The organism is Rickettsia endosymbiont of Proechinophthirus fluctus, assembly GCF_001602635.1.
GTDB classification, from domain to species: Bacteria; Pseudomonadota; Alphaproteobacteria; order Rickettsiales; family Rickettsiaceae; genus Rickettsia; species Rickettsia rickettsii.
Genome location: NZ_LECS01000004.1, coordinates 614,381 through 710,180, shown reverse-complemented (window position 1 = coordinate 710,180; position 95,800 = coordinate 614,381). Strand labels below are relative to the sequence as shown.

Sequence of the window (95,800 nt, the reverse complement as noted above, 5' to 3'; positions counted from 1 at the left end):
AAGCCGGTAATAACTCAGGTCTGGTAGTGGCTATAGTAAGTGGGTCTCCTTGCTCGGTTTTAAACGTAATATAATTCATGCAAGAGGTTTTTTCCTTATCCTCAATATCGGCTTGGGCAAGAGCTGTACCATCTACTGGATCCCATAAAATCGGTTGATTAGTACGATAAATTTCTTCTTTTTGTACTAAATCAAGAAAAGACATTTGTGATATTTTTCGTGATAACGGACTAATAGTTTGGTACTCTAAACTCCAATCAACCGATAAAGCTATTTGGTTAAATAGACTTCTAAACTTTTCTTCTTCACTTTCTACTACCTCTTCGCAAATTTTTATAAATTCAGATCGATCCATATTATAAGCTTTGATCTGTTTCTGCTTTTCAACAAGTCTCTCGGTCGGTAACCCGTTATCGTCAAAACCCATAGGATAAAAGATATTTTTACCCATCATACGCTGAAAACGTACAATAAAGTCGGTTTGCGTATAGCTATAAACATGACCGATATGTAACTGCCCTGAAACTGTCGGAGGCGGAGTATCGATTACATAGGTTTCTTCTTTTACAACGTTTGGATTATAAGCATAAATTTGTTTCTCTTCCCAAATTTGCTGCCACTTTTTTTCATTTTCGGTAAAATTATAATTTTTTGGAAATTCTTTCATAGATTTTGTAGTTGATTCAAGAATATTGTTATAGAGGTTATATGTGATTATGACAATAGATGTTTTTCTTGGGGAGGATATGGATATTTAGGATTTGTGCAAGTGGTGCTTGCATGATTAATTACTTATTTACAATTGAGCGAACGAAAGTTTCTTGAAGACCTGTAATTTTGGCAATAACAGGAATTTTACAGTCCTGACTGAACATTTCCTTCGCTATAATTACTGCCTTATTATGTTTGCCCTCAGCTTTGCCTCTATATGTACCAGCGATAGTTTTCATAATAGTATCCTTATCTTGCTGTAATAGATGTATATCTAATACTTCTACTAATTCCGGTTGTTTTTGTTTTGAGAATTTTGCGTTAGTATACCATAAGAACGATCTTAGGTAAATATAACCTTTTTCTTTATCCAATATTATAATATGCTTAAACTCTGTTAAAAACTTCTCCCATAGTTTTATCATATCCTGCATATTGGATATGCTGCATCATATATTCTAGCATACCTAAATGTTTTTTCTTGACGATTTCATCATCTGTCATAGCTTGCAAATCTACTAATTGATAATCTTCCCCCATTAATTTCTTTGCCATCACACTATCAGTAAATAAACTCCACAGATTTCTTGGAGCATTATAAATTTCTTTACCGTTGTAAATAACTAAATTATAGACTAGCGGTAATTGGTAATTTATCCTTGCCTTGCTTAATGTCTTTCACATAATAGATAGTGTATATTTCCATCACCGCAAAGCCGTCCAATAATCAATTGTTGATTGGGCCTCTATTAATACATAAACAAATGCTTCTTCTTTATTATTGGTGCTAATTTTATATGTTATATTACTATATTTTCTTATTTAAAGATTCCTCAATGTAGCTTTCTTGTTCTACCGTTATTTTTGATAAATCTACTATTAAAATCATCGGGTAAATAATATTCCAAAAATTCTTGTGCTGCTACTGGGTCGTTCATTATTATTTTTACTAATGAATCATGTTTTAATTTTTTAGCCATAAAAATCTAGTAGCTTTATTTCGTGGCGTATTTTATCTTAAATTATCTATAAATATTTATTTAAATTTAAAGTTAATATGCTAATTCTAGACAAACTTTTGCTTACCTTAAAATTAATGCGTGCAGATAAGCTGGTAGCTTATTTGCTGGTTTTTTTTCCTGCTTTATTTGGGTTACTGCTTGCAAACCCCTCAAGAACGGAGTTAATACATTTATTACCGTTATTTATTTTAGGTAGTATAACAGCTAGAAGTAGCGGGTGTATTATTAACGATATATTTGATAGAAAATTTGATAAGCATGTCGCAAGGACTAAAGAGCGACCTTTAGCTAGCAAGGCTTTATCTGTTTCTTATGCTATTTTGATACTCTTTATTCTTAGCGTTATCTCACTTTGTATTTTGCTACTTTTAAACAAAACAGCTATATATATAGGTTTTTTTGCGGTAATAATGATTAGCCTATACCCGTTAATGAAACGTATTACTTATTTCCCGCAAATCTTTTTGGGATTTACATTTAAGCTAGGGGCCTTAATAGCTTATGCGGCAGTTCAGGATACACTTGATATAGCAGCGATTATTATGTATTTAGCATGCTGTTTTTGGGCCATCGGTTATGATACGATTTACGGATATATGGATATAAAAGATGATAAGAAAATAGGAGTGAAATCGTTAAGTATATATTTAGAGAACAAGCATTCTAAGCTTTGGCTTTATATATGTTATATAGGTTTTATATTGTTATTTATTCTAGCAACAAAAATGGCTAACCATAATATCGACTATTTACCTATTTTAGCTGCTTTAATTTTACTGATATTACAAGTAGCAACTCTTGATATTGAAAATCCTGCCAATTGTATGACAAGATTCAGAGCTAATAATTATATCGGATTAGTTTTGAGTATGGTGTTTTATTAAATTCTTTTCCTGATAACAGTCTTGTTAGGGATTAGATAATGTTCTTGATGTCATTCCTGCGAAAGCAGGAATCCATAAAAATAACATTAATATTGCTGTAAGTATTACATTTTTAGTAAAAAACATATAAGAATTTAATTTTTATATGTTTTACTGGATTCCTGCTTTTGCAGGAATGACATTGACCCGTGTAACAACTCCTCTAACAGCCCATAAAGTGACAATCGATATTGCGGTTATATAAACCGCAATTGATAAAGAGTTGCCGGTTACATACCATAGCATTAGGCAGATTGACGGAGTAAGACGTCCGATTAATGAAGCACCTATACTACTGCCAATACCGACTAACATATATTTATCGGCAGTTTTAAATAAATTATTTAGCCAGCAGTTCAAAGGTGCCAAGAACCCGACACCGAGTATTATAATCCAAATACGTACAAAATTAACATACCATATAGATGCATTATTCAAGCAGAGCCATAAAGGAATTATGCTTAAACTCATTAAAATAAGAGTACCGTTTAGTATTTTAAGGTAATGTAGCTTTTTTGTTAGATGCCCTATTATCGGAATCATAATCATATCAAAAATCAGAAACTCAGTATTAAATTTCATCATTATTTCGAGTGATATATCAGTGATAAGCGGAATAAAACTATTCAAAAAGACGAAAGGTACTATATAAGTCATACATGAGAAACCTATGGCAAAACTAATGCGTAAGATACTTAGTTTACAGTTCCAAATTGTAGTTAAGTCTTGTAATAGTGATGATACTACGTCATTGCGAGGAGAGGACCCAGGTGTCATCCCGTGGCTTGACCACAGTATCCAAAAATTACGTAAAGTAATTTTATCTTTTTTATTGGATCCCGTGGTCAAGCCGCGGGATGAAAATGAGGGCTTGACTACAATATCCTCGTGCTTTCTTAAAAAATAACCTACCAGTGCTGTAAGTCCGCCAAATATGAAACATAAACGCCAATATGTATTATACTCTACATTTAAAACTATAGTACTGATAAATGAAGCAAGAATAATACCGACCATAGTAGATGTTTGATAAAGATAAGAAGCTTTAAACGCTTGTTTTTCTTCTTTATTCTCTAAAATAAATAATTTAGCAATGGCACATTCACCCTCGGAATATATTCCTTGTAACGTTCTGAGCAACACTAATAATAGCGGTGCAAGCCAGCCTATTTGAGCATGTGAAGGTATTAAACCGATTAGGCTAGTTGTTAAAGCAACGCCGATTAAAGAGTAAGATAAAGCAAAAACACCGCCGTATTTTTTAGCAATTACGCCAAAAAAATAGGAGCCTATGGGACGTGTAAATAAAGACGTAGCAAGAACACTATAGGTAAGTATTAAAGCAACGACTTTATCATGATTCGGAAAAAAAATACCAGCAAGTAGCGGAGCAAGAAACCCATAAAGTGCAGTATCGAAATGATCCATCGCATTACCGATTAGGATCGAAAAATCCCTTTTACTTAATGCATTATTCATATATTAATAATTTAAAATTTATAATGGATTATACTAGATGAATTTGGAACATTGGTGACAATGTCTTTGTAAGTCCTCGGATGCTGAACGTTTAATATACGCTCTGCTCCTCGGCTTACAGAACGATTACTCTTTCCCAAGTTGATCTTCGTATAACAGCGCTTCGTTTTGTAGGAGTATATAAGTATGTAATCTTCCTTGTAAATATTTTTTTAAGAGATATGATTATAAAGTTATAGCTTAAAGTAATTGTAATGAATGAATAATTTGAAACAAGGAAAGTTTATTACATTTGAGGGAGGGGAAGGGATAGGCAAATCTACTCAATCTCAAATGCTCTATGAATATTTACAATCTCAAAATACTCCCGTTATTTTAACTCGTGAAGTCGGTGGTACTATTGTAGCCGAAAAAATGCGTGAAATTCTAGTACATGAAGAATTACTACCCATGTCCGAGCTATTACAAGCTATGGCAGCACGTTATGATCATATGGCACGGGAAATTATACCAGCTCTACAAGAGGGACATATTGTAATATGTGATAGGTTTATTGACTCAACTGTATGTTATCAAGGATTAGAGCTAGAAAACGGCATAGATTTAGTTTATAATCTGCACAAAACTTTAATGCCTTCTCTTATGCCGGATATTACGTTTTTTATTGACGTAGAGCCGGATATTGCTATTAAGAGAGTCAATTCACGAAATATGAACAATAAATTTGACATAAGAGGTATAGATTTTTATAAAAAAATCTATTATTGTTTTAAAGAATTAAGTAATAGATTTCCTGAGAGAATAAAAACAATTAAAGCTTCAGATTTAAGTCCACTTGAAGTACATGAGTTAATAAAAAAGCATTTATGAACAATACTTACTACATTACTACCCCTATATATTACGTTAATGATATTCCCCATATCGGTCATGCTTATACTAGCGTTGCAAGTGATGTAATCGCTCGTTTCATGCGACTTCGAGGTTTCGATGTAATGTTTTTAACAGGTACTGACGAACATGGGCAGAAAGTAGAAAAAGCAGCGATTAATAAAAATATTGACCCACAAAAATTTACCGATCAAACATCTGAGAGTTTTCGTCATCTGATGACTGCTATGCATATTTCCAATGATGATTTTATCAGAACAACGGAACACAGACATAAAGAAGCTGTAGCTGTTTTTTGGCAGAAATTACTAGATAACGGCACTATTTATGAAGGTTTTTATGAAGGGTGGTATGCAGTGCGAGATGAGGCTTTTTTTGATGAGTCGGAACTTACGAGGGACGGTTTAGCACCGACGGGTGCTCCAGTTGAATGGGTTAAAGAGCCTAGCTATTTCTTTAATCTTTCAAAGTGGCAGGATAAATTGCTTGAGTTTTATGAAGCAAACCCTGATTTTATCAGACCTATATCAAGGCGTAACGAAGTAATTAGCTTTGTTAAGTCTGGTTTAAAAGATTTATCGGTATCGCGTACTACTTTTAGCTGGGGAATAAAAGTGCCAAATAATGAAAAACATGTAATTTATGTTTGGCTTGATGCACTGGCTAATTATATTTCAGCACTCGGTTATCTTGACGAACAAAGTAATTACGGTAAGTTTTGGCCGGCTGATTTACATGTAGTCGGTAAAGATATCTTGCGTTTTCATGCCGTCTATTGGCCTGCTTTCTTAATGGCTGCAGAAGTTCCGCTGCCGAAAACAATTATGGCTCATGGCTGGTGGACGAATGATGGGCAGAAAATCTCTAAATCTCTTGGTAATACCATTGATCCGATTAAGTTAATTGATGAATTCGGTGTTGATCAAGTTAGGTATTTTCTGATGCGTGAAGTAACTTTTGGTGCAGACGGCAATTTTGCTCGTAGTAATTTAATTACCCGTATTAATAGCGAGTTGTCAAACAAAATAGGTAATTTATTACAGCGTACTACATCTTTTGTTTATAAGTATAATGACGCCAAAGTGCCTTTGCTTACGCAAGGTGTTATAGATAAAATATATGAGCTACCGATTTTAAAAACCGCAAGTAAATTTATCGAGCAGAATATTTTATTGATGGACAAAACAGAGATTAATAAAATTCTTGAAAATATTATTAATTTGGCCGAAGAGGCAAATATCTATATTGATAGCGAAGCACCCTGGAATTTGAAAAAAACCGATCCAGATAAAACGTTAGAAGTGTTATACGCTTTACTAGAAGTTTTACGCTATATTGCGATAATGCTTCTGCCTTTTATACCGAGTTCAGCAAATAAAATGCTTGATCAGTTAGGGGTAAATAAAGAAGAACGTCTATTTAAGCATTTAATACGTGATTATACTTTAACAGCGGGTAGCAATATTTTAGAACCTACCATAATATTTCCAAAATTTGAATAGTGTGTCATACCGTGGTGAGACCGCAGTATGACACACCTACTATGAGTATAATATGTTAATAGATTCACATTGTCATCTTAATTTACGTAGTAACTTTTCATCCCGCGACGCGATCGCGGGATCTAGTGAGGGTATTAAAACAACTAATATTAGTTGTTTTCTAGATACCGTAGTCAAACCATGGTATGATGCAGTGCTTTTAGATTCTGTCATTCAAAGAGCATTAGAAAATAATGTGCAGTATATGCAAACTATCTGCACTAAAATTGAAGATTTACCTATTATTCTAGAGATAGCTGAAAAATATGCAAATGTTTTTGCGAGTGTTGGGGTGCATCCGTGTGAAGTGAATTCTTTTATTAGTCATTGTGAAGCACTGCAAGTGCTGTGGCAATCTCAGGAAGCTTGGACAAGATTGCTACGTCAAGACTACGTCTTCCCGAACTCAGATGCTGAGGTAATTATTATGCTAACCCAGCATCCGAAAATTATCGGAATCGGTGAAACGGGGCTTGATTATTATCATCAGCCTTATGATCAAAAATTACAAAAAGATTTGTTTGTAGCACATATACATGCGGCGTCTAGTACACGCCTGCCTGTTATTGTTCATACAAGAGAAGCAGACGAAGATACTATTGACATTTTAACCTCAGAAATGCGTAACAGCACATTTCCAGGTTTAATACATTGCTTTACCTCTTCAAAAAATCTAGCGGCAAAGATGCTAGATATCGGTTTATATATTTCAATGTCAGGGATTATAACTTTCAAGAATGCTACTGATTTACAAGAAATAGTCAAATATATACCACTTGATAGGTTATTAATAGAAACCGACACTCCTTACTTAGCTCCTACGCCTATGCGAGGCAAACAAAACGAACCGGCATTTGTTAGGTATGTCGCTGAAAAAGTTGCCGAACTCAAAAATATAACATCAAAAGAAGTAGCAAATGTTACTACTCATAACTTCAAAACATTATTTTCTAAATTTGAAAAATATATAAATAATACTTTATAAAAACAGCAAGTTTGATAATTTAAAGTTGCAATTTTTAAAATAATATGTATATTTTATAGTATTTCAATTATTAGTATATTGGATATGGAATTTAATCGTAAAAATATCATCATTGGTTTTTTAGAAGCACATGAAGATCAGAAATTTACCTCTTATGGTATAGCTGAATGGTTGGTAGAAAATCACATTGACGAAGCAAGACTCAAGAAGAAAAAGATAAGGAGATTATAGGAATTGGTGCAGGTGAAATTAGCAGTAGTAAGCTTTCTACTGAACGAAGACAAGAACCTAATATTAGAATAGAGCTAAAACCTAAGCTAAAGTTTTATTATTCGCAAAACCCTGATTACTATGTCAATAATGAACAAGCCACAGAACCTAAAATAAATGCAAATAAAGAAGATAAAATAACTGCAGTGCAAGTATGTGATGCACTGGCATTATATCTTCAAAACAAATTGAAGATTCATAATATGCCTATTAAGCATAAGTTTTCTTCAAATAAATAAGGCACTAAAGGTAATAATAAATGGTTACTCCAGATTGGGTAGGTATGGAAGTTCTTAATGAAAAGTGGAGTTTACTAATTAAAGATTGTGCTAAATATTATGCATGAAAACAAGCAAGGCTTTGGTCTTTTGAAGTAAAAAAAATTATCAATCGTAGTAATTTACGAGAATCGTTTTTTCAGGCTTTATCAAATTCCTCATGTGCACATTATGGTTATTTAGTTGCTGCTGATTTAATTGAAAGTAGATAAAATGATACTAGGCATGGTATAGGATTTATTTTAGTAGATATAGAAAATCCTGCAGATAGTAAAATATCAATTCCTGCTAGAGAAAGACCAGAAATAGATTGGAATATGGCTAATAGGTTAGCAGAAGAGAATAAAGATTTTGAAAATTATATAAATAATATTGACACAGTCTATAAAAAACAGAAAGTAAATGATAGTACTTGGTTTAATATTAATGACCACGTAAATAAAATTCCTAAGCAAAATAAGAAGAAAAAATAAACATATTTATATATAGACCATTATTATCATGCATTTATAAAAATTTAAGCAGTGAGTCCTAAAATTACTGTACTGAGAATTTTTAGTGTTAAACTAAATTTATATTCATTATTTTTAAATTTGTGAATTAATTATGATTAACTGTGATTTAAGTACTAATTATACATATTATATGTTAGAGGGGCTTAGAGCACAAATTGCTCCAATGCATTTAGGTATAAAAATTCTAAAAGAAGCATATTAACATGAGATAACGGTTTTGCAAGAATTATGCATGCTTATTTAACGCTTTGTGAACGCATGACTAGAAAATATGAAAAACCCAAATTTAATAATCCTTGAAACAATTATTGATGATTAAACCTATTAACATTAATGAAAAAGTGATACTAAAAAAGTCTTTTTGTGAACTAAGGCATTTTCAGAAAGTAGGTTTTAAAAAAGAATTACCTCAATTATTAATAGTAGCACCTATGGCCATGGCGGGACATCACGCTACTTTACTTAGAACAACAGTACAAGAATTATTACTGTATACCGGTATTTATATTATAGATTGGACAGAAGCCAGTTATGTGCCGCTTGAAGCAGGGCATTTTGATATGGATGATTATATTGATTACGTAATGGAGTTTATCAAGTTTATAGGACCGAATGTTCATACTATGGCAGTTTGCCAACCTACTGTTCCATTGCTTGCCGCCATTAGCTTAATGTCGGAGAGTAATAGTCCAAATGTGCCGAGTTCGATGATTTTGATGGCGGCCCTATAGATGCTAGAAAAAATCCCACGGCAGTTAATGAATTCGCTCAAAGTAAAAGTTTAGAATGGTTCTGCCAAATGGTTACAATGCAGGTGCCGCTAAACTATCGCGGACATGGTAGAAAAGTATATCCCGGTTTTCTCCAACTTGCCGTCTTTATGGGTTTAAACTTATTTCGTCATATAGATTCACATTTAGAATTATGGCAAAGTTTATTAAATTCTGACTATAAAAAAGCCGATCATACTATTAAATTTTATGATGAGTATTTAGCAGGTATGGATATGCCGGCAGAGTGTTACTTACAAACTATAGATGAAGTATTCTAACAATTTTCGTTAGCAACAGGTAAATTAGTTTCTGAGAAGCATGCGATCGATTTAAAACATATTGCTAAATGTGCTTTATTCGGTATTGAAGGGGAATTAGATGATATTGCAGCGGTAGGGCAAAACAAAAGCTGCTTTAAAACTTTGTTCAAATATACCTGAATCAATGCAAAGATACCATTGACAAAAAGGGGCAGGGCATTACGGGGTATTTAGCGGAAGTAAATTTAAACAGTTTATAGTGCCTATTATCAAAGATTTTATCTATGATTTTGATAAAACTAATTTCAAGCAATCTAAACTTAAAGCAGCATAAAAATAGTCATTACGAGCGGGCATTGCCTACGTGGATTGTTTTTTCCGTTATTGCGAGGAAATTACGTAAGTAATTGACATAGCAATTCAGTAAAAAATGCTGATTTACAGCATTTTTTGTTATTTTTTCTGGATTGTTACGCTTCTTTCAGTCGCTCGCAATGATGGGGTGGTATCCACGCAACAATACCTTGCTGGAATTATATCACAGCCATACAACAAGATCATAATTAAAGGAGAATGGTGGTAATCTAATATTCAACTCTTATTAGTCTTTTGAATTTCTTGTTGTTGCTGTTGTCTGTATTCTTCCGCTTTTTCTTCGATGTAATTAAAAAAGAAATAAGTAAAAGTTAAAAAACCGGTCAAAATAATACCAAATGTTATTAGTATTGCTTTAAGTTGCTTTCGTGAATCTTCTGCTTTTAACCTTTTCTCTTCTTCATCTATGTCTTTATCATTTTTGACTTCAGATATTATTGTTTGTTCTTCTGTAGTATTTGCCATGTTGTAACTCAACTAAAATGAACCGCTTTATTACTAAGTTGTTCCTATAACTTACAGATTTTTGAAGTTTATAAGATTAGCTATATTTGAATGATGAGGTTTAAACTCATAAAAATAGGATATATAAGCAATAACGCTATGTCAATAGTCTTGAATATTAGCGGTGTTCAACCAAGGTTATACATATTATTATAATTTGAGTCTCCTAACATTATAGTATTAAGATAATTTATATCATCTGCTATGGTTTGAAGGTAGTAACACTACAATATCAAATCCTAGTGCTGTAGCCGATAATGTCGTAATAATGGCACAAACGGCAGTATTTTTTTGTAAAGGCTCGGTAATTAATGTTATTTCTACATCTATTTCTGTTGCTTGTTCTTTGGTGATTGATTCATATTTTTTTAAAGTAATAATAGTAGGTTGTCCTAAAAATTTATTTCGGTTTAATGTTTGCTGAAGTAAAGTTAGACCACTCAATATTTTTTTAAACTGTTTCGGTTTATCCTTAGATGACAAAGGCCATAGTCTTTTACCGTTACCTCCTGCCATAATCACCGGTTTTATTAGACTCCTTGCATAACCTCCTTCTAAAGGTAATTTGTATACCTTTGATACTTCAAGATTTGGTACGTTAAATTGCAGGATTTGCCTGTGCTCAGGTATTTTTATACGCTGTACAGGCTCACCACTTATTTGACTCCCAACTTCTGAAGTATCTGCGATATACGTCGATCCAATACTCGCATCCTCACTTACCTTTTTGTACGCTGCGGTGCTGCGTTTCATGTCTCCTGCAAATGCCTCTTTATAAGAAGGTTATGTAAGGAGTCTACCCTCATATGTTTTACAACTATTAATTGAACTAAATAATAAAGCGCTTTATAAATAGTTTTAAAAAATATGTCAAGTGAATTAACTATATTGGCAAGTTTTACAATAAAAAGTACTTCTGCCTGAATGCTTTATCTTGATAATAGTGTTAGAGCAGATTAAACAACTTTGTCCCTCTCTGCCGTAAACCTTAAGTTGCTTAGTAAAATAACCAGGTTTGTTATCGCCGTTTACAAAATCTTTAAGAGTAGTACCGCCGGCAGTTATAGCGTTAGTTAACACATCTCTAATCGCTTTAATTAAATTTTCTATTTCATCATCCCTTAAATCGTTACCTGATTTATCCGGATGAATTCTAGCTAAATGCAGACTTTCGGAAGCATAGATATTACCGACTCCGACTATAACTCTATTATCCATAATCGAGTTTTTTATTGGTATTTTTTTAGTTTGTAGCTTATCTTTTAGATATTCTAACGTCAATAAATCAGAAAAAGGCTCTATGCCTAAATCATTAAAAAATTCTTTTTCTAAGAGATCAGTCTTAAAACTATAAATCATACCGAATCGTCTAGTATCGTTGAAAATTAACTTTTCGCCGTTACTTAAATCAAAAATCACATGATCGTGTTTTTGAGTTTTATAATTAGCAGATTGCAGAGTAAATCTGCCGCTCATGCCTAGATGAACTATTAAAGAATAATCATTATTAAAATCTATAATTAAGTATTTTGCACGACGCCTAACATCCAGTATATTAGTATTTAAGATTTCTGTAGCTAAAAGCGGGGATAGCTTATAACGTAAATTATCTCTTTTTAACTCTACATTTTCTATAATAAGCCTGATTAGCTTATCTTTTAGAGAGTTTTTAAGAGTTTCTACTTCAGGAAGTTCCGGCATTTGATACTAATATTTATAATAAAAAACTATGAACCAAACAAATTTTGGCTTTAAAAAAGTAGACTACACTAAAAAACAAGGTTTAGTAAATAACGTTTTTTCTAATGTCGCTGATAAGTATGATTTAATGAATGACTTAATGAGTTTGGGATTACATCGCTTATGGAAAGATGAATTTATTAGGCAAATTCCAAATCTTAACTCTCATATATTAGATGTTGCTAGCGGTAGCGGTGATATTGCTTTAAAACTTGCTAAAAAAGCAAGAGATAGAGTTAATAATATCTCTTTAACTTTAAGTGATATTAATGAAGAAATGTTAAAGCAAGCTAAGAAAAAAGCAATAGATCTGAATTTATTTCAAAATCTTAAATTTACTATAGCAAGTGCTGAAGAACTACCGTTTCCGGATAATAGTTTTGATTATTATACTATAGCATTCGGTATTAGAAACGTACCTGATATAAATAAGGCTTTAAAGGAAGCATGTAGGGTTTTAAAGCCAATGGGTAAGTTTATATGTCTTGAGTTTTCAAAAGTAAAGGAAGGGTACATAAAAGATTTCTATAAATTCTACTTATTTAATATTATACCGAGTATTGGTCAAATGATAGCGGGTAATAAAGAGGCATATGAATATTTGGTTGAAAGTATAGATTTATTCCCCTCACAAGACGAGTTTAGAATAATGATTAAAGACGCCGGTTTTGAGGAAGTCGGTTATAAAAATCTAAGTGGCGGAATAGTTGCTATCCACAGTGCGTATACTCGATGAACTTCAAAAATTGGCTACGTCGTTCTACAAGATCTGCGGTACTTACGTATTAAGTATACGCTCCGCTCCTCGACTTGTGCACTCCTTGCTCTTTTTGAAGTTGATCTGCGTATACTATTCTTTATTTTACTTCGGAGTATATAATAGATGATAAGTAATTTTTTTAATTTAATACGTATTTTTCGTATCATCAGTAAAAAGCAAATCTTAATTGATTCAAGAAGCCCTAAATATTGCAGGTTTATCGGTTATATATTAGCCTTATTTTTTGCTCCGGTCTCGTTAATAAAAAAATCACGGGAAGATTACGGCAAACGCTTAATAGATTGTTTAAGTGATCTTGGACCTATTTATATAAAATTTGGACAAACTCTTTCGACAAGAGCCGATTTAGTAGGAGCAGAGATAGCAGGTTATTTAAAGTTACTGCAAGATAAGCTACCTCCGTTTGATGGTGGGGTGGCGAGAAGGTTGATAACGTCATTGCGAGGAGACATGTATATCGATGAAGCAATCTCAGCAAGCAAACAAAAGATTGCCACGCAGTCTATGACTGTGAGTCATGACGCCCTCCCTTTCTTACACCTCGACGATACCCCCATCGCTGCCGCATCAATTTCGCAGGTACATAAAGCACAACTTATAACCGGTGAATATGTTGCGGTAAAAATTTTACGTCCGGGTATTCATAAAAAATATAACAGAGATATTAAGCTGCTATATTTTCTTGCAAAAATTATCTCAAAATTTTCTAAAGCAAAAAGGCTCAAACCGATTAAAGTAGTCGATAAATTTCATGAAACTATGAAATTTGAGCTTGATTTACGTTTAGAGGCGGCAGCAGCTTCTGAGCTTACGGATAATATGCGAAATGATATTAACGTGATAATTCCTAAAATATATTGGGATTTAACATCAGAACATATACTAACCACCGAGTGGTTAGACGGCACTTCTATATATGATACTTTGCTACTGAAGGAAATGGGGTTAGAGCCTGCAAAAATATCTCAGGATTTTGCCGTAATGTTTTTCAATCAAGCCTATAGAGACGGATTTTTTCATGCTGATTTACATGCAGGGAATATTTTAGTGAATAAGCAAGGTAAAATAATTTTACTTGATTTTGGTATTATGGGCAGACTTAAAGAAAAAGATCGTTTAGCCGTTGCCGAAAGTCTATTTGCCTTTTTAAGGCGTGATTATAAATTAGTTGCTAAAGTACATTTAAGAGCCGGCTATATCCCATCCAATACCGATTTAGCTTTATTCGCTCAAAGTTGTAGAGCAGTTACCGAGCCTATAGTAGGGACGCCCATAAAAAATATTTCCATAGGTAAGCTGCTTGCACATTTATTTAAAATCACGGAAGATTTCGGCATGGAAGTACAACCGGAGTTGTTGCTATTGCAAAAGACTTTAATAATGGTGGAAGGGATAGGCAGACAGTTAGACGGTAATGTTAATATGTGGCAGCTCGCCGAACCTTGGATTAAAAAATGGGCCGTGAAAAATCTAAGCCCTGAAGCGAAGTTGTTACGATTGGTAAAGCATGACCTAGATAGTCTAGAGGATATTATTTGACATATAAAAAATTAGCCTTATATATTAAGAAATTTTTTATTATGAAACTAAAAGATTTATTTATTAAATATCCTATTACTACTCCTTTTTTGGTTGATTGTAAAAATGATAAATTAGTATTTCCTTCAGATAAAGAACAAAAATATAAAAGAGACCTAAAAGAAAAAATAGGAGAGGAAGAGTTGGAAAAATTAACAGCTTTAGATAAAATTGTTTAATACCACGAAAACTTAGAAAATATAGCTTTAGTAAGTATAGAAAGACATCTCGATAAATCATTTATAGTAGCGAAATTGCTTAATGATGTACAACGTGAATATTATAAATCCATATAGATCCCGATAATAATATTAAATCAATTTTGCATTTCTCAGAAATATATTTTATCGGTGATGTAGGGTGAATGCCGGCTGCAGTTTTAAAACACGAGTATAATGTCAGTACTATACAGCAAAAATCTTTACCGAAAATCATGGAATTATGGCCTGACCCTTACTATTACAACTGGATTCAGAAAAATAAAGAGTATAACAACCCGGATATAGATCCTCAGGTAATGGAGGATATTGTTTTATTGTGTGGAGAGGTTAGTATGGATTTACCGGTAAATGAAAAATTATAGTAAAAAACCATTGTAAGATAACTATGACTTTTAAAATTAACAAAAATTAAATTTTATTAATCTTTAAATTATATAAAGGTATTTAAATGTCTAAAAGCCAAGAGCAAGAGCAGGAATCCATTGATAATATAAGGCAACAGTTTGATAAAGAATATAAAAATCTTTCGTGGGTTCAAGTTGGATATTTAGCTCTTGGAGCTGACACAGGTAACAAAAAATATGATTAGTTAAATAAACGATATCTAGATCTTAATAAGGATAATTTAAGTATAATACAAAGTGTTATCCAAGCAGTCGGGAATGTTCCTAGTGCATTGCAGTTTACCTGGGAGGCTTCTCAAGTTTTACCTGATCTTGCATTGGAGCTTAATAACCTCAGAAAAGCGAGAAGTGCTACCACTAGTGTAGGTTCTATTGATGCTGGTTGCAAGCTGATAGCAGATGCAGCATCGCTTATAAAAAAATGTGCTTCTGTTTTACATTCCGAAACTATGTCTAATAGTTCAAAAGCAACTCTTTTACAGTCTAAAGTTATCCCATATCTTCTCACGCCTATTTTAAATAAGAGGCTTAGCAAAATAACAAAAAACTTTCAAACTTCCGAAACAGAAAAAATAAATGTATTAGACAAAATAAGTCCTAAATTTATCAGAGAACTATCTACACTAGGAGTAGATTTAATATCTAAAACACTAGAAAGCGATTTAAACCCAAAAGTACAAGAAATATATAAGAATATTAAACAAAAAAACGCGTCATCTCAAGGTGCTATATTAAAAATATACATGACATTTAAAGCACAAAAAATCGCTAAACCTGAATTAATTGCAAATACAGTAGCACTACTTGTAAATTCTAGCGAAAAATTAATTGAAAGTACTCCTTCAACTATAAAAGCTTATAGTCAGCTTAAGCAAATCAGTGTTGGACTAGAATTAACCTAAATATGGAAGGGTTAGATACTGAAACTAAAAAAGAGTTATTAAAAGGCAAAAAACCTCAAATAGTAGAGTTAGTTGAAAATGCCAAAAAAATTATTGATAATTTATCTCCTGTTTTAGAAAAAAATTACCACGATATTTAGATAGTAATAAACAGGATATATTAGATGTTTTAAAATATCCTAAAGTAACGGAAAGAATAGAATCATAAGGGGAAGATCCGGAGTTTATACATAAGGCATTAGATGCATCTACGTCTTTTTTAAAAGATGCTCTGCCGTCAATTACTAAACTTGCAAGTCTCGCTCTTCCTGATAGCGATAAAGTTGCTGATATAATACAAAAATTTCAGTTAATTAATTAAGCCACTTCCAAAGGAAGAGAAATCATAAGAAGAAAAGGTAAAAGAGGTAAAGGAATTGATTAGTCCTTTGATACAAATTAAAAACCATAATCCGGAAATAAGAAAAATAATTGAAAAAGACCTTCCTGAACTATTAACAAAACATGCAAGTAGTTTAGGACCGGTTGTAGATGATTTTTGAAATAAAACACCTAAGGGTCTAAAATTAAAATTAGACGGTGAAAAATTAGTAAAGATAGCCGGTCAGTAAATATGCATATGAATTAATTCAAATTGCCGATAAATTTAGCAAACATGAATACGGTAAAATTATTATTGCTGGCGTTCAAATTATTATCAGATCCAAAAGTGCTAGGAGTAGTAGCAGAAACTATAGTTAATTTAGGAAAAAGTAAATTTAGTAAAGATAAAGAAGTGGTAGGACCGCATACAAGTAAGGTATTAGAAGAAAGACAAAGAGAGATAGGAAAATCCGGTAGAGGAGCCTAAGTCCTGTGCACTTTTAATAGAATAATCATGATTATGGCTCTTTTTAGTTGGAAATGATCAAATTTTTTTGAAATATGCATAACTATTCCTTCAAAAATCTTATTAATTTTTGCTTAAAAAGATCTAATAATTATAATCATTAATCAAAAGTGCACAGGACCTAGAAACATCTTGTTATTATTTGATTAGAATTATATTGTAAATTCAAAGTGTCATTATGAAATTACAAGGATGATAGACAGAAATTATTAGTTAACACATATCACAGGTGCCCTTGATATATTCCCTATTTGTGTCATGCTCGGTTCAAGGCAATGTGGTAAAACTACTTTAACTCACGCTTATATTAAACAGCTTAAAGAAGATGAAAAGAGCTACTTTTTTGACCTTGAGGATCCATCTCACTTAGATCAATTTAAGAATCTTAAAACAACTCTTGAGCCTTTAAACGGTTTAATAGTAATTGATGAAATTCAAAGACAACCTGAAATTTTTCCTTATTGAAGAGTTCTTGCTGACTATTCAAACAAAAAATTTTTAATATTAGGTAGTGCTTCTGGAGCATTATTGCGACAATCTTCAGAATCATTAGCCGGCCGTATTGAATATACGGAGTTTACTCCGTTCAATTTAATAGAGATAAATGGAGATAAATGATTTTAGGGAGTTTGGTTAAGAGGTGGTTTTCCTAAATCATATTTAGCAAAAAATTATGTCCAAAGTCTTAGATGGCGTAATAGCTACATCACTAGTTTTATCGAGCGTGATTTGTCTAGTTTAGGAATATCTCTTAATGCACATGTAATGAGGCAGTTATGGATGATGCTTGCTCATAATCATGGGCAATTATTAAATTATAGCGAGCTTGGAAGGTCACTCGGTTTAAGACTATAAAACGATACTAAAATATTAGAGCAAACTTTTATGATTCGGCTATTAAAACCTTGAGATGAAAATATCTAAAAACGTCAAGTGAAAGCACCAAAAGTCTATATACGAGATAGTGGAATACTACATGCATTATTAGGGATTCACGAACATGATTGGTATGTTCATCCAAAACGCGGTCTTTTATTTGAAGGGTTTGTAATAGAGGAGTTAATACGTAAATTTAAAACGGATGTAGAGTATTTTTTTTGGCGAACGCAAACAGGAATTAGATTTATTAATTATTAAGAATGGTAAGAAATACGGCTTTGAAGTAAAAAATGCTGATGCTCCTAGTATTACTAAATCAATGCATACCGTTCTTGCCGATTTGCAGTTAGAACATTTATATATTGTTACCGCCGGGAATAATATATATAATATATATAAAAAAACAGAAAAATAAGTGTAGTTGGAATAGCGAACTTATCTAATTTACAGTTTGGTTAAAGTATATAAGTTACCATACTTCATTACCTTTAGTCTTATCATTACTTAATAAATTCATGATGACAATTAGAATCAGTAATATTATCTAGTAATATATCTAATTCAGATTTGTCGGTGCTAATAACTAAACTGTTATTAATTAATTTTAAACTACACATACGGGTTTTTAGTTTTTACGTAAGTGAATCTAATAGGAACGCCCGGCATGTCAAAAGCCTCACGCATATTGTTTACTAAATACCTAGTATAGCTATCGGTAATTTTTGCCGGATTATTGGAGAATAGCTTGAAAGTAGGGGGGCGGGTTTTTGTTTGAGTCATATATTTTACACGCACTCTTCTGCCTCCTTTTTGTAAAGGCAGCAGATGTGCTTCCGTAGTAAAATTAAGCCATTCATTTAATTTGCTAGTAGTTATTTTCTTATTCCAAATTTTATAAATTTTAAGACAAGCATCTAGCACTTGTTCAATATTTTGTTTATTTATTGCTGAAATGAATAGAACGGGGATACCTTTAACTTGAGGCAGATGAGTATTTATTTGATAATAAAATTCTTCCTGAAATGCTTCTTTTTCGGATTCTTTAACCAAATCCCATTTATTCACTACTATCACTATACTTCTTCCTTCATTTACCACATGGCTTGCAATATTTAAATCTTGCTGTTTTAAAGGAGCTAAAGCATCAATCATTAAGATTACGGTATTAGCCAATTTAATACTGTTAATAGTATCCGATGCCGATAATTTTTCTAAAGACTCTGTAATAGTAGATTTCTTGCGGAGTCCTGCCGTATCAATCAATTTAATATGATTATTTTTATATTGCCAATCAATTTCAATTGATTCACGAGTAATGCCGGCTTCAGGACCGGTTAATAATCTTTCATCATTAATAAGAGCGTTTATAAAAGTAGATTTTCCTGCGTTAGGTCTGCCACTAACTACTATCTGCAAACAATCTCCTTTAATTGGATCGGCTATATTTGTCTCGATTGATTCTTCTTCAGGTAACTTGGCAATAATTTCGTCATATAAATCAATTAAGCCTGTGCCATGTTCGGCAGAGATAGCTATCATACTATCAAACCCTAATTTATAGTACTCTTTATCAAAATCAAAAGCTTTCTCGCATTTATTAACTACCAATATAGCAGGCTTATTATATTTTCTAACAAAACTACTAAGTAGCTTATCATCAGGTAATATTCCGCTTCTACCGTCAACCATAAAGCAAATTAAATCTGCCTCTAAAATTGCTTTAGTAGTCTGCTCAATTAACCTCTCTCCCATACTATTAGGATTCTCGTCAAGTCCTGGGGTATCAATTAACAAAAATTCAAAAGAGCCGATTTTGCCGTCTGTATATTTTCTATCTCTAGTGACGCCTGGCAAATCGTGAACGATAGCTTTTTTACGTATGCTTAATCTATTGAAAAGCGTTGATTTGCCTACATTCGGACGGCCAACTAAAGTAATGATTTGCTTAGTCATTATTTAATATATTATTATGGTTAAGAGAACTAATAATGCCCCGATAAAACCTACTATATTTGCTATTATAATAGGTGTATTTTTTATTAATATGCCGTATATAAGCCAACTACAAAGAGCAATAGCACTTATAGTAAAGGCGGGCATAGACACAGAAGCCGAAGATTGGCAGGTAAAAATCTTATGAGCCTGTACATAGAACATAAAATTGCCGATTGTACCGACAATTGTCATATATTTTGTGTAAAATGTCATGAATCTTGGAGACATATATTTATTTTTAAAAAGTGGTCTATGTCATTCCTGCGTAGGCCGGAATCCATTAAAATCATATAAAAACTTGTTTTTATATGGTTATTTTATCAAATTATGTAACTCTTATATCAATATTAAAGCTATTTTTTTGGACTCCCGCCTACGCGGGAATGACATACGGCATCCTAAGATAACAACATTCCACATTGACTATCCCTTAAAATTCGCAATTACCGGTATATGATCTGAAGGTTTTTCTTGAGCCCTTAAATTATAATCCATATAGCAATTTTCTAAATAGTCAATAGTATTATTACAACCAAGAATCATATCAATCCTCATACCTTTATTTTGTTCAAAACATCCGGCTCTATAATCCCACCATGAAAATTCTTGTTTACTCGGATGCATTAATCTGTATAAATCCTCAAATCCGGAATTTAGAATAGTGCGTAATTTTTTTTGTTCAACTTCAGTAAAACAAGTAGTTTCAGCCAATAGCTTAGGTGAATATACGTCTATATCGAACGGTGCAATATTGAAATCACCGCCTATGATAGTTTTTTCGTCAAAAGATTTTTTAGTTGATAGATAATTGATAAAATTATCATAAAATGCTAGTTTTGCTACAAATTTATCGCTACCGACAAATGAACCGTTAGGAACATAGAGCGAGATTATATTACAAAACCCTATAGGTAATGATAATTTTATTTCTAAGAATCTTGCTTGATCACTACAGTAATTATTCGGAAAATCCTTAATTATTTCATCGGCAGGAAATTTTGAAATTATAGCAACGCCGTTATATGATTTTTGTCCGTGAACATAAGAATTATAAGGTAGATCGGATAATGCATCAAAAGGAAATTTTGCGGTTTCGCATTTTATTTCTTGCAATAATAAAATATCCGGATTTTCTTTAGATAAAAAATTACGCAATAAATTAAGTCTTGTTTTTATGGAATTAATATTCCAAGTAGCTATTTTCATGTTTGTTTTGCTATATCTTCTAATTTTGTATTACGGAATCGCCACTCAAGAAAACCAAAATGATAAATTAAGAGACTAGTAATAAATGCTCTGGCAATTACTATACTCATTGAATATCATATTGTATGATAATTTGTATTACTACTGTACATATCTAATAATATGCTAAAAGCTATAGCCTATAAATACAGTGATTGGAATACTAACTCCTCTTGGTGTCCTCTTAATTGCATTTTCTTTCATAATAAAATCTCGTAATATTATATCACAATTAGCTGTAATGAAAGCAAAAAACGGTCTCCAAAAACTTAGAGGCTCAATTTTGTGAATAATAACAATTGCAACTCCTCTCAGTAATATAAGTAACTGCTGCTGTCATGTCGGTATTGCCGCTTTGAATATCTAACTTGATACCAGTTATCTTGATTGTACTCAATATTGATACCTATTTTTGCAGCAATAGCGTTCATTAATTCTATATCCATACCGGAAACGGTAGTATGACCGTTTGAAGCAGCAATTAAGTATTGATAAGGCTCATTTACATACCATGCATTTATCAAAGTTTTTTTATCAGCTGTCCCTTCGCATTCTAAAATTGCTTGTTGTTTGTTCGTGTCTATGCTTAAAGCATAAATTTTTAGAAATGAGAAGTATAAAACCAAAGCCTTTAAGCACGAACTACTTTAATTTCACCGTCAGAAAATTTAATATTAAAAATTTTTTCATTCGCAGCAATAATTTTAGAAGATAAAAAATTACCCGTTTCTCCTTTAACTATAGCAAAACCTCGTTTTAATACGTTGTGATAATCAAGGCTTGCAAGTAACGTACTATTTAATTCTAATTTATACTCAAAGTTTTTCAAAGTATTATTTGCCGATTTTGATAGATAAGCTGTTTGATGTGTTAATTCTAATGTTTTGTAATTGATTATTTTAGCAGGGTTAACTCTTTCTTTAGAAAAAGATTTTATCTTTGTTTCTTGTAGTTCAATAAAGCACGGTAAAGCATCTAGTAAATTAAAACCGGTTTCGTCCAGTAATTGTTGCCTATTATTTATATAGTGAGAGAGATATCTGTGTATTTTATTGTAATTTACTATATTTTGTTCGTGATATTTAATTAACCGGCTAGTATTATTCAATAATATTTTTTCATAAGATTGTAGCGTGTTATTTAAAATAGAGCGTACCGGTACAGCAAATTCTGCGGCAGCAGTCGGTGTTGGGGCTCTTTTATCGGCTGCTAAATCTATTAAAGTATAATCTACTTCATGACCTACTGCGGAAATAATAGGAATTTTTGAGTTATAAGCAGCACGTACTAATATCTCATCGTTAAATGACCAAAGATCTTCTATAGAACCGCCACCTCTAGCAACGATTATAACACGTGGTTTATTTACCTCTTCTAAATTGTTAAATCCTTCAATTGCTTCAGCAATTTCATTGCCAGAATTTTCGCCTTGTACGCTAACCGGCCATATTATTATCCGAGTCGGAAAACGTTCGCGAATACGATGAATAATATCTTTAATAACAGCACCGGTTATTGAAGTGATAACGCCTATTTTATCAGGTAAAAAGGGTATAGGAATACGTATTTTATTAAATAAGCCTTCTTGCTCGAGCCTTGCTTTACGCTCATTTAGAATTTGCAGCATAGCTCCAAGTCCTGTGGGTTGCAAATTATCTACCGATAATTGATAACGTGAATTACCTGCATAACTTGAGAGTTTACCGCTAATTACTACTTCCATGCCGTCATTTAAAGGAAATTTGATTGTAGCAAGAATAGGACGCCAGCAAGTACAGGCTAAAATGGCGGTATTTTCTTTTAAGTTAAAATAAGCATGACCTGAGTTTGCTATTTTTAAGCCTGAAATTTCGCCTTTTACCTTAATATAGCCAAAATTATTTTCTAATAGTTCTTTGATTTTATTAGAAATCTCACTAACTGAAAACTCTTTGGTTGCTTGATGCGCAATGAAATTGTCTAGCATTTTATTAGTATTTGGTGTTTTGCGCTGAGGGTAACACATTATTAGTCATTACGAGGAGAAACTATAAGTTTTGACGAAGCAATCTCAGGAGTTTATCCTACTTTATGAGATGGCCACGTCAATGCTATGCATCTCCTCGCAATGATGATTATCATCTCCATAGAATAACCTTGTACTACAAAAGAGCAAGCAAAATTTTTTATTATTTGATATATTGCTAATAGCTTGCTATTATTTTTTACTATTAAAATATATTTATTACATATAAATGCTACTGCGAATAATATGTTTGCTTATTATCATAATATTTTCTTTGGTAAGTTTTGCCGCTCTTTCTAAGAATGGTCAAAATATTAAAATAAGCAATATTATAGCTGACTTCGTAGAGTATAATGAAAATCAGGATTTGATATATGCTAAAGGTAATATAAGAATTATTACGGATGAATATTTATTAACGGCAGATAATTTACTTTATGATATAGAAAACGATATTTTATGGGCAGAAGGTAATATCCGAATTAAGGATAAACAAAATCGGATAATAGAGGGAGACAAAGCGGTTTTAAAAGATGAATTTAAGAAAGGTATCATATCGGAATTCATTTTGCTTTCCGGTGATAATAATCTTTTAATTGCTAAACTTGCCGAAAGAATAGATGAAAATAATCTTAAGCTGCACCATGCCGAGTTTACCCCTTGTGATGTTACTTGTAATAGAAACCCTATTTGGCAAATTGCTGCTAAGGATACTTATATTCATTCCGCAGAGCATAGAGTAGTTTATAAAAACGTGTTTTTTGAAGTATACGGTGTACCGATTTGTTACTTACCGTATTTTTTCCATCCGACTCATACGGCCCCTGCAACTTCTGGATTATTGGTACCTGACGTCAAAAATAAAGGGTTTGGCATCCCCCTATATCTACGTGCAAAACCTAATATCGATTTTACTCTCACTCCAAGAATTTTTAGTAAATATCAAACTTATGAGCTAGAAGCACGTTATCGCCTGAATGATACCGATAATATGAATTTTCAAGTTAGTTATGGTAAATTACCGTATTTTCTAGAAAAAGATGGAAGTGTAGTGAAAAATAAAAAAGTTTCTTCTTATCATTATATAGCAAGCGGTCATTTTATTAGTACCGATAAAGTTTATGATTACGGTTTCAGGGTGGAGCGTACATCGGATAAAGCTTATTTAAAAAATTATTATAATAACTACGCTTCATATTTAACTTCTAAAATATTCTTAAATAAAATTCATGAGGTTGATTATTTTTCGGCGGAAGGATTAAGTTTTCAAGGCTTAGGTAGTAATGATCGTAAATATACCGATCCTCTAGTATTACCAAAAATCAATACAAAAAACGTGATAAATTTGAATGATAATGACAACAGCCATATCATTGTTGAAAATAATACGTTAATGTACAAAGAAAGAATAGGAAAACAAGTTGCTAGAACCTCTTTGCAACTATCCTTTATGCATAATGTGCTGACTGCTTCAGGACAAATTTTTGATTTTGCTGCTAAAGATAGAGGCGATTTTTATCTTGCTAGGCGAGCTTATGTAGATAAGCTGAGAGAAAGTAAATCATTTCAAAGGAATATACCGGCATTGCAAACTTTATGGCGTTATCCGTTAGTAGGCAATATAACAAAAACGATAAATTTACTTATTGAGCCGGTAGTTTCTTTTACTATGGGACGTAAACTATCTAAGAAAGATAAAAATTTTGTTATAATTGATCCTGCTAAATATGAATTATCCGAAAAAAATATCTTTTTATCCAACCGTTATAGCGGTATTGATTGCCATGATTTCGGTAATAGATTAAGTTACGGCTTAAATACTAGTATTGCTAAAGAAGAAAATTATTTAAAATTATTTTTAGGACACTCCCGTAATACAAGATATAGTATAAATTTGCCAGCTGATGATAAGGAAAATGTAGGGCAGATACTAGGTAATCTTTCTAATAATTTAGAAGTGTTTTATAGTTTTCGGAAAGATAGATATTTCAGACCTATTAGGGATGAAGTGGGAGGAAATTTTAACTATGATAAGATTAACTGTCTAGGTAGTTTTATTCAGCTTACCAATCTTAACAAATATTATTCCGTAGAAAGTATAAAGGTTTCAAATAATAGAGTACGACAATTTTATGGAGACATAAATTATCAGCTAGCGGAAAATTGGACTATAGGCTTTGGTGCACGCATTGATCTCTCTAGACGATCTCCAAATTTACTTACACGAACTATTAGGATGACATATTCTAAAGATTGTGTTAGAATTACTGCAAAGATTTATTCCGATTATCTAGCCGATGGAAGTAGAGGAATCAAAAAGACTACCTCTTCGCCGACTATTTCTATCGGTTTAAAAGTTTTAAACATGTGAGTATACTCGTTTTATTTGAAAAATTGGCTATGTCGTCTTATAAGTTCTGCGGTGTTCACGTACTAAATGTACGATCCGCTTCTTGACTTATAGACTCCTTGCTCTTTTCCAAATAAAACTTCGTCTACTTACTGGTCACTTATTCAGAGTATCACATGAGAAAATTATTATTAATCATTACCGTTTTTTTTACTTTTAATGTAGCACAAGCATCATTACCGAATATAGTAGCATCCGTAAATGATGAACCTATTACTCTTAATGAGTTCCGTGCTAGAAAAAAAATGATTATGACACTAAATAATGTTGCAAGTCTAACGCCTGCTCAAGAGAAGCAGCTAAGTGACTTAGCACTTAAGAGCTTAATTGACGAATCTTTGCTTTTTCAATATGCAGGAGATAGAGAAATTGCGCAAGAAGAGATAGAGAACGCTATTAAGTCTATTGAAGATCGTAATAAAATGCCTCACGGTTCTCTTCTTCAGTATCTAAAAAGCAGATCGGTTAATCCTGATAGTTTTATTTCCCAAATTAAATCCGAGTTGATTAAAATGAATATTTTATCAAGTCTATCAAGATCGGTACAAGTAAGTAATAAAGAAATAGATGTTGCAATTTTATCTAGCGATCAAAAAGACGTAGAAATTTCAATGCAAGTATTTACATCTAAAGATGGTGGCAATAAAGCGTTTACGCAGATGAATAATTTGAAAAATCGACTCAAAAAATGTGCGGATGTTAAAAAATCGCTTTATGATAATTTTGCTACTATGCAAATTATTACCGATAAACTTAGCAAGATAGAAGGCGTAAAACAAACTATTGTAAAGGACTTAACTCCTGATAAAGCAAGTAATGTTTTTGCAGTAAATAACAAATTTGAAATAACATTAGTGTGCAGCAAAAAAATCTTAAATGTTAATGAAGATGAAAATAATTATGTAGTAAATTTCCTAACCAATAAAAAGATTTCGCAAAAAGCACAAAAAATGTTTGAAAATATGCGTAAGAAAGCAGCTATAAAAATAATGCTGCCGTCTTAGTATGTGTTATTCTATGTCATTCCCGCGTAGGCGGGAATCCAGAAAAATAACCTTGATTATTAATACAGAATTATATTTGATAAAAACAAACATATAAAAACTTGTTTTTATATGTTTTACTGGATTCCTGCTTGCACGGGAATGACATACCATATGCTCCCTTCAATTGCAAAACACGCAGCTTTACATCAAGTTAATCCTCTTAAGAAGCACGGACAAAATTTTATTTTTGACAGTAGTCTATGTGATAAAATCGTACGTGCAAGTAACCTGGCAGAAAATAGCCGAGTATTAGAAATAGGGCCCGGCACAGGAGGGTTAACTAGGTCAATATTGCAGAAAAATCCTGAATCCTTAACTGTTATAGAAACAGATGAGAGATGCCTCCCGCTCCTTAATGAGATTAAAGAATATTATCCTAATCTAAATATTATTAAACAAGATGCTCTTAAAATAAATTTAACTGATTTAAGCTGTGATATAGTCAATTCAGTTGGATTTGCATACAAGAAGCGAGAAGCGAAGCCTATAACTAATAGGAGAGCAAACGATATAGGCGAGTCTAAATTAATTGACTATAAAGTAACTATAATCTCTAATTTACCGTACCATATAGGTACTGAGTTAGTGATTAGATGGCTGAAAGAAGCACGGCTAATTACTAGTATGACGCTAATGTTACAAAAGGAAGTAGTAGAACGTATTTGTGCTATACCCTCAACTAAAGCATATGGTAGGTTATCGGTAATATGTCAGTTAATAGCTAAAGTGGAAAAGTGCTTTGACGTAGCGCCAACTGCTTTCTATCCAGCTCCTAAAGTATATTCTGCGATAGTTAAACTAATACCTTTAGAAAATCCGCTGTCTATTGCTCTGATAAATAAAGTTGAGCAAATAACAAAGCTTGCTTTTGCAGGACGACGGAAAATGATCAAATCATCACTGAAAAATCTTTTACCTAATATACATGAAGTATTAACTCAGTTGAAAATCAATGATAATTATCGCGCTGAAAATCTTACCCCTCAAGATTATTTGAGAATTGCTGAAATATTATAGCTTGCATCATTCAGCTTTATCTAACTTTTTTGCTTCTGCTTCTTGCTGTAGTTTCTATTCTGCTGCTTTTTCATCTATATAGTTAAAAAAGAAATAACAGAAAGTTAAAAAACTAGTTAAAACTATGCATTTTGAGCTTTTAATTTCTTTTCTTCTTCTTCTTCAATATAAGACTCAAAGGTTAAAATTTCTTCTTTATATTTTAACTCTCTAAAATTAGCTTATATATTTAATTATAGAGTTTAATTATCATGTGAGAGAAATAATTTATAGGGGGGGGGAATAAGTCAATAATTATATATTTAATAAATCTATCTTACTCAAAAATACGGCTTTTTCTATTTACTAGGTAAATACAATTTAGTTCTTGAGTCTTATAATAAAGCAATTGAACTTGATCCTACAAATTCTAAAGCACAATATAATAAACAACATTTATTAAAGCGTATGTATTATTAAGTAAAAAACGCTGCAAAGCTTTTACTTATTACCTTTTCAATCTATATTCTGTTTGCTAGATTTCTTTAGTCTAAAATAAGCGAAGCAGTGATGCTATTCGTCTATTATAATTTGCTTGATTTCGACAATTGTCTTATACTAATGTTTAGCCAAAGTAAACAATTAAATAGCATTGGTTTGGTGGTTAGTTTTTTGTGGCAATCTCTAAATCATTTTCACTCATTAATATCTAGTTGCGATGTGAATTAATACATTAGGGTCACAGCTACGCATTAATTTCGGTTATCGCTACAGGTTTCCTTGATATCAACAATCTCAAGTGCCTATAAGATATTTAAAAGTTTCAGCGTGAGCGAAAAAAGACGTTTAGTAAATTTAATATTTAGGAACTTAATATTGAAACCTGAAAAGCTTGATTTTATGCTGTGTTCGCTGTTTGATACATTGGTGAATTTGCCCCAAAATGGCGAATGGTACCCGCGGCCGGACTTGAACCGGCAAGAGCTTACGCTCCACGGATTTTAAGTCCGTTATGTCTACCATTCCATCACGCGGGCAGCTGTGGATATTAAGGTTGCATTTGCTAAGTGGACAGATTAATAAAAAAAATACGAAAAAGCAAGTACTTTTATCGTTAATATATTAGTCTGATATGAAAAAGTTATTAAACACATTTAAAATCGTTAGTTTACTTATTAATTTATTAGATAATTAACTTAAATAGTGACAAAATAGTAATAATATGATAGATTAGTTTTAGGAAGTAATACTTTCTCTTGCATGTTATTGACATGTTTATTGACAAATGCCGCAAGGTAAGGTAGTTTTGCATAATGAATTTTTATCGGCTCTTATATTTAAGTAAGGCTTAAAGTAAAATTTGAGTTTTAGTTATTATAAGCGTGTGTTAAGTTCAAATAAGTAATTTCTATCTAATAAAGGTTTTTATGGCTACAAATATAGTAGGTAAAGTTAAGTGGTATAATTCTACAAAGAATTTTGGATTTATTGAACAGGACAATGGCGGCAAAGATGTGTTTGTACACAAATCAGCCGTAGACGCAGCAGGTTTACATAGCCTTGAAGAAGGACAAGATGTAATTTTTGATCTTGAAGAAAAGCAAGGAAAAGCCTATGCTGTTAACCTCAGAATTAAATAAATTTATAATACCAAAAGCAGCTATCCACAATTGTTTATAATTTAGGGTCGCCTAGTCATCTTTATCAAAATAGTAAATATTTTGTTTTTGTCTTATAATAACCTATATAATTTTAAGTATAATAAATTATTTTTACTAAAGGGCATGAAAATGCCCTAAATCTAATAATATTATTCTGGCTTGAATAAGATTCTAAAATAGTTTCATTATTCATTATCGTTTTATATATTTAGTGGGTGTTTTGTAATCTAGCTTAAGCATATTTTTTGATTCAGGATAATTATATAAGTCGTTATTTTAATTTACTATAACTTATTTTTTATACAATAGACCTATTGCATAACTTATCTTATAAAGGGAATAAGAACTGCTACTCTACGTAGCGTACATAGTTAAGTATGTAAGGATGAGAGATCAGCGTCGATGTCTCATATATCTTTAAGAAATGAGTTATGTTAAGAGGTATAATCAATAATGTGCATATTTTGATTTAAAACTATATTGGATTATATAATGAAAAATTTTAATTTATCTGAAGAATTAATTATTGCTCTTGAGACAATGAATATAACTGAGCCGACTGAAATACAAAAGCAATCGATTCCGGTTGCAATGGCGGGATCGGATATACTCGCTTCTAGCCAAACAGGTTCAGGCAAAACTCTTGCTTATTTATTGCCGTTAATTGATTCATTTATTAAAAATAAAACTACTGCTTTAATTCTTGTTCCGACTAGAGAATTAGCAATGCAAATACACAGTACTTTAAATAAAGTAACTACATCCTATAAAATTAATAGTGCAGTTTTGATAGGCGGTGAACCGATGCCTAAACAATTTATGCAATTAAAAAAGAATCCAAAAGTGATTATCGGTACACCGGGGCGTATTATCGATCACTTAAATAGGGGAAGTCTAAAAATTGATCGTATAGGCATAACCGTACTTGACGAAATGGATAGAATGCTTGATATGGGGATGAAAGAACAATTAGAAGAAATCAATAAATTTTTACCGGAAAAAAGACAAGTTTTAATGTTTTCCGCTACTATGCCAAAACATATTATTGCTGTTTCTCAAAAATATCTAAACAATCCGGTACGTATTATGGTCGGTGCTACTAATAAAGCAGCTGCAGAAATAAAACAGGAATCAATGCATGTTGCTGATAAAGAAAAATTTAGTGCATTAACTAAACAACTTGGTAATAGGGAAGGATCGGTTATTATTTTTGTGAAGACTAAACGTTCTGCCGATCAATTAGCTAAAATGTTAAAATATGAAAATCATACAGCAGAAGCTATACACGGTGATTTAAGTCAGCGTCAACGTGAAAGAGTAATTTTATCATTTCGTAAGTCAAACCATAGAATAATGGTAGCAACGGATGTAGCGGCTCGTGGGCTTGATATTCCTCATACACAGCATGTTATTAATTATGATTTACCTATGTGTCCTGAAGATTATTTACATAGGATAGGTAGAACGGGTAGAGCAGGGGCTACTGGGCATGCGTTGTCTTTTATTTCTCCTGATGATGTTATTAGATGGCGTGCAATCGATCGTTTAGTAAATAAAGGAGAATCTACGCCACGTAGTGAGTTTAGAAGTGATAAAAATAATCGTAAAAGATCATTCGGTAAAAGAGCCGGCGGTGACGGTAAAAAGTTTAATGCTTTTGATAGTAGCCGTAAAAGAACCTTTGATGGTAACAGCTACGGTAATAAAAGAAAGAAAGTATCGTAAGTTTGGGTTTACGTCATTTATATCATTATTGCTGCTCACAATGACGATTAGATATCCATGCGGGCGATGCCTTTGCAGGAATGACAACCGTATATTTTAAAGGAGGATAAATTCATAAGTTTAAATTTTTCACGATTTCAATATATATCTAATATTTTCTTTATATTAATAATTTCTTTTCCTGGAGGTTTAATTTATTTACTTACCGGTTCAACTCTTTCTTTTTGGCTTCGAGAATCCGGTTTTGATCAAATCACTATCGGGCTTTTTAGTTTAGTGAATTTTATTCATATATTTAAATTTTTATGGGGTCCTTTGCTTGAAACAGTAAGTTTTGCTCCTTTAAGTAAGCGGGGATATAAATATTGTTTAATTATTGCTTTGGTTAGTTGTATTTTTTGTGTATATATTCTAACAAATTTTAACCCTAACACTCATTTTATACCATTTGCTTTATGCTTAGTAGCTGTGGCATTTTTTTCGTCCATTTATGATATGTTACTTCAATCATCACAGATGTTACTGATTACAAATAAAAATTGGGGCATAAGTGAGGCAGCTTGTACTACAGGCTTTAGAATAGGTATACTCATAGCAGGTTCAGGAGCGTTATATTTATCTACTATCATATCCTGGCAAGATGTTTATCGTGCTATGGCAATTTTATGTATGCCGTCATTACTATTAATTATAATCTATCCGCTTAAATTTAAAGATAAGATAATTATTAATGATTTTGATAGATTTTGGCATGCTTTTTATGATTTTGTCAAGAAACCTAAATGGCTAATAATTGTTAGTTTTATGCTTCTATATCGTCTTCAAGATAATTTGCTGTCAATTATGCCGAATATGTTTTATCTTGATATTGGGTATACGAAGAAAGATTTAGCTCTTGGATATAAAGCTTTCGGTATGTGTGCTACAATCCTTGGAGGTTTTATCGGTGGGTTTTTATGCCGAAAATATGAATATTCTTATTTGCTTAAAAGAGCATTAATATATCATGCTTTATCTAGCCTATCTTTTTTATTTCTCTATTTTTATAATCGAGATATTACAAGTTTGTATATAGCGGTCTTCTTTCAAGAATTTACCAAGGGTTTAACTATGTCGCCGTTTTTTTCTTACCAATTAAGATGCTGTAGTTCTAAATATTGTATCACCCAAATTGCTTTAATGACTTCTATTGCTTATATTAGTACCATATTGTTTGGTAGTATTTCAGGCTATGCAGCTACTTATTTAGGCTGGACTTATTTCTTTATTGTAGCAGGATTTTGTTTTATACCGGCTTATATATTAATTAGATATTTGCCGCCTTATGTTATTTCTAGCTAAAGCGGGAATCTAGCAAAATATTTATAATTGTCATTGCGAGGAGGTGTTGTTGTGTGGATCAATTTCACCTCTGTCATCACGTGGCTTGACACCGAGTGCTTTACCGGTCCCTACAACAATGCCTTGCGAGGAGCGTAGCGACGTGGCAATCTCTCTTAAATTGCATGAGATTGCTTAGTCGGCATCAATGCCTTCTCGCAATGATGTGGATAGGTAGTATTGGATTCCTGCTGCTGCAGGAATGACATACTTTTGAACACCATGTAAAAATGCCTAAATACAAATATATTGTAAAAGTAGTACTATCAATTTATAATAATCAACAAATTTGTTAGTGTGCTTTAATTATGTTTATTCAAACTGAAGATACTCCAAATCCGGATGCAATAACATTTTTCCCAGGGCAGGAAATAAGTAGTGATCAGCCGGTATTTTTTAGTGAGCTTGCTGAAGTAAAAGGAAGAAGCAAACTTGCAGAATCATTATTTTATATTAATAATGTAAAATCGGTGTTTTTCGGTAGTGATTTTATAACAGTAACTAAACAAGCTGAAGGTAATTGGCAAGTTATAAAGCCTGAGATTTTAATGGTTATTATGGATCATTTTGTTTCAGGCTTGTCTGTATTTGAAGAAAACACCAAAGCAGATAATGTAAATCATAACCTTGATGGGCTTTCGGAAATAGAGAAACAAATCATAGAGATTATTGAAACTAGGGTGCGTCCATCTGTTGCACAAGACGGCGGCGACATAATATATAAAGGCTTTGAAAACGGTGTAGTTAAATTAGCACTTCGTGGTGCATGCCTTGGATGTCCTAGTTCCACCATCACCTTAAAAAATGGCATTGAGTCCATGCTTAAACATTTTGTACCGGAAGTGCAAGAAGTTGAAGCTGTAGAGGAAGATTTTGAGTAATTTAGTATACTAACTGTGTTAGTCTTCGTCATTGCAAGAAGAAACTGCAAGTTTCGACGAAGCAATCTAGTAAAAATTTCTGATTTACAGAATTTTGATTATTTTTTCTGGATTGCCACGCAGTCTACGACTGCTCGCGATGACGTTAAATATCATATAGTATATTAAATTTTTTTGAAGAATAGTATGTCCTATTCTGCCTTTGCAGAATTGATTGTATCATTTTGATGCCAAATAACGTAGTGTAGTTCAACATCTTTTGGAGCACTATGATAGGTAGTTTGCTATTATAGCTTAAAAGCTTACCACCAAACCCAACACGATTACAATCTTGCATTGTATTTTTTGGCTTGCAATTCTACTTTTAGCTTTTCTTCATTGGACTCTGTAGGTAAATGAATTACATAACACTTTTGATTTTCAAGTGGTGTAGGATAGGGTGCAATATCTTTTAACCGCTTATCGGTAATAAATCAGTATTTAAAAAACATGATATAAGAAATAGTATAATTTTATTTGGCATATGATTATTTTTTTAATTAGAATCCATTATCTCGCCTAGAGGAATTATATAAGAAGCATTTATTTTACCATTGGCTATAATATCAGTACTAAAGCCTTCACTATAGTCAACATCACCATTTATTTTTGTACTTAAAAATAATATAGAATTTTCAAATTTATTTTCTTTTAAAATAGGCTGATTATTTAAACTAAAAACTTTTATGGCAAGCCTTTCATTATTAGGTAATCTAAAATATATTTCTGATCCATTATTGGATTCAAAAAAATTACATTTATTATAAGCACCTAATAATAATAAATTATTTAATATATCTATGGTAACTTGTTCTTCAATGTTTATAATCTTAGGAAATAATATGTAATTATTGTGATTATTTTGTATATTTGAAATAAGAATACTTTGAGAGTTATATTGTTGTTTTTCCAAATATATTTTTGCAAAATTATTTTGTTTTAATTCTGTAAAGGTTAGTTCAGCCTTATATTTTTGTTTGTCACTAGAAAAGTTAGGTAGCGTTTCTATTAGGTTGCGCTAAATCTTGTATTCAGCATATTATTTTGATTTAATGTGGTAAAATCTAATTCGGCATAGTATGTTGCTCAGTCAATGTCTAAACTATATACAGGCTTATCTTCCAATATCTCTTCAAATAAATCTTTCCATAGCTCGTGTAACTCTTGTAAAAAACTTTAAACATGTTCTTTAGTTTTACAAACATCAATTTGATTTGCAAAGCTTTTTGCTATAAAAAACTTTAAATCTTTTTGATCCGATAAAGATAAATTATGAATATAACATTTAAATGTCTTATCTACATAATTTATTAGTGATGCAGTATCTGCAGGAAAATTTTTAGTTATTTCTAATAATTCTTTTTTTATGCTGTTCTGAAATTATATTCATTTTCTAATCTAATCCCGTTTCTTTCTTAAAAAAGCCGGTATGTCATGAATATCAGACTCTTTATTATCTTGATCTAGAGTACTAACAACAACGTTTTTGCGTTCTAAAGTTTGGTTATTTGAAGCACGCAGAGAACCCCATATTTTTCCTAAAAATGATGGTTTGGGTGAGTCATCTTCAGATTTGTTGAAAGTATTGGTATGTAACCCTAGCTCTTTTTCATTTCCGATAAAATTTTGATTTATTGGAGAGTCGGGAATTTCAATATTTTTGGTACTGTAGCTGTTAAAATCAGGCATTTCTTCTATTTGTGTAGGTTGTGCTATAGCTTTATTATAAGTTTCCTCAGGAACTATATTGGTAGTTTCAGCTATTGCGGGTTTATATGTCGGTACTTTATCGGCATCAATACCGGTAGCAACAACTGATACTCTGATCATTCCTTTTAATTCCGGATTAAATGTTGAACCGAAAATAATATTAGCATCAAGGTTGTCTACTTCTTCTCTAATTCTATTAGCAGCGTTGTCAACTTCAAATAAGGTCATGTCGGAACCGCCGGTAATATTGATTAATACACCTCTTGCACCGCACATTGAGCTATGATCTAGCAGTGGATTTGAAATTGCAGATTCTGCCGCTTTAATAGCTCTATCTTCGCCACTAGCTTCACCTGTACCCATCATTGCTTTACCCATTTCACTCATTACTGCTTGAATATCGGCAAAATCAAGATTAATAAGTCCCGGCATAATCATTAAATCTGTTACTCCTCTAACGCCTGCATGTAATACGTCATCTGCCATTTTGAAAGCATCGGCGAACGTCGTTTGTTCATTAGCAATACGGAATAGATTTTGGTTCGGTATTACAATTAAAGTATCAACGAATTGTTGTAATTCAATAAGTCCTTTATCGGCAGTTTTCATACGATGACCGCCTTCAAAATGGAAAGGTTTAGTTACTACCCCAACCGTAAGGATGCCTAGTTCTTTAGCAATGCGTGCAATAACCGGTGCAGAACCGGTACCTGTACCACCGCCCATACCTGCCGTAATAAATACCATATTGCTATTTTCTAGGTAATTACGAATTTCGCTTTCTGATTCTTGAGCAGCAAGTGCTCCCACCTCAGGAGAAGCTCCTGCCCCAAGACCTCTAGTCGTAGAAACACCGAGTTGTATTTTGTTAGTGCATAAAGAATGTTCAAGCGATTGTGCATCAGTATTAGCTACTACAAAATTAGCACCTTGCAGATTAGCACTAATCATATTATTTACTGCATTACTACCTGCACCCCCAACGCCAAAAACTGTAATGGTCGGTTTTAATACTATATTTTCAGGAGCTTTGATATTTAAAACCATGGTACTCTTTTATTTTATATAATTAATGTTTAAGTATAATAAAAGATTTAGAAATTTCCATAAACTTTTTATGAAAAATATGGATTATTGTATTTTATAGTGGAATGCCGTTATTATGACATGCTTTGATTAATGCTTTATCGTTAGTGGCCATAGGAAGTACTTCATGCGTGGCAGTTAATAAATAAGTTGTATCATATGTAGTAAGATTGTTGGCTCTTGCAGTTTAATTTCATGTATGGAAAAATTTAAATTTGATATATTAAGGGGGAGAGAGTTTAAAAAATCTATAATTTTAATAACCTCTACTGATTTTATTCTAGCACGTTTTGCTGCTATTAATATTACATTAGTTACTTCAAGTCTCCAAAGAGGCGGTACTATCACTCTAAACTTATAACAATAATCTAATGTAAAATCTGAATATTTATCACGTTCATCATAAAAGAACCATGAGACAGTTATGGAGCAATCGGCTATAAACGGTTTAGAATTCACCATTTTCTACCTTCATCTCTAAGCTCTTTAATAGTATTAAGGAGTTCTAGTGTTTTGCCTTTGTGGAATTCTCTTATTTGCTTTACTATATTATCGATTTTAGGTTTTTGAGTTATAATTTTTGCAACCGGCATATTATGCTTACAAATGGTAATTTGCTCTCCGTCGTGTATATGCTGTATTAGATCAGAAAAATGAGTTTTTGCTTCGAGTCGGTTAATTTGATTAGATAAATTTTGTTTCACATAGGTAATATAATAATAGACTAATTTAATATTATCCTATTTATAAGATTTTATACAGTAATATTAATAGTTTAAATTAATATCTTTATATAAAACCTAAAATTGACTAACCATTTTTTCAGGTACTACTATTTTATCAAATTTTGCTTCCGATAGAAGATTGAGTTTTTTAGCTGCTTCTTTTAAAGTGATCCCGTGCTTATGTGCTTCTTTAGCAATTTTTGCAGCATTATCATAGCCTATATGCGGATTAAGAGCTGTAACAAGCATTAGAGATTTATCACGTAAATCATTAATGCGTGCTATATTGGGTTCTAATCCTTTAACACAGTGAGTAACAAAGCTATTTACGCTATCGGATAACAGCTCTATAGATTGTAGGATATTGTATATTATTACGGGTTTAAATACGTTAAGTTCAAGATGTCCGTTTGAGCCGGCAATAGTAACCGTAACATGATTTCCCATCACCTGACTGCACACCATTGTTAAAGCTTCGACTTGTGTAGGGTTTACTTTACCGGGCATAATAGAAGAACCAGGTTCATTTTCAGGTAAATGTAGTTCACCAAGACCGCATCTTGGACCGGAGCCGAGCAGTCTTATATCATTTGCTATTTTCATTAAGCTAACTGCTATAGTATTAAGAGTTCCTGAAAATTCTACTAGTGCATCGTGAGCAGCTAGACTTTCAAATTTATTAGGAGCCGTCTTAAAGGGTTGTTTAGTAAACTCTGCCACTTTCTCGGCAAATTTTATATCAAAGCCTATTTTTGAGTTAATACCTGTACCGACTGCTGTGCCTCCTTGGGCAAGTAGATAAACTTTTTGTAGTGCATTTTCTATGCGTTCTAAAGCATACTCTATTTGTGTAATATATCCAGAGAATTCCTGTTTAAGAGTTAAAGGAGTTGCATCCTGCAAGTGGGTACGTCCTATTTTTATGATTTTGTCCCAATCTTTTGACTTATCCTGCAAAGAGGTCAGTATATTATTCAAAGCTGGTATCAGTTGCTGTTTAGTTGCAAGTACGGTTGCTATATGCATAGCGGTTGGAAAAGAGTCGTTGGATGATTGTCCTTTATTAACATGATCGTTAGGATGTACCGGAGATTTGCCGCCTTTCTGGCCTGTTAATTCTTCGTTGGCAATAGAGGCAATAACCTCGTTCATATTCATGTTTGTTTGCGTTCCTGAACCTGTTTGCCAAACTCCTAAAGGAAAATGATCCTCAAATTCGCCTTCTAAGATTCTATCTGTGGCTTTATCTATACTTATAGCGATTTTAGCTTCTAAAGCACCAAACTCATGATTAACCTGTGCTGCACATTTTTTTAAAATAGCAAGAGCACGAATTAAAATTTCAGGCATTTTTTGCTTGCCTATTTTAAAATTTTCTAAAGATCTTTGAGTTTGAGCCCCCCAATAAAATTTTTCTTCTATTTGAATTTCTCCAAAAGAATCACTTTCGGTTCTGTAATTTTTCATAAATTGTTAAATGTTATATATATTATCTATTTTTTTCATAAAATGATCACTTACTGCATTCAAGTCTAATTGCTGGGCTAATTTAGCAAAGCTATAATATAATTTGTCTGTTAAAGAAGCTTTTTTTAGATTCTTAGCAATAAATATTAATGTGCTTTCTATCATAAGATTACGATTAAAACTATAAAATTTTTGCCAATGTTCGTTATATTTAGGTTCAGAGGATGCTATATAATCGGAATATATAGGTTTAGTAATTACTGCTTTACCTTGATATATATCAAATATAATATCATTAATTAATCTTTTATTCTTGAGGTTATTGATCACTTTATCAAAAAAATTGTTTAATATAGCTGTTGTTATCTCTTTTTCTGTAAGTGCATTTATAAATATGTCTTAATTGTTTTTCAAAACTCTCGATAATTTGTTCATTTGGTTCCCTTTTCATGACTTGTCTCTCAAGTTAATTGATATAATCAAAGTTTATGACTTTAATTTTAGTAGACTAAATATTTATATCGAAGTAAATAAAAAACAATATGTGATTTATTAAAAATATTATTTATGTAATGAATGAAAAAGTATAGAAGCGGCATTTGATACATTAAGACTTTCTACTCTCTGAGAAATAGGGATTTTGGCTAAATAATCACATGTTTCTGCAACTAATCTTCGTATGCCTTTATCTTCTGAGCCAAATACCAATACTATTTTGTCGGAAATTAATTTATCGGTAAAGTAGTCATTTGCAGAACCTGTTAGACCTATAATCCAAAAGCCGTGTTTTTTAAGATAATTCATACATGAGCGTAAGTTAGTAACTTTAATTATAGGTATTAATTCTAAAGTACCGCAAGCCGCTTTAGCAATGCTGCCGTTTTCATTTGGAGAATTATCTTGAGGTAATATTATAGCATTTATATCAAAAGCAGCGGCACTACGAATAATTGCGCCAATATTTTGTGTGTCTGTTATTTGGTCAAGAATCGCAATTTTACATTTTGGATTTGTTATATCTATGTCCTCTAAATTATAAGAAAAAATTGGTCTAATTTTTGCAGCTATTCCTTGATGTGTTTGGTTTTCCAGTAATTTAGATAAAATATCGTTATTAACAATTTCATAAGCTCTAGTACCTATTAATTTTTTATGTGTCTCAAAAATTTCCCTAGTGCATAAAATATTGTCAATTTGACGTTTTGGATTATTTAGAGCAGAAAAGACAGGATGTTTCCCATACATATAATAACAATGTTTAGAATCAAGTTTTTTATTTTGCATCTTATTGAAAACCGTCAGTAATTTGTTCTTGACAGAAACTACTATTTATTATAGAAAGTTACAACTAAATAAATGTGCAAGCTGCTATTTGTTTATTTGATGATTCGGCAAGAAGTTTTATTAAGTCCTAATACTAATTATATATTGTATTTTACAGTGAATTAGTCTATTTAATACAGTAAAGTTCTTTAGGAGGGGTGGCCGAGTGGTCAATGGCAGCAGACTGTAAATCTGCCCGCGTAAGCGTTCGAAGGTTCAAATCCTTCTCCCTCCACCACTTAAATGGTTCAGGGAAGCATATCATTTTATTTAAAAATAAAACATAATTGTGTATTTTTATAAATCTGAATAAAATTGATATAGCACTGTTAACAAAATAACTTTGAAATTATTTTATTAATAGTGCCACAATGCGGGTGTAGCTCAATGGTAGAGTTCCAGCCTTCCAAGCTGGCTGTGTGGGTTCGATTCCCATCACCCGCTCCAGAGACAGTGGTAACAAATAAGTTTAGCAAGAAAATGCACTTATAAAAAAACTTGTATTAAACCTAAAAAATTGTAGAGAGTAATAATATGGCAAAAGCAAAATTTGAACGAACTAAACCGCACGTTAATATAGGTACGATCGGTCACGTAGATCACGGTAAAACTTCCTTAACGGCAGCAATAACTATAGTGCTTGCTAAGACAGGTGGAGCACAAGCTACAGCGTATGATCAAATTGATGCTGCTCCTGAAGAAAAAGAAAGAGGTATAACTATTTCTACTGCACACGTAGAATATGAGACTAAAAATAGACACTATGCACACGTAGATTGTCCGGGACACGCTGACTATGTAAAGAACATGATAACTGGTGCCGCTCAGATGGACGGTGCAATATTAGTAGTTTCTGCTGCTGATGGTCCTATGCCGCAAACTAGAGAGCATATATTACTAGCAAAACAGGTAGGTGTGCCTGCTATGGTAGTATTTTTAAATAAAATAGATATGGTGGATGATCCTGATCTATTAGAACTAGTAGAGATGGAAGTAAGGGAATTATTATCAAAATATGGTTTCCCGGGTGATGAAATACCTATTATTAAAGGTTCTGCACTTCAAGCTTTAGAAGGAAAGCCTGAAGGTGAAAAAGCTATTAATGAGCTAATGGATGCAGTAGATAGCTATATACCGCAGCCTGTAAGAGCTACGGATAAACCTTTCTTAATGCCAATAGAAGATGTATTCTCTATTTCAGGAAGAGGTACTGTTGTAACTGGTAGAGTAGAGTCAGGAATAATTAAGGTAGGTGAGGAAATTGAAATAGTCGGTCTAAAAGATACGCAAAAAACTACCTGTACCGGTGTAGAAATGTTCAGAAAATTACTTGATGAAGGACAAGCCGGAGATAATGTTGGCATATTACTACGCGGTACAAAAAGAGAAGAAGTTGAAAGAGGACAAGTTCTCGCAAAACCTGGTAGCATAAAACCGCATGATAAGTTTGAAGCTGAAGTATATGTGCTTAGTAAAGAAGAAGGTGGACGTCATACTCCATTTACTAATGATTATCGTCCGCAGTTCTATTTTAGAACAACAGATGTTACCGGTACAATAAAATTGCCTGCTGATAAGCAGATGGTTATGCCTGGAGATAATGCTACTTTTACAGTGGAATTAATTAAACCGATTGCGATGCAGGAAGGGTTGAAATTCTCTATACGTGAAGGTGGTAGAACAGTGGGTGCCGGCGTAGTAACTAAAATAAATAATTAATTGATTTTATAAATACCTATTATTTTTTAATAATAGGTATTTATATTTTAAGATGTAATAGACATTTTTCCGAACCAGCTTATAGAGAAGAATTTGAAGGAGGTATAGAATATGCAGAACCACAGCATATATAACGGATGTGAGGATTCGAGTGCCGGATCGATGTACAAATTACCTCTAGAAGTACAGTTTAGAAAGATGTCTAAAAAAACATCTTGCTGTTTAAATATTAGGTTTACTGAATGAAAAATAAAATCAAAATTCGTTTAAAATCATTTGATCACCGTAGTCTTGATCAAGCTACAAAAGAGATAGTTAGTGCTGTTAAAAGAACGTTTGCTAACATTAATGGTCCTATTCCTTTACCTAAAAAAATTGGAAGATTTACTATAAATAGGTCTCCTCATGTACATAAGAAGTCAAGAGAGCAATTTGAAATTAGAAAGCATAAAAGATTATTAGTTATAGGTGATCCGAATCCGGCGGTTGTCGATGCTTTAAGTAAAGTTGATTTAGCAGCAGGTGTTGATGTAGTGATTGAATTAGAGAGTGGGGAATAAATGAGAACTGGTATAATTGCTCAAAAAATTGGGATGACTAGTGTTTTTAATGATAAAGGCGAAAGAATTTCTTTAACATTGGTAAAAGTTGATGATTGTCAAGTAGTAGGACATAAAACTCTAGAAAAACATGGATATAATGCTTTGGTTATAGGTGTAAAAGATAAAAAAATATCTAGAGTAACCAAACCTATGAGACAAGTTTTTGCTAATGCTAAAATATCCCCTAAAACTAAATTAAAAGAATTTAGAATTTCTGAAGAGAATTTTATTGATATAGCAGCAAGTCTAGAAGTAGACCATTTTACGGCAGGACAATTTGTGGATATAACGGCAACTACTATAGGTAAAGGATTTGCCGGTAGTATGAAAAGACATAATTTTAGAGGTCTTGAAGCTTCTCACGGTGTTTCGATATCCCATCGTTCGCATGGTTCTACAGGACAAAGACAAGATCCAGGAAAGGTTTTCAAAGGCAAAAAAATGGCCGGTCATATGGGATGTAACCAAGTTACTATTCAAAATTTGAAAATATTTGCCGTTGATAAAGAGCGTAAGCTTATTATGATTCAGGGTAGTATACCCGGTCACAAAAATTCGTATCTTTCAGTAAAAGATGCAATAAAAAAGATTTCAATAACTGTATAATAGATATTTAGACATGTTTGTTGAGGTTAAAGATTATCACATTAACAAAACGCCATGCAATATTATTGATATAAAAGTTTTATATAAGACTGTATAAGGTTAAAATAAAGATGAAAACTAAAATATTAAGTCTTGCTAATGAAGAAGTTGGTGAGATTAGCTTAAATGAAGATATATTTGCTGTTGAATTTATCAGAGATGATATAATAAAGCAGGTTATTGATTGGCAGAGAGCTAAGGCAATGTCCGGTAACCACAAAACTAAAACAGTATCAGAAGTATTAGGAACCACAAAAAAACCGTTTAAGCAAAAAGGTACAGGTAATGCAAGACAAGGCTCCCTTAGATCGGTACAGATGCGTGGTGGTGGTGTAGCTCATGGACCTAGAGTACGTAGTCATGCAACGAAATTACCTAAAAAAGTACGAAAACTGGGTTTAATTCATGCTTTATCCGAGAAATGCGCTGAAGGAAAATTATTAGTAATAGATTCTTTAAAGCTAGATAAGCCTAAAACTTCTGCTCTTGTAAATATATTAAACAAATTTCAAGGGAAAAGTTTCTTTGTAATAGATGGAAATGAAGTAGATATTAATTTTTCTTTAGCTGCAAAAAATATTTATAATACTGTGATTGTTCCACAAATAGGAGCCAATGTTTATGATGTAATACGACATGAATATGTCCTATTATCACAAGAAGCAGTGAGTGTTTTAGAAGAGAGGTTAAGATGAGTGCTTATAAATACTACGATTTAATTAGAAAACCTATTATTACAGAAAAAACTACAACCCTTTCGGAACAAAATAAATACGCTTTTTATATAGATAAATTTGCTGAAAAACTTACCCTTAAAAAGGCTATAGAAGAAATATTTAAAGTAAAAGTAAAAAAAGTGAATATTTTAAACGTTAAAGGTAAGAAGAAAAGATTTAAAGGAATTATAGGGACTCAAATCAATAGAAAGAAAGCTATTGTTACATTAGAAAAAGACCATAATATCGATTTTGCCGGAGGAATTAAATAAATGGCTTTAAAAAATTTTAATCCAATTACTCCTTCTCTTAGAGAGTTAGTTCAAGTTGATAAAACTAGTTTATGGAAAGGCAGACCTTTAAAATCTTTGACCAAAGGTATATCTAAAACCGGTGGACGAAATAATCAAGGTAGAATTACTTCTTGGCACAGAGGTGGAGGACACAAAAAATTATATCGTATTATTGATTTTAAAAGAAATAAAATTGATGTTTCTGCTATTGTTGAAAGAATAGAGTATGACCCTAATAGAACTGCTTTTATTGCTTTAATAAAATATGAAGATGGGGAATATTCTTATATTCTAGCACCACAAAAATTATCTGTAGGTGATAGAGTAATATCAAGTCAAGATGCTGATATAAAAATAGGAAATTGTTTACCTTTAAAATGCATTCCTATCGGTACTACTTTACATAATGTTGAAATGAAAGTCGGTAAGGGCGGTCAAATTGCAAGGTCTGCAGGTACTTCAGTAGATCTAGTGGGTAAAGATTCAGGATATGCTCAGATTAAATTAAGATCAGGTGAATTTAGGTTAGTACCTTTAGATTGTAAAGCTACTATAGGTAGTATATCTAACCCGGATCAAAAAAATATTAATTTAGGTAAAGCCGGTAGAAATAGATGGCTAGGTTGGAGACCGCATGTTAGAGGTGTAGCAATGAATCCTGTAGATCACCCTCATGGCGGTGGTGAAGGTAAAACTTCAGGAGGTCGCCATCCTGTTACTCCTTGGGGATTCCCAACAAAGGGTAAGAAGACACGTAAAAATAAACGTACTTCAAAATTTATCGTAAAGAAAAGAAAATAGATTTTAAATTAATTAGGTATTAGTATGGCACGTTCAATATGGAAAGGGCCTTTTGTAGATGGTTATTTAATAAAGAAAGTTCAAAAATTAATGGAATCAGGTAAATCTGAAATGATTAAAACTTGGTCTAGAAGGTCAACGATTTTACCTATTTTTGTAGGGTTTACCTTTTCTGTGTATAATGGAAATAAATTTATTCCGGTTTCTGTAAATGAAGAAATGGTTGGAAGAAAATTAGGTGAGTTTGCTCCTACTAGAACATTTCACGGTCATGGAGCGGATAAAAAAATCAAAAGAAAATAAAGATTTATATGGTACAGGAAAATAAAAATTTTGCTACGGCACAAGCTAAATCTATTAGAGTAAGTTCAAGGAAGCTCAATTTAGTTGCAGCCTTTATTAGAAATATGAAAGTATCTGAAGCATTGGTACAATTAACTTTTTCTCCTAAAAGAATTGCAAAAGTTGTAAAAGATTGTCTACAATCTGCTGTTGCAAATGCTGAAAATAATTTAGGTCTAGATATAGATAGATTGGTTATTACTAAAGCGACTGTAGGTAAGGCTTTCGTAATGAAAAGAGTTATGCCAAGAGCAAAAGGAAGAGCAACTAGAATAAATAAGTTTTTTAGTAATCTTTATATAACTGTTACAGAAAAAGAGGATAATTAAAATGGGGCAGAAAGTTTGTGCACATGGTTTTAGAGTTGGACCGACTTTAATTAAAGGTTGGGATTCCATATTATATGCAGAAAAACATTATAAAACTCTTTTTATACAAGATTTAAAAATTAGGGATTTAATAAACAAGGGGTTTAATCAAGCCCAAATTAGTAGAGTTTTAATTGAACGCCCGTCTAATAAAAGTATTATAATTAATATTAATGCAAAAAAACCAAATATCATTATCGGTAGAAACGGTAGTGAAATTGATAAGCTAAAAAAAGCTATCGAGAAAATGACTTCTTTAAAAGAAGTTTATATAAATATTCACGAAGTTCGCAAATTTAATATAGATGCTGCTATAGTAGCTCAAACTATAGCACTACAGCTTGAAAAAAGAGCTTCTTTTAGAAAAGCCATGAAAACAGCAATTCAGGCGTCATTTAAACAAGGTGGACAAGGTATCAGGGTTAGTTGTTCAGGACGACTTGGAGGTGCTGAAATTGCTAGAACTGAATGGTATATAGAAGGAAGAATGCCGTTACATACTTTAAGAGCTGATATTGATTATTCAACAGCTGAGGCTATAACTACTTATGGAGTTATAGGGGTTAAAGTGTGGATTTATAAAGGTGAATATACAGAAAATAAAAGATATAATTAATTTTAAGTATTAAAATGTTAGCTCCAAAAAAACAAAAATTTAGAAAAGCTCATAAGGGTAGGGTTGCTTCAACAGCAAAAGCAGGTACGACGCTTGCTTTTGGATCATTTGGTCTAAAATCTATAGATGGTTGGCGTGTTACTGCAAGACAAATAGAAGCAGGAAGAAAAGCTGCTACTAGATGTATGAAAAGGCAAGGAAGATTATGGATTCGCATTTTTCCTGATGTTCCTGTTTCTAAAAAGCCTGCCGAAGTAAGAATGGGTAAAGGTAAAGGTTCTCCTGAATTTTTTGCAGTTAGAGTTTCGCCTGGAAGAATTATGTTTGAAATTGAAGGGGTAGAAGAAAATGTTGCACTTAGAGCTTTGGAGCTTGCAAGTGCAAAATTACCTGTTAGAACAAGGATAGTGAGACGTTATGAATGATTTAAAATTATTAAGAAGTAAGTTATCTACTGAAACAATAGAAGAGCTTTATAAAAACCTTAATCTTTTAAAAAAAGAATTGTTTAATTTAAGATTTCAACAAGCTTTAGGTGATTTAAAAAATACTAGTAGGTTTTCGTTAGTCAAAAAGTCTATAGCACGTATTAAAACTGAATTAACAAAAAGAGCTAATAGTGAGGAATATTAAAATGCCGAAAAGAGTATTACAAGGCGTGGTTATAAGTTCAAAAGCTGATAAGACGGTTACAGTAAAAGTAGAAAGAAAGTTTAAGCATCCTATTTATAAAAAATTTGTGAAAGTATCCAAAAAATATGCTGCTCATGATTCAGAAAATAAATATCAAGAAGGAGATAAAATTAGTATAATTGAAAGTCGGCCTATCTCAAAAACCAAAACATGGGTAGTGATAAATGGGGAATAAAGTTTTTTAATCTTTGACTTTATAAGGTAGATTGTTTATTTTATTTCTCGTGTATAAAAAATTGGAAGTAGTTTATGATTCAAATGCAGAGCATCTTGGAGGTTGCAGATAATTCCGGTGCTAAAAAAGTTATGTGTATTAAAGTTTTAGGTGGCTCTCACCATATGGTGGCAAAGCTGGGTGATGTTATAGTTGTATCTGTTAAAGATGCTATACCCGGCGGTAAGGTTAAAAAGGGTGATGTTTATAAAGGCGTGATTGTTCGTACAAAGACTGGAGTAGTAAGATCTGACGGTAGTACAATAAAATTTGATCAAAACGCATTAGTGCTTTTGAATAAACAAGATGAACCTATCGGTACTAGAGTTTTTGGTCCTGTTACAAGAGAACTTAGGGCGAAAAAATATGTTAGAATAATGTCGCTTGCAGAGGAAGTGTTATAAATGATTAAATTAAAAGTAAAAAAAGGTGATGAAGTTGTTGTTATTACCGGAAAGCATAAAGGAAAAAAAGGTAAAGTATTAAAAGTTTGCCCGGAGGACAGTAAAGTAATTGTTTCTGGAGTAAATGTAGTAAAAAAGCATACTAAATCTAATCAAATGAGTGAAGGCGGGGTAATAACTAAAGAATTACCTATACATATCTCAAATATTGCACACATCGATCCAAAAACCGGTAATCCTACCAAGATAGCTTTTAAATTCTTAGAAGACGGTTCTAAGGTTAGAGTAGCAAAGAAATCAGGGGAAATTATTGGTAAGGAAGGTAAATAATGTTAAGATTTAAAGAATTATATCAGCAAAAAATTATTGAAAACTTACAAAAAAATTTTTCTTATAAAAATAAACACGAAATACCGCAAATTAAGAAAATTGTGATAAATATGGGAGTAGGGGAAGCAATAGCCGATTCCAAAGTAATTAATAATGCAGTAAATGATCTTACTTTGATTTCCGGTCAGAAGCCGGTTGTAACGTTAGCAAGAAAATCTATTGCAACTTTTAAGTTACGCGAAAATATGAAAATAGGTTGCAAGGTTACATTACGTAAAGATAGAATGTATGATTTTTTAGAGAGGTTAGTAATTGTTGCATTACCCCGTGTTAAGGAATTTCGCGGTTTTTCTTATAAAAGTTTTGATGGTAAAGGGAATTTTACTTTTGGGTTAAAAGAGCAGATCGTTTTTCCTGAAATTAATTACGATAAAATCGATACAATAAGAGGTATGGATATTACAATCGTTACATCTGCTAAAACAGATCAAGAAAGTAAATTTTTGTTATCAGAGTTTAATTTACCTTTTTATAATTAATTTTTAGGATATATATAATGGCAAAAGTAAGTTCTATAAAAAAGAACGAAAGTAGGAAAAAAAAATCACAAAGTTTACATAATAAACGTTTAGCACTAAAAAGTAAAATTTATGATAAAAATATTTCATTAGAAGAGCGTTTTTCTTTGGTAATGTCACTTGCACAATTACCTAGAAATTCATCATCTACTAGAATAAGAAATAGATGTGAGCTTACAGGTAGACCAAGAGGTGTTACAAGAAAGTTTGGTATATCGAGGAATAAGCTTAGAGAATTAATAGGTAGAGGCTTAGTTCCCGGTGTAGTTAAGTCAAGTTGGTAAAAGTCGATAGGTGAATCATATGTCAATGACGGATAATGTCGCAGATATGTTAACTAGAATTAGAAATGCTTATAAAAGCAAATTGATAAATGTTTCTTTTCCTAGTTCTAAAATTAAAACTTCAATTTTAGATGTTTTGCAAAAAGAAGGTTATATAAAAGATTATATAACTACTCAAAAAAATAATATTAGTTATACTGAGGTAGCTTTAAAATACTCTGTTAATGGTGATGCTTCTATATGCGAAATTCATAGAGTATCAAAGCCTGGAAAAAGAGTATATTCTGCTATTAAAGATTTGAAAGGATATTATAATAATATGGGTATATATATTCTTTCTACTCCTTACGGTGTTATGTCTGATAGAGAAGCTCATATTAAAAATGTCGGCGGCGAAGTAATTTGTAAAGTATTTTAAGGTAAAAAATGTCACGTGTTGGAAAATTGCCAATTATTATACCTGAAGGTGTAAAAATTGGTTTAAATGATTTAGAAGTAAAAATATCCGGACCTAAAGGCGAATTATCAAAAACTTTTAAAGGTAATATAGCAATTTCATTGGCAGAAAATAAGCTTTTAGTAAAACCTTTAGCCACAAATAAAAATGCACGTGCTATGTGGGGTACTGCAAGGAGCATAATATCAAATATGGTTACCGGCGTTAAAGAAGGTTTTAAGCTTAAACTTGAAATTAATGGAGTCGGTTACAGGGCGATGGTAAAAGGTAAATATTTAAATTTAATGCTTGCTAAAAGCCATAATACAAAAATTGAAATACCTTCAGATATTAAAATAGAGATGCCTAAGCAAAATATTATTATTCTTGAGGGAACAGATAAAGAAAAATTAGGACAATTTGCTTCAATGATTATAAAACAGAGACCACCTGAGCCTTATAAAGGAAAAGGAATTAAATTTGAAAATCAATTTATACCGCGTAAAGAAGGTAAGAAAAATTAAATTTAAGAGTTAAATATGTATAGTGCTAAGCTAAAATTTGAAAAAAGAAGAAGTAGAATAAGACATAAAATATCTAAAACATCTAATAGAGTTAGATTATCAATATTTAAGTCAGGTAGACATATATATGCACAAATTATTGATGATTCTAAGTCTATAACGATTGCTGCTGCTTCAACTTTAGATGAGAAAATAAAAAAATTAAAAAAATCTCATTGTAATATTGAAAATGCTATCAAAGTAGGCAAAGAAATAGCAAAAAAAGCTGATTCTGCAGGGATAAAAGATGTAGTGTTTGATAGAGGCGGATATAAGTATCACGGTGTTGTAAAAGCGCTAGCTGATGCAGCTAGAGAGAAAATAAAATTTTAGGTTATAAGGTTGTAGTAATGTCTAAAGTTAAAAAAAATGATGAGACTTTAAGTGAAGTTTTAGTTGATGTAAATAGAGTTACAAAAGTAGTAAAAGGTGGTAGAAGCTTTGCTTTTTCTGCTTATGTAGTGGTCGGTGATAAAGCCGGCAGAGTCGGAGCAGGACACGGAAAAGCTAAAGAAGTAAATGAAGCTCGAGGAAAGGCAAAACAAGCCGCTAAAAAGAGAATGATGAAAGTACCGTTATATCAAAATAGGACTATTCACCATGACGTTGTCGGTAAAAGTGGAGCTGCTAAAGTGATTTTAAGAAGAGCTAAAGCAGGTACAGGCGTTATAGCCGGAGGATCTATGAGAGCAATTTTTGACTCTTTAGGCATTCATGATATTGTTGCTAAATCAATAGGTTCAACAAATGTTTACGCAATGATTTCTGCAACATTTGATGCATTAAATAAACTTGCATCACCAAAATCTATTGCTATGAGAAGAGATAAAAAAGTAAATGAAATATCTGTACAATCTGCTGACATTCAAGTTAATGAATAATGTTGCATAAGTAAGGTGAAGTTATGAATAATAAGATCAATAATATAAAAATTACTCAAGTTCACAGTGCTATAGGTCGTAAGTATGATCAAAGGTTGATATTAGTTGGGCTTGGTTTAAACAAAATTAATAAGAGCGTTATTCTTGCAAATACTAATTCAATCAAAGGGATGGTTAAAAAAGTAAAGCATTTGTTAAAAATAGAAAATATGTAATTAGAGTTTTTAAATGAAATTAAATGAATTATATAATAATATAGGTGCTAAAAAAAATAAGAAAAGAATAGCACGCGGTATTGGTAGTGGTAAAGGAAAAACCGGCGGTAGAGGAATTAAAGGTCAAAAATCTAGATCCGGCGTTGCAATAAAAAGTTTTGAAGGTGGTCAAACACCTATGATCAAAAGACTACCTAAAAGAGGGTTTAATTGTATTTCAACTAAAAAATACAATATAATAAATATTTATAATATTGAAGAAGCATTAGCCGATGGACGTTTAAGTGCTGATGATAATATTACGAAAGAAAAATTGGTAGAAGCCAGAGTAGTTAATAATAAAAATAATAAGAAATTAGTGAAATTATTATCTATTTGTAGTGATGATTTCGCTGCTCCTCTATCATTAAAATTAGATGCTTATTCTTCTAAAGCTAAGGATTTAATCGAGAAAGCAGGTGGAAAATTATTATAGTATATGGGGCAGAATTTTTCTAAAAAATCCGGTAATGATTTAGTTAGTCGCATTGTTTTTACTATTCTCATTCTTATAGTATGTAGATTTGGGTCTTTTATACCTATACCTGGTATAGATTCAATTGCTTTCAGTAGTGTGGCTGCAAAGAATCAATCTGGAATACTCGGAATGTTTAATATGCTATCCGGAGGATCGCTAGGTAGAATGTCCATTTTTGCTTTAGCAATTATGCCGTATATTACTGCCTCAATTATTATCCAATTAATGTCTGTTGCATATAAACCTTTGGAAAATTTAAAAAAAGAAGGGGAAGTTGGCAAAAGAAAAGTAAATCAGCTATCGAGATATTTAACGGTTCTGCTTGCTTCTTTTCAGGCTTATGGAGTTGCTATAAGTTTAGAATCGATTGTAACAAATACTGGTCCTGTAGTAATCTTAGCAGGTTTTTTCTTTAGAGTTACAACCGTAATTACTTTAGTTGTAGGCACGATGCTATTAATGTGGTTAGGAGAACAAATTACACAGCGCGGAATAGGTAATGGTACGTCTTTAATTATATTTATAGGTATAATTTCAGGAGTACCTAGTGCTATTATTAGTATGTTTGAATTATCAAGAAAAGGAGCATTATCGCCTTTAATAGCGATAGCTGTTTGTATTGGAGTAGTTGTATTAATAGCTATAATTATATTTTTTGAAAGAGCCCAAAGAAAATTATTGGTGCAGTATCCTAAAAGACAAGTAGGAAATAAAATTTATGGAGGCGAAGCAACCCATATGCCTCTCAAGTTAAATACTTCTGGTGTAATACCTCCAATATTTGCTAGTTCAATTTTACTATTTCCTGCTACGCTTGCTAATTTTTCTAATAGTAATTCAGAAACTATGGGCATGCTTACTTATTACTTAGGGCATGGAAAACCTGTATATATTTTATTATATGTAGCATTAATTATGTTTTTTAGTTTTTTTTATACTGCAATAGTATTTAATTCTGAAGAAACTGCTAATAATTTAAGAAAATACGGTGCTTATATTCCAGGTAAAAGACCAGGAAAAAATACGTCTGATTATTTTGATTATATACTTACAAGGCTTACGGTTATAGGTGGGATATATTTAAGTATAATATGTGTAATTCCGGAGCTATTAATGAATAAATATGTAATCTCTCTTTCTTTAGGAGGTACGAGTTTTTTAATTGTAGTGAACGTGGTACTTGATACTATGACTCAGATTCAAACTTACTTATTTAGCAGTAAGTATGAAGGTTTAATGAAGAAAATAAAATTAAAAAATTAAAAATGAGCTTAAATAGTGATAGTAATTTTTTTAGGTCCTCCAGGAGCAGGAAAGGGTACACAAGGAAAAAAGATAGCTAAAAAAATTGATTTACCACATATAGCAATCGGTGATATATTTAGAACAATTATTAAAACATCAACTAGTGAAGCAGAGTTAATTAATAATTATATTAGACAAGGGGAGCTTATCCCTAATGAAATAGTTAATCAAGTAATCAAAAATTTTTTATTATCCTCTGAATATAAAAACGGCTACATATTAGATGGATATCCGCGTAATTTAGAGCAAGCGAAATTTTTTGAATCATTTATTAAAGAAAAAATTAAAATAATATATTTTGATGTTTCAGGTGAATTATTAATTAAAAGAATTTTAGGAAGATATAGTTGTAAAAATTGCGGTAAAATATATAATAAGTACTTCTTGCAGCCTAAAATTGATAATGTATGTGATGTTTGCGGTTCAAGTACATTTGATTATAGAAAAGACGATAATGAAGAAGTAATAAAAAAAAGAATTGAAGTATATAAGACAGAAACATATCCGTTAATAGATTACTATAAAAATAGTGGTAATTTTTATATAGTTAATGGAAGTAAAAATGAACAAGAAATAGAAATTGATATACAGAAAATACTAAAAATAAATTGACTTTATCAAAGATTTTTATATTATTTTTTAGTTACCAGTAAAATGTTGGAGATTATTTGTGGCAAGAATTGCAAGTGTTAATATTCCTGATAATAAACGTTTAGTTGTGAGTTTAACTTACATTTACGGTCTTGGGCCTACTATGGCAGCAGAGATCTGTAATAAAGCAAAAATATCGAAAGATAAAAAAGTGAAAGAACTGACAGATCAAGAGTTAATAGGTTTACGTAATATTATTGAAAGTGAGTATAAAGTTGAGGGTGATTTAAGACGAGAAGTTACGCTTAATATTAAGAAAAAGAAAGATATAAGATGTTATCAAGGACTTAGACATATACGTAAGTTGCCGGTGAGAGGACAGAACACGCATTCTAATGCTCGAACTAGAAAAGGTAAAGTTATTGCGATAGCCGGAAAGAAAAAAGCTGTAAAATAATAGTTTAAGTATAGAGTATAAATAATGAATCAGACGGTTAAAGTTAAGAAAAAGAAAAAAACTATCACTCTTGGTGTTGTGCATATCCGAGCATCATTTAATAATACTATAGTAACATTTACTGATATCCAAGGTAATACTATTTCTTCTGCATCGGCAGGAGGTAATGGGTTTAAAGGGGCAAGAAAAGCAACACCTTATGCAGCTCAAGTAACAATTGATAGAGCATCGGAAAAAGCAAAAGAATATGGTCTAAAAACTATTTCTATTAGGATTGGAGGACCGGGGGCTCAGCGTGAATCAGCAATGAGAGCTTTATTCGGACAAAATTTTGTGGTTACATCAATTTTAGATGTATCGTCAATTGCTCATAATGGAGTAAGACCGCCAAAAAGAAGAAGAGTATAAGAGAATCATAGGTATTAAATGTTATCGTTAAGTAAAAATTGGAATACTTTAATAAAGCCGAATAAAGTTGCTTATGAAAATTTTCCAGAAACCAATAATAAAGCTAAAGTTGTAGTTGAACCTTTAGAAAGAGGTTTTGGTTTAACACTCGGTAATGCTATGAGAAGAGTATTACTTTCTTCTTTACAAGGAGCAGCTATCACGTCTATAAAGATTCCTGCTATAGAACATGAATTTTCTTCTATACCCGGTGTAAAAGAAGATGTATCAGAAGTGATTTTAAACATTAAAGGTATTGAAGTAAAAATGCATGTTGCAGAAAAACGTATCATGAAATTAAAAGCAACAGGACCTTGTGTTGTAACAGCCGGTATGATTGAAACAGGTCATGATGTAGAAATACTGAATCCGGATCATGTAATTTGTGATCTAGCTAAGGACAAGCAGCTTGAAATGGAATTAACTTGCAAGGTTGGTAAAGGATATGTACTTAGCACAAATAGTTATGAGGATAATTTACCTATTGGTGAAATAGCTATAGATGCTTTATTTAATCCGGTAAAGAGTGTTACTTATAAGGTAGAAAATACTAGGGTAGGTCAGGTTACCGATTATGATAAATTAATTATGTTTATAGAAACTAACGGTGATGTATTACCTGAAATGGCTGTAGGTTTAGCTGCACGTATTTTACAGGAGCAATTACAATTATTTATTTCTTTTGAAGAACAGGAAGAAGATAAGCAAGTTAAAACTGATGCTTTACCATTTTCACCTTATTTACTTAAGAGAGTTGATGAATTGGAATTATCAGTTAGATCGGCAAATTGTTTGAAAAATGATAATATAATATATATAGGGGATCTAGTAAAAAGAACGGAATCTGATATGCTAAGAACTCCAAATTTCGGTAGAAAATCTTTAAATGAGATTAAAGAAATATTGACAAAATTTAATTTAAGATTCGGTATGGATGTACCGGATTGGCCACCGGAAAATATTCAGGAATTATCTAAACGTTATGAAGATTCTTATAATTAAGGACTAAAAAATGCGACATAAAATTAAAGGTAGAAAGTTAAATGTAACAAGTAGTCATCGGCAAGCAATGCTCGCTAATATGGCTGTAGCACTTGTAACCCATGAACAAATTAAAACTACTTTACCAAAAGCTAAGGAATTAAGACCTTATATTGAAACTCTAATTACTAAAGCTAAAAAAGCTGATTTAATGGTAAGAAGAAGCGTTTTATCAAAAATAAAAGATAAAACAGCAGTAGAAAAGCTTATAAATATTTTAGGTACCAGATATAAAGATAGACCTGGCGGTTATACTAGAATAATAAAAGCCGGATTCCGTTATGGTGATTTAGCACCAATAGCATATATTGAATTTGTAGATAGAGATATTAATGCTAAAGGAAATATACAGCAAGATGCTAATGAAGAAGTTAAAAATTAAAATATAAGGGACTCGGTGATGGCTAATCATTCTTCAGCAAAAAAAGCTGCTAGACAAACAGTAAAAAGAACTCTAATCAATAAAAAACGATCTAGTGCAATAAAAACTTTTATAAAGAAAGTTGTACATGAAATCAGTCTTGGTAATAAAGAAAATGCTAACATAGCTTTATCTGTTGCTCAGTCTAAGATAATGCAAGGTGTGAAAAAAAATATAATTAAATTAAATACCGCCTCAAGAAAAATCAGCAGATTATCAAGGCAAATAAAAAGTTTGAAAGTAAATAACACTTTATAGTAATTTAAAAGCAAAAACTAATAAAATTTTGCTAAATTATTTATATACTTCTTATGGATTATAAATGATGTTATTTTACTAATTAATAAAAAATATGGGCGATTAGCTCAGCTGGTAGAGTATCTCGTTTACACCGAGAGTGTCGGCGGTTCGAGTCCGTCATCGCCCACCAGTCAAAAGTTTTTAGTATTTCAACGATCAAACAATGAATGAAGCTATAAACTCAAGTTTTTCAGTTTTAAATGTTACAATAGTGAAACCTATCAAGAAAAACAATATCTTTGTGAAATGGCATTTCTAACTAAGTATATATTAGTTAATAATTTAATGCCATTGCTAGAAAATTACAAAGTAATTGACGAAATAATCCAGTATAAAAGTACTAAATTTTAGCATTTTTTAGTACTTTTTCTAAATTCCTGGGTTCTTTATAGTTATAGTTTTTTATTGTGTAAATCAGGAAACACGTTCAGTTTCATACAATAGACCTCTTCAGAAATTCTACTGCTAGAGGTAATTTGTACGTCGATCCTTACCACACATACTAGTATGTATGCTTCGGTTCAAAGTGAAGTGTCTCTTTCAAATTCCTCTCTAAATCCTTATTTCTGAAGAAGTCTAATAAAGTTTACGTTAATTCGTTGACAAGAAACGAGAAGAGATTGATATAGCTAGGGTTAAATAAAAATGGTGTGCTATTAATTTGTCATCCCGTGGTTTGACCACGGCATCCAAAACTTTTTAAGGTTTTCTGGATACCGGGAACAAGTCCCGGTATGACAGTTTATATCTTTTTATCTTGCTTTAGCCATAGTTACGTATTAATATTATACACTACTTGGCTGATTGTTTTTTGGAACCTGCGGTCAAGCGAACTAGAATGATATGGGTGGAATCGATCTGCGTAATAATGCTATATCGTGGTCAACAAGCCATGGTATGACACTTAATAAATTTCCTGATCCATACGAGTTTTTAGAATCTTTCATATACAGCATAATTCATAAAGCTTGATAGAAATTTATCTTGTCGGAACCTTTCTGAATTCTACTGTAATTCTTTTCTGCATTATTTATTACTTTTGCCGTTATTTTTACTAGATTTTCAAAAAAAATAGCAAAGTATAAATTGTACGAGGAAGTGGAAGTTAAAGCAGCTAATAAAGTAAAATGATAGTTGTTTAAATACAATGTAACCAAAAGCTATTAATCTATTTAAAGTTAAAAAATTATTTATTATTATAATTTTAACTTAATAAAAAATAACTTTTATGGAAGATATAGGCTCTGGGAAAAAAGTTTGAAATATACGTTTACGCTAAAAAATTACTTGATAAACTCGAAATTTACACACTAAAGTAAAAAATCCTATTGATATAGAGGAGGTTAAACAAGGCATTTACTACGCTTGTAAATATCACGGTTCTCAAATATGTCAATCAGGTGATCCTTATTACTCCCATCCGATTGAGGTGACGATTATGATTGCAGAGTTTGTAGCTGAAGAAGTTCCTAAGCTTTTGAGGTAGCAAAACATGTAGAATACCTAACTCGAATTAAACCTTACGGGGAAATTACTGCTGAAGAAAGCTTAAATCTATTAATTAAACAGCAAAGATATAATACGGCACTTATAAAATTTTTTGATAGAGTCCATAATATACAGACTTTAGGAGCTAAGTCACCTGAGAAAGCTAAAAAAATTATTGAAGAGACTTTAATAAATTTTGTAACTATAGCTGCATACTTTAAAATTCCAGTAATAAAAGAAGGGCTCTTATTTTGATGCTATCAGTATCTATATCCTAAAGATTATCAGCTGGAACGGTCACTAACGAAGTGTGAGGATAACTTTCAACCACTTTATCCAGCTTTTTAAAATATAATATTCCCCACGTAAAACCTATACTTACTAGAATTAATATAAACAATACTCCCTAATTATCAAAATATTTAACTAAAAAAACTAGTCCAAAAGAGGTAATAATATGCATTAAGGATTGTGATAAAGCAAATAACCAAAATATTAATAACTTAAATTTTATAAGAATTAATGGGTATATTTTATAGTATAGATAAGTTCATATTATATATGAACCTAAATTTACTATTGAGACAATAAAATTATTATGTATTATCTGTTCACTGGTGTAACCAAAGGTATTTTTTAATATATTACTACAATGTGAGTAGGTAAAATAAAAATGATACCAGGCCATGCAACATTCAATTAAAAAATAAGCCAAACAGGTTTTTTTATTGACCTTTTCTTGTAGCAGAAAATGGTTTTTTAATATTTATATCTCCTTTTTCAATAGCATCAGTTAAGCTTTCTTGAAGTTGGTGTTTTGCATATGCAAATACAGGAGTTTCCTATAAAGTAGTTCGTACAGTTAGTCCAATCACGGCAATAACTGTTCCCATCCAAAAGGCTATACGCCAACTAAAACTATAGCTGGTAGCTATAGATACTATACCGAGTGCTGCAACGCCTCCTACAGTAGATGCTGTGATAATCATAGCCACGCTTGAATATTGAGTAGGAGATTTTGTGATTTCGGTTAAGTAAATTTGAGTCCCCATAATCTCGCCCATTGATTAGATCCCTTGAGCAACTCTACATAATGTTATAACTATAGTAGCAGCTATACCTATTTCTGAGTAAGGAGCAAGAGTCGCTGTAATAGTAATTGCCATAATAGCTGTGGTGATAATAACAGTTACTTTTCTGCCTATATTGTCACCAATCCAACCAAATATTATATAGCCCCTACCGGTCTCAAAACGACAGTAGAACAAAATGCAAAAGCATTAAGAAGTGAATTAACAAAAGGATCATACTTAGGAAAAAATAAATCATTTAAAAGTATTACCATATGGACGTAAAGCATTAGGTCACAATACTCAAGAAATATACCAATAGATAAAATAGTCCTATTGCTTCTTTTTGCTTATGTGTTAAGCTTCTTTGTTCTTTCTCATAGCCGAGTATAATTTCTTTACAAAAGTTAAATTGTAAAAAAATTATACTGTTTTATATAAAAGTCAATAGGAAATTTTGCTAAGAAGTCTATTGATGATTTCCTATTTTACCTTATTAACCCTAAATCTTTTTTTTCAATTCTTTTTATATAATTATTTGGCGTACCTGTATTTTTATTAGAAATAGTATTATTAATTAATTGTTTCCCAATTCTATTTACTATATTTTCTGTACCGCTTAGTTCTAATTTCTTTTTTTACTGTATCGTTTTGTATTCCTTATGATCGTTAGTATTTGTATTTTCAACTGTTTTTGTTAACACGCTTTTATGAGTAGTTATTTGTTTCGGTTGTTTATAGAAAGGACTATGTGTCCTATCTATATCTTTTAGTATATCTACTATTATATTTTGTGATGTTATTTCTGCACTAAGCTGATTAAATCGCTGTTGTTTTTCTTGATCGGTAAATCTAAAGTAATTCTTATCTTGTAGTAATGCGTTTAATGCTACAGTTTGAATAGTGTGTTTATATCCTATCTCTGCTAATGCTTGTATATTTTTATAATTACCTATATCTGCTTTTTGTGTTTCTTGATTAATATTATGGTTTAGCTCCTTAATTAACTTTATCCTATCTTGGATCTGATTGACCGAATCTTTAGAACCTTTTAATGATTGTAATCCTATATTTATTGATGAAATTATTTGTGCTACATTATTACCGACTATAGCTGCTGATATCCCCGCCACGTTTACTATATTATTTATTACATTTGTTATAACCGATGCTATAAATAATGATTTAGTACCTTTATTACTTTTGTCTTTCGTTTGTTGCTGCTCGTTATGTATATATAAATCATCTTTTAAAATATCTTTTAACTTGGGATCAATTTTTAGAAGAGCTTGTTGTTTACTCAAATCATCACGATGTTTTTCTAATAATTTATTTTCTTGTGTAAGAAGACGTATCTTGCGAGTATGTACTACATTCTATTATGGCTTTAGCTACTATAGATGTTGCCATGGCAGCAGCTGATACAAACATAAATGGAGCTGTGGCAGGTGCTATAGTTTCCAGCATAATACTACTTGCTATTAATCCGAGTACGCTAGCTGTGGTTTTATTAAAAAGAATCTTTCCTGTTACGTTGCTTATTTTCTTTATATTACCCCATTTTGAGGTCTTAATACTATTTATAATACTGGATGTTCTTGAGTTATTTTGTGCTTTATACTCACTTTTATAAATTAGTATTAGGGTGTTGTTCATGGGTTGTTAAGGCATGTGTGCCTCTACTCATTAATTGCTGTATCCGTTCTTGCTCTATTATATATAAATCATCTTTACTTTTTACTGTTTCTTGAGAAATTATACGTTCCAAGTTACGCCTTTGTATAATTTCTATATCTCATACTTCTAAATATTGGAGGTTGTTTTTTAGGTGCTGTATCTATATTATTAGATGATGCCTTTACAATATCTAAATCCTTTTCTAGTGAGTGTGGCATATTTCTTTTCTTTTTATAGGTCTTGCCATTCTATTCGCTCCATTTGTATGCCTTTAATTTGTTTTAGAGTGCATTATAGATAATTATTAAAATTTGTTAATAGTTATCTATAATTAAATTACTTAAAATGCAAATTTAAGGTAAATCTTTATCATGAATTAGTGTTAATAGAGCAAAGAGAGATAAATAATAACATAAACTAACTAAAAGTGATTGTATTATTAAAAAATTCATATTTTAATTAAAATACAAAGTTATTTATTAATCATTATGTCAAATACACCTAAGTTAGAAAATCACTATAATAAATTGTTACAAGATATTATGCTTAAAACATTAGAGCAGAATCAAATTGTAGAAACCTATTTAATTCAAGAAGATTTTAGTAGTACTTTAGATGAGCTGCAAAAAATAAACGCAAAGCTTGAAGAATATTGTAAGGTTTTTGCTCTGCTTGAAAGAATTAAAACCGAATTAGCTGAAGAAGATAAAGTATATAACTAATTTATATAAAAGGTGCAAGCCGCATTTCACCTTTTATATTTAATAATAATTTCCTATTTCAACTCCTAGTTTTTAAAAGGTGATATACCGAGGCTATACCCTATAATAATAGGAATTACTATCATCAACAATCCTAAATTATTAAAACGTTCTGTTAAATAAACAAGCCCAAAAGAACTAATTACATACATAGCTCTTGAATAAGCATATATAAAGCTAGCATAGGTAAATCGTTTTAAAACCGGAAAACTTTTATAAAATATTGGAATTGCCGGGGATTCACTTGGAGAAAAAGTCACTACAATTAGTGGAATTAAGAGAATTTGCTAACCTTGCATTATATTATCTAATATTAATGGACTAGATAGAAGAAAAGTTAAAAATATTACTAATTGCATTTATAGCATAAACACGTAAGTGCTAGTGCTACAAAAAATTCTACTATAGAAATTTGTATTAAAAAATAATCAATTGCAGTCTTCTTATTAACTTTTTCCTGCCATACAGGATTATTTGTTATCTTTGCTACATCAATTATATTACTATCTTTTATCGTTTCTTGTATTCTACACTTAGCATCAACAAAATTCGGTGTTTCTTGCAAAGTAGTCCTAGCAGCACTACCTATTAATGCAATTCCTGTACCTACCCAAAATGCAATACGCTCATTAAAGTCATAGGATGTAACTCAGGTTTCTACGCCAAGGGCCACAGTTAATCCTAAGCTAGCACACACCCCTACAAATGCTACAGCAGGAAAGCGTTTAAGAACTCCAACAGATTCCGTTAAATATAATTCTGCTCCTACTCTTGCTCCCATGGATGACATACCTTGCACTATACGGCATATTGTTACTATGCAGGCGGCACTAGCACCTACTGAGGCATAAGTAGGAAGATTAACCATAACGATGCAAGAAAATGACATTAAAATAGTGGTAATAATGACTGTGGATTTCCGACCTATATTATCAGCCAAATAATAAAGCTCCTAAGGGTCTAAAAATAAAAGTAGAACAAAAAGAAAAAACTGCAAGAAGTCGATTAACGTGAGTATCATATTGCGGAAAGAAAAGCTCATCAATTAGTACTCCATATGAACATATAGCATAAGATCAAAATATTCTCAAAAAGTACCTATAGATAGTAAGCCTATGCCTATAGCTCGTTTTTGTTCTTTGTTTAAACTTTTTTGTTTTTTTTCGTATCCCAACACAATTTTTTCTAAAAAGTTAATTTATAGAAAGGTTATATTGAGAAGATTTCAAGTCTATAAATTCAAGGCAAAAGTTACAATGTTTTATGATTATACTTATTTAAAACTTCTTTGACTAATGAAGTTGTTATTTTTCTTTTGGAAATTAAAGCAAAATAGTTAATATTGTCTAATATTTCTATAATTTTCGAATATTCCCTAGGCAAATTTACTAAAAGAAAATCTATTATTTGTCGGGATATTGTTATCGAAGAAATAGCAAAATGCTTAAATATTAGAATTTTGATTAATTCATCGTCAGGTGAGTTTAATAGAATACTAAGTACTGATTTAATACGTGAAGATAAATCGGGTAAAGTAAAATTTCTGCTTTTATCAGATGCGGTAAGTAAAAGATATTTTTGTTTTTCGTTAATAATATTAAATATATGAAGTAATGTCGGCTCTTGCCAGTTTTCAATATCTTCAATTATGAAAGCATTATATTTTTCTGAAATTTCTTCATTAAAAAAAATATCTTTAATAATATAGGCATTGCTTAAATTTTGCCATATTTTGGTTAAATAAGTTTTGCCTGACGAAGAAGGTCCTTTAATTAATAAAGTAAATTTATAAGGGTTAACGCCAAAGCCGCACTGCCAATTTTTTATAATATTATAAGCTTGATCGTTAGAACTAGAAACAATAAATTCATCAGGATGATATTTACTAGAAGTAGTAAAACGAAATATATATTGCTGCACTGTTATAAGAATTTTTTAGTCGTCTATTTGATAGAATTTGCTAGATTTATAAAATTTAATTAGATTCAAAAGTAAAATTTTTGTAATCCCTGCAATCGGTATAGCAAAAAATATTCCAATAATTCCAAATAAACTGCCGCAGGCAAAAATTGAGAATATAATCCAAAGAGGATGTAACCCTATTTTATCACCAATAATTTTAGGGGTAAAAATATAAGACTCGCAAATATTTCCAACTAGATAAATTATCATTATATATAGTAATTTAGTAGTTACACCAAACGTTAAATAGCCGATAATTAGAGTTAAAAGAAATGATATAAAAGTACCAAGGAAAGGAATAATAACTAAAAATCCTGTTAAAATGCCAAGTAAAAGAGCGAGATCAATACCTATTACAGTAAATGCAATACTATAATAAGTAGATAATAATAAGCAAATATTTAGCTGTCCTCTTATGTAAGCAGATAACAGATTATTAATTGCCGATAATATTTCAAGGATTTTCGGTCGGGTTTTTATAGGTAATAATGATTTCATGTTTGCAATAATTTTAGCCCAATCACGTAGGAAATAGAATAATATTATAGGTATAAGTAAAAATAAAACAAATATGTTAATAGTGATAATAGTATAACGCCAAAAATTATTAGCAATACTGCCAAGTATAGTAAATATACTATTTATAAAATTGCTTAAAGAATTTTTGATTTTATCAGCAATATCAGGCTCTATAGAATAAATTTTTACCATTATAGGCGGTAATATTTCTGCCTGTAAATAATTGTTATATTTTGGAATATTATTTATAAAAGTAAAAATTTGTCCATAAATTATCGGCACTAAAATAGTTAAGCTTAAGAAAAATATGCTCAAAAATATCAGATAAATTATGCTTGATGCAAATTTATTTGATATTTTAAATTTTGATGCGATAAAACCTATAGCAGGTTGTAATAAGTAAGATATTATAAATGCGATAAAAAATGGTTTTATTGCATCTGAAATTAGCATAAAACCGCTGATAAAAAGCCCTAAAAAAACTAGCCAAAATATAACGGTTCTATTCATTATTATTTGCCTCATTTTCTATACGAAGATCAACTTCAAAAAGAGCTAGGAGTTCACAAGGCGAAAGTCACAGCGTATACTTAATACGTGTCTTGTAAAACGACGATGCCAATTTTTGAAGTTGATTGAGCATTAAGGTTTTTTAACTACTTGTACGGTAGCAGGACGAAGTAGTCTATCTCTAATTTTATATCCTGATTGCATTAAAGTAATAATACTATTCGGTGCATGATCAGGATGTTCTATCTGTGCAATTGCATTATGTAAATTATAGTCAAACATTGATCCTATTTCCGGCTTTATTTCTTCAATATGATGTTTATGAAAGACTTTGTCTAGCTCGTCTTTAGTCATCTGAACGCCTGCAATAATATTTGTGACTTCTACATCAGAATTTGCCGGTTTATGTGCTAATGCTCTTGAAAGATTATCACTAACATTTAGTAGTTCTTTAGCAAATGTAGCAATTGCATAATCTTTTGCTTCGTCACGTGCTTTTTCTAAACGCTTTCTTGTATTGTCTATTTCAGCAGTAGTTCTTATTAGCTTATCTTTTAGCTCTTCAATCTCGGCTTTTAACGCTGTTACCTCCGGATTTGCTGTTTCAACTATCTCTTCAGCAATATCATTTATTGTTTGTTCATTATTTTCTATATTATCGTCTATCATATTATTTACTTTATATTTATTTCTTTTTTGAGGTATATATAGATATAATAAAAATTTTTTCAATGGTATACTCGTTTAATTTGAAAAATTGGTGTCGTTGTTTCGTATTTTTTTATCCTCACGTACTAGTATGTATGCTGCGGTCAAAAAATATGAAACGGCTTACTCTTTTCCAAATTAAACTTTACTATTTATTTTTATTTATGGAGTACAAATTGTATTATGAGACAGTCAGGAAGAAAAAGCAACCAATTACGTCCTATTTCATTAGAATTATCCCCGCTTATTAATGCGGAAGGTTCATGTCTTATTAAAATCGGTAATACACATGTCATGTGTAGTGCTACTTGTGAAACTACCGTACCGCCATTCTTGAGGGGACAAAATCAAGGCTGGATTACTGCCGAGTACGGTATGCTTCCCGGTTCTACATCACAGCGTATTAAAAGAGAAGCAGCACTTGGGCAACAAGGCGGAAGAACGCAAGAGATACAGCGTTTAATAGGTAGGGCGATGCGATGTGTAATTGATGTGAGGAAACTCGGCGAGAGGCAAATTATCATAGATTGTGATGTTATTAATGCTGACGGCGGTACTAGAACTGCAGCAATAACAGGGAGCTACGTAGCATTGCACCTAGCTATTAGGTCCTTGATGAAAAAGAGAGTTTTAAAAGTGAACCCGTTAATTAGTCAAATTGCAGCTATTTCTTGCGGTATATATAAAGGTGAGGTGATACTAGATTTGGATTATTTAGAAGATAGTGATGCGGACGTGGATAGTAATTTTGTGTTTGCAGGTAACGGTAATTTAATCGAAGTACAAGGCACGGCAGAGAAAAATCCTTTTTCCGAAGAGCAGTTTTTAGCAATGTTAAAACTTGCTAAAGGCGGAGCTGCGGAATTATTTAAACTACAAAATCAGGTACTGCTTGGGTCTTAGAAAGTTGCTAAGTGGATCAGTGTTCCCGTCATTGCAAAAAATGCTATATTTATAGCATTTTTTTATTATTGCTCTGGATTGCTGCATCGCTTTGCTCCTCGCAATGACGGTGCATGTATCCACGCAACCAATCTTCCACGAGAAGAACGTATTTATTAAGCGTATGGATTATCATGAAAAGCAATATGTTTACCTGATAATATAATTATCTTATCTCGATTGGTATTATTTATAAATACCTTATGATTAAGATCTGTTACTTTAACAGTACGATGTAGTCCTAAGATTAATTCCGCAACATTACCTAGGCTTTCAAACGTAACACGCTGATTAGCGCCAATTGTTATTTTATTGGGGGATATATTAATATTTGCTGTTCTACTTTCTTCGGTAAAAGTAATAGTTCTATATTTTGGATCGTTCATATTTCCCTCTTTGAATGAATTTTAAGTTATACAATCATTACTACAATATGCCATATACTACTTCAATTAAAAATTTTTTAACCTAGCTCTTTACTCAATTTATAATTGCTATTATAGTATATTTTTTAAATTTAAGCGGCTATGGTATTAAGATTATATTATTGTCTATTATGCCTTATTAGTAGAATTATCCTCTGATCAATATGAGCAGTTTGTAAGTAGTACTGTAGAATACGGTATTACCGATAATCAAAATATTGGAATACATTTTTTGTACAAAGAAGATAAATTTTTGAATGAAAAAAACATAAGCATGGATGCTTCTATTTACTATAAATTGAAGCTATTTGAAGATAAAGATTTTGTTATTGCGGCTCAGCCTAAAATTTTAATGAGTAAGAGTAAAAAACTTAAAGAAGATTTTTTAGGCGAGATATCTTTACTAATGGGAATGTCTAAAAATATCCGCCCTGTTATTATTTTTAATCAAAATATCTTTAGCTTTGGACATTCAATTAATATTGGTTCTCAGAAGATGTATTATAATTTTTCTATTTGTGAAGGGATTAAATTTAAAAACGGCATAATGCTTACAAGTTTTACAAAATACCATACTCGGAAAATTACGGCTATGTATATGATAGTTCAGTTTATGAGCAGTTAGGAATTGCAAAGATAATTAATTGTGGTAAAGAGAATAGAAACTTGTTAACTACTCAAATCGGTCATTTTTGGGATCGCAGTCTTTCAAATTAAGAAATATAAAATATCAGGTATAAATTTTTCAGCATGGTTAGATGTATAAATGAAAATATAATATTACAGATAATCAGAGATAAAAATTTATTAGGTAAAAACAAGCTAATAGTTTAAAAGCTATGATCGAAGAAGCAATTATCGATAATGAGATAATGATTGATATATTATATGAAAATAGAATATTGCTGCTAATAAGCAATATTTCTTATATTAAAATTTATAATTATTCTTATATATAAGCCTATGTAGTGAATGGTTAGTGTATATATGACGATGTTCATAGTAATACAATAACTGCTATAAATGATCTAAAAATATTGTTTAGTAATAATAATATTTTTAGATCTATAATGCTGATCAAGAAATATTTTTTTTATAAATTATTAGAAAAAAATTTCGCCTATTTAACTAGTATCAAAGCAAAATATGCTCTTGAATTTAAAGTCGGACCAATTATTGCTAAGAAATTAATTATACCAATAAAATAATAATATTTTTCGTCATGTTTATAGCCACATTGATTTATCTGCTGGTTTTATTTCATGTTGTTAATAATATAGGCTATTGTTTGCAAAATATTTTAAAATCTCTGTTATGTATAAGGGCAGTAAGAGAATCGCCTTCGGTAAGGGTTGTATGGATTGAAAAGCGTATTCGGTGTCATACCGTGGTTTGACTACGGTATCCAGAAAATAATTAAAAATACTAATATTATTATTTTTAACTAGATCCCGCGATCAAGTCGCGGGATGACAGAGGTGGAATCGCTTCACAAAACAAGTAGTACTAAAAATCATTCGGTGGAATCACAAATTTTTTACAATGAGGAGAAAGCTTTACCGGTTTATACAGTTTTAGTACCGTTATAGAATTAAGTAAGTTAAGGTCAATAATGAAAAATATTTCATTAATTAATTATCCAAAAGATAAGCTAGGCGTTAAAATTATTATCGAAGATGACGATTATCTAATGATTAAAGAAATAGTGTTATATAATTTACCGTCTTATTTTCATGTTATATCTGTTCTGAAAAGTCTACCAAGAACTAAAAGCCGAAAGCCCTTAATTATGCTCTAGAATATTTACGTGGCGAGTATCTAGTAGTATATGATGCTGAAGATAAACCTGAACAGCTACTTAAAGCTCTAGCAATGTTTAAAAACTTACCTCTAGAATATGCTTGTCTTCAAGTTAAGCTTAATTTTTATAATAAAAATGCGAATATTTTAACCTATTCTCAAAAATGTTTAATATAGAATATAGTTTATGGTTTGAATATATCTTGAAAGGATTAAGTTTGCTAAAACTTCCTACACCTCTTGGGGGTACTAGTAATCATTTTAAAACGGATATATTAAATAAGTTTGGCGGATGGGATTCTTATAATGTAACAGAAGATGCCGAGCTTGATATAAGAATTTACTCACAGAACTATAAAGTAGCTATTCGTGATTCCTATACTCTAGAAGAGGTTCCGAATAGTTTAGGTAATTGGCTAAATCAAAGATCACATTGGATTCAAGGCTTTTTGCAAACATTTTTGGTATTTAAAGCACAAAAAGATAAATGCCAAAAGTTTACTTTATTGCAAGTAATAACAATTTATGTGTTCCTTATCTACTTATAATTTTTGGAGTTTACCCTTTATAATATTTTTTATTGTTATAAATAAAAATTCTATAATTAATTATTTATGGCTTATTAATGGTATTTTTTCGCTTTTATATCTATATGGTATAGCTCTGTATATATTAAAAAATTCTTTAAAAAGCGGAAAAGTAAAATTTCAGGATATAGTAGCTTTGAGCTTATGGGCTAGTTATTTTATATTACATACTGTAGCTTCATATAAAGCAGTATTTGAAATAATTTTCTGTCCTTTGAATTTGAAATGGAGTAAAACTAAACACGGCACTAGTTTAGAGGATTTTGAGAAAGAATAGACCTCTAATAAAAAAAATTTATTCTTGCCCCTTGAACTAACAAAAATAAAATATATATAGTATGTACATTTAAAGATTTAATAATTGGAGGTTAAAATGTCTTTTAAACCATTACATGATAGAATTGCAATAAAGCCTATCGAACAAGAAGAAAAAACTAAAGGTGGAATTATTATTCCGGATACTGTAAAAGAAAAGCCGATGCAAGGTGAAATAGTAGCCGTAGGTAATGGTATTCGTAATCAAAAAGGCGAAATTCATCCTTTAGAGCTAAAAGTAGGCGATAAAGTTTTATACGGTAAATGGGCAGGCACCGAAATTGAAATTAAAGGCACAAAACTGATCGTTATGAAAGAAAGCGACGTATTTGGTATTATTAATTAATTAATTATTTGTTTTTAAGGAGAAATTAAATATGGCAACAAAACTTATTAAACACGGCTCAAAAGCTCGTGAGCAAATGTTAGAAGGCATTGATATACTTGCAGATGCAGTAAAAGTTACTTTAGGTCCAAAAGGCAGAAATGTACTTATAGAGCAATCATTCGGTTCACCGAAAATTACAAAAGATGGTGTGACGGTTGCAAAATCGATCGAGTTAAAAGATAAAATTAGAAATGCGGGAGCTCAGCTATTAAAATCAGCTGCTACAAAAGCTGCAGAAGTAGCCGGTGATGGTACTACTACAGCTACGGTACTTGCTAGAGCTTTGGCTCGTGAGGGTAATAAGCTAGTAGCTGCCGGTTATAATCCTATGGATTTAAAGCGTGGTATGGATTTAGCGGTAAACGCAGTAGTAGAAGAAATTAAAAAATCCAGTAAAAAAATCAATAGCCAAGAGGAAATCGCACAAGTCGGTACTATCTCTTCAAACGGTGATAAGGAAATCGGTGAGAAAATTGCTAAGGCAATGGAGGAAGTCGGTAAAGAAGGCGTGATAACTGTTGAAGAAGCAAAGAATTTTAGCTTCGATGTTGAAGTAGTTAAAGGTATGATGTTTGATAGAGGTTATCTATCACCGTATTTTGTAACAAATTCCGAGAAAATGGTTGCTGAGCTTGAAAATCCTTTCATCTTACTATTTGAGAAAAAATTATCAAATTTACAACCGATGTTACCTATACTTGAGGCTGTAGTACAATCACAACGTCCGCTATTAATTATTGCTGAGGATGTTGAGGGCGAAGCTCTTGCAACGCTTGTAGTCAATAGATTACGTGGTGGTTTAAAAGTTGCGGCAGTAAAAGCTCCCGGTTTTGGCGATAGAAGAAAAGCAATGATGGAAGATATTGCTATCCTAACTAAAGGTGAGCTTATTACTGAAGATTTAGGTATGAAGCTTGAAAATGTGAGTATTAAGAGTCTAGGGACAGCAAAAAGAGTAACAATTTCTAAAGAAAATACTGTAATTGTTGACGGTAACGGTGATAAGAAAAATATTGAAGATAGAGTATTACAAATTAAATCTCAAATAGCTGAAACTACTTCTGATTATGATAAAGAAAAACTGCAAGAGCGTTTAGCTAAACTTTCTGGCGGTGTTGCTGTATTAAAGGTTGGCGGTGCTACGGAAGTTGAAGTAAAAGAGCGTAAAGATCGTGTTGAAGATGCACTTGCTGCTACAAGAGCAGCAGTTGAGGAAGGAGTTGTTGCTGGTGGCGGTGTAACATTACTTCATGCATTACAACCTTTAACAAAGCTTAAAGTAGAGAATAAGGATCAACAAGCAGGTATTGAAATAGTAATAGAAGCTTTAAAGGATCCGTTAAAACAGATTGTTGAAAATGCCGGTGAAAACGGTGGCGTAGTAGTTGGTAAATTACTAGAATATAAGGATAAAAATTATGGCTTTAATGCTCAAGATATGCAATATGTCGATATGATTAAAGCAGGAATTATTGATCCGGCTAAAGTAGTGCGTACTGCACTTCAAGATGCTGCTTCCGTTGCTTCGTTAATTATTACCACGGAAACTTTAATTGTTGATGAACCTTCTGATAAGGCAGAGCCAATGCCAATGCGTGGCGGTATGGGCGGTATGGGCGGTATGGATTTCTAAGTCTATATCTTCTTATAAGATAGGTTATGCAATAGAGCTAATAAACCCGTTTTGTTGTATTGCTCGTTCCCCTCATTGTAAGGAGGCATTGTTGCGTGGACCGCAAAACCTGTTCAATGTCATATCATGGCTTAACCATGGTATCCAGAAAAAATACTAATAATATTAGCATTTTAAACTGGATCTTGCTACAAGCTTGCAGGATGACAATTGAGAAACTAGTCCACGCAGGCAATGCCTGCTCCGCAATGACGATTTTAACAACGTGCTGTACAACACATTATTAAAAGTCGCAGTAGGACACAACTGATTTATGCAACAAATGGGTTTTAAAGCGGTTCTTTGCTTAATTTGAAAATAAACTCTTTAATCACACTCTTCCTAAAAAAATAAAGTATAGAATTTCTTGTAATTATTTCAATAAATGACTGCAAATATTTTTTAATTAATTATAATAGCTCAACCTTTGGTATTTATCCTATGAGACTGTTAACAAAATAATTTTAAAGCTCATTAAATTCTTTTTAACTATAAATTATAAGGTTTTTTTGCAATAGGGATATTTATTACTGTAAAAATCTCTTTAATTATCAATTAAAGTTATTTTGTTAACAGCCTTATATAGGATGATCAAAAGGTTTTAAGCGGTTTTACGCTTTAATTATTAAGAATAGATTTCTTGTTGTAGTTATAGGCAAGGTTAATCTATATTCGTTTAATTTAAAAAATTAGTAATAACAGTTTCTAGCTTTTGGTTGGTTAAACTATGCTAACTAAAATTAGTAAGGTTTTAGAAAATGACTATTCTTATTTTAAAAAAATCTTATAATTTATACAGTTAAGAAAGACTAAAATAAGATAATTTAAATTTTATATATAAAACTTAAAAAATTAGGTTCTAAAAGCAATCTAAAGGATAAAAGATAAAATAATAGGGTAGGGTAGTGCGAAGCTCACCACAAGCTTAATTTTTCTTATTAATATCAACTAAAGCTGGGTTTTCTTAATATTTACTAAAAATAGCAAATTAATTAGAAATATTAATAGAACTTCATTAAGTTTATTGCTTTAATTGGTGTTTAGTTATTCGTAAGTATAACTATTAACTGAATTAGTATAAATTATAAAGAGGGATATCTTCTTAGCGCTGGAAAAGAAGATGAGAGAGATTCTGTTAATTATACTAATGCAGAAATGTGATAATTTTTATCTGACAAAACATTTGATTGGAGAGATAGAAGCAAGTACCATCATGTTCATAAAGTAAAAGTCGGTGACAAGCTTGATGTACATTGAGATTATACCATGGCACATAAAACACGTGGTTATTATACATATGCGATCACTGATCATCCTAATGATTTTTCTCAAAGACTAACTTTTAGTGAGCTTAAGACATTTTTTGAAAATATAAGCCAAGACAAACCATTTTGGAGCCATCCATTACCTGCTTCTACTGATCACTCAATACTTCTGCTGGAAAGAGAAGCACGATTTTGCGTTCTTTTAGAGAGATGGATAGTCGCTGACCGGCATGGCATTTCATCAATCATGGGTTCTTGAATATGAAGCAAGTTTAGGCGGTGAAGGGCTTGGACATGGACACCATCATCACGATGCTTAATTAAGCTTTAAAAACTTAGTAGCGAGTGGTTATGCGCTAAGCGACTCAAAGCTTTGTTGTGCGGGTACCCAAGTCGTCATTGCAAGGAAAAATTAAAAATTTTGACAAAGCAATCTCGGACCAAAATCTTGAGATTGCCACGCTCCTTTCAGTTGCTCGTAGCAACAATGCTTAAATTCTTGTGTTACTCTCTACTTAAAACTTTGAGGCCTTCCTTTAAGCCGTCTTTTATAAATGAAATTTTAGCTTGTTTGCCGTCTGCGGTAATTAGTTCTATATAATTATCGTTTGATAAAATCATGTCTAGATCGTCTTTTGTAATAATAGCTAAAGCCTGACAGCCGTTTATTGTACAATTTACGTATTTTCCGGCTGCTATTCGTTTGTCACCGCTATTAATAACTGTACCTGCCGGAATTTGAACATTGGACGGGACTATTTCTATTATTTTTAATTCCTGTTTTTCTTGTTCCCCATTGAAATAACCTATGTGATAAATGGCTAATATTTCCTTTTCTTTATCTTTCTCTAGATTATTAATTTGTTGTGATAAGAAGCAAAGTTGTTTTTTCTTATTATTAAGAGTACAATTTAAAGTCCAAGCTCCATACTTTTTTGGTGCTGTTGATGCGTTGACGTTTTCTATGCTATACAAAACAAAAGTGCCGGTTATTATAAATAATCCACTAAAAATAAAAGCAATTTTTTTTATACAATCTTTCATATAATTTTTAACCTTTTTAAAATATTTTCTTTTCCTAAAATTTCTGCAATCTCAAATACGCTAGGTGATGCAGTCATACCTGTTATTAAAGCTCTTACCGGTTTCATAATGTCATTCAGCTTTAAGTCGTTTGCTGCTGCTATTTCTTTAAATTTATTCTGTACGGATTCCTTATCAAACTGCTCAAGTTCGCTTAAGTTTTCTATAATTTGTTTGATTAAATTCTTATCGCAATTTTCTATAATTTCTTTTGAATCTTGGCTGTAGATGATAGGCGAATCTACTAGATAAATTTGAGCAAGGTGTGTTAGTTCTAGTAATGTTTCACTTCTAACTAACAAGCTTGGCATTGCTTGTTTGATATAGCCTATTTCCTGCTCACTAACCTTAAACTTTTGCGGCAACTCTACTGCTAGGGGTAATTTGTACGTCAATTTGGTACTCGCATCCTCACGTATGTCTATATACGCTGTGGTACTGCGTTCCGTGTTTCCTCCAAATTCCTCCCTATAAGCGCGCTTCCGAAGAAGTTTATTATAATTTTGTTCCAATATCTCTACAGTTTTTGAAGTTAAGCTATCATTGTCAAGCATTCTTAAGTAATGAGCATTAAGGCTATTCATCTTAGCAAAATCAAGCTTAGCAGGTGATTTACCGAGTGAATCAAGATTAAACCAGTCTATAGCCTGAGTCATTGAGATAATTTCATCATCGCCGTGACTCCATCCAAGACGCAGTAAATAATTGCACAAACTTTCCGGTAAATACCCCATATCCTTATAAGTTTCAATGCCTAATGCTCCATGCCTTTTGGATAATTTTGCTCCGTCTGCTCCATGAATTAACGGTATATGAGTCATGCTCGGTACTGCATATCCGAAAGCCTGATAAATAGCGAGTTGCCTTGCTGCATTGGTTAAATGATCGTTACCTCTAATAATATGAGTTATACCCATATCATGATCGTCTACTACAACGGCTAGCATGTAAGTAGCAGTGCCGTCTGCTCTTAATAGTACCATATCGTCTATATGAGAGTTTTCAATTACTACCTCACCTTGTAGAGTGTCATGAATTGTTATGCTACCCTCTCTTGGAGTTTTGAGACGTATTACTGGCTTAATATCAGTAGGATAGATAGATGGATCTTTGTCACGCCACTCGCTATTAAAAATAAAATGCTGTTTATTTTCTAAAGCTTGTTGTCGCTGTCTTTCTATTTCTTCTTGGCGAGTAAAACAATAATATGCTTTACCGTTTTGCAGTAATTTTAGTGCAGCTTCTTTGTAAAGATTATTACGTTTAGACTGGAATATAACCTCACCGTTCCAATCAAGCCCTAGCCATTTTAGACCTGAGAATATAGCTTCTACCGCTTCTTTAGTTGATCTTTCTTTATCAGTGTCTTCAATGCGAAGCAAGAACTTACCGTTATGATGCCTTGCGAACAAATAATTAAAAAGGGCGGTTCTTGCCGAACCTATATGTAAAAACCCCGTCGGTGACGGAGCAAATCTAGTAATTACATTATTATTCATTTATTATCTTTTTTAAATATATACTAAGAACTGTGTCATACCGTGGCTTGCCACGGTATCCAGAAAACAATTAAACATACTAACATTATTAGTATGTTTAACTGGATCCCGCGATCAAGTTGGCTGTGTTGTATGGATCAGTTTTTGCGTCATTGCGAGGAAAGTGCATAGCAATTGACGAAGCAATCTAGTAAAAAATGCTAAAAGTTAGCATTTTTTTATTATTTTTCTGGATTATCACGCTCCTTACAGTCGCTTGCAATGACGATTCGGTATTCATGCAACAAGGCTGATCAAGTTAGCTAGGATAACACATACTCTTTCTCCCCAAACACATAAAATAATTTACATCTATATCATCGCTTAATTTCCACTCATTTTTAGCCAGATCATATACCAAGCCTTTCAGCTCTTTAATTTCAATTTTGGTATCCGTAAGCATTTCGTAAATTTCCAACGGTTTTAGGAATTTGCTATAATCATGAGTGTTTTTTGGTACCCAACCTAAAATATATTCGGCAACTATTATTCCAAGCATATAAGCTTTTTTAGTACGGTTAATCGTAGAAATTATTGCCATACCGTTTGGCTTAATATGCTTCACCAAATTTAGTATAAATTGCTGTACGTTTTCTACGTGTTCAATAACCTCAAGACAAATTACCACATCATATAGCTTGTCACTTGCTAATTCTTCTATAGTAGATTGTAAATAATTTATCTTTACGCCGTTTTCCTTAGCATAAGCAGTTGCCGTTTCAATATTACTTTGCAGTGCATCAATGGCTGTAACGTTAAAACCTTGAGCCGCTAAAGGCGTTGCAATTAACCCTCCACCGCAACCGACGTCTAATATTTCTAATTTAGAAATATCGTTAGACATCTTTTCAAACTCTACTTCTAGAGGTAATTTATACGTCGATCCGATACTCGCATCCTCACGTACCAAAGCGTACGCTGCGGTGCTGTGCTGCATGTTTCCTACAAATTCCTCTCTATAAGCGAGTTTGGAAAGGTGTCTATTGTAATGCGTAGTTATTTTCTCTATTATATATTCAAGGCGAATAGGGTTTATTCGGTGTAAGGTACCGAATTCTCCGTCCTTATTCCACCAATTATGAGAAATTTTCTCAAATTTTTCTAATTCTTTTTTATCGATTGAAGACATAGTCTATGATTCTTTCCAATGTTATCCCATGGCTTAACCACGGACTCCATAAGTACAGCCTAAGAACTTTAGTGGATCCCGTGGTCAAGGCACGGGATAACAAGAGGCCATACAACAAACATATATAATATACTCAGATGACTTTAATAATACTAGCCTTAATTTTAATTAGCTGCATATTTGCCCCACTTGGCTGCATTGCCCTATGGAAGAGATATATTTATTTCGGTGACGGGCTTGCTCATAGTAGTTTTTTAGTGGCTAGTATAAGTATTATAGCACATGTTCCATTAATATATTCAGGCATAATAGTTGCAATTCTTTTTTCGTTTTTTGTGTTTATTTTTAAAAATAATTCTGAAAAAAACGCAGTTATTAATTTGATTTCTAGCTTTATGCTAGCTGTTGCTTTAGTTATTAATTATTTTACTTCTTTGCAGAATAATATAGTGAATTTGTTGTTTGGGGATATTTTATCCGTATCTTTTAATGATTTGATGATACTTGCAATAGTGCTCATAACTATTATAGGCTTTATAGTATATTTTTATAATCAAATTCTTCTTATCATTATCAATAGAGATATTGCCGTCATAAAAGGCTTAAAGGTTAATATTATTGAGCTAATATTTTTACTTCTTCTCTCATTATCGGTATTTTCTGCTATAAAGATTGTCGGAGTACTTATGGTAACTGCTATTTTACTTATTCCTGCAATGATTGCACGGTTTGTAGCATATAGTCCCTCCCAGATGATTATAATATCAATTCTTATATCTTTATTTATTAATTTTTGTGCTGCATTTAGCTCTTTCTACTTTGATTTACCTTTAACTCCATTGTTTATTATATTAGGTACGTTTATTTATGGTTTGTTGTATTTAAAGCGATTATTATGAACCAAAATGCGTTTACTGAATATGTCCAAGAATTATTAGAACCATATGGTTCAGTAGTCGTTCGTGTAATGTTTGGTGGATATGGTATATATAAGGGTGGTGTTATGATAGGAATTATTAAGAGCAATGAATTACATTTAAGTCAGACCTAAGCACTTATGAATATTTTCAATCTTTCGGTTCTGAGTCATTTGTATATCAAAGTAAAGGTAAACTTGTAACTCTATAATATTGGAAGGTGTTACCTGAAATTATGGAGGATCAAGAGTTATTAGGTAAGTGGTTTAAATTAGTTTTGAATGTTGCTATTATAGTCAAAAGAAAAAATAAATGTCGTCCTGTGGTTTGACCAGCGTTGTTGTGTGTGGAATTTTTTTCCGTCATTGCGAGAAGACGTCATAGGCGTCGACAAAAAAATCTCAGGCACGATTCCTGAGATTGCCACGCTCCTTGCAGTCGCTCGCAATGACGTTAAATCTATCCACGTTTTTCATAATCTCAAGATAATCAATTTTGCCGTTTGTAAGTAGAGGTATTTCTGAATCGGTAATAATTACTTTCGGTAAATGTAGTAAAGGAATTTGAGCTTTAGATACAGCATCTGCAAAGTTCTCTCTATTTATATTGGAACCGGTAGTAAGTAAAATAATCTCGTCTGCGTGCGTTTTATCGGGAATAGAAATAGCAGCGTGCAAGGAATCAGGATCAATTTCGCTTGCAAGTTCTTCAATTTTTGTAAGAGATATCATTTCCCCTGCTATTTTAGCAAAGTGTTTTAAACGTCCTAGAGTTGTTATATATCCTTCAGAATCAATTTTGACTATATCGCCTGTGTCGTACCATTCTTTATAAGTACGGTGACCTTCTAAGTCTAAGTAACCAAGCATTATGTTAGGACCCTTAATGAATAAACGTCCTCCTTCATTTATTCCCTCTACTTTCTCAAGCTTATAATCAATTTTCGGTAATAATCTTCCTACCGTGCCTGCTTTATTATGCATAGGGGTATTGCAAGCTATAATAGGTGAGGCTTCTGTAATCCCATATCCTTCAAAAATACGTATGCCATACTTATTAAGCCAAAATTGTCGTGTAGATTCTTTTAATTTCTCGCTACCGGCAAATATATAGCGTAATGAGTAAAAATCATATGGGTGAGCGTAATTAGCATAACCGTTTAAAAAAGTATCGGTAGAAATTAATATAGTTGCTCCAATATCGTATATAACTTCAGGAATGCTACGATAATTTAGTGGAGAAGGATATAGAAACAGCTTAATACCGTTTAAAGTTGTAATAATTGCACCACTAAGACCAAAACAATGAAATAGCGGTAGCGCATTAAATACTATATCTTCAGGGCTAAAAGGTACTTTAGCAGTTATTTGATATCTATTAGTTTGTAAATTTCTGTGAGATAATAATACAGCTTTAGGTTCACCTTCAGTACCCGAAGTAAAAATTATCACTGCCGGTTTTTCGTCATCACGATTACGACAAAAATAATTGTAATAAGTTTGGGCACAATAACTTCCTATTTTTGCTTTTAGTTTTAGGGCTGTACCAATCTGATTTTTAAAATCTTCTAAATATATTATTTTAATACCGAAATCTAATAAGTTAGTTATTAATTCATGTAAATTTGCTTTCTCAATAAATTGTTTTGAAGTGTAAACTACTTTAATTTGTGCAAGTTTACAGGAGTTAATAACAGTACTTATGCTGCTGCTCCAATTAATTATAGCAGGAACATAACCGCTAGATTGCATAGCGTAAAAAGTAATTAACGTATTCGTGGTATTAGGCAACATTAAGCCTAAATTTCTGCCAAAGATATTATTCTTTTTGATTAAATCACCTAGGATAAAAGATTTTAATATTAAATCTCGATAAGTAACCGCATTATTTTCAAAATCATCAACTATTTTTTTCTTAAATCCATGAATTTTAGCAGCTTCTATAAGAGATGAGAATACAGTATTTTGATAGTCTGAACTTTCAAACATCATGTCAGCCATGATATCATAAAGAGTCCTAGATATATAACTGCGTCGTTCTTGATTGCTTGTAGCATCCATATTAGCGAATTTTACCGGCGGTAAAACGGTTATAGTAATTTTAGGAAATATTTTTCTTTTTAATATGTTTTTTAATTTTGATAAATGAGTAAATTGAGTACCGTCTATTCTAACCGGTAAGACGGTAGCACCGGCTTTATCGGCAATCATTCCCGGTCCTTCGTATATTTTCATTAAAGAGCCGGTAACGCTTATTCTACCTTCAGGGAAAATTGCTACTTTCTGATCCTTTTGTACCTCTTTTACTAAAGTCTTTATTGCCATTGGGTTACTTGGATCAACCGGCAAAGTTCTTGCCATACGTAAAAACGGTTTAATCCACCATATTTTTTGTATATCGGGACTAATTGCAAAAGTCATTTCTTCTCGTAAGTAAGTAGCAATTAGCGGCGGATCTAGATATGAAATATGGTTAGCGACCACTACTACTTTTTTACCTGCTTTTTGAAAATTTTCAAATCCTTTAACTTCAACCTTATACATAAGATCAAAACAGATTTGGAATATTCTTCGCAATAGCTTAAATGGAATAATTTTAACTTCAGGTATTAAACGGTAAATATGTATAGTAACGATTATATTAGCTAGGCTAATAAATAATATAATCCAGGGTATAGTGAAATTTAGGTAAAATAATAAAGATAGAATTATTGTGGATCCCACCATGAAAATGGAATTGATAAGATTGTTAACGGCAATAATTCGACTACGATGAGCAGGGTTTGCGTAATGCTGTAATATCGCAAAAAGCGGAACGATATATAATCCGCCTATCGCCGCTAAGAACAATAAATCTATAACTATGCGCCAATTATGTCTTTTCGATAAAAATACTAAAATACTTTTTAGCTGAGTAGGTTCGTAGTTAACGGAGCTAATTCTACTTGCAAAGAATAAATCAATACCGAAAATACTAATGCCTAGGGCTGAAATAAATAGATATTTAACGGTAATCTCATCTTCAAATATTTTGCTACATAAAAACGAACCGACCCCAACGCCAAGCGAGAAAACCGCTAAAAATAAATTAGCAACATTCTCATCAGCTTTAAAAGTTATCTTAGCAAGTAAAGGTATTTGAGAAATTATAGCAGCTCCGATAAACCAAAACCATGAAATACCAAGTATAGCTAAATATATCTGTTTTTTTGCTTTGGCATATTTAATCATATTTATGCTTTCATCTATAATATTAAAATTTATTTTAATATCACGATTTACGTTTTTAGATTTTGGGGAAAAAAGGCTTGTAATAAAGCCAAGAAAAGCTATGGTAATTAAGGAATAAATTATAAAATTATTGCTGATTGTATAATAGCTGCCGATTATAGTACCGATAAAAATACCGATAAAAGTTCCGGCTTCAACAAAGCCGTTAGCTCCAAGTAGTTCGTCTTTATTTAGGTGATCAGGTAATACGCTATATTTGATTGGACCGAAAAAAGTAGAATGCATACCCATTAAGCAAATAGAACAAAACAGGATTAACAGATTATTATGATGAAATCCGTAAATTGCAAAGGCAATTATACCGATTTCACAAATCTTAATAATTTTAATAAGATTTGCACGCTCGTATTTATCGGCAATTTGTCCTGCTATGCTTGCGAATATTATAAAAGGTAATACAAAAGTAGCATTAGCAATTAAAACAAGTAGATTATTATATTTACTTAAAGTTCCTGAAATACCATAAGTGATAAGGATTACCAGAGCATTTTTTAATATATTATCATTAAGACAACCGCATAACTGCACTATAAAATTCGGTAAAAATCGTCTATCTTTGAAAAGATATAATTTGTTTGTGTCCATGATATAAAATATTTTAAATGCCAATTTTATTGGGTGACTCTTATGTCATTCCCGTGAAAACAGGAATCCAGTGATTAAAAAATATAAATACAGTAAGCTTTTAAAACTAAAAACTCGATTTATCTCGCTTTACCCTGGATTCCCGCCTATGCGGGAATGACATAAGCGAGCTATGCAACAAAACCTAAACTCCCTAAATATTAGCAATTTATATTAATATGTCAAATGTGGTGCTTATTTACTTTCTGTTTCTAAGCATCTTGATTTTATTAATTCATCTATAAGAGAAATGTTTTCGTCCGTAGAATCAGTGTAATTTTTGACTATTGTTTGTAATGCAGATAAAGCTTGGCTTGTAGTATCTTTCGTTTTAACTTTCTTTCTTCTTTGTAAATTCTTTTTTAAGGCAGTTGATAAATTATCAAATTTAGCCGGTGATTTGGCTTTTTTCGGTACTTCTTTGATATAGTTGGTAGATGACATAAATAATTATCTTTTCACATTAGCATTATTATATTATATTATAGATATTTTGGAAAATAAAACTATAAATAATCTATGAATCAAAGTAATATAATCTCTCCTGAGTTATTGGATGCGAGAAGAAATATTGCAAGGCAAGGGGGCGGTGAAGCTAGGATCAACGCACAACATCAAAAAGGTAAGTTAACTGCACGAGAGCGCATAGAAGTATTATTAGATCCGAATAGCTTTACCGAAACAGGTATGTTTGTATCCCATAGATGCGATAATTTTGGGATGCAGGATAAAAAGTTTTTAGGTGACGGCGTTGTAACGGGACACGGTACGATAAACGGTAGGTTGGTATTTATTTATAGCCAAGATTTTACCGTACTAGGCGGTTCTCTCGGCGAATATCATGCTAAGAAAATCTGTGATATTATCGATCAAGCTATAGAAACCGGTGCTCCCGTAATCGGTATTAATGACTCAGGGGGAGCAAGAATTCAAGAAGGGGTTGATGCTCTAGCCGGATACGGTGAATTATTTCAGCGTAATGTTTTAGCGTCGGGTGTCATCCCTCAAATTACCCTAGTTATGGGCCCTTGTGCAGGTGGTGCGGTATATTCTCCTGCCTTAACCGATTTTATATTTATGGTTAAGAATAGTTCTTATATGTTCGTAACTGGTCCCGATGTAGTAAAAACCGTTACGGGTGAAGAAGTAAGCCAAGAAAAGCTCGGCGGTGCTAGGATGCATACCACTAAAAGCGGCGTTGCCGATCTTGCATTTAACAATGATATAGAAGCATTGCTTGAAATTCGTAAATTCTTTAATTTCCTTCCGTCATCCAATCGTAGTCCTCTTCCTGTTCGTTCGACTGTTGATCCTGCCGATAGAGTTGATATGTCTCTTAGCACGTTAATACCTAACACTCCTAATAAGCCTTATGATATGAAAGAGCTTGTTGAGCGTATCGTTGATGAGGGAGAATTTTTTGAACTACAACCTGATTTTGCTAAGAATATCATTATTGGCTTTGGTTATATGGAAGGTTATCCGGTAGGATTTGTGGCTAATCAGCCTTTGCATTTAGCAGGATGTTTAGATATAAACGCCTCAAGAAAAGCAGCAAGATTTGTTAGATTTTGTGATGCTTTCAATATTCCTATAGTAAGTCTTGTTGATGTGCCTGGATTTCTGCCTGGTACATCCCAAGAGCATGACGGTATTATTAAACACGGGGCTAAGCTGTTATACGCTTATGCGGAAGCTACAGTGCCGAAGATTACTGTAATTACCCGTAAGGCTTATGGAGGTGCTTATATAGTCATGAACTCCAAGCATCTTAGAGGTGATATAAACTATGCTTGGTTTAATTCGGAAATCGCTGTTATGGGGGCAGAGGGAGCAGCCGAGATAATATTTAAAGAAGAATGTAAAAATCCTGAAGCTAAAAAACAAAAAATCGATGAATATAGGAAAGTAGTAACTTCGCCTTTTGTTGCGGCATCTAGGGGATATTTGGATGATATTATAAGACCGCAAAATACCAGATGGCGAATATGTAAGGCGTTAAATTTCCTGCGTACTAAAAAAGTAGAACTGCCTTGGAAGAAGCATGATAATTTGCCGCTTTAGCTGTCATCCCGTGGCGTGACCACGGGATCTTAGAATACAGTCTGTGACACAAGACCCCGTGGTCAAGCCACGGGGTGACATTAGGATATAAAAAACTATGAATAAACCGTTATTTGATAAAATTTTAATTGCTAATCGTAGTGAGATCGCCGTTAGGATAATACGTACCTTAAAAAAGATGGGGATAAAGTCGGTTGCAGTATATTCTGAAGCAGATACAAACTCAATGTATGTGCAGCATGCAGATGAGGCTTATTATATAGGTGATTCCCCTGCAACGGAAAGTTATTTATCTATTAAAAATATTATTTCGGCGATTCGTGAAAGTGGCGCAAGTGCAGTACATCCAGGTTACGGTTTTTTATCAGAAAATCCAAATTTTGCCAATATTCTTAAAAGAGAAGGTGTTGTTTTAATAGGACCGAGTGCTGGAACTATTAAAAAAATGGGCGATAAAATCGAAGCAAAAAAGATAGCGATAGAAGCCGGAGTTAGCACCGTGCCAGGTTATATGGGAACTATAAACGATGTTAAACAAGCTATAGATATTGCTAAAGAGATTGGTTTTCCGGTAATAGTAAAAGCAGCTGCCGGTGGCGGTGGGCGTGGTATGAGAGTAGTGAATAATCCCGCTGAAATGGCCAATGCTTTTGAGTCGGCAAAGCTTGAAGCAGCCAATAGTTTTAGTGACGATAGATTATTTATTGAGAAGTTAATTCAAACTCCCCGTCATATCGAAATTCAGCTGATTGCCGATCAATACGGCAATAGTGTATGTCTCGGAGAGCGGGAATGTTCAATACAGCGTCACCATCAAAAAGTAATCGAAGAAGCACCAAGTTCTTTTATTACTGAAGATATAAGGCAAGAAATGTATCGGCAGGTAATATCCTTATCTCAAAAAGTGGGATATTATTCGGCCGGTACCGTTGAGTTTATAGTAGATAGCAATAAAAATTTCTATTTTTTAGAGATGAATACTAGGTTGCAAGTCGAGCATCCTGTTACTGAGCTAATTACCGGTATAGATATCGTTGAAGAGATGATACAAATCGCAGCTGGCGAGAAATTATCATTTACACAAGATGACGTAAAATTAAAAGGTTGGGCATTTGAATCACGAATTTGTGCCGAAAACCCAAGCCGAGGTTTCTTACCTTCTAGCGGTAGAATTATAGCTTATTCCGAACCTGCAAAGAGTCCTAATATCCGTATAGATACAGGGATTGGGCTTGGCGGCGAAGTAAGTATGTTTTATGACTCAATGATTGCAAAATTATGTACTTACGGTGAAACAAGAGAGCAGGCAATTGAGCTCATGCATTCTGCTTTGAGTTCTTATATAATTAACGGTATTGCTCATAATATCAGTTTCTTAGAAGCGGTAATGCTACATCCACGCTTTGTGAGCGGCGATATTTCTACTGCCTTTATTCAAGAAGAATATCCTGACGGTTTTTCCGGAGCTAGTCTAACTTCAGAAGTAACTACCGTATTTTTAGCAACGGCTATTTTTATTTATATATCAGAGCAAAGACGTGCTTCTTTAATTTCCGGTAATATTAATAATCAGGCTAACAAAATAGGTACAAGGTGGGTAGTAACTATCGATGATAAACTATTTCCCGTATTAATTACACCTGTTGAAAACGGCTATAATATACGTCACGAAAGCGATAGAATATATATTCGTAGTAACTGGAATTTAGGTAATGAACTTTTTACGGCTATAATTAACGGTAAAAAGACAAATGTGAAAATTGAGAATATCAGAACCGGTTATTTATTATCGCATGCCGGTATTAGCGTAAAAGCCTTTGTACGCTCTCCTCGTATCTCAGAACTTGAAGCGTTGATGGTCTCAAAAGTAGTGGTGGAAGAAAGCTCTGAACTACAAGCTCCTCTAAGCGGTCAGATTGCTGCAATAAAGGTGAAAGAAGGGCAGGAAGTGACGGCAGGACAAGAAATTATGATTTTAACTGCTATGAAAATGGAAAACCTGATTCTTGCCGAAAGAGATGGGAAAATAGCTAAAATTTTTGTTAATGAAAAGGATAATGTTATAAGAGGGCAGGTATTATTAGAATTTGCTTGATATATTAGATTCTGTAAAGGATAATTCCATTATTTATATTTTCAGATATTTTTTAGTGAAAATTAATAAGATGTTTGCAGTAATAGTTGTTCCTATTTCAAAACAATCTTATAATTTGCAGCAAAGAAGAGCAAAAATAGATTAATTTAATTTTCCTTCACAGAACCTAATATATTGTCTTTCGCTTATAATTCACTACTATAGTAAACTCAGCTCCATTTTATGACAAACGTAAGGGTAGAGCCTATATATTAATAGGCAAGACAACGAACAACGAAGTACAAAATGGAGATCGGTTTACTATATTCATTTATTTAGAATTAATTAAGTCAAAATTTTTCTCAATAACTGAAATATTTGAGCTAGCTTTTTCAAATAGATAATGATTTTTGTTGACCTTATTATATACCCAGCTTCTGTAAATTCTTCTTGATTAAAGTAACACTCTCCTAAATAATATTGTGCTTCTTGATAATAATTAGAGCTTTTGTGTATTTTACTATACATGTCTATAGCTTCTTTATAATTTCTCATTCCTAAAATAATTATTTCCTTCCGTAAGATTTGGATGAGCCATGCTTCCTCCGTATTTTAATTAGATTTTTTTATAAAAAAGTATATATTACCATGAAATATGATTCTCATGTTTCGTGGTAATATATATGTATCTAACAAATGTGTAAGAGGTTTTGTCGTCATTGTGAGGAAAATTATAAGTTTTGATTAAGTAATCTAGTTGAAAAATACTAATATTATTAGTATTTTTAACGAGACCCTATGGACAAGCCACAGGGTAACAATTAGGAAACTGGCCCACGCAACAACGTCTATGCAGGAATGACATAAGAGCAGGCAATGAAGCAATCTTATCGTAGGAATGACATTATTAAAGCTCAGAATCAAATATTTTTATATCACCGCCTAAAGACGTTTCTTCATCAAGTCCCTCAAGGGCAAAAGTGCCAAATATACCTGATTTAGAAGGAGTATGTTCTAACCTAGAGCCTGTGTTAGGTTGTTCAGTTTCAACCTTAAAATCAGAAACATAGCCCTCGTCTTCTACTACAGTATTTGTATTTATTGGAATTTTTTTCCCGCTAGAATAATCTTCTAACAGTGCTTTAATTTCTGTGAAATTTTGTAAATCTTTAGATAGTTGTTTTTTGAATTTAGAAAATTTTTGCTTTATTTGTTCTGATGATAAATTCTTATATCTGTCATAATGTGATGATATACGTGTTTTTCATATCATCTCTAATATGTATTGATGGTTAGGATTATTAGCTTTTTCACACAATGTAGAAATCTCAGTGATTTGAGTAAGTTGACACGATACATCGCTATGTAAGTTATCTTTTTCCCATCCTTTAACATTATAGTTACCGTGTTTAAGTAAATATTTTACTATTGTGACCTGACCATACTCTGATGCAAGCATTAAAGGTGATACATCTGTATTGTTGTTAATCGTTACCCCTGCATCTAATAAATGTTTTTACCGCATTTAAATTACCGTATATTATTGCTACTTCTAGAGCTAGATCTAGATTAGCATTTTTATATAAAAGATACTTTGCCATTTCTTTTCTATTTTTTAAATTTGCGGTACTTAATGGTGTGTTAAACGATATTCAGTATTAATATCAAAGCCGTATATTTCAACAAATTTTTTAATTACTTCAAGCTTATTTTCGTTGATTGCTTTAAAAAAGATTTGCTTATGAAGATCGTTTACATTTTGACCACCTTGTGCTGCTTCTTCTAAGGTTGTATTTAAATAAGTTACTCCTTTTATTAAAAGATCACATGTAATGTCTATTTTGTCAGTTTCTTCCAAACCGGCAGTAACATTTAGTGTATTAGAACCATAATGACTAAAATTTACATTCACTCCTTTTTCTTCTACAAAATACTTTACTAAAATTAAACTTTTATTGTGTATTGCTTGTATTAGGCTGGGATTAGATTCAAACGTAAGATGATTAAGTAAATATTCAGCTTGTGCATTATTGTTTTTAAGTTAATTTACGATTTCTTAACTTTAAGTTGTATTTGATGGTTTGCTAATTCTACTTTACTTACATAATCAGGCATGAAATTTTTAGCAAACTCGCCTAAAGTTTGTTCTTTAATAAAGTCTCCATAATTATCAATTATCTTAGATAAATTAAACTCGCTTATTATCTCAATTAAAATCCTGTCAGTGATAGAGAAATCGGCATCTTTTCGAGCCTGTTGTATAAAGCGTACAATGTCTCTTGCGTATCCTTCTTCTATTAACTCAGCTGTTAGCTCTAAATTAAGTATTAACAAGCTACTATTATTCTCAAAACTTGCTGCTCCTTTGATATGTGAATACGGCTCTAAAATTAGCTTATATTCGTCACTATTTAAGGTTTCACCGCATATAGCTAAACCGCCTGTGATAGCTTCCCACTTACCTTTTTTAGAAGCGGCTATAATCTCTTTCATTTTATGCGGCAAACGTTTACCAAGCATTGGGAAATTAATCGATAGTTTTTTGCTTGCGTAATTCTCTAGATCGTCACGATAAATTACCGCCTTAACATTAATTTCATCTTTAATTAAATCTTCAAAATCTTTGAGGTTGTTATTATGTTTACTGATAATAGCTATGCTAGCAAGTGGCTGCCTTACCCTGATATTTTCAGTGCTTCGGATAAATAGGCTATTACTGCAAATATCAAGCACGTTATCCATAGTAGCAACCAGCTCGTGATTTATTTCAAAGTCTGAGAGAGTAGGGTAGTTGCAGAGATGTACGCTAATCGCGTCATTGCAAGGCACTGAAAGTGCCGTGGCAATCTTATGAGATACTCCTGAAATTGCTTTGTCAAGACTTGTGTCTTTCCTCGTAATGACGTTTGATTTTCCTGAGAGTGTCCTGTCGTTACGCTCCTCACAATGACGTAATCCCTTATATATCGCTTCCGAAATCATAGGCACTAGTGCCGACATCGCAATAGCCATGGTGTCTAAACATGAATATAGAGTATTATAAGCATTTTGCTTATCTGTATCTTTTTCGCTTTTCCAAAATCTAGCTCGGCTTCGTCTTATATACCAGTTATTCAAAACTTCAAAAAATTCTGAAACTGCATGATAAGCGGTTTGCGTATCGAAATTATCTAAGCTCTCTTCAATTTTTTGTACGGCTATTTTAAGCTTAGATAATATATAAACATCAAGTACGTTTTTAGAGCTAAAATTAAGCTTGCCTTTAAGTGAATCGGCATTAGCATACATCGTAAAGAAATGGTAAGCATTCCATATAGGTTTGATAAATAGACGAAGCGTATCAAATACCATTTTGCCGTCTTTATCAATTAATAGTTCATGACCTTTAACAACGTTTGAAGATAACATCGTAACTCTTAAAGCGTCAGAGCCGTATTTATCAAATAGCTCCAGCGGATCGGCGTAGTTATTAAGACGCTTTGAAAGTTTTTGACCTGTAGAGTCTAAAATTACGCCGTGGCATATACAATTTAAAAACGGTGGGCGATCAAATAAAGCGGTAGATAGCACCATTAAAGTATAAAACCATCCGCGTGTTTGAGCTGAATACTCAACTATAAAGTCAGCCGGAAAATGATCCTCAAACCACTCTTTATTTTCAAAAGGGTAATGGGCTTGCCCATATGGCATTGAACCACTTTCAAACCAGCAATCAAACACGTCTTCTATTCTACGCATTGTTGATTTACCGGTTGGATCGTCGGGATTTGGTCTTGTCAGTTCATCGATAAACGGACGATGTAAATCAGTAACTTTAACACCAAAATCTTTCTCTAATTCCTCTATAGAGCCGTAAACGTCTATGCGTGGATATTTTGGATCATCGGACTTCCATACAGGCAGCGGCGTTCCCCAGAATCTATTACGGCTTATCGACCAATCACGGGCATTTTCAAGCCACTTACCAAATAAATTATCTTTAACATGGAAAGGTATCCAGTTAATTTGCTGATTTAACTCTACCATTCTATCTTTAAATTGCGTAACCTTTACGTACCATGACGGAACAGCCTTATATATAAGAGGCGTATCTGTTCGCCAGCAATGAGGATAATTATGAATATACTGCTCGGTTTTTAGCCAATTTCCTTGCTCTTTCAGTTTGATTATTATTTTGTCATTTGCATCAAATACTTGTAAGCCCTCTAAATCAGGAATTTCTTTAGTGAATTTACCGCTATTGTCAACAGGACAAACAAGCTCAATACCTTTCGATTCACAAAGTATTTGGTCATCTTCACCAAAGCCTGGAGCCATATGTACGACTCCCGTGCCGTCACCCTCAACCACGAAATCGCCTGCAAATATCTTGAAGCTGTTTGGATGATTCTCGAAATAGTCGAATAAAGATTTATAGTTCAATCCTTGAAGTTCTGAGCCTTTAATTACCTCAAAATTTTCTTCACCGCTAAGTCCTAATTCTTTAGCATATTTAGAGACGGAATAGGCAGCTATTATATAACAAACATCATTTTTAGGGACTAATGCATAATCTATATCACTACCGACTGCTAAGGCTAAATTTGACGGCAATGTCCAAGGTGTTGTTGTCCAAGCGAGTATACGGTATTCTTTAAAAGATCCTGTGGTCGTAGCCACGGGATGAGATAGTACAAAACTCACCGTTACAGCTTTATCGGCTCGCTCACGATAAGAATTATCAAGTCTTGTTTCAAAATTAGAAAGCGGTGTTTCGCATGCCCAAGAATAAGGCATTACCCGCATAGATTCATACAATAACCCTTTATTATATAACTCCTTAAATGCCCAAAGTACGGATTCCATAAAATTCTTATCCATCGTTTTATAAGAATTTTTAAAATCCACCCATCTTGCTTGACGAGTTACATATTCTTCCCAATCATTAGCATATTTCATTACCGAAGCTCTGCAATGTGCATTAAACTTCTCTATACCAAAATTAGCTATTGCAAGACGTCCTGAAATGCCAAGTTCTTGCTCTGATTGCATTTCAGCAGGAAGACCGTGACAGTCCCAACCAAAGCGACGCTCGACTTTCTTACCTTTTACGGTTTGGTATCTAGCATATACGTCTTTAATAAAGCCGGTAAGCAAATGACCGTAATGCGGCAAACCGTTTGCAAAAGGCGGGCCGTCATAAAAAATAAATTCTGACTCGCCGTTTCTATCATCAATAGATTTTTGAAATATATTATTGTCTTGCCAAAATTTTAGTATCTCTTGCTCTAAGCCTGCAAAATCAGCATTCGAGCTAACTTCAGGATAATATTTGGTATTTGTCATTATTTTAGAAATTATTTTTAAACATATCTTCATTATATGCAAGAGAGGTCATAATACAAGAATTTTTAAGGTATTTAAGAAAGTAATAAGGTGTATTACAGATTAAAAGATGATATAGAAATTTTGTCTAACTCAATTCATTTCACTATTAGTTACTACCTATCGTTTCAGTTTCATAAGCCGGATAATATTTGTGCTTCGTACCCTAAATACTGCCACTCTTCATTTAAATATTTAAACATTACTTTAACTCTAGTATATTTTGTTAAATTGCTAAGGCACTGTGCTTGAGCATCACTTGTCTACTTTATTACTTAAATTTAGTAGGAGCTTTTGTTTTTGCTCTAAATTAATAGTTTTCATAAGAGCTAGCAAATCACAGATTTTAAATATTAAATTCTTTATTGTTATCTTTATACTATTAATATCTCCATTATATTTCACTTCGTTAAATTTTTCACTTGAATCTCTTTCTCTATCCGTGCTTTTTTATAAATTGGCTCATAGCCCTTAATTTGCCTTATACATACGTTATAATTTAATAGTTGGGTATGTAAATTGGTTTTGCTAAAGAAATATCATCATAAGTTTTTAATTTTTTCCTAGGTGGATAAGTATATATTGGCTTCGGTTCGATTTGTTTAGTTTCTTCCATAAGCTCTTTTTCTAAATATTGTTGTTCTTTGGTATAGGCGATTGCTTTTAAACCTACATATTTCTTTTCTGTTTTATAAGAATAATATTTGTCATCATTTATCTTCTCTTGAATATCTAAATTATTCAGAGAACAGTATCTTTAGTGTTTTTGAATTTTCACCGAAATAACTTATAGGGATAACTTGATTGTTAACTAATGTTCTATCATGTTCTTTATTAGAACATTCTTTTTTAAATTGAGTTTTCATATTATGTGAATTAGCGAATCAAAACAATATTGCAACTTAATTGTAAGCTAGCCCAAGCTTTGTCTGCTGTATATATCGGATAATTTTTTCTTGTCCTTTTTCTTCCGCAAGTAAAGCCATCAAGGAAGAAGAATCAAGAATTATTGTTATGAGAAGACATTATTGGGTTACAAGTTAAAATTTAGAATTTTCTTTATTCGCTTCTTGATATTTCTGTTTTAAAAATTCATCAACAAATGATTCTGATTTAGGACCATGTTGTTTAAACAATGTTTGAGCTTCTTTTACAGTCTTATGATAAGTGATTAAATATAATTCATTATTAACTTTATTTATAAGTTTCAATAGCATTTTTATATTTGATATGGAGTTAATATTACCCATTAAGCATATCTACGTAAACATTCTAACTATGGGGATCTTTGAAGGGGCGAGTAATTTTTTCATCTGTGAGAAAGTTTTTACTATATTTTCTACGGCAGTCTCAATCAATTTATCGGTTCCAATATAATTTTCCGATTCGTCTTGGATATAAAAAAGAATAGATGAAACATAAACCGAGAGCAATAAGCTTCTTTTGGTATAATAGTTAAAATCAAGAGATTTATCACCGGCATAACGCCAAATAGCATCACAACTACGGAATGCAACTTCAATTCCTTGTATTGGGTTTAATGCAAAATAAGCGGCATTCTTACTATGAATAATAGGAAGTACGGTTTTGACTCTAGTCTTTACGGCCAAAGATATTTTTTCTCTTATTTTTGATGGTTCTGCTATTCTCTTTAAGCTTTCTAGCATAATTTTATCTAAATACTCTTCCATGAATCCTACTATTTCGGATAAACCTTCTGGAAAAACTATTAAGCTATAGCCTTTTGCAAAACCGCATTTTTCTTCTGCTTCTTCGAGTAGTTTATTATTCCATTCATTAAACGGTAATAATTCTAATAAAGATTGTACGAAGCTTATTTTTTTGATATGGTATTCTTCTTGAATGCTCATATTTTTAACCTTGACATATAACTGAATTATAGGGTATAGTTCAATAAACCACAATATCTTTTAAGGAGAGTAATTTTAGTGATACTAGTAAATGTTCACGCCGGTAATTGTGATAATACGCTTAAGAATTTTAAGAAAAAGCTACAAAGAGAGCTTTATTTTCGTAAGATGAAAGAACAGCGTTATTATGAAACACCTTCAGCAAAGCGTGTTCGTAAAGCACAAGAAGCAGCAAGAAGACAGAGAAAATTTGCTCGTAAAAAAATGTTTGATGAATAAAATTTCAAACAATTTTCATACTAAATATAAAGCTAGAAATATTAATATTTCTAGCTTTTTTTATTGTCATCTAGTTGCTTGACCATGTGTGAACGTTCAAGATGTCATTCCTGCGAAAGCAGGAATCCAAAAAATAGCCATACAAAATTTTATGTATTTGATGAAATAAATATAATAAAAAAACAAGTTTTTATATATTTGACTGGATTCCCGCTTTCGCGGGAATGACATAACAACAATCAATGCAACAACACCCTGCTTTTGCAGAAATGACAATAAGGCACTTAAAACTTGAAATATTTTCAATTAGCTTTTTTTATATGTTATAAAGAACTGTTATAGTCATATAAACAGTATCTATGCTTAGTTATCTTAAACACAATTTATATTCTTATTTTTCTAGTAGAGTACTAATTTTTACTTTAGCAACAGCAGCTATTATTTTTGCTTGTGCTACTTTTTATGTGATATCTTTAGAATCGAAGAATTTTAGTACGATTATTGGATTTTTATTAGTTGATTTAGCAATTTTTTTAATTTTAGGTGTTTTACTAACTCAAAAATTTTTTACTAAAAATAATAATAACGATAGTTCTAAATTACAAAATCGTATTGTAATTGCCTTTAGTTTAGTTGCAGCTATTCCAACTATAATTGTTTCGGTATTTTCTGTTTATTTTTTTAATCTTAGTGTTCAAGCTTGGTTTGATAAGAAGATTTCTACGGTTCTTGATCAATCCGTGATAGTTGCAGAATCTTATATTGCCGAGCATAAATTACAGCTAAAAGAAACGGCTTTAGCCGTTGCTGAAGATTTAAGCGATATGTATTATGATTTAATTCACAATCCCGCTTTATTTACTAAAACACTTAATACTGAAGCAGAGATGCGTTCGCTTGATGAGGCTATTGTTTTAAACAAATCTACTAATACTATAGTAGCTAATAGTTATTTAAGTTTTTCATTATCATTTGCAACTATCCCTGCACATTTAATAAAAAAAGCGGATTTAGGTGAACTGGTGGAAGTAAAATCCGATCCAACCAAAATAAGAATGCTGATTAAATTAAAAGAGTATAATGATGTGTATTTATTAGTTGGTAGATTAGTAGATAATAAAATTATCGACCATGTAGATGCAACTAACGGAGCAGCTGCCGAGTATAATAGCCTTAAAAATGAAATAGATAATATACAGATTAAGTTCTCTATAATGTTTATCTTTATTGCCTTATTACTTCTTTTTGTAGCTATAAGTTTCGGGGTTATATTTACTGCTAAAATAGTAAAACCTATTAAAAAATTAGTTACTGCAACCGATAACGTTAAAGACGGCGATTTAACGGTACAAGTGCCTGAAAATGAAGTAGATAAAGACGAAATAGGCACGCTTTATGTGGCATTTAATAGAATGATTAAGCAGCTTTCTCGCCAGCAGCGTGATTTAGTTATAGCACAGAGGGCTATGGCTTGGTCGGATGTTGCAAAAAAAGTAGCCCATGAAATCAAGAATCCGTTAACTCCTATTTTACTTGCTTCTGAAAGATTGCTGAAGAAATTTAGCCCTGAAATTAAGGAAAGGGTAGAATTTGAAAATTATTTAAAAATGATTATTCGCCATACTAACGATATTAAAAATATAGTATCCGAATTTGTTCTTTTTGCACGTCTTCCTGCTCCTAAATTTACGAAGAGTGAATTAGTTTATTTAGTTAAACATATTGTTGAAGCACGTAAATTACTTAATGATAATATTTTGTATAAATTTGAGTCTAACGTAGAACAATGTGATTTTATGTGTGATGCTACCCAAATAAATCAAGTTATGATCAATTTATTGAAAAACGCAGAAGAGTCAATAGAAGGACGAGAATCCGGAAAAATAGAAGTTACTATAGATGTTAAAGACGATTTTATTAGCGTTATTGTAACGGATAACGGTAAAGGATTCCCGCCTGAGCTAATAGGCAAAGCTACCGAAAGCTATGTTACGACCAGCAGTAAAGGTATGGGAGTAGGGCTTGCTATAGTTAAAAGAATAGTCGAAGAACATTGTGGCATTCTAGATATAGCAAACAGAGCAGTAGAGGGAGCAATAATCGATATAAAATTTGATTTAAAAGAATTGGATTTAAAGGCTAAGCGTTTGGAAATGTAGTATTTTACTAGAGGATACAGTTCTTAAAGAAAATTTAGAATCAATTATTTATCACCTAATATGAACACAAATCATAAACAAAAAGCAAAGTTATGAATGTAGAAATCACAGAGTTTTTAGCAAAGGAGCTTATTGCAGAACAATCCCCTAAATGGTTTCATTTACCTATCAAACCGGTTGAATTTAGTGGTCATGATAATAGAACCTTTCATTTAGGCGATGAAATGTTAATTAGATGACCAAGTGCAGCAAAATATGTAAGTGCGGTTTCAAAAGAACACAAATGGTTACCAATATTAGTACCTAACTTGTCATTTCATATCCCTAAGCCTTGAGCTTGAGGTAAACCTTCAAAACATTATCCTTGGAATTGGTCAATATATACATGGATTGAAGGAAAAAGTGCAAATAGCTTTGATACTAGTAGCTTAAATTTATCTCTAATTGCTTCNAGCAAAATTTCTAAATGAATTGCATCAGACTATTTGGGAAAAAGCATTAAAGTCTCAGTGGAATAAAAAACCTGTAATGGGTTCATGGTGATTTTGCAAGTGGTAATATTATTATAAAAAATGGTAAGCTTAATGCAGTAAGCGATTTTGGAGGTATGGGTATTGGTGATTCTGCTTGTGATTTGGTAAAAATTTGGACTTTTCTACAAAATGAAGCAAGAGAAATTTTTAAAGAACAGCTAGCATTAGATGATGATACTTGGGCAAGAGCACTAGGTTGGGCTTTGTGGAAAGCTTTAATTGCTCCACTAGATGGTTTGGATGCTGTTAAGAATTTACAAATTATTCATGATATTTTATATGAGCATGAAAAATTATGATTGAGATAGCTATTTATAAATACTATATCAATGAGTAATAGACATCTGCGAAGTATATAGACTAGATTTTAACTAAAGTTTTGTAATTATTATAAACCGTTTAAAGAAGGATCTAAATCTAGATATATAGAACAAAAATAAAATAATTTCAAAATTGTAGTTGACATAGCTGATTATATTGCATATAACTACGTCTATCCAAAGCGATAAATGAAAAAAAGTCGCAGCTGTTTTTAAAAGTAAATAATTAGATATAGATAGTGACAGTAAACATATACATATCACAAAAGTGATAATTAAACCTGTCAATTTTTAAAGTAAAACTGACAGAATCAAACTTGAGAGTTTGATCCTGGCTCAGAACGAACGCTATCGGTATGCTTAACACATGCAAGTCGAACGGACTAATTGGGGCTTGCTCCAATTAGTTAGTGGCAGACGGGTGAGTAACACGTGGGAATCTACCCATCAGTACGGAATAACTTTTAGAAATAAAAGCTAATACCGTATATTCTCTGCGGAGGAAAGATTTATCGCTGATGGATGAGCCCGCGTCAGATTAGGTAGTTGGTGAGGTAATGGCTCACCAAGCCGACGATCTGTAGCTGGTCTGAGAGGATGATCAGCCACACTGGGACTGAGACACGGCCCAGACTCCTACGGGAGGCAGCAGTGGGGAATATTGGACAATGGGCGAAAGCCTGATCCAGCAATACCGAGTGAGTGATGAAGGCCTTAGGGTTGTAAAGCTCTTTTAGCAAGGAAGATAATGACGTTACTTGCAGAAAAAGCCCCGGCTAACTCCGTGCCAGCAGCCGCGGTAAGACGGAGGGGGCTAGCGTTGTTCGGAATTACTGGGCGTAAAGAGTGCGTAGGCGGTTTAGTAAGTTGGAAGTGAAAGCCCGGGGCTTAACCTCGGAATTGCTTTCAAAACTACTAATCTAGAGTGTAGTAGGGGATGATGGAATTCCTAGTGTAGAGGTGAAATTCTTAGATATTAGGAGGAACACCGGTGGCGAAGGCGGTCATCTGGGCTACAACTGACGCTGATGCACGAAAGCGTGGGGAGCAAACAGGATTAGATACCCTGGTA

General features: G+C 32.2%; 109 protein-coding genes, 4 tRNA genes, 1 rRNA gene and 9 pseudogenes (1 of these 123 only partly in view). 75 read left to right on the top strand and 48 right to left on the bottom strand.

Annotated elements, in window-relative coordinates:
* The 4 genes and pseudogenes from BG75_RS10125 to BG75_RS10825 form a co-directional block, all read right to left on the bottom strand.
* Positions 1-610, bottom strand: a pseudogene (locus BG75_RS10125) (class I tRNA ligase family protein); the annotation flags it as partial.
* A gap of 178 nt (positions 611-788) precedes the next feature.
* Entirely contained in the window at positions 789-1,136 is a 348-nt protein-coding gene (locus tag BG75_RS10835; RefSeq protein ID WP_062811735.1) for a hypothetical protein, read from the bottom strand.
* Positions 1,099-1,503 (bottom strand): annotated as a pseudogene (locus BG75_RS10830) (Rpn family recombination-promoting nuclease/putative transposase). The gene BG75_RS10835 and the pseudogene BG75_RS10830 overlap by 38 nt, the downstream one beginning before the upstream one ends.
* A 41-nt stretch (positions 1,504-1,544) precedes the next feature.
* The gene (locus tag BG75_RS10825; RefSeq protein ID WP_148258531.1) at positions 1,545-1,691 is read right to left on the bottom strand and encodes an Rpn family recombination-promoting nuclease/putative transposase; all 147 of its coding nucleotides are present in this window, start codon (positions 1,689-1,691) and stop codon (positions 1,545-1,547) included.
* A gap of 77 nt (positions 1,692-1,768) precedes the next feature.
* Between BG75_RS10825 and ubiA the strand changes: the two genes are divergently transcribed.
* A complete protein-coding gene (gene ubiA / locus BG75_RS05675; RefSeq protein WP_016917398.1) occupies positions 1,769-2,617 on the top strand; it encodes a 4-hydroxybenzoate octaprenyltransferase in 849 nt (282 codons plus the stop codon).
* Positions 2,618-2,767: 150 nt separating this feature from the next.
* Here ubiA and BG75_RS05670 read toward each other — a convergent pair whose 3' ends face one another.
* Positions 2,768-4,135 (bottom strand): MFS transporter, encoded by a 1,368-nt coding sequence (locus tag BG75_RS05670; protein ID WP_062811734.1) that lies wholly within the window; start codon positions 4,133-4,135, stop codon positions 2,768-2,770.
* Between the two features lie 258 nt (positions 4,136-4,393).
* On the opposite strand from BG75_RS05670, the gene tmk reads away from it, so the two are divergent.
* The 6 genes and pseudogenes from tmk (at position 4,394) to phaZ (ending at position 9,982) form a co-directional block, all read left to right on the top strand.
* Positions 4,394-5,005, top strand: coding sequence for a dTMP kinase (gene tmk / locus BG75_RS05665; protein ID WP_062811733.1), 612 nt, complete (start codon positions 4,394-4,396; stop codon positions 5,003-5,005).
* On the top strand, positions 5,002-6,528 hold the full coding sequence (gene metG, locus BG75_RS05660) for a methionine--tRNA ligase (protein WP_062811732.1): 1,527 nt from the start codon (positions 5,002-5,004) through the stop codon (positions 6,526-6,528). The genes tmk and metG overlap by 4 nt, the downstream gene beginning before the upstream one ends.
* Before the next feature lie 52 nt (positions 6,529-6,580).
* Entirely contained in the window at positions 6,581-7,552 is a 972-nt protein-coding gene (locus BG75_RS05655) for a TatD family hydrolase (protein ID WP_062811731.1), read from the top strand.
* Between the two features lie 84 nt (positions 7,553-7,636).
* Complete coding sequence (locus BG75_RS09125; protein ID WP_217284888.1) at positions 7,637-7,783, top strand: hypothetical protein; 147 nt, start codon at positions 7,637-7,639, stop codon at positions 7,781-7,783.
* Between the two features lie 634 nt (positions 7,784-8,417).
* Positions 8,418-8,573: a hypothetical protein gene (locus tag BG75_RS09120; protein ID WP_004997723.1), complete on the top strand. Its 156-nt coding sequence runs from the start codon at positions 8,418-8,420 to the stop codon at positions 8,571-8,573.
* Positions 8,574-8,706: 133 nt separating this feature from the next.
* Positions 8,707-9,982, top strand: a pseudogene (gene phaZ, locus BG75_RS10720) (polyhydroxyalkanoate depolymerase).
* Positions 9,983-10,239: 257 nt separating this feature from the next.
* Here the strand turns inward: phaZ and BG75_RS05645 are convergent.
* From BG75_RS05645 to mutM, 3 genes and pseudogenes are all read right to left on the bottom strand, one after another.
* Positions 10,240-10,488 carry a hypothetical protein gene (locus tag BG75_RS05645; protein WP_062811730.1) on the bottom strand — a complete coding sequence of 83 codons (249 nt, stop codon included), beginning with the start codon at positions 10,486-10,488 and terminating at the stop codon, positions 10,240-10,242.
* A gap of 167 nt (positions 10,489-10,655) precedes the next feature.
* Positions 10,656-11,333, bottom strand: a pseudogene (locus tag BG75_RS05640) (sugar phosphate nucleotidyltransferase).
* A 73-nt stretch (positions 11,334-11,406) separates the two neighbouring features.
* A complete protein-coding gene (mutM, locus tag BG75_RS05635; protein ID WP_062811729.1) occupies positions 11,407-12,228 on the bottom strand; it encodes a bifunctional DNA-formamidopyrimidine glycosylase/DNA-(apurinic or apyrimidinic site) lyase in 822 nt (273 codons plus the stop codon).
* A gap of 28 nt (positions 12,229-12,256) precedes the next feature.
* Here mutM and ubiE point away from each other — a divergent pair, with 28 nt between their 5' ends.
* The 9 genes and pseudogenes from ubiE to BG75_RS10715 all read left to right on the top strand — a co-directional run bounded on the left by ubiE (position 12,257) and on the right by BG75_RS10715 (position 18,380).
* The gene (gene ubiE / locus BG75_RS05630; RefSeq protein WP_062811728.1) at positions 12,257-13,003 is read left to right on the top strand and encodes a bifunctional demethylmenaquinone methyltransferase/2-methoxy-6-polyprenyl-1,4-benzoquinol methylase UbiE; all 747 of its coding nucleotides are present in this window, start codon (positions 12,257-12,259) and stop codon (positions 13,001-13,003) included.
* Positions 13,004-13,150: 147 nt separating this feature from the next.
* A complete protein-coding gene (gene ubiB, locus BG75_RS05625) occupies positions 13,151-14,587 on the top strand; it encodes a 2-polyprenylphenol 6-hydroxylase (protein WP_062811727.1) in 1,437 nt (478 codons plus the stop codon).
* Positions 14,584-14,805, top strand: coding sequence for a hypothetical protein (locus BG75_RS05620; RefSeq protein WP_062811726.1), 222 nt, complete (start codon positions 14,584-14,586; stop codon positions 14,803-14,805). Before ubiB ends, BG75_RS05620 begins: the two co-directional genes overlap by 4 nt.
* 185 nt (positions 14,806-14,990) lie before the next feature.
* Positions 14,991-15,209 (top strand): hypothetical protein, encoded by a 219-nt coding sequence (locus BG75_RS05615; RefSeq protein WP_062811725.1) that lies wholly within the window; start codon positions 14,991-14,993, stop codon positions 15,207-15,209.
* A gap of 86 nt (positions 15,210-15,295) precedes the next feature.
* The gene (locus BG75_RS10110) at positions 15,296-15,436 is read left to right on the top strand and encodes a hypothetical protein (RefSeq protein ID WP_252903683.1); all 141 of its coding nucleotides are present in this window, start codon (positions 15,296-15,298) and stop codon (positions 15,434-15,436) included.
* Positions 15,437-15,523: 87 nt separating this feature from the next.
* Positions 15,524-16,153 carry a hypothetical protein gene (locus BG75_RS10105; RefSeq protein WP_252903682.1) on the top strand — a complete coding sequence of 210 codons (630 nt, stop codon included), beginning with the start codon at positions 15,524-15,526 and terminating at the stop codon, positions 16,151-16,153.
* Positions 16,154-16,155: 2 nt separating this feature from the next.
* Entirely contained in the window at positions 16,156-16,293 is a 138-nt protein-coding gene (locus tag BG75_RS10100) for a hypothetical protein (protein WP_252903681.1), read from the top strand.
* A gap of 515 nt (positions 16,294-16,808) precedes the next feature.
* Positions 16,809-17,003 (top strand): hypothetical protein, encoded by a 195-nt coding sequence (locus BG75_RS05600; protein ID WP_062811724.1) that lies wholly within the window; start codon positions 16,809-16,811, stop codon positions 17,001-17,003.
* Between the two features lie 261 nt (positions 17,004-17,264).
* Positions 17,265-18,380: pseudogene (locus BG75_RS10715) on the top strand (ATP-binding protein).
* A 150-nt stretch (positions 18,381-18,530) separates the two neighbouring features.
* On the opposite strand, the gene der reads toward BG75_RS10715, so the two are convergent.
* The 6 genes and pseudogenes from der to BG75_RS10710 form a co-directional block, all read right to left on the bottom strand.
* Entirely contained in the window at positions 18,531-19,874 is a 1,344-nt protein-coding gene (der, locus tag BG75_RS05590; protein WP_062811723.1) for a ribosome biogenesis GTPase Der, read from the bottom strand.
* A 3-nt stretch (positions 19,875-19,877) separates the two neighbouring features.
* On the bottom strand, positions 19,878-20,144 hold the full coding sequence (locus BG75_RS07775) for a SemiSWEET family sugar transporter (protein ID WP_084777241.1): 267 nt from the start codon (positions 20,142-20,144) through the stop codon (positions 19,878-19,880).
* 195 nt (positions 20,145-20,339) lie between these two features.
* Entirely contained in the window at positions 20,340-21,122 is a 783-nt protein-coding gene (gene xth, locus BG75_RS05580) for an exodeoxyribonuclease III (protein ID WP_062811722.1), read from the bottom strand.
* Between the two features lie 350 nt (positions 21,123-21,472).
* Positions 21,473-21,787 (bottom strand): hypothetical protein, encoded by a 315-nt coding sequence (locus BG75_RS05575; RefSeq protein WP_252903679.1) that lies wholly within the window; start codon positions 21,785-21,787, stop codon positions 21,473-21,475.
* Between the two features lie 5 nt (positions 21,788-21,792).
* Complete coding sequence (gene xseA, locus BG75_RS05570) at positions 21,793-23,127, bottom strand: exodeoxyribonuclease VII large subunit (protein ID WP_062811721.1); 1,335 nt, start codon at positions 23,125-23,127, stop codon at positions 21,793-21,795.
* Between the two features lie 92 nt (positions 23,128-23,219).
* Positions 23,220-23,430 (bottom strand): annotated as a pseudogene (locus BG75_RS10710) (hypothetical protein).
* Here BG75_RS10710 and BG75_RS05565 point away from each other — a divergent pair.
* From BG75_RS05565 to BG75_RS08430, 4 genes are all read left to right on the top strand, one after another.
* Positions 23,396-25,537 carry an LPS-assembly protein LptD gene (locus BG75_RS05565; protein WP_062811720.1) on the top strand — a complete coding sequence of 714 codons (2,142 nt, stop codon included), beginning with the start codon at positions 23,396-23,398 and terminating at the stop codon, positions 25,535-25,537. The pseudogene BG75_RS10710 and the gene BG75_RS05565 overlap by 35 nt on opposite strands.
* A gap of 155 nt (positions 25,538-25,692) precedes the next feature.
* Positions 25,693-26,580: a SurA N-terminal domain-containing protein gene (locus tag BG75_RS05560; RefSeq protein ID WP_062811719.1), complete on the top strand. Its 888-nt coding sequence runs from the start codon at positions 25,693-25,695 to the stop codon at positions 26,578-26,580.
* A gap of 153 nt (positions 26,581-26,733) precedes the next feature.
* Positions 26,734-27,639, top strand: coding sequence for a 16S rRNA (adenine(1518)-N(6)/adenine(1519)-N(6))-dimethyltransferase RsmA (gene rsmA, locus BG75_RS05555; protein WP_062811718.1), 906 nt, complete (start codon positions 26,734-26,736; stop codon positions 27,637-27,639).
* Between the two features lie 309 nt (positions 27,640-27,948).
* Positions 27,949-28,098 (top strand): tetratricopeptide repeat protein, encoded by a 150-nt coding sequence (locus BG75_RS08430; RefSeq protein WP_155114835.1) that lies wholly within the window; start codon positions 27,949-27,951, stop codon positions 28,096-28,098.
* A 471-nt stretch (positions 28,099-28,569) separates the two neighbouring features.
* On the opposite strand, the gene BG75_RS05550 is transcribed toward BG75_RS08430, so the two are convergent.
* Positions 28,570-28,655, bottom strand: a tRNA-Leu gene (locus BG75_RS05550).
* Between the two features lie 390 nt (positions 28,656-29,045).
* Between BG75_RS05550 and BG75_RS05545 the strand changes: the two genes are divergently transcribed.
* From BG75_RS05545 to BG75_RS05530, 4 genes are all read left to right on the top strand, one after another.
* Positions 29,046-29,258: a cold-shock protein gene (locus tag BG75_RS05545; protein ID WP_004997759.1), complete on the top strand. Its 213-nt coding sequence runs from the start codon at positions 29,046-29,048 to the stop codon at positions 29,256-29,258.
* A gap of 513 nt (positions 29,259-29,771) precedes the next feature.
* Complete coding sequence (locus BG75_RS05540; RefSeq protein ID WP_062811717.1) at positions 29,772-31,004, top strand: DEAD/DEAH box helicase; 1,233 nt, start codon at positions 29,772-29,774, stop codon at positions 31,002-31,004.
* A 114-nt stretch (positions 31,005-31,118) separates the two neighbouring features.
* Positions 31,119-32,345 carry an MFS transporter gene (locus tag BG75_RS05535; protein ID WP_084777240.1) on the top strand — a complete coding sequence of 409 codons (1,227 nt, stop codon included), beginning with the start codon at positions 31,119-31,121 and terminating at the stop codon, positions 32,343-32,345.
* Positions 32,346-32,692: 347 nt separating this feature from the next.
* Complete coding sequence (locus tag BG75_RS05530) at positions 32,693-33,265, top strand: NifU family protein (protein WP_062811715.1); 573 nt, start codon at positions 32,693-32,695, stop codon at positions 33,263-33,265.
* Between the two features lie 323 nt (positions 33,266-33,588).
* On the opposite strand, the gene BG75_RS10085 is transcribed toward BG75_RS05530, so the two are convergent.
* The 8 genes and pseudogenes from BG75_RS10085 to rlmB all read right to left on the bottom strand — a co-directional run bounded on the left by BG75_RS10085 (position 33,589) and on the right by rlmB (position 39,576).
* A complete protein-coding gene (locus tag BG75_RS10085; protein ID WP_252903742.1) occupies positions 33,589-33,666 on the bottom strand; it encodes a hypothetical protein in 78 nt (25 codons plus the stop codon).
* A 134-nt stretch (positions 33,667-33,800) separates the two neighbouring features.
* Positions 33,801-34,217 carry a hypothetical protein gene (locus BG75_RS05525; RefSeq protein WP_062811714.1) on the bottom strand — a complete coding sequence of 139 codons (417 nt, stop codon included), beginning with the start codon at positions 34,215-34,217 and terminating at the stop codon, positions 33,801-33,803.
* 485 nt (positions 34,218-34,702) lie between these two features.
* On the bottom strand, positions 34,703-36,061 hold the full coding sequence (ftsZ, locus tag BG75_RS05520; protein ID WP_062811713.1) for a cell division protein FtsZ: 1,359 nt from the start codon (positions 36,059-36,061) through the stop codon (positions 34,703-34,705).
* Between the two features lie 177 nt (positions 36,062-36,238).
* A complete protein-coding gene (locus tag BG75_RS05515; protein ID WP_062811712.1) occupies positions 36,239-36,562 on the bottom strand; it encodes a type II toxin-antitoxin system VapC family toxin in 324 nt (107 codons plus the stop codon).
* Positions 36,556-36,804, bottom strand: coding sequence for a type II toxin-antitoxin system Phd/YefM family antitoxin (locus tag BG75_RS05510; RefSeq protein WP_062811711.1), 249 nt, complete (start codon positions 36,802-36,804; stop codon positions 36,556-36,558). The genes BG75_RS05515 and BG75_RS05510 overlap by 7 nt, the downstream gene beginning before the upstream one ends.
* A 96-nt stretch (positions 36,805-36,900) precedes the next feature.
* A complete protein-coding gene (gene fumC, locus BG75_RS05505) occupies positions 36,901-38,292 on the bottom strand; it encodes a class II fumarate hydratase (RefSeq protein WP_062811710.1) in 1,392 nt (463 codons plus the stop codon).
* Positions 38,289-38,743: pseudogene (locus BG75_RS05500) on the bottom strand (hypothetical protein). The gene fumC and the pseudogene BG75_RS05500 overlap by 4 nt, the downstream one beginning before the upstream one ends.
* A 110-nt stretch (positions 38,744-38,853) precedes the next feature.
* Complete coding sequence (gene rlmB / locus BG75_RS05495) at positions 38,854-39,576, bottom strand: 23S rRNA (guanosine(2251)-2'-O)-methyltransferase RlmB (RefSeq protein ID WP_012262532.1); 723 nt, start codon at positions 39,574-39,576, stop codon at positions 38,854-38,856.
* 191 nt (positions 39,577-39,767) lie between these two features.
* On the opposite strand from rlmB, the gene BG75_RS05490 reads away from it, so the two are divergent.
* The 33 genes and pseudogenes from BG75_RS05490 (at position 39,768) to BG75_RS10820 (ending at position 57,230) form a co-directional block, all read left to right on the top strand.
* Positions 39,768-39,853 (top strand) — tRNA-Tyr (locus tag BG75_RS05490).
* Between the two features lie 135 nt (positions 39,854-39,988).
* Positions 39,989-40,062, top strand: a tRNA-Gly gene (locus BG75_RS05485).
* 87 nt (positions 40,063-40,149) lie between these two features.
* Positions 40,150-41,334, top strand: coding sequence for an elongation factor Tu (tuf, locus tag BG75_RS05480; protein WP_004997779.1), 1,185 nt, complete (start codon positions 40,150-40,152; stop codon positions 41,332-41,334).
* 242 nt (positions 41,335-41,576) lie between these two features.
* Positions 41,577-41,894, top strand: a complete 318-nt coding sequence (rpsJ, locus tag BG75_RS05475; RefSeq protein WP_062811709.1) for a 30S ribosomal protein S10 — start codon at positions 41,577-41,579, stop codon at positions 41,892-41,894.
* Positions 41,895-42,542: a 50S ribosomal protein L3 gene (gene rplC / locus BG75_RS05470; protein WP_012151152.1), complete on the top strand. Its 648-nt coding sequence runs from the start codon at positions 41,895-41,897 to the stop codon at positions 42,540-42,542.
* Between the two features lie 110 nt (positions 42,543-42,652).
* Positions 42,653-43,276 carry a 50S ribosomal protein L4 gene (gene rplD / locus BG75_RS05465; protein WP_062811708.1) on the top strand — a complete coding sequence of 208 codons (624 nt, stop codon included), beginning with the start codon at positions 42,653-42,655 and terminating at the stop codon, positions 43,274-43,276.
* A complete protein-coding gene (gene rplW, locus BG75_RS05460; protein ID WP_062811707.1) occupies positions 43,273-43,569 on the top strand; it encodes a 50S ribosomal protein L23 in 297 nt (98 codons plus the stop codon). Before rplD ends, rplW begins: the two co-directional genes overlap by 4 nt.
* Positions 43,570-44,391 (top strand): 50S ribosomal protein L2, encoded by an 822-nt coding sequence (rplB, locus tag BG75_RS05455; RefSeq protein ID WP_012151149.1) that lies wholly within the window; start codon positions 43,570-43,572, stop codon positions 44,389-44,391. It begins immediately after the preceding gene.
* 24 nt (positions 44,392-44,415) lie between these two features.
* The gene (rpsS, locus tag BG75_RS05450) at positions 44,416-44,694 is read left to right on the top strand and encodes a 30S ribosomal protein S19 (protein ID WP_062811706.1); all 279 of its coding nucleotides are present in this window, start codon (positions 44,416-44,418) and stop codon (positions 44,692-44,694) included.
* Between the two features lie 8 nt (positions 44,695-44,702).
* Complete coding sequence (rplV, locus tag BG75_RS05445; RefSeq protein ID WP_062811705.1) at positions 44,703-45,062, top strand: 50S ribosomal protein L22; 360 nt, start codon at positions 44,703-44,705, stop codon at positions 45,060-45,062.
* A 1-nt stretch (position 45,063) separates the two neighbouring features.
* A complete protein-coding gene (gene rpsC, locus BG75_RS05440) occupies positions 45,064-45,717 on the top strand; it encodes a 30S ribosomal protein S3 (RefSeq protein ID WP_062811704.1) in 654 nt (217 codons plus the stop codon).
* A 14-nt stretch (positions 45,718-45,731) separates the two neighbouring features.
* Complete coding sequence (gene rplP, locus BG75_RS05435; RefSeq protein WP_004997806.1) at positions 45,732-46,142, top strand: 50S ribosomal protein L16; 411 nt, start codon at positions 45,732-45,734, stop codon at positions 46,140-46,142.
* On the top strand, positions 46,135-46,350 hold the full coding sequence (rpmC, locus tag BG75_RS05430) for a 50S ribosomal protein L29 (RefSeq protein ID WP_004997809.1): 216 nt from the start codon (positions 46,135-46,137) through the stop codon (positions 46,348-46,350). Before rplP ends, rpmC begins: the two co-directional genes overlap by 8 nt.
* Position 46,351: 1 nt before the next feature.
* Positions 46,352-46,585, top strand: a complete 234-nt coding sequence (gene rpsQ, locus BG75_RS05425) for a 30S ribosomal protein S17 (protein WP_062811703.1) — start codon at positions 46,352-46,354, stop codon at positions 46,583-46,585.
* A 74-nt stretch (positions 46,586-46,659) separates the two neighbouring features.
* Positions 46,660-47,028 carry a 50S ribosomal protein L14 gene (gene rplN / locus BG75_RS05420; RefSeq protein WP_062811702.1) on the top strand — a complete coding sequence of 123 codons (369 nt, stop codon included), beginning with the start codon at positions 46,660-46,662 and terminating at the stop codon, positions 47,026-47,028.
* Complete coding sequence (gene rplX / locus BG75_RS05415; protein WP_062811701.1) at positions 47,029-47,358, top strand: 50S ribosomal protein L24; 330 nt, start codon at positions 47,029-47,031, stop codon at positions 47,356-47,358. It begins immediately after the preceding gene.
* A complete protein-coding gene (rplE, locus tag BG75_RS05410) occupies positions 47,358-47,897 on the top strand; it encodes a 50S ribosomal protein L5 (protein ID WP_062811700.1) in 540 nt (179 codons plus the stop codon). The genes rplX and rplE overlap by 1 nt, the downstream gene beginning before the upstream one ends.
* A 17-nt stretch (positions 47,898-47,914) precedes the next feature.
* Positions 47,915-48,220, top strand: coding sequence for a 30S ribosomal protein S14 (gene rpsN / locus BG75_RS05405; protein WP_008580947.1), 306 nt, complete (start codon positions 47,915-47,917; stop codon positions 48,218-48,220).
* Positions 48,221-48,239: 19 nt separating this feature from the next.
* A complete protein-coding gene (gene rpsH, locus BG75_RS05400) occupies positions 48,240-48,638 on the top strand; it encodes a 30S ribosomal protein S8 (protein ID WP_010977581.1) in 399 nt (132 codons plus the stop codon).
* A gap of 8 nt (positions 48,639-48,646) precedes the next feature.
* The gene (gene rplF, locus BG75_RS05395) at positions 48,647-49,180 is read left to right on the top strand and encodes a 50S ribosomal protein L6 (RefSeq protein ID WP_062811699.1); all 534 of its coding nucleotides are present in this window, start codon (positions 48,647-48,649) and stop codon (positions 49,178-49,180) included.
* A gap of 15 nt (positions 49,181-49,195) precedes the next feature.
* The gene (gene rplR / locus BG75_RS05390) at positions 49,196-49,552 is read left to right on the top strand and encodes a 50S ribosomal protein L18 (protein WP_062811698.1); all 357 of its coding nucleotides are present in this window, start codon (positions 49,196-49,198) and stop codon (positions 49,550-49,552) included.
* A 17-nt stretch (positions 49,553-49,569) separates the two neighbouring features.
* Positions 49,570-50,100, top strand: coding sequence for a 30S ribosomal protein S5 (gene rpsE / locus BG75_RS05385; protein WP_062811697.1), 531 nt, complete (start codon positions 49,570-49,572; stop codon positions 50,098-50,100).
* Positions 50,101-50,123: 23 nt separating this feature from the next.
* Positions 50,124-50,315, top strand: coding sequence for a 50S ribosomal protein L30 (gene rpmD / locus BG75_RS05380; protein WP_012151139.1), 192 nt, complete (start codon positions 50,124-50,126; stop codon positions 50,313-50,315).
* A gap of 13 nt (positions 50,316-50,328) precedes the next feature.
* Positions 50,329-50,790: a 50S ribosomal protein L15 gene (gene rplO / locus BG75_RS05375; protein WP_062811696.1), complete on the top strand. Its 462-nt coding sequence runs from the start codon at positions 50,329-50,331 to the stop codon at positions 50,788-50,790.
* Between the two features lie 3 nt (positions 50,791-50,793).
* Positions 50,794-52,095 carry a preprotein translocase subunit SecY gene (gene secY, locus BG75_RS05370; protein ID WP_062811695.1) on the top strand — a complete coding sequence of 434 codons (1,302 nt, stop codon included), beginning with the start codon at positions 50,794-50,796 and terminating at the stop codon, positions 52,093-52,095.
* Between the two features lie 15 nt (positions 52,096-52,110).
* Entirely contained in the window at positions 52,111-52,749 is a 639-nt protein-coding gene (locus BG75_RS05365) for an adenylate kinase (protein ID WP_062811694.1), read from the top strand.
* 58 nt (positions 52,750-52,807) lie between these two features.
* Complete coding sequence (gene rpsM, locus BG75_RS05360; protein WP_062811693.1) at positions 52,808-53,185, top strand: 30S ribosomal protein S13; 378 nt, start codon at positions 52,808-52,810, stop codon at positions 53,183-53,185.
* Positions 53,186-53,209: 24 nt separating this feature from the next.
* Positions 53,210-53,593: a 30S ribosomal protein S11 gene (gene rpsK, locus BG75_RS05355; protein WP_008580920.1), complete on the top strand. Its 384-nt coding sequence runs from the start codon at positions 53,210-53,212 to the stop codon at positions 53,591-53,593.
* A gap of 18 nt (positions 53,594-53,611) precedes the next feature.
* Positions 53,612-54,634 carry a DNA-directed RNA polymerase subunit alpha gene (locus tag BG75_RS05350; protein ID WP_062811692.1) on the top strand — a complete coding sequence of 341 codons (1,023 nt, stop codon included), beginning with the start codon at positions 53,612-53,614 and terminating at the stop codon, positions 54,632-54,634.
* Between the two features lie 10 nt (positions 54,635-54,644).
* Positions 54,645-55,055, top strand: a complete 411-nt coding sequence (gene rplQ / locus BG75_RS05345; protein ID WP_062811691.1) for a 50S ribosomal protein L17 — start codon at positions 54,645-54,647, stop codon at positions 55,053-55,055.
* Between the two features lie 18 nt (positions 55,056-55,073).
* Positions 55,074-55,352 carry a 30S ribosomal protein S20 gene (gene rpsT, locus BG75_RS05340; RefSeq protein ID WP_004997845.1) on the top strand — a complete coding sequence of 93 codons (279 nt, stop codon included), beginning with the start codon at positions 55,074-55,076 and terminating at the stop codon, positions 55,350-55,352.
* Positions 55,353-55,448: 96 nt separating this feature from the next.
* Positions 55,449-55,524, top strand: a tRNA-Val gene (locus BG75_RS05335).
* Positions 55,525-56,622: 1,098 nt separating this feature from the next.
* A pseudogene (locus tag BG75_RS10820) lies at positions 56,623-57,230 on the top strand (guanosine polyphosphate pyrophosphohydrolase).
* 494 nt (positions 57,231-57,724) lie between these two features.
* On the opposite strand, the gene BG75_RS10700 reads toward BG75_RS10820, so the two are convergent.
* From BG75_RS10700 to BG75_RS10060, 5 genes are all read right to left on the bottom strand, one after another.
* On the bottom strand, positions 57,725-57,946 hold the full coding sequence (locus tag BG75_RS10700; protein ID WP_062811690.1) for a hypothetical protein: 222 nt from the start codon (positions 57,944-57,946) through the stop codon (positions 57,725-57,727).
* 3 nt (positions 57,947-57,949) lie between these two features.
* A complete protein-coding gene (locus BG75_RS10695) occupies positions 57,950-58,150 on the bottom strand; it encodes a hypothetical protein (RefSeq protein ID WP_156468981.1) in 201 nt (66 codons plus the stop codon).
* Positions 58,151-58,590: 440 nt separating this feature from the next.
* Positions 58,591-59,256, bottom strand: coding sequence for a hypothetical protein (locus tag BG75_RS10070; protein WP_252903678.1), 666 nt, complete (start codon positions 59,254-59,256; stop codon positions 58,591-58,593).
* A gap of 25 nt (positions 59,257-59,281) precedes the next feature.
* A complete protein-coding gene (locus tag BG75_RS10065; RefSeq protein WP_196242464.1) occupies positions 59,282-59,608 on the bottom strand; it encodes a hypothetical protein in 327 nt (108 codons plus the stop codon).
* A complete protein-coding gene (locus BG75_RS10060) occupies positions 59,580-59,720 on the bottom strand; it encodes a hypothetical protein (RefSeq protein ID WP_156468980.1) in 141 nt (46 codons plus the stop codon). Before BG75_RS10060 ends, BG75_RS10065 begins: the two co-directional genes overlap by 29 nt.
* Before the next feature lie 397 nt (positions 59,721-60,117).
* On the opposite strand from BG75_RS10060, the gene BG75_RS05310 reads away from it, so the two are divergent.
* Positions 60,118-60,351: a hypothetical protein gene (locus tag BG75_RS05310; protein WP_004997847.1), complete on the top strand. Its 234-nt coding sequence runs from the start codon at positions 60,118-60,120 to the stop codon at positions 60,349-60,351.
* Between the two features lie 65 nt (positions 60,352-60,416).
* Here BG75_RS05310 and BG75_RS05305 read toward each other — a convergent pair whose 3' ends face one another.
* From BG75_RS05305 to grpE, 6 genes are all read right to left on the bottom strand, one after another.
* On the bottom strand, positions 60,417-60,650 hold the full coding sequence (locus tag BG75_RS05305) for a hypothetical protein (RefSeq protein WP_062811689.1): 234 nt from the start codon (positions 60,648-60,650) through the stop codon (positions 60,417-60,419).
* An 89-nt stretch (positions 60,651-60,739) separates the two neighbouring features.
* Positions 60,740-60,955 carry an MFS sugar transporter gene (locus tag BG75_RS05300; protein WP_252903677.1) on the bottom strand — a complete coding sequence of 72 codons (216 nt, stop codon included), beginning with the start codon at positions 60,953-60,955 and terminating at the stop codon, positions 60,740-60,742.
* 84 nt (positions 60,956-61,039) lie between these two features.
* Positions 61,040-61,330, bottom strand: a complete 291-nt coding sequence (locus tag BG75_RS05295) for a hypothetical protein (protein WP_062811688.1) — start codon at positions 61,328-61,330, stop codon at positions 61,040-61,042.
* Between the two features lie 311 nt (positions 61,331-61,641).
* On the bottom strand, positions 61,642-62,310 hold the full coding sequence (locus BG75_RS05290; RefSeq protein ID WP_062811687.1) for an HdaA/DnaA family protein: 669 nt from the start codon (positions 62,308-62,310) through the stop codon (positions 61,642-61,644).
* A gap of 15 nt (positions 62,311-62,325) precedes the next feature.
* Positions 62,326-63,381, bottom strand: a complete 1,056-nt coding sequence (locus tag BG75_RS05285; RefSeq protein ID WP_062811686.1) for an AI-2E family transporter — start codon at positions 63,379-63,381, stop codon at positions 62,326-62,328.
* Between the two features lie 132 nt (positions 63,382-63,513).
* On the bottom strand, positions 63,514-64,050 hold the full coding sequence (gene grpE, locus BG75_RS05280; protein ID WP_010977570.1) for a nucleotide exchange factor GrpE: 537 nt from the start codon (positions 64,048-64,050) through the stop codon (positions 63,514-63,516).
* Between the two features lie 222 nt (positions 64,051-64,272).
* Here grpE and rph point away from each other — a divergent pair, with 222 nt between their 5' ends.
* Entirely contained in the window at positions 64,273-64,992 is a 720-nt protein-coding gene (gene rph, locus BG75_RS05275) for a ribonuclease PH (protein ID WP_012151123.1), read from the top strand.
* A 155-nt stretch (positions 64,993-65,147) separates the two neighbouring features.
* On the opposite strand, the gene BG75_RS05270 is transcribed toward rph, so the two are convergent.
* Positions 65,148-65,417, bottom strand: a complete 270-nt coding sequence (locus BG75_RS05270) for a hypothetical protein (protein WP_062811685.1) — start codon at positions 65,415-65,417, stop codon at positions 65,148-65,150.
* A gap of 271 nt (positions 65,418-65,688) precedes the next feature.
* Here BG75_RS05270 and BG75_RS05265 point away from each other — a divergent pair.
* From BG75_RS05265 to groL, 7 genes and pseudogenes are all read left to right on the top strand, one after another.
* Positions 65,689-66,173, top strand: a pseudogene (locus BG75_RS05265) (hypothetical protein).
* A 320-nt stretch (positions 66,174-66,493) separates the two neighbouring features.
* A complete protein-coding gene (locus tag BG75_RS10055) occupies positions 66,494-66,664 on the top strand; it encodes a hypothetical protein (RefSeq protein ID WP_252903675.1) in 171 nt (56 codons plus the stop codon).
* 404 nt (positions 66,665-67,068) lie between these two features.
* A complete protein-coding gene (locus tag BG75_RS10050) occupies positions 67,069-67,254 on the top strand; it encodes a hypothetical protein (protein ID WP_156468979.1) in 186 nt (61 codons plus the stop codon).
* 166 nt (positions 67,255-67,420) lie between these two features.
* A complete protein-coding gene (locus BG75_RS10045; RefSeq protein WP_410525720.1) occupies positions 67,421-67,804 on the top strand; it encodes a glycosyltransferase family 2 protein in 384 nt (127 codons plus the stop codon).
* Positions 67,782-68,120, top strand: a complete 339-nt coding sequence (locus tag BG75_RS10040; protein WP_252903673.1) for a hypothetical protein — start codon at positions 67,782-67,784, stop codon at positions 68,118-68,120. The genes BG75_RS10045 and BG75_RS10040 overlap by 23 nt, the downstream gene beginning before the upstream one ends.
* A gap of 96 nt (positions 68,121-68,216) precedes the next feature.
* Positions 68,217-68,504 carry a co-chaperone GroES gene (locus tag BG75_RS05245; protein ID WP_062811684.1) on the top strand — a complete coding sequence of 96 codons (288 nt, stop codon included), beginning with the start codon at positions 68,217-68,219 and terminating at the stop codon, positions 68,502-68,504.
* Between the two features lie 31 nt (positions 68,505-68,535).
* Entirely contained in the window at positions 68,536-70,179 is a 1,644-nt protein-coding gene (groL, locus tag BG75_RS05240) for a chaperonin GroEL (protein WP_062811683.1), read from the top strand.
* Positions 70,180-71,987: 1,808 nt separating this feature from the next.
* Here groL and BG75_RS05230 read toward each other — a convergent pair.
* The 3 genes from BG75_RS05230 to ubiG form a co-directional block, all read right to left on the bottom strand.
* The gene (locus BG75_RS05230; RefSeq protein ID WP_062811681.1) at positions 71,988-72,527 is read right to left on the bottom strand and encodes an invasion associated locus B family protein; all 540 of its coding nucleotides are present in this window, start codon (positions 72,525-72,527) and stop codon (positions 71,988-71,990) included.
* Positions 72,524-74,065, bottom strand: coding sequence for a glutamate--tRNA ligase (gene gltX, locus BG75_RS05225; RefSeq protein WP_062811680.1), 1,542 nt, complete (start codon positions 74,063-74,065; stop codon positions 72,524-72,526). Before gltX ends, BG75_RS05230 begins: the two co-directional genes overlap by 4 nt.
* A gap of 298 nt (positions 74,066-74,363) precedes the next feature.
* Entirely contained in the window at positions 74,364-75,233 is an 870-nt protein-coding gene (gene ubiG / locus BG75_RS05220; protein ID WP_062811679.1) for a bifunctional 2-polyprenyl-6-hydroxyphenol methylase/3-demethylubiquinol 3-O-methyltransferase UbiG, read from the bottom strand.
* A 137-nt stretch (positions 75,234-75,370) separates the two neighbouring features.
* On the opposite strand from ubiG, the gene BG75_RS05215 reads away from it, so the two are divergent.
* Both BG75_RS05215 and BG75_RS05210 read left to right on the top strand, forming a co-directional pair.
* Positions 75,371-76,132: a metal ABC transporter permease gene (locus tag BG75_RS05215; protein ID WP_004997884.1), complete on the top strand. Its 762-nt coding sequence runs from the start codon at positions 75,371-75,373 to the stop codon at positions 76,130-76,132.
* Positions 76,129-76,284 carry a TfoX/Sxy family protein gene (locus BG75_RS05210; protein ID WP_252903672.1) on the top strand — a complete coding sequence of 52 codons (156 nt, stop codon included), beginning with the start codon at positions 76,129-76,131 and terminating at the stop codon, positions 76,282-76,284. Before BG75_RS05215 ends, BG75_RS05210 begins: the two co-directional genes overlap by 4 nt.
* Positions 76,285-76,551: 267 nt before the next feature.
* On the opposite strand, the gene BG75_RS05205 is transcribed toward BG75_RS05210, so the two are convergent.
* Together BG75_RS05205 and BG75_RS05200 are read right to left on the bottom strand one after the other, a co-directional pair.
* Complete coding sequence (locus tag BG75_RS05205; protein ID WP_062811678.1) at positions 76,552-80,025, bottom strand: acyl-[ACP]--phospholipid O-acyltransferase; 3,474 nt, start codon at positions 80,023-80,025, stop codon at positions 76,552-76,554.
* A 234-nt stretch (positions 80,026-80,259) separates the two neighbouring features.
* On the bottom strand, positions 80,260-80,508 hold the full coding sequence (locus tag BG75_RS05200; RefSeq protein WP_062811677.1) for a hypothetical protein: 249 nt from the start codon (positions 80,506-80,508) through the stop codon (positions 80,260-80,262).
* A 75-nt stretch (positions 80,509-80,583) separates the two neighbouring features.
* Here BG75_RS05200 and BG75_RS05195 point away from each other — a divergent pair, with 75 nt between their 5' ends.
* Together BG75_RS05195 and BG75_RS05190 are read left to right on the top strand one after the other, a co-directional pair.
* Positions 80,584-82,128 (top strand): acyl-CoA carboxylase subunit beta, encoded by a 1,545-nt coding sequence (locus tag BG75_RS05195; protein WP_062811676.1) that lies wholly within the window; start codon positions 80,584-80,586, stop codon positions 82,126-82,128.
* A 97-nt stretch (positions 82,129-82,225) separates the two neighbouring features.
* The gene (locus BG75_RS05190; RefSeq protein WP_012151112.1) at positions 82,226-84,223 is read left to right on the top strand and encodes an acetyl/propionyl/methylcrotonyl-CoA carboxylase subunit alpha; all 1,998 of its coding nucleotides are present in this window, start codon (positions 82,226-82,228) and stop codon (positions 84,221-84,223) included.
* A 324-nt stretch (positions 84,224-84,547) separates the two neighbouring features.
* Here the strand turns inward: BG75_RS05190 and BG75_RS05185 are convergent, their stop codons facing one another.
* From BG75_RS05185 to BG75_RS05160, 8 genes are all read right to left on the bottom strand, one after another.
* Complete coding sequence (locus BG75_RS05185; RefSeq protein WP_252903740.1) at positions 84,548-84,730, bottom strand: hypothetical protein; 183 nt, start codon at positions 84,728-84,730, stop codon at positions 84,548-84,550.
* 736 nt (positions 84,731-85,466) lie between these two features.
* Positions 85,467-85,661, bottom strand: a complete 195-nt coding sequence (locus tag BG75_RS05180; protein WP_062811675.1) for a hypothetical protein — start codon at positions 85,659-85,661, stop codon at positions 85,467-85,469.
* A 25-nt stretch (positions 85,662-85,686) separates the two neighbouring features.
* Positions 85,687-85,854, bottom strand: coding sequence for a hypothetical protein (locus BG75_RS10685; RefSeq protein ID WP_368072232.1), 168 nt, complete (start codon positions 85,852-85,854; stop codon positions 85,687-85,689).
* On the bottom strand, positions 85,833-86,114 hold the full coding sequence (locus BG75_RS09100) for a hypothetical protein (protein WP_062811674.1): 282 nt from the start codon (positions 86,112-86,114) through the stop codon (positions 85,833-85,835). Before BG75_RS09100 ends, BG75_RS10685 begins: the two co-directional genes overlap by 22 nt.
* Positions 86,115-86,248: 134 nt before the next feature.
* A complete protein-coding gene (gene ileS / locus BG75_RS05170) occupies positions 86,249-89,527 on the bottom strand; it encodes an isoleucine--tRNA ligase (RefSeq protein ID WP_062811894.1) in 3,279 nt (1,092 codons plus the stop codon).
* A 776-nt stretch (positions 89,528-90,303) separates the two neighbouring features.
* Complete coding sequence (locus BG75_RS10390) at positions 90,304-90,432, bottom strand: hypothetical protein (protein WP_014362393.1); 129 nt, start codon at positions 90,430-90,432, stop codon at positions 90,304-90,306.
* A 174-nt stretch (positions 90,433-90,606) separates the two neighbouring features.
* Complete coding sequence (locus tag BG75_RS05165) at positions 90,607-90,816, bottom strand: hypothetical protein (protein WP_062811673.1); 210 nt, start codon at positions 90,814-90,816, stop codon at positions 90,607-90,609.
* 9 nt (positions 90,817-90,825) lie between these two features.
* Positions 90,826-91,437 carry a COQ9 family protein gene (locus tag BG75_RS05160; RefSeq protein ID WP_062811672.1) on the bottom strand — a complete coding sequence of 204 codons (612 nt, stop codon included), beginning with the start codon at positions 91,435-91,437 and terminating at the stop codon, positions 90,826-90,828.
* Positions 91,438-91,515: 78 nt separating this feature from the next.
* On the opposite strand from BG75_RS05160, the gene rpsU reads away from it, so the two are divergent.
* The 5 genes from rpsU to BG75_RS05140 all read left to right on the top strand — a co-directional run.
* Entirely contained in the window at positions 91,516-91,716 is a 201-nt protein-coding gene (gene rpsU / locus BG75_RS05155) for a 30S ribosomal protein S21 (RefSeq protein ID WP_012148483.1), read from the top strand.
* Positions 91,717-92,075: 359 nt separating this feature from the next.
* Entirely contained in the window at positions 92,076-93,875 is a 1,800-nt protein-coding gene (locus BG75_RS05150; protein WP_062811671.1) for a sensor histidine kinase NtrY-like, read from the top strand.
* A gap of 92 nt (positions 93,876-93,967) precedes the next feature.
* Entirely contained in the window at positions 93,968-94,114 is a 147-nt protein-coding gene (locus BG75_RS08785; RefSeq protein ID WP_012151101.1) for a hypothetical protein, read from the top strand.
* A gap of 320 nt (positions 94,115-94,434) precedes the next feature.
* Positions 94,435-94,707: an aminoglycoside phosphotransferase gene (locus tag BG75_RS05145; RefSeq protein ID WP_368072231.1), complete on the top strand. Its 273-nt coding sequence runs from the start codon at positions 94,435-94,437 to the stop codon at positions 94,705-94,707.
* A 334-nt stretch (positions 94,708-95,041) separates the two neighbouring features.
* Positions 95,042-95,800, top strand: a 16S ribosomal RNA gene (locus BG75_RS05140); it runs 737 nt beyond the window's last position.

Bases quoted from the DNA above. Each gene is read 5' to 3' on its own strand.
- BG75_RS10835 (WP_062811735.1), bottom strand. From the start codon at position 1,136: ATGATAAAACTATGGGAGAAGTTTTTAACAGAGTTTAAGCATATTATA.
- BG75_RS10825 (WP_148258531.1), bottom strand. From the start codon at position 1,691: ATGGCTAAAAAATTAAAACATGATTCATTAGTAAAAATAATAATGAAC.
- ubiA (WP_016917398.1), top strand. From the start codon at position 1,769: ATGCTAATTCTAGACAAACTTTTGCTTACCTTAAAATTAATGCGTGCA.
- BG75_RS05670 (WP_062811734.1), bottom strand. From the start codon at position 4,135: ATGAATAATGCATTAAGTAAAAGGGATTTTTCGATCCTAATCGGTAAT.
- tmk (WP_062811733.1), top strand. From the start codon at position 4,394: ATGAATAATTTGAAACAAGGAAAGTTTATTACATTTGAGGGAGGGGAA.
- metG (WP_062811732.1), top strand. From the start codon at position 5,002: ATGAACAATACTTACTACATTACTACCCCTATATATTACGTTAATGAT.
- BG75_RS05655 (WP_062811731.1), top strand. From the start codon at position 6,581: ATGTTAATAGATTCACATTGTCATCTTAATTTACGTAGTAACTTTTCA.
- BG75_RS09125 (WP_217284888.1), top strand. From the start codon at position 7,637: ATGGAATTTAATCGTAAAAATATCATCATTGGTTTTTTAGAAGCACAT.
- BG75_RS09120 (WP_004997723.1), top strand. From the start codon at position 8,418: ATGGCTAATAGGTTAGCAGAAGAGAATAAAGATTTTGAAAATTATATA.
- BG75_RS05645 (WP_062811730.1), bottom strand. From the start codon at position 10,488: ATGGCAAATACTACAGAAGAACAAACAATAATATCTGAAGTCAAAAAT.
- mutM (WP_062811729.1), bottom strand. From the start codon at position 12,228: ATGCCGGAACTTCCTGAAGTAGAAACTCTTAAAAACTCTCTAAAAGAT.
- ubiE (WP_062811728.1), top strand. From the start codon at position 12,257: ATGAACCAAACAAATTTTGGCTTTAAAAAAGTAGACTACACTAAAAAA.
- ubiB (WP_062811727.1), top strand. From the start codon at position 13,151: ATGATAAGTAATTTTTTTAATTTAATACGTATTTTTCGTATCATCAGT.
- BG75_RS05615 (WP_062811725.1), top strand. From the start codon at position 14,991: ATGCCGGCTGCAGTTTTAAAACACGAGTATAATGTCAGTACTATACAG.
- BG75_RS10110 (WP_252903683.1), top strand. From the start codon at position 15,296: ATGTCTAAAAGCCAAGAGCAAGAGCAGGAATCCATTGATAATATAAGG.
- BG75_RS10100 (WP_252903681.1), top strand. From the start codon at position 16,156: ATGGAAGGGTTAGATACTGAAACTAAAAAAGAGTTATTAAAAGGCAAA.
- BG75_RS05600 (WP_062811724.1), top strand. From the start codon at position 16,809: ATGAATACGGTAAAATTATTATTGCTGGCGTTCAAATTATTATCAGAT.
- der (WP_062811723.1), bottom strand. From the start codon at position 19,874: ATGACTAAGCAAATCATTACTTTAGTTGGCCGTCCGAATGTAGGCAAA.
- BG75_RS07775 (WP_084777241.1), bottom strand. From the start codon at position 20,144: ATGTCTCCAAGATTCATGACATTTTACACAAAATATATGACAATTGTC.
- xth (WP_062811722.1), bottom strand. From the start codon at position 21,122: ATGAAAATAGCTACTTGGAATATTAATTCCATAAAAACAAGACTTAAT.
- xseA (WP_062811721.1), bottom strand. From the start codon at position 23,127: ATGCTAGACAATTTCATTGCGCATCAAGCAACCAAAGAGTTTTCAGTT.
- BG75_RS05565 (WP_062811720.1), top strand. From the start codon at position 23,396: ATGCTACTGCGAATAATATGTTTGCTTATTATCATAATATTTTCTTTG.
- BG75_RS05560 (WP_062811719.1), top strand. From the start codon at position 25,693: ATGAGAAAATTATTATTAATCATTACCGTTTTTTTTACTTTTAATGTA.
- rsmA (WP_062811718.1), top strand. From the start codon at position 26,734: ATGCTCCCTTCAATTGCAAAACACGCAGCTTTACATCAAGTTAATCCT.
- BG75_RS05545 (WP_004997759.1), top strand. From the start codon at position 29,046: ATGGCTACAAATATAGTAGGTAAAGTTAAGTGGTATAATTCTACAAAG.
- BG75_RS05540 (WP_062811717.1), top strand. From the start codon at position 29,772: ATGAAAAATTTTAATTTATCTGAAGAATTAATTATTGCTCTTGAGACA.
- BG75_RS05530 (WP_062811715.1), top strand. From the start codon at position 32,693: ATGTTTATTCAAACTGAAGATACTCCAAATCCGGATGCAATAACATTT.
- ftsZ (WP_062811713.1), bottom strand. From the start codon at position 36,061: ATGGTTTTAAATATCAAAGCTCCTGAAAATATAGTATTAAAACCGACC.
- BG75_RS05515 (WP_062811712.1), bottom strand. From the start codon at position 36,562: ATGGTGAATTCTAAACCGTTTATAGCCGATTGCTCCATAACTGTCTCA.
- fumC (WP_062811710.1), bottom strand. From the start codon at position 38,292: ATGAAAAATTACAGAACCGAAAGTGATTCTTTTGGAGAAATTCAAATA.
- rlmB (WP_012262532.1), bottom strand. From the start codon at position 39,576: ATGCAAAATAAAAAACTTGATTCTAAACATTGTTATTATATGTATGGG.
- tuf (WP_004997779.1), top strand. From the start codon at position 40,150: ATGGCAAAAGCAAAATTTGAACGAACTAAACCGCACGTTAATATAGGT.
- rpsJ (WP_062811709.1), top strand. From the start codon at position 41,577: ATGAAAAATAAAATCAAAATTCGTTTAAAATCATTTGATCACCGTAGT.
- rplC (WP_012151152.1), top strand. From the start codon at position 41,895: ATGAGAACTGGTATAATTGCTCAAAAAATTGGGATGACTAGTGTTTTT.
- rplD (WP_062811708.1), top strand. From the start codon at position 42,653: ATGAAAACTAAAATATTAAGTCTTGCTAATGAAGAAGTTGGTGAGATT.
- rplW (WP_062811707.1), top strand. From the start codon at position 43,273: ATGAGTGCTTATAAATACTACGATTTAATTAGAAAACCTATTATTACA.
- rplB (WP_012151149.1), top strand. From the start codon at position 43,570: ATGGCTTTAAAAAATTTTAATCCAATTACTCCTTCTCTTAGAGAGTTA.
- rpsS (WP_062811706.1), top strand. From the start codon at position 44,416: ATGGCACGTTCAATATGGAAAGGGCCTTTTGTAGATGGTTATTTAATA.
- rplV (WP_062811705.1), top strand. From the start codon at position 44,703: ATGGTACAGGAAAATAAAAATTTTGCTACGGCACAAGCTAAATCTATT.
- rpsC (WP_062811704.1), top strand. From the start codon at position 45,064: ATGGGGCAGAAAGTTTGTGCACATGGTTTTAGAGTTGGACCGACTTTA.
- rplP (WP_004997806.1), top strand. From the start codon at position 45,732: ATGTTAGCTCCAAAAAAACAAAAATTTAGAAAAGCTCATAAGGGTAGG.
- rpmC (WP_004997809.1), top strand. From the start codon at position 46,135: ATGAATGATTTAAAATTATTAAGAAGTAAGTTATCTACTGAAACAATA.
- rpsQ (WP_062811703.1), top strand. From the start codon at position 46,352: ATGCCGAAAAGAGTATTACAAGGCGTGGTTATAAGTTCAAAAGCTGAT.
- rplN (WP_062811702.1), top strand. From the start codon at position 46,660: ATGATTCAAATGCAGAGCATCTTGGAGGTTGCAGATAATTCCGGTGCT.
- rplX (WP_062811701.1), top strand. From the start codon at position 47,029: ATGATTAAATTAAAAGTAAAAAAAGGTGATGAAGTTGTTGTTATTACC.
- rplE (WP_062811700.1), top strand. From the start codon at position 47,358: ATGTTAAGATTTAAAGAATTATATCAGCAAAAAATTATTGAAAACTTA.
- rpsN (WP_008580947.1), top strand. From the start codon at position 47,915: ATGGCAAAAGTAAGTTCTATAAAAAAGAACGAAAGTAGGAAAAAAAAA.
- rpsH (WP_010977581.1), top strand. From the start codon at position 48,240: ATGTCAATGACGGATAATGTCGCAGATATGTTAACTAGAATTAGAAAT.
- rplF (WP_062811699.1), top strand. From the start codon at position 48,647: ATGTCACGTGTTGGAAAATTGCCAATTATTATACCTGAAGGTGTAAAA.
- rplR (WP_062811698.1), top strand. From the start codon at position 49,196: ATGTATAGTGCTAAGCTAAAATTTGAAAAAAGAAGAAGTAGAATAAGA.
- rpsE (WP_062811697.1), top strand. From the start codon at position 49,570: ATGTCTAAAGTTAAAAAAAATGATGAGACTTTAAGTGAAGTTTTAGTT.
- rpmD (WP_012151139.1), top strand. From the start codon at position 50,124: ATGAATAATAAGATCAATAATATAAAAATTACTCAAGTTCACAGTGCT.
- rplO (WP_062811696.1), top strand. From the start codon at position 50,329: ATGAAATTAAATGAATTATATAATAATATAGGTGCTAAAAAAAATAAG.
- secY (WP_062811695.1), top strand. From the start codon at position 50,794: ATGGGGCAGAATTTTTCTAAAAAATCCGGTAATGATTTAGTTAGTCGC.
- rpsK (WP_008580920.1), top strand. From the start codon at position 53,210: ATGAATCAGACGGTTAAAGTTAAGAAAAAGAAAAAAACTATCACTCTT.
- BG75_RS05350 (WP_062811692.1), top strand. From the start codon at position 53,612: ATGTTATCGTTAAGTAAAAATTGGAATACTTTAATAAAGCCGAATAAA.
- rplQ (WP_062811691.1), top strand. From the start codon at position 54,645: ATGCGACATAAAATTAAAGGTAGAAAGTTAAATGTAACAAGTAGTCAT.
- rpsT (WP_004997845.1), top strand. From the start codon at position 55,074: ATGGCTAATCATTCTTCAGCAAAAAAAGCTGCTAGACAAACAGTAAAA.
- BG75_RS10700 (WP_062811690.1), bottom strand. From the start codon at position 57,946: ATGGGCGAGATTATGGGGACTCAAATTTACTTAACCGAAATCACAAAA.
- BG75_RS10065 (WP_196242464.1), bottom strand. From the start codon at position 59,608: ATGAACAACACCCTAATACTAATTTATAAAAGTGAGTATAAAGCACAA.
- BG75_RS05310 (WP_004997847.1), top strand. From the start codon at position 60,118: ATGTCAAATACACCTAAGTTAGAAAATCACTATAATAAATTGTTACAA.
- BG75_RS05285 (WP_062811686.1), bottom strand. From the start codon at position 63,381: ATGAATAGAACCGTTATATTTTGGCTAGTTTTTTTAGGGCTTTTTATC.
- grpE (WP_010977570.1), bottom strand. From the start codon at position 64,050: ATGATAGACGATAATATAGAAAATAATGAACAAACAATAAATGATATT.
- rph (WP_012151123.1), top strand. From the start codon at position 64,273: ATGAGACAGTCAGGAAGAAAAAGCAACCAATTACGTCCTATTTCATTA.
- BG75_RS05270 (WP_062811685.1), bottom strand. From the start codon at position 65,417: ATGAACGATCCAAAATATAGAACTATTACTTTTACCGAAGAAAGTAGA.
- BG75_RS10050 (WP_156468979.1), top strand. From the start codon at position 67,069: ATGAAAAATATTTCATTAATTAATTATCCAAAAGATAAGCTAGGCGTT.
- BG75_RS10045 (WP_410525720.1), top strand. From the start codon at position 67,421: ATGTTTAATATAGAATATAGTTTATGGTTTGAATATATCTTGAAAGGA.
- BG75_RS10040 (WP_252903673.1), top strand. From the start codon at position 67,782: ATGTGTTCCTTATCTACTTATAATTTTTGGAGTTTACCCTTTATAATA.
- BG75_RS05245 (WP_062811684.1), top strand. From the start codon at position 68,217: ATGTCTTTTAAACCATTACATGATAGAATTGCAATAAAGCCTATCGAA.
- groL (WP_062811683.1), top strand. From the start codon at position 68,536: ATGGCAACAAAACTTATTAAACACGGCTCAAAAGCTCGTGAGCAAATG.
- BG75_RS05230 (WP_062811681.1), bottom strand. From the start codon at position 72,527: ATGAAAGATTGTATAAAAAAAATTGCTTTTATTTTTAGTGGATTATTT.
- gltX (WP_062811680.1), bottom strand. From the start codon at position 74,065: ATGAATAATAATGTAATTACTAGATTTGCTCCGTCACCGACGGGGTTT.
- ubiG (WP_062811679.1), bottom strand. From the start codon at position 75,233: ATGTCTTCAATCGATAAAAAAGAATTAGAAAAATTTGAGAAAATTTCT.
- BG75_RS05215 (WP_004997884.1), top strand. From the start codon at position 75,371: ATGACTTTAATAATACTAGCCTTAATTTTAATTAGCTGCATATTTGCC.
- BG75_RS05210 (WP_252903672.1), top strand. From the start codon at position 76,129: ATGAACCAAAATGCGTTTACTGAATATGTCCAAGAATTATTAGAACCA.
- BG75_RS05205 (WP_062811678.1), bottom strand. From the start codon at position 80,025: ATGGACACAAACAAATTATATCTTTTCAAAGATAGACGATTTTTACCG.
- BG75_RS05200 (WP_062811677.1), bottom strand. From the start codon at position 80,508: ATGTCATCTACCAACTATATCAAAGAAGTACCGAAAAAAGCCAAATCA.
- BG75_RS05195 (WP_062811676.1), top strand. From the start codon at position 80,584: ATGAATCAAAGTAATATAATCTCTCCTGAGTTATTGGATGCGAGAAGA.
- BG75_RS05190 (WP_012151112.1), top strand. From the start codon at position 82,226: ATGAATAAACCGTTATTTGATAAAATTTTAATTGCTAATCGTAGTGAG.
- BG75_RS05185 (WP_252903740.1), bottom strand. From the start codon at position 84,730: ATGTATAGTAAAATACACAAAAGCTCTAATTATTATCAAGAAGCACAA.
- BG75_RS05180 (WP_062811675.1), bottom strand. From the start codon at position 85,661: ATGCTTGCATCAGAGTATGGTCAGGTCACAATAGTAAAATATTTACTT.
- ileS (WP_062811894.1), bottom strand. From the start codon at position 89,527: ATGACAAATACCAAATATTATCCTGAAGTTAGCTCGAATGCTGATTTT.
- BG75_RS10390 (WP_014362393.1), bottom strand. From the start codon at position 90,432: ATGAAAACTCAATTTAAAAAAGAATGTTCTAATAAAGAACATGATAGA.
- BG75_RS05165 (WP_062811673.1), bottom strand. From the start codon at position 90,816: ATGGGTAATATTAACTCCATATCAAATATAAAAATGCTATTGAAACTT.
- BG75_RS05160 (WP_062811672.1), bottom strand. From the start codon at position 91,437: ATGAGCATTCAAGAAGAATACCATATCAAAAAAATAAGCTTCGTACAA.
- BG75_RS05150 (WP_062811671.1), top strand. From the start codon at position 92,076: ATGCTTAGTTATCTTAAACACAATTTATATTCTTATTTTTCTAGTAGA.
- BG75_RS08785 (WP_012151101.1), top strand. From the start codon at position 93,968: ATGAATGTAGAAATCACAGAGTTTTTAGCAAAGGAGCTTATTGCAGAA.